The organism is Tropicimonas sp. IMCC34011, from assembly GCF_003390865.1.
Taxonomy (GTDB): Bacteria; Pseudomonadota; Alphaproteobacteria; order Rhodobacterales; family Rhodobacteraceae; genus Tropicimonas_B.
Map to the genome: position 1 here is coordinate 111,940 of NZ_QMEJ01000002.1, position 111,582 is coordinate 223,521.

Genomic DNA, 111,582 nt, shown 5'->3' on the forward strand with positions numbered 1-111,582 from the left:
AACGTTCCGTGCATCCTGCCCTGATCCTGCGACTGGCTTCTGACCATTCGTCCTAGCGCAGAGTGGCCGTGCAATACAGGCCGTTCGTCCGTCCATGGCCAGCCGGACGCAACCCGGGAGACGCTAGCCCGCCTGCCGCTCGTGTTCCTGCAAGGCGAAGCGGTCGGTCATCCCCGCGATATAGTCGGCGACGAGACGCGCCCGCACCGCGGGGTCGCTGTCCCCCTCCCCAAGGCCCGCGCGCCATTCGATCGGCAGGAGAGTGGGATCGTCCAGAAAGCGCGGGAAAAGATCCTCGATCACCTGCGTCACCCGCGCCCGTTCGCGCATGACGGAGGGCGCGCGGTACATCCGGGTGAAGAGGAAGGCGCGGATCTCGTCGATCCGGGCGCGCATCTCGTCGGAGAACAGGATCACGGGGCGGCCGGCATGGCGCACCTCCACCACGCTCTGCGGATCCACCTCCGCGAGACGGGCGCGGGAGGTCTCGATCAGGTCCGTGACCATCATTCCGAAGACCCGGCGCAGGGCCTCGTTCCGCCGCCGCGCCACGGGAAGCCCCGGCCAGCGCGAATCGACTTCGTCATAAGCGGGCGCAAGAAGCGGCAGGGCCGCCAGCTCTGCATCGGTAAACAGCCCGGCGCGGAGGCCATCCTGCAGGTCGTGGTTGTTGTAGGCAACGTCATCGGACAGCGCCGCGACCTGTGCCTCGGCGCTCGCATGGGTCTCGAGCTCGAGCGGATGAATCGCGTCGTACTCGGCCAGCGCCATCGGCAAGGGGGGCAGCACGGGACCGTTGTGCTTGGCAATCCCTTCCAGCGTCTCCCAGGTCAGGTTCAGCCCGTCGAACTCGGCGTAATGGCATTCGAGCCGGGTCACAATCCTGATCGCCTGCGCGTTGTGATCGAACCCGCCATACGGCGCCATGAGCGCCGCCAGCGCATCCTCCCCGGTATGTCCGAACGGCGTGTGGCCGAGGTCATGCGCGAGGGCGACCGCTTCGGTCAGCTCCCCGTTCAGACCGAGCGCCCCGGCGATCGTCCGCGCCACCTGGGCGACCTCGATCGAATGCGTCAGGCGCGTGCGAAAGTGATCGCCCTCATGCTCGACGAAGACCTGGGTCTTGTGTTTCAGCCGCCGGAACGCGCTGGAATGGATGATCCGGTCCCGATCCCTCTGAAAACAGGAGCGATGCGCGCTCCCTCCTTCGTCGTAAAGCCGCCCGCGGCTGTCGCCCGGGCGGGATGCGTATGGCTGCAGCATGTCCCTGCCTTGTTGCCTTGTCCCGCCCGCCATATATTCGAAGCCTTACGGGAATGCGAACGGAGCCCGAGATATGTCACTCACCCTGCCGCCCAAGGTCACAGACCGCACCTTTGCCCGCCTCGCCGAGATCTCCGCGGCGCCGCAGGCCCTTCGCGTCGCGGTGGAAGGGGGCGGCTGTTCCGGGTTCCAGTACGAGATCACCCTCGATTCGCCCGACGACGGGGATCTGGTGCTGGAAAAGGACGGCCAGAAGGTGGTCGTGGACGAGGTGTCCCTGCCCTTCCTCGAAAACGCCGTGATCGACTTCACCGAGGAATTGATCGGCGCACGCTTCACCGTGGAGAACCCCAACGCCACGTCCAGTTGCGGCTGCGGCACGTCCTTCGCGATGTAACGGCGCCAGGCCGCCGGGGCACGGCCGGGCGCGTCAGCCGTTGCCGCGCCCGGCGAACCGGCCCGCATTTTCAGCCGCGGTGCGGATGGCGCGGGACTTGTTGACGGTTTCCTGAAACTCGGCCTCGGGATCGCTGTCCCACACGACGCCGCCGCCGGCCTGGATATAGAGCTTGCGATCCTTCAGGACGGCCGTGCGCAGGGCGATACAGAAATCCATGTCCCCGTCCGAACTGAAGTAGCCGATGCCGCCGCCATAGATGCCGCGTTTCTCGGGCTCCAGTTCGTCGATGATTTCCATCGCCCGCACCTTCGGCGCCCCGGAGACCGTTCCCGCGGGCAAGCCGGCGAGGAGCGCGGACAGGGCGTCATGCTCCTCCGACAGCTCGCCGACCACGTTCGAGACGATGTGCATGACGTGGGAATAGCGTTCGATGACGAACTCCTCCGTCGGCCGCACCGTCCCGATCTTCGCGACACGGCCGACATCGTTGCGCCCCAGATCGAGCAGCATCAGGTGCTCCGCCATCTCCTTCTCGTCGCCCAGGAGATCGGCCTCAAGCGCCCGGTCCTCGGCCTCGTCCGCGCCGCGTGGGCGCGTCCCCGCGATCGGGCGGATCGTGACCTCGCCCTCCCGGACGCGCACCAGGATTTCGGGGCTCGCGCCGACGACGTGGAATCCACCGAAATCGAAGTAGAACATGAATGGCGACGGGTTCGTCCGCCGCAGCGCGCGATAGAGCGCGAAGGGCGGCAGCTCGAAGCTCTGCGTCCAGCGCTGGGAGGGAACGACCTGGAAGATGTCACCTGCGCGGATGTATTCCCGGGCCGTTCGAACCGCGTCCTTGTAGGCCTCAGGGGTGAAGTTGGACACCGGCGCCCCGGGTTCGCGAGCGCTCTCACCGAGGCTCCGCGTCTCGCCCGCCATGCCGCTTTCGATGGCATGAACCGCGTCCGTCACCCGCTCAGCCGCCTGCGCATAGGCGGCTTTCGCGCTCAAACCGGAGCCGGCCCAGGCCGGCGCCACGACCATCACCTCGCCCTTGACGCCATCGAGGACGACCACGACGGACGGCCGCATGAGCAGCGCGTCGGGCACTCCGATCGGGTCCGGATTGACGTTCGGCAGACGCTCGACCAGGCGCACCATGTCGTAGCCGAGATATCCGAACAGCCCGGCCGAGGCCGCCGGCAGCTCGGCCGGCAGGACGATCCGGCTCTCCTCGAGAAGCGCGCGGAGCGAGGTGAGCGGATCCGCCGTCTCCGGCTCGAAGGCGTCCCGCTCGTAACGGGCCTGGCGGTTGATCGAGGCCGACGTCCCGTCGCAGCGCCAGACGAGATCGGGCTTCATCCCGATCATCGAATACCGCCCGCGCACCTCCCCGCCGGTCACGGATTCCAGCACGAAACTGTCCGGCCGCTCCGAGGCCAGCTTCATCATCAGCGAGACGGGCGTGTCGAGATCGGCCGCAAGCCGCGTCCAGACGACCTGGTTCTGTCCCGCCGAAAAGCCTTCGGCAAAGACCGCGGGATCCGGGAAGAGCTTCGCCATCAGCGGAAAAGCTGCGAGTTCACGGCGTTGATCGCGGCGTCGTTGTAGGAGATGCCAGCAGCATCCGTAAGCGCGCGGCCGTAGAGCTGGTACACGTCGGCGGCGAGGCTCTGTGCCGTTTGCGCCGTGAGCGCGTTGCGGAAGTTCGTCATCCGCTCGTCGTCCTCCGCGGGCGGCTCTATCGCGGTTACCCGCAGCAGGAACACGTCCGCCTCGCCCTCCACGATGCGCGTCTCACCCTCCTCCATCTCGAACGCCGCCTCGATCATCGCCTCGGGCGTGTCGGCGATGAAGGTATCGCGGGTGACGAGATCCGCCGAGCCGGTCTCGGAGCCGTCGTCGCCGAACTGGCCGCCGACATCGAGCTGCGCCACGGCCCGCTCCGCCTCCTCGCGCAGGAGATCCCGCGTTGCGGCGCGCTCCCACCCGGCTATGACCTCCGGCTTCACGTCGGCCAGGGGCGGCACGCGGGGCGGCAGCTCCTCGTCGAGGCGCATCGCGTAGATCCCGCCATCCTCGAGCACGTCAATGCGCGCGTAATCCTCTGCAGTGAGAGACTGTGCGGCTTCGCGGACCTCGGTGTAGCTCGCGAGCGGATCTTCCGAGCCCTCGCGGATCTCGCCCCGGCCCGCTTCAAGCGGCGTCTCTGCGGCAAGGTCCTCGATGGTGGCGCCGCCTGCAAGCGCGTCCTCAGCGTCGATCGCGAGCGCTTCGATCTGGCGCCGGGCGCGCTCGAGGCGCAGATCGCGCGCGAGATCGTCCCGCGCCTCCTCGAAGGTCACGGTCGTTGCGGCGAGGATGCCGTTCATCCGGTAGAGCGCGGGGCCGAACTGGGAGGGAAGCGGACCGACGAGGCCGGGCTCCTCCAGCGCGAAGACCTCGGCGCCTGCGGCCCCGAGATCGCTCTCGGCCACATCTCCGAGATCGACGTCATCCATGCCGAGGCCGCGGCCCTCGACGACGTCCTCGAAACTCAGATCGCCGTTCTCGATGGCTTCGCGGGCTTCGCTCGCCTGATCCTCGTCATCGAAGATCAAGCGTTCGACGAGACGCCGCTCGGGCTGGGTGAACTCATCCGAGCGCTCGTCGTAGATTTGCCGGAGGGCGTCCTCGTCGACCTCGATCTGCGGGGCGAGCATATCCGGGGTCAGCCATGCATAGGACACGAGCTTGGCCGCCGGAATGGTGAAGTCGTCCGAGTTCTCGTCGTAATAGGCCTGCAGTTCCTCGTCCGACGGTTCCGGAAGCGGCTCGATGAGGGCATCGGCCGTGTAGCGGGCGAACTCGAAGCTGCGCCGCTCCCCGTAGAACTGCATCAGGACGTCGATCAGGCGGGCCGGCGCATCGACACCTCCGGCGACGGAGGCCTGCAGGATCGACCGGGCGGTCTCGTCCCGGATGTCGGCTTCGAATTCGGAGGTCGTGTAGCCGGTCTGCTGCAGGGCGAAGGTGTAGGCGTCACTGCTGAAATCACCGTTCAGCCCCTGGAAGGACTCGATCTGCGCGATCTGATCGGCCACGCGCTCGTCCCCCACCGAGAGACCGATCCGGTCCGCCTCGTTGTCGAGCGCGGCATTGGCGATGAGCCGGCCCTGCACCTGTGCGGGGATGCCCCGCTGCGAGGCTTCGGCAAGCGTCAGCTGCTGACCCTGCGCCTGGACCGATTGCCGGAGATTGCGCGCGTAGTCCTGCGCGCTGATGTCCCTGTCCCCCACCGTGGCGACGGAGGAGGTCGTCCCGCCGAAATTGGTCACACCATATCCGCCAAGACCGACCACGAGCGCGATCAGCACCAGCCAGACGAGAACATTTCCAACCTGCTTGCCAGCGCCCTTGGCCATTGACCGCTCCTGCTGCCTTTGAAGTCCGCCCGTGTCTATGCGCGGCGCGTGCGCGGAGCAAGGGCTGGACTAAGGCCGGCAGGTGAGCCGCCGCGGGATGACGGCTCGGGATGACGGTGCGGCCATCCCTGATCCCGCGGCGGCGATCAGGCGCGGAGCGCGACCGGATCCGGGGCGAGCGCAACGGGCTCGGGATCACGCAGGACATAGCCGCGGCCCCAGACCGTCTCGATGTAGCTTTCACCGCCGGTCGCCTGCCCGAGCTTCTTGCGCAGCTTGCAGATGAAGACGTCGATGATCTTCAGCTCCGGCTCATCCATGCCGCCGTAAAGATGGTTGAGGAACATTTCCTTCGTGAGCGTCGTCCCCTTCCGGAGCGAAAGCAGCTCCAGCATCTGGTATTCCTTGCCGGTCAGGTGGACTGGCTTGCCGTCCGTCTCCACCGTCTTGGCATCCAGGTTGACCGAGATCTTGCCCGTATGGATCACCGACTGGGAATGCCCCTTCGAGCGGCGCACGATGGCATGAATGCGGGCGATGAGCTCATCCCTGTGGAAGGGCTTCACCATGTAATCGTCCGCCCCGAAGCCGAAGCCCCGCAGCTTGCTGTCGGTATCGTCCATGCCGGACAGGATCAGGATCGGCGTGTCGATCCGTGCCATGCGCACCTTCTTCAGCACGTCATGGCCCGTCATGTCCGGCAGGTTGAGATCGAGAAGGATCAGGTCGTAATCATACAGCTTCGCCAGATCCACGCCTTCCTCACCGAGATCGGTAGCGTAGACGTTCAGGTTGGCGTGCATCAGCATCATCTCGATGCTCTTCGTGGTGGCAGGATCGTCTTCGATAAGCAGGATACGCATACGTTCGTCCCTATTTGTTCCCCCGGCGACGACTGGAACCATGTGGCCAAAAGGTTAATCGCCCGTTACTATACTCAAGATTGGCGATTTCACCTTAAGGTTGTATTCAGGTCTGTCCAGACCCTTCTCGCTCGGGGGCGGTCCGATAGTCCCGGTAGCGTTTCAGCGCCGTCGTCCTGAGGGCAGCCTCGCCATGGGTCTCCACCGCGCGGGACCAGCTCTCGAGCTCCTCCGCGGACAGCCCGTAGCGCTCGCAGGCGCCTTCGGCCGTGATCAGGCCGTGACGCACCGCGCGCACGACGGCGGCCTTGCGGCTCGCGACCCACCGGCGCGTACCCGCCTCGGGCAGGTCGGCCCGCGTCATCATCGTTCCGTCGGGGAGTTTCACCGCCCTCGGGCCGTCCACCTTCTTGATAAACATCGCTCGCACCTCCATTCTTCTCGCGAAGCGGAAGATGCCCCTTGCGACTTAAGGGCCGGTTTCGGCGCGACCTTGAGATGCCTACAATTTTCCTGTAGCCCGCCGTCTTTCTCGTCGCATCACGGGCCTTTGGAGGACCGCGTCATGGCACTGGACACGACCACCGGACTGAACTCCCTCGGATTTGCCAAACCGCCCTCGCAGACGCGGGTCGTCGTGGCGATGTCGGGAGGCGTGGACAGCTCCGTTGTCGCCGCAGAGCTCGCGGCCGAGGGCTACGACGTGGTCGGCGTGACGCTCCAGCTCTACGACCATGGAGCGGCGCTTGCGAAGAAGGGCGCCTGCTGCGCCGGGCGGGACATCCACGATGCCCGCCGCGTGGCCGAGAGCATGGGCTTTCCGCACTACGTCCTCGATTACGAGAACCGCTTCCGCGAAGCCGTCATCGACGAATTCGCCGACAGCTATCTCGGGGGCGCGACGCCGGTGCCCTGCATCCGCTGCAACGAGCGTGTGAAGTTCCGGGACCTGCTCGAGACGGCGAAGGATCTGGATGCCGACTGCATGGCCACGGGGCACTACATTCGGCGCGAGGACGGCCCCGCGAAGGCGGAACTGCACATGGCGGCGGACCCGGCGCGGGACCAGTCCTACTTTCTCTTCTCCACCAAGCAGGAGCAGCTCGACTACCTGCGCTTCCCGCTCGGCGGGCTCGTCTCCAAGGCGGAGACGCGGGCCCTTGCCGCGAAGCATGGTCTGCCGGTGGCGGACAAGCCCGACAGTCAGGACATCTGCTTCGTTCCGAACGGCGATTACGCCTCCGTCATCGAGAAGCTGCGCCCCGGCGCTGGCGAACCGGGCGACATCGTGGACATGGAGGGCCGCGTGGTCGGAACCCATGAGGGCGTCATCCGCTACACGATCGGCCAGCGGCGCGGGCTCGGGATCGGCGGTCTCTCCGATCCGCTCTACGTCGTGAAGCTGGACCCGGACGCGCGTCGCGTCGTCGTCGGGCCGAAATCGGCGCTGGCCACCCGGACGGTCCCCGTGCGGGAGATCAACTGGCTCGGCGACGAGCCGTTCGAATCCCGCGACGCGTGGGAGGTCTCGGTGCGCGTGCGTTCCACGCGGATGCCGGCAGAGGCCATCCTTCGGCCGACGGGCCCCGATACCGCCGACGTCGAGCTCGTCCAGGCCGAGGAAGGCGTCTCGCCGGGTCAGGCCTGCGTCTTCTACGAAACAGGCGGCACCCGCGTCTTCGGTGGCGGCTGGATCTGGCGCGGAAAGTAAGCGGCCGCGCTCGCGCGATAACGGCACGGGCGCGCCCCGGCTCCTATGCGGCGCTGCGCCTGCCCTGAAGGCCGGGACGGGCCTTCACCTGCCAGAGACTGCCCGACGGGACGCCCCCCCACACCGGCCGACGGATCAGGAGCTCCCCTGACCCGCCTTCGCCTTCTCGGCCAGCTTGGCCTTTGCGGCGAGGTCCTGAGCGACCGAGAACGCACCCTTGATCTTGTCAGAGGCCTTGGTCCAGTCGCGGCGGACCACGATCTTGTTGTCCTTGATCTTCGCCTGACCGTCCTGCGCCTGAACGAACTCGACGAGGCCCTGCGGATTGGCGAACTTGTCGTTGTGGAAGGTTATCGTCACGCCCTTGGGACCGGCGTCGAGCTTGGCGATGCCGGCCTTCTTGCACTCCGCCTTGATCCGCACCACGAGCAGGAGCGTGTTCACCTCCTTGGGCAGCTTGCCGAAGCGGTCGATCAGTTCGGCGGCGAAGCCTTCCAGTTCCACCTTCGTCTCGAGGCCCGAGAGGCGGCGATAGAGGCCGAGGCGCACGTCGAGATCCGGAACGTAGGCCTCCGGGATCAGGACCGGCACGCCGAGATTGATCTGCGGCGCCCATTGTTCCTCGGCATCCGTCAGTCCCTCGAGCTCGCCGGAGCGGATCTTGGCGATCGCGTCCTCCAGCATCGACTGGTAAAGCTCGTAGCCGACTTCTCGGATGTGTCCCGACTGCTCCTCTCCGATGAGGTTGCCGGCGCCGCGGATGTCGAGATCCTGACTCGCGAGGGTGAAGCCCGCCCCGAGGCTGTCGAGGCTGCCGAGGACCCGCAGGCGCTTCTCGGCGGACTGGGTCAGCTTCGCCCGGGGCTTGGTCGTCAGGTAGGCATAGGCGCGGGTCTTGGCCCGGCCGACGCGGCCCCTGATCTGGTAGAGCTGGGACAGGCCGAACATGTCCGCGCGATGGATGATCATCGTGTTTGCGGTCGGAATGTCGAGGCCGCTCTCGACGATGGTTGTCGCCAGGAGGACATCGAACTTGCCGTCGTAGAACGCGTTCATGCGCTCATCGAGCTCGCCTGCCGCCATCTGGCCATTGGCGATGACGAAGGAGATTTCCGGCACCTGCTCACGCAGGAACTCCTCCATCGCGGGAAGATCGGCGATCCGGGGGACGACGAAGAAACTCTGGCCGCCGCGGTAATGCTCCCGCAGGAGCGCCTCGCGCACCGTCACGGCGTCGAACTCCGAGACGTAGGTGCGGATCGCGAGGCGGTCGACGGGCGGCGTGCCGATGATCGACAGGTCCCGCACGCCGGTGAGCGACAGTTGCAGGGTGCGCGGGATCGGCGTCGCGGTGAGCGTCAGGACGTGGACGTCCGAGCGCATCTCCTTCAGCCGTTCCTTGTGCGAGACGCCGAAATGCTGCTCCTCGTCGATCACCAGAAGCCCGAGGTCGCGGAACTTCACCTGCTTCGACAGGAGGGCATGGGTGCCGACGACGATATCCACCGTGCCGTCCTGTATGCCCTTGCGGGTCGCGCTCGCCTCCTTGGCGCTGACGAAACGAGAGAGCTGACGGACGTTGAGCGGGAAGCCCTTGAACCGCTCGGTGAAGGCGCGGGCATGCTGCCGGGCCAGAAGCGTGGTCGGGGCGATCACGGCAACCTGCCGGCCGGACATGGCGGCGACGAACGCGGCACGCAGGGCGACCTCCGTCTTGCCGAAGCCGACATCGCCGCAGATCAGCCGGTCCATCGGGTGCCCGGCCTCCAGATCCTCCAGCACGTCCGCGATGGCGGAAAGCTGGTCGTCCGTCTCGTCATACGGGAAGCGTGCCGAGAACTCCTCCCAGGCATGATCCGGCGGCGACAGGACCGGCGCCTTGCGCAGCATCCGCTCCGCAGCGATCCGGATGAGCCGGTCGGCGATCTTCCGGACCCGCTCCCTGAGGCGCGCCTTCTTCGACTGCCACGCGCCGCCGCCGAGCTTGTCGAGAAGGCCCTCCTCGTGGCCGTAGCGGCTCAGAAGCTCGATGTTTTCGACCGGCAGGTAGAGCCGCGCGCCCTCGGCGTATTCGAGGTGGATCATCTCGTGCGCCGCCCCGAGCGCCTCCACGACTTCCAGCCCCATGTACCGCCCGACGCCGTGGTCGACATGGACGATGAGGTCTCCCGGGCTCAGGCTCTGCGCCTCGGTGAGGAAGTTCTCCGCCCGGCGCTTCTTCTTCGGCCGGCGGATCAGACGATCGCCGAGGACATCCTGCTCCGAGACGACGGTGACCCGCAGATCCCCCGCCGGTCCCTCGAAGCCCGCTTCGAGCGCCCAGACGGCGAGATGCACCCCGCCCTTCGCATCGGGAACGTCGCGCCAGTCGCCGATCTCGGACAGGCCCTGAAGGTCCTCGTCCTCCATCAGACCCTTGAGACGGTCCCGCGCGCCCTCGGAGTACGAAGCGATGACGACCGGCCCGTGCTTGCGCCGCTCCTCCACGTGCTGCTTGAGCGCGGCAAAGAGGGAGAGCTTCTCCTGCTGGCGTTCGGGCGCGAAGTTCCGCCCGATCCGGCCGCCCGCATCGGTGACGCCCGGCCCCGTCGGCTGCGGCAGGGGAGAGAGGCGCAGGAGCCGGTGCGGCTTCAGCGCGGCGCCCCAGGCCTCCTCGTCGAGATAGAGAAGCTCCGGCGCCGCGGGCTTGTAGGGGACGGAGCCGCCGGCGCGGTCCTTCACCTTCATCGCCTCACGGCGGCTGTCATAGGCGTCGTCCACCTGCTCCCAGCGGGACAGGTGCGCGGGCGTCATCTGGTCGTCCAGCATCACCGCCGCATCCGGAAGATAGTCGAACAGCGTCTCCAGATGGTCGTGGAAGAACGGCAGCCAATGCTCGATCCCGGCATGTTTGCGCCCGGCCGACACCGCCTCGTAGAGCGGATCGTCGGTGCCGGCCGCGCCGAACTCGGTGCGGTAGGACTGCCGGAACCGCCGGATGGCCGGCTCGTCCAGGATCACCTCCGACACGGGGGCGAGTTCCACGCGGGTCAGCTTCTCGGTCGTTCGCTGGGTCGCGGGATCGAAACGGCGGGCTCCGTCGAGCGTGTCCCCGAAGAGGTCGAGCCGCACCGGGCCGCCCTCGCCCGGGGGATAGATGTCGATGATGCCGCCGCGGATCGCGTAATCGCCCGGTTCCATCACAGTGGGCGCCTGCGAGAACCCCATCCGCACGAGGAAACCGCGCAGCGCCTCCTCGTCCACCCGGTGATCCACCTCGGCGGTGAAGGACGATTCCCGAAGGACATCCCGCGCGGGCACCCTCTGGGCGGCGGCGTTGAGCGTCGTCAGAAGGACGAACGGCCCCGGCATTCCCTGAACGAGTGCCGCCAGCGTCGCCATGCGCGTGGCGGAGACGGCGGGGTTCGGAGAGACCCGGTCATAGGGCAGACAATCCCAGGCGGGAAAGTCGAGGATGACGACGTTCGGCGCGAAGAAGGCGAGCGCGGCGCGCATCGCCGCGAGCCGTGCGGCATCGCGGGCGACGTGAATGACAGCGCGCCCGGCATCGATCTCGCGCTTCAGAAGAAGTGCGTCGAACCCCTCGGGGGCGCCGGAGACGGTGATATGATCGGGGGAGGCCATGGGGCCGGTCAGGTATCCACCCCGGCGGCATTGTCAACTCGCCAATGCACAGCGGCGCCTCTCAGAAGGGATGCAGACCGAGATTGTAGGCCATGCCCCAGAAGGCCGAGACGAAGATCGCCGCCATTCCGATCCCTTGCGTGACAAGGCGATGGCGGTGCAGCCGGCGGTAGAGATCGGCGCCGTCCGCCTCCCGGATGCCGCGCGCGCAGCGGATCGAAAGCCAGACCACGATGGTGAGGGGAACGGCCAGAAGATCGACGGCCTGCGCAAATTCGATGCCGTAGACGAAGCCCAGCAGAGTGAGCATCGTCAGAACGAAGCAGGCGATCGCGAGCAGCCCGGCCCCGGCGGTTTCGGCGATATGAAGCAGGCGGTTCACGTTCACGCGAACGAGGTCATGCAGATCCTCCTCCGCCGCGCCGCCCTGCCGCCTGGCGCGCAGCACCATGTCCCACGGAACGCCGAGCACGAAGTGACTGGCCGAGGACCAGACCACGGCGAGCATGATCCAGTACCACAGGTTGGAGAACGACCGCAGGTCGATGAGTCCGCTGACGGTTTCGTACCAGGAGAGCACAGCGCCCGCTTCTGTCTTGTCTTGCTCGGTTCGGCGGACCCTAGCCTTGCTCGCCGCGAAGCGAAACCCATGCCGGACACTTGAGGTGGACGCCCCGCCGTGGCACCTGCCGCCGGGAGTACCGCCCCGCCCGCAGCGGCTTCGAGAGGTTCGACATGCACAGCTCCGCCCCCTTCCCCATCGGCCGTCCGCGCCGCCTGCGACGCTCCGCCGCCCTGCGCGGTCTCGTGCGCGAAAACGTCCTTACGGTGGACGACCTGATCTGGCCGGTTTTCGTGCGCGAGGGGCCGGCGGACCTGATGGAGGAGATTCCGTCCATGCCCGGCGTCTTCCGCCGCTCGGTGGAGGGCATCGCGGACGCCGCGCGCGAGGCGGCGGAGCTCGGTATCCCGGCGATCTGCCTCTTCCCTTACACCGAGGACGAGAAGAAGACCGCCGCCTGCGAGGAGGCCTGGAACCCCGAGAACCTGACCTGCCGCGCGATCCGTGCGGCGAAGGAGGCGGCGCCCGAAGTGGCCGTGATGACCGATATCGCCCTCGACCCCTACAACGCGCACGGCCATGACGGCATCGTGAAGGACGGGGAGGTGCTGAACGACGAAACGGTCGAGGCGCTGGTCCGGATGGCGCTGGTGCAGGCCGAGGCGGGCGCCGACATCCTCGGCCCCTCGGACATGATGGACGGCCGGATCGGAGCCATGCGCCACGCGCTCGAGGAGGCCGGCTACGGTCACCTCTCGATCATGTCCTACGCAGCCAAGATGGCCTCCGCCTTCTACGGGCCGTTCCGGGACGCCGTCGGCGCGTCCGGCGCCCTCAAGGGCGACAAGTCCACCTACCAGATCGACCCGGCGAACGGCGACGAGGCGTTGCGCATGGTCGCCCGCGACCTGTCCGAGGGCGCCGATATGGTGATGGTGAAGCCCGGAATGCCCTATCTCGACCTCTGCCGCCGGGTCCGGGAGCGCTTCTCGGTGCCGACCTTCGCCTACCAGGTCTCCGGCGAATACGCGATGATCGAGGGCGCCGCGCGGGCCGGCTGGATCGACGGCGAGAAGGCAATGGCCGAGAGCCTGCTTGCCTTCAAACGGGCGGGATGCGACGGGATCCTCACCTATTTCGCTCCGCGCATCGCGCGCAGGCTGAAAGAAGTTTAAGCGGGGGGCCGCTGAAACGAGGCGCCCCATTACAAGATACAGATGACTTGGTGCCCTCGCCGCGCTATGGCTGGGGTTAACCGGCCGAAGATGCCGGAGACGAGGGCAACCATAGCGATCCACTTGGGGCAGTGATCATGAACAATACCATTCCCACGTCGCGACGGGCTTTCATCGCCTCCGCGGCGAGCGCGACGATGCTTGCCGGCTGCAGCAACGCAGTCGGATCGGGCGGCGGTCAACGCATCGACGCCCGCGTCGATTCCACGCGCAATTACCTGCACAACCAGTTTCCGGGCACCCGGGACCTCGAAGCCAAGTCCATGGGCGCGCTCTACATGCCGCTCGTGACCAAGGCCGGCTTCGGCATCGGCGGCGCCTATGGCCGCGGCGCCCTCAGGATCGACAACGTGACGGTGGATTACTACGCCGCCGTCGAGGCCTCCATCGGCTTCCAGATCGGCGCCCAGCAATATGCGCATGTCCTCTACTTCATGACGACGGACGCGCTGCGCTCCTTCCGCACCTCACCGGGCTGGTCGGTCGGCGCCAATGCCGAATACGCGGTGAACGACCGGGGCGGCAACATCTCCGCCGAAACGCTGACCTCCCTCGATCCGGTGATCGCGATCATCTTCGGCCAGTCCGGCCTGATCGTCGGCGCGACGCTGGAAGGCACGAAGTACAACCGCATCATCCCCTGAGCCGAAGGGGCGCCCGGAGCGCGGCGGAGCTGCGTCCCGCCTCGGGTGTTTCCAAGCAAGGATGGACGAACGGGGCGCGGCCGATGCAGGGGCCGCGCCCTTTCTTCGTTCCGGCCTACCGTCCGCGGAACATGCCCCCGAGGAGCCCGCGCACGATCATGCGGCTCGACTGGGTCCCGAGCTGACGGGCAAAGCTCTTGGCGAAGGCTGTGCCGATGCCATCCGTCCGGGTGGACTTGCGCTCCTCCCCCGACCGACCGACGAGGGGCCCGGAATACCGCCGGGCCGCGTTGTAATCGTGCTCCTCCTCGGCGGCATCCTCGGCCTCCATCGCGCGCTTCTTCGCGGTCTCGGCGCGCTCCGTCAGGATCTCGAAGGCGCTTTCGCGGTCGACATGCGCGTCGTAGCGTCCGGCAAGGGGAGAAGCCGCGACGATGGCGGCGCGCTCGTCGTCCCCGATGGGGCCAAGGCGGGAGGACGGCGGACGGATCAGGGTTCGCTCCGCCATGCCGGGCTCCCCGGTATCGGCGAGAAAGGAGGTGACCGCCTCCCCAGTCCCGACTTCCGAGATCGCTTCGGCGATATCGAGCGCGGGGTTGTCCCGGTAGGTTCCGGCGGCGGCATTCAATGCCCTGCGGTCCCGCTCGGTGAAGGCGCGGAGGGCGTGCTGGACGCGGTTGCCGAGCTGCCCCAGCACATCGTCCGGCACGTCCGCCGGGGTCTGGGTGCAGAAATAGACACCGACCCCCTTCGAGCGGATCAGCCGCGCGACCTGTTCCACCTTGTCGAGAAGCGCCTTCGGGGCATCGTCGAACAGAAGATGCGCCTCGTCGAAGAAGAAGACGAGCCGGGGTTTGTCGGGATCGCCGATCTCCGGCAGCATCTCGAAGAGCTCTGACAGGAGCCAGAGCAGGAACGTGGCGTAGAGCCGAGGGGAATTCACGAGCCGGTCCGCGGCGAGCAGGTTGATCTGCCCCCTCCCGTCCTCGGCGGTCCTGAACAGGTCGCGGATCTCGAGCGCCGGCTCCCCGAAGAGCCGGTCACCGCCCTCGTTCTCCAGCACCAGAAGCGCCCTCTGGATCGCGCCGACGGAGGCGGTGGAGACGTTGCCGTAGCGTAAGGAAAGCTCCTTGCGCTGCTCCCCGGTCCAGGTCAGGAGCGCCTGCAGGTCCTTCAGATCGAGCAACGCCAGGCCCTGCTCGTCTGCCACGCGGAAGGCGACGTTGAGGACACCCTCCTGCGCTTCGGACAGATCGAGAAGGCGCGACAGCAGGAGCGGCCCCATATCGGCGATCGTGGTGCGAACCGGGTGCCCCTTCTCGCCGAAGAGATCCCAGAACGTCACGGGAAAGGCGCTGTAGTCCAGATCGAGCCCGATGGTCGCGGCGCGCTCGGCAAAGGCGTCGTGGTGCTTCGCCTCGGCGGATCCCGCGGCGGCGAGCCCCGACAGATCGCCCTTGATGTCCGACACGAAGACAGGGACGCCGGCCGCGCTGAAGCTCTCGGCGAGGATCTGGAGCGTCACGGTCTTGCCCGTGCCGGTCGCGCCGGCGATCAGGCCGTGGCGGTTGGCCTTGTTCAGCTCCAGAAATTGCGGCGAGCCGTATCCCTCGCCTCCGCCGCCGACGAAGATCGTCCCCCGTTCGTCCATGTCGCTGAAATCCCTTTTCGCGGTCACGCTCCGCGCGACAATAGTATCTTAACACAATTCGGCCAGAGTGATCCCTGTCGCGCCCGGTATCGGGGCCGCGGCGTCCTCCCTGTCTGACTGGGCCGCGCCTTCGGGTGCGGCCTTTTTTTGCCGCGCCCGGAAAAGTGGCGGAATGCCGCAGGGTTTGCCCGATTTTCCGCTTTCTCCCGAAGGCAAACAGGCGTACCCGCTCTTCAAATCCGTCCCGCGCCTCGATTGTAGCTGCCTTCGGGGAATCCGCAGTTGACGGATAGAATCATTCTGCATAGCGTTCGCCCATCAAGTCGGCCCGTCCGACAGGGAGAACAGCAATAAAGCGCCGAATGGCGCGGGGGATATTCCCCCGGGAAAGGGTCCTTCGGGGCCCTTTTCCATTTTCGCGCTCCTCTTCCTCACGTCTTTGCCCCCTGACTTCACGCCCCGCCCGTGGTAAGCGGCTTTTCGGAAAAGCCGCCTCAAACCGGCAGACGTACCGAGGATATCGAGACCATCATGACGACCAGACTGAACACCACTCTCTCCCTTCTCGCGCTCACTGCCACGCTGGGCTTTGCCGGACCGGTTCTCGCCCAGGATGCCGGTGAGACTGCCGGCGAGGCCGACGCGGAACAGGGCAGCGAGACCGGAAGCGGCGAGCAGACGCCCGCTCAGGCCGCCGCCGAGGCTCTCGACATGGGCGAGCCCGTCCCCGGTGAGGCCGCGCCGCAGCCCGGCCCCGGCGGACGCTCCGAACCCGCCGCCTCGGTCGAGGGCGCTGCGCTCGGCCAGACCTACATCCTCGAGGCGTCCGGCGACTGGGAGGTTCACTGCGTCAACACCCAGCTCGACGCCGATCCCTGCGTGCTGCACCAGCTCCTGCAGGACGGAGATGGCAACTCCGTCGCAACGATCGAGATCGTGTCCATTCCCGGCGGTCAGCAGGCCGTCGCCGGCGCAACCATCGTGACGCCGCTGGAGACGCTGCTCACCCAGCAGGTCACGCTCTCGGTCGATAGCGGCCAGGCCCGCCGCTACCCGTTCACGTTCTGCGTTCCGGCCGGCTGCGTCTCGCGCGTGGGCTTCACCGATGCCGAAGTGAACAGCTTCCGCCGCGGTGCGGCCGCCAATCTGCGCATCGTTCCGGCCTCCGCCCCCGATCAGGAAGTGAACCTCAACGTTTCGCTGTCCGGCTTCACCGACGGCTTTGCCATGGTGCGTGAGGCCAACCTCGCGAACGCAGCCGAGATCGAAGAGCTGCAGGCGGAGCAGGCCGAAGGCGCCAACTGACGCCGCCCGCATTTGGACGACGATATCGCCCCCGCACACAGCTGCGGGGGCTTTCCTTTTGGGAGATCCGATTCCGAAGCCGTTCGTCGGGAGACACCTGCCAGTCGCGCGCTCCCTGAGAACGGCCCCTCAGGCGAGGCGGAGAGCGGCACCCCGCTCCCGGTTGTCCATGTCGGTCAGAATGGTGTCGAGGGTCAGGCCGCCGGCTTCCAGGATCGCAGCGACATCGCGCGCCTGCCCTGCCCCGCATTCGACGATCAGGCGGCCGCCCGGCGCGAGGCGGGACGCGGCACCCTCAGCGATTGCGCGATAGGCGCCGAGCCCGTCGCCGCCATCGGTGAGCGCGCCCGTCGGTTCCCACTCCCGCACTTCCGGGGCGAGGCCGGGTATCTCCGCGGCGGGGATGTAGGGCGGATTGGAGACGATCAGGTCGAACGGCCCGGTCTCCGCCCCGAACCAGTCGCACAAGGCGAGGCGCGCGCGGGGTCCGATCCCGAGCCGGTTGGCATTCTCCCGCGCAACATCGAGCGCGGCATCCGAGACGTCCGTGCCCACGCCTTCCGCCTCGACCCGTTCGGCGAGAAGCGTCAGCAGGAGACAGCCGGTCCCGGTCCCGAGATCGAGGACGCGGGTAAACGGCGCCTTGAGCGCCTCGGCGACGAGCTCTTCCGTCTCGGGCCGCGGGTCGAGTGTGTCCGGCGTCACGCGGAAGGACCGGCCCCAGAACAGGCGCTCGCCGACAATCTGGGCCACGGGCTGGCGGGCGATGCGTGCGGCGATGACGACCTCGAGCCTGTCCCATGCGTCGAACGGGTCCGGCCCCATGACGATCAGCGCCTCGGGACGGACGCCCGCGGCGAAGGCGACGAGACGACGGGCATCGCCGGCGGCGGCGTCGATCCCGGCCTCGCGAAGCGCGCGGGCCGCCTTGATCTGGGCATCGGCAAAGGTCACGTGTCGAGCTCTGCCAGCTTGCGGGCCTGATCGTCGGCCACGAGCGCGTCGGTCACCTCGTCGAGATCCCCGTTCAGGACACTCTCCAGCCGGTAGAGCGTCAGGTTGATGCGGTGGTCCGTCATGCGGCCTTGCGGGAAGTTGTAGGTGCGGATGCGCTCCGAGCGGTCGCCTGAGCCGACCTGCGCCTTGCGATCCGCCGCGCGGGCGCCTTCGCTTTCGCTGCGCTGCCGGTCGAGAAGCCGGGCGCGCAGGACCGCCATGGCGACGGCACGGTTCTGGTGCTGCGACTTCTCGGACGAGGTCACGACGAGGCCGGTCGGCAGGTGGGTGATCCGGACGGCGCTGTCCGTGGTGTTCACGTGCTGCCCGCCGGCGCCACTTGCGCGCATCGTGTCGATGCGGATGTCGCTGGCGGGAATGTCGATCTCGACCTCTTCCGCCTCCGGCAGCACCGCCACGGTGGCCGCGGAGGTATGGATCCGACCGCCGCTTTCGGTTTCCGGAACGCGCTGCACCCGGTGGACGCCGCTCTCGAACTTGAGCCGCGCGAAGACGCCCTCCCCCGCGACCCTGACGATGGCTTCCTTGACTCCGCCGAGCTCGGTCTCCGCGTGCTCGATCATCTCAAAGCTCCAGCCGTGCCGCTCGGCATGAAGACGGTACATCCGAAGAAGTGTCCCGGCGAAGAGCGCTGCCTCCTCCCCTCCGGTTCCGGGGCGGATCTCCATCATCGCCGGCCGCGCATCTGCTGCATCCCTGGGCAGGAGCGCCACCCGCAGGGCCTGCTCCGCCTCGGGAAGCGCGGCACGCAGCGTCTCGAGCTCCTCCTCGGCGAGATGCCGCATCTCGGGATCCTTCAGCATCGCCTCGGCGTCTGCGATCCCGTCCCGCAAGGCCCGCCATTCGGAGATGGTCCCGGTGATCCACTTGAGCTCGGCATATTCGCGGGACAGGCGCGCGATGTCGCCGGCCTCCGCGCCGGAGTTGAGCCGCGCTTCCACAAAGTGGAACCGATCTTCGATTTCTTCCAGTCGTGCTTCAGGGACCATGCCGGGTCTGCTGACGGATCGGGAGGCGCCCGTCAAGACGGGGCGTCGCGGCGGCGATCAGTCTCTCTGAAGCTCGGCGAGCCAGGCCCGCACCCGCCTGCGATTCACGCCCATGTCGTCCCGCCCGAACCGCAGGCGAGCGAAGACGTAGAGCAGCGTCCCGTCACCGCCGCGCTCGGCTGCGACCGTGGTGTAATCGGGGAAACCGAAGACCTTGGTGCGGGTGATATAGGTGATCCGCCCTTCAGCGGGGCTCCCGGCGAGGCGCTCCGTCTGCGGGGTCGCCATGGCGATCCGGTCCAGATCGGACAGGATTTCTGTCGGCGTGCCGGACAGGCGCAGCGGCGGCACGTGGCCCTGCGATCCGACGACGTAGCGCCCCGCAGCCGCCGTCGCGTCCTTTGGATCGACATGCCAGTCCTTCTCGTAAGACGGCGCGAGCCGGATCCAGGCGAAGCCGAACGTCACGATGACGGCGAATGCGGTGGAGATGGGGCGCAGTAGGGACATGAAGGGAGGCTACCTGACAGTGTTGTGAACCGGTCAACGTTATGGTCGGGCGATCCGATCCATCAGCGCTTGAATTTGTCCCAGGCGATCAGACAGAGAATCTCCATGGCGACATGTGCGCCCGCGACGGCGGTCGCCCCCGAGGGATCGTAGGGCGGCGCGACCTCGACGATATCGCCTCCGACGACGTGGATGCCCGCGATATCCCGCAGGATCGCGGCGGCCTGCCAGCTGGCCAGCCCGCCCCAGACCGGTGTGCCGGTGCCCGGGGCGAAAGCCGGGTCGAGCGCGTCGATATCGAAGGAGAGATAGACGGGCCGATTGCCGACCCGGTCACGGATGCGCTGTGCGACGCGCGCTGCCCCCTCTTCGTGAACGCGTCGCGCATCGATCGTCTCGACGCCCATCGTGTCCGTGTTGACCGTTCGGATACCGACCTGCACCGAGGAGCCCGCGTCGATCACGCCCTCCTTGATGCCCTTGTAGAACATCGTGCCGTGGTCGATCCGGGCGCTCTCGTCATCGGCCCAGGTGTCCGAATGCGCATCGAACTGAACGAGGGACAGCGGCCCGTGAACCTCCGCGTGAGCCCTCAGGATCGGCAGGGAGATCGAATGGTCTCCCCCGAGCGTGATCATGGACGCTCCCGATCCGACGATGCCGGCGGCATGGACCTGCAGCGCGTGCGGGAAGTCCGGGACGCGGGCGTAGTCGAATGCCAGGTCGCCGTAATCCACCACGGCGAGGTCCGACAGCGGATCGATCCCCCAGCCATAGGGAGGATCGAACGGCTGGAGCGTCGAGGCCTCCCGGATCGCCCTCGGCCCGAGGCGCGCGCCGGGTCGGTTCGTCACCGCCTGATCGAAGGGAACGCCCGTCACGGCGATGTCGACGCCGTCCAGATCCTTGGAATATCGCCGCCGGAGAAAGGACAGCGCGCCGCCGAACGCGTTCTCGAATGCAAGGCCGCGCCTGTTCTCGGCTGTAAAAGCCAGATCCACCTGCGTCTTCGCATCCTCGAGCGCCATCTCGCCGCCTCCTGCCCCTGTCTTGCCGTTGCGCCACACAGGGACATCAAACCGCCGCTCGCCGCAAGCCCGCCGTTACCCAACCGACCGGCACGGCGAGCTTGCGCCGAGCCTCAGGCGACGACCAGCCCACCGTTCAGGGCGAAGGCCATCATGCCAAGGACGAGCGCCCCGACCACGAGCCGGACGAGCCACTTGAGCATGTCTTCGATCGCCGCCAGCCGCAGCTCCACGTTCTTGCGGTGCACTTCGTCCACCGCGCGATGCATCTCCAGCCGTCCGAGGCGGCTCGTCACATCGCTGAATCCGGTGCAGTCCGTCATCTGGACCTCCATTCGGCAAGAGCGGGATTGGCGGAGGTTGCGTCCCCGGCGCCCTCCACCTCTTCCTCCTCGCCCGCCCCGGCCCCGAGCGCCCTGAGCGCGGCGGTGTGGCGCACGACGGACGGCGCGAGGGCCACGGTCTGGGCGATGGAACGCTGGAAGGACTGGCTCTTGGCCTGGTGGCGGGCGCCGAAATAGAACGACACGATGGCGCCCATCAGCCACCAGAGCGGCTCCGGAACGAGCGCAATGCCCTGCATCCGTCCGGCGAACCAGACCGGATCCACCATCGCCGAGACGAAAAGACCGAGCGTGCCAAGGGCGAGGGCCGGCCGCGGCAGCCGGTTCAGCCCGTCGATGACGCGATCGAAGACGCTCTGCCGGGGCGCCGCGAACTCGGCAGCGAACTGCGCGAGCGCCGCCTCCGCCCGGTCTGCATCGCGGGCGGCCCCCGCCTCGGCGTTTTCCCGGAAGACCTCGACCGTCTCCTTCACGGCGTTCCGGCCGCCAGAGAAGAGCAATGAGAAAAGCCCGTCGATCAGCCCCATGACGCCACCCGCTCGCGATGCGCGTCCTCGGAGAGATGGAACCGCGGCGAGATGAACTCCTCCGCACGGCGGATCCACCCGCCCTTCCCGCCATCCTTGCGGCGCGCGTACTTGCGGGAGGAGGCGCGGCGATCCGCGAGCGCGTAGTAGTAATTGCGCCGGGCGATCCCGTAGGCATCGGCGACATGATCGGGCGCCGCCGCGGCCGCGGCCTTGGCGGCGGCAATGGTTTTGGGGCCGATCACGCCGTCCACCGCCACCACCTGCCCCATGTCGCACAGGAGCCGCTGGAGGATCCGCACCGCATTGGCCCCGGAATTGACGTACATGTCGAAGACCGTCGCCTGCAGCGGCTCCGGCAGCGCGGCGATCCTCGGACGCGCGAAATAGTGCTCGATGAAGATATCGACGGCCCGGTCCTTGCCGAGGCGCTTCACGTCCTCCGCATCCACGCGTCCGTCGCCTGTCACGTCGTCCTTCAGGCGCTGCAACGTGCCGAGCGTGACGCCGTACTTGGTCGGCCCGCCCGGATCGTCGGGATCGTTCACGTAGCCGCCCTCCCGGCGGACGATCTCCTCGGCGATCTGCTCTATCCGTCTCATGCCCGTCTCTCCCACACCTGGCCTGCTGATCGGTCACAGGGTGGGGAGAAAAGGGTTAACGCCCGGCGGTCAGGGCGCGCGGTCCGGGCGCAAAGGAGGAGGCGGGAGCACCGCCTGCGGTCAGCTCTCGGGCTCGCGGTAGACGCCCTGATCCTTCAGCGCATCCACGACCTCGGCCGGCATGTAGGTCTCGTCGTGGCGGGCCAGTATCTCGCTTGCCTCGAATGTGCCCGCGACGAGACGCCCGGTGCCGATCATGCCCTGCCCCTCGGCGAAAAGGTCGGGGGGAACGCCGGTGAAGGTGACCGGGACGGAGCCTGCCCCGTCCGTCACGTTGAACTGTATGGAGCCGTCGGGGAGCGAAACGAGCGTCCCCTCTTCCACCAGCCCGCCGATTCGGAACGTCTCGTCCGGACCCGGCTCTGCGGCCAGAACCTCCGAGGGCGGGCGGAAAAAGTTGATGCCGTCCTTCATCGCGACGCCGATGAGCACCGTCGCACTGGCGAGCGCGAGGACGGCGACGAGGATGATCTGGATCCGGCGTTTCTTTTTCAGGCTGCGCATCGGGCCCTCTTCAGGCGTGAGGTCAGTCTAGGGGAAAACGGGCGCCAGCGTGAGGCCGAGCGTTTCCTCGAGGCCGAGCATCAGGTTGGCATTCTGAAGCGCCTGGCCCGAGGAGCCCTTCGCGAGGTTGTCGAGCACGGTGTAGATCGTCGCCCGCCCATCCTTGCGCTCCTGCACGACACCGACATGAACGTGATTGGAGCCGCGGACATGATGCGTCGAGGGAACCTCGCCCATCGGCAGGACCGTAAGAAACGGCTCTTCGCGGTAGGCGGCCGTCATCGCCGCGTGGATGTCCCGCGCCTCGCCCCGGACATAGACGCTGGCGAGGATGCCGCGGTTGCCGGGGATCAGGTGCGGCGTGAACTGGACCGAGACCTCCTGCCCCGCCGCCTTCGACAGCTCCTGGTCAAACTCGCCAAGGTGCCGATGCGCGCCGCCCACCGCATAGGGCTGCCAGCCCTCGGACAGCTCGGCGTGCAGGAGGTTCTCCTTCAGCGCGCGTCCGGCACCCGAGACGCCGCATTTCAGATCGAGGATGATCTCGTCCGGATCGATCGCCTGGGCCATCAGGGGCGGCAGCAACGAGTAGAGCCCGGTCGCCGCGTTGCAGCCCGTTCCCGCCACCAGCCGTGCGGCCCGGATCTCCTCGCGGTAGAACTCGGTCAGCCCGTAGACGGCTTCCTTCTGCATCTCCAGCGCGCTGTGCGGCCGGCCGTACCAACGCTCGTAGGCCGCCGGATCGCGCAGGCGGAAATCGGCGGAGAGATCCACGATCTTCAGATCCCGCGGCAACTCGGAGATGACTTCCTGGCTCGTCGCATGGGGCAGCGCACAGAAGCACAGGTCGATCCCGGTGAAATCGATCTCCTCGATCCGCACCAGCCTCGGCAGATCCATGTGGCGCAGATGCGGGAAAACGGCCGCCATCTCCATCCCCGCCTTTCGCTCGGCCGAGAGCGCGGCAATCTCGATTTCCGGGTGGCCGGCGAGCAGACGCACGAGTTCGGCGCCGGTGTAGCCGGACGCTCCGAGGATGGCGACGGACTTGGTCATGGGGCAAGGCTCCCGCGTGATCTTGGAAGGATATGTAGGAAGCGGGGGCGCACCCCCGCAATCGGTCAGAACGCCGCGTCGAACGCGATCGGGCGGCGCAGGAACTGGGTCGCGCGGGAGGAGACACGGGACGGATCGCCCGTCGTCAGGAACGCGCTCTCCTGCCCCGGCCCGATCATCTCGGGTCGACGCGCGAGGTAGTCCTTGAGGCTCGCCGCCACGAGGTCGGGCTGGGAATAGACCGCGACGTCCGGCCCCAGCGCCTCGGCGAAGGTCTGCTCCACCAGCGGATAATGCGTGCAGCCGAGAACCGCGGCGCCGGGCTTCGGCATTTTGCGCTTCAGGGCGTCGACATGGGAGCGCACGAGCGCCTCGGCGAGGATCATGTCCCCCTCCTCGATCGCGTCCACCACGCCGCCGCAGGCCTGCGCCTCGACATCGACGCCGATGGCGCGGAAGGCGAGCTCCCGCTGGAAGGCCCGGGACGCGACGGTGGCGGGCGTGGCGAAGAGCGCGACATGGTTCACGCCGACCTCGCGCGGTGGCGAATTGTCCCCCCATTGCCGCTCGGTCAGGGCCTCGATCAGCGGCACGAAGACGCCGAGGACGCGCTTGCCCTCCGGAACCCAACTTTCCTGCATCCGCCGCAGGCCGGCGGCGGAGGCGGTGTTGCAGGCGAGGATGACAAGGTCGCATCCGGCGTCGAACAGGCGCTCCACACCCCGGCAGGTAAGCGCGAAGATATCGTCCGCGTCGCGCGTGCCGTAGGGCGCATTCGCATTGTCGCCGAGATAGACCACCGGCAGATCCGGCATCGCCCGTGTCACGGCGCCCAGAACCGTCAGCCCGCCAAGGCCGCTATCGAAGATACCGACGGCCATGTTTTGCTCTCCTCGTCCCTGCCGGGCGCTCCCGAACGGCGCCCGACGCTGCGCCTCCGCGCATAGGCCCGGCGCGCCGGAAAGTCCATCCGGCACCGCCACAGGGTCTCAGGACCTCAGGGGCAGAAGAGGTCGTTGGTCAGGGCGAAGATCATGAGCGCCAGCATCAGCGCCATACCGCCCGCCATCAGGATCCGAAGCGCCCGGTCACTGGGGGGGCGGCGCGCCACGGCCTCGTAGGCGTAGAACACCAGATGGCCGCCATCGAGAACGGGAATCGGGAAGAGGTTCAGAAGGCCCACGGCGGTGGAGAGGACCGCGATGAACCAGATGAACGTGCTCGGCCCCTGGCTCGCCGCGGCGCCGCTGGTTTCCGCGATCCCGAGCGGACCGCGCAGGTTGCACGAGGAAATCGCGCCGGTGACCATGTGCCACAGACCGGAAAGGGAGGACCGGACGATGAAGAGCGTCTGCTCGGCGCCCTGCCCGATGGCGGTGAACGGGCTCGGCGTCACGGTCACGGGCTCGAAGGCGAGACTTCCGGTCAGCCCCAGAAGCCAGCGCGTCTCGAACCCGCCGCCCGTCACGGGCATGTCCACGGAGCGCGGCGCGAGGGCCGCCGTGAAGGTCTCGCCGGCACGCCAGATCCCGAGGTCCAGCTCTGCGCCTTTGCTCACCGTCACGATCTTCTGCAGATCCCGGAAGGAGGAAATCGGCGTGCCGTCGGCGGAGACGATCACGTCTCCCGGCTTCAGCCCCGCATCCCAGGCCGCCGATTGTGGCTGCACGGTGGAGACGACGGGCGGGAACGGAAACGGGCCCTCGACCTCGGTCTCCGCGCCGTTCCGGCGCACGGTGTAAGGCGTTGTCGCACCATCGGTATCCAGCTGAGCCGCAACCTCGTAGATCCCTCCAAGGGTGGAGACGTCCCGGCCGCCGACGGACAGGATCTCGTCACCGGCCTCCAGACCCTGCACCTCTGCCGGAAGCGGGACCAACGCGCGGATCGTCGCCGGTTCACGCGGCGTGCCCTGGTAGAGGATCACCGCGGCGAAGACGAGGATCGACAGGATGAAGTTGAAGACCGGCCCGGCAGCGACGGTCGCGGCGCGGGCCCAGAGCGGCGCGCCGTGCATCGTGCTGCGCATCTCCTGCCGCAGAAGTTTCTCGTTCGTGCCTCCGGGCGCGGTCTCCGGCGCTCGCGTCACGGAGGCCGGGTCCGCGTCCCCCTTGAACTTGACGTAGCCGCCGAAGGGCAGCGCGGCGATCTGCCAATACGTGCCGCGCCTGTCCGTCCGGCCGAAGAGCACGGGCCCGAAACCGATCGAGAAGACGTCCGCCTTAATCCCGCTCCAACGGCCGACGATGTAGTGACCGAACTCGTGGACGAAGACGATGATCGACAGCGCCAGCACGAAGGCGATGGCCGTCCATACGAGGCCACCGAATGACGGCAGGAGGGCGGTCAGGTCCATGAAACTTTCCTCAGACGGTCTGGCTCAGGCGCGTTGCGGCGCCCCGGGCTCTGGCACGGGCGGCGGCGTCGGTGTCGAGGACGTCGCCGAGGGAAACCTCTCCCCGGCGGCTGGTTTCGCCGCTGGCGTCCATCTCGTCCAGCACCGTCTCGACAATGTGAGCCATGTCGGTGAACCGGACCTGCCGTGCGAGAAACGCGTCGAGCGCGGCTTCCTTGGCCGCGTTGAACGCCGCCCCCGTGAGCCCGCCGCGCGCCATGACGTCGCGGGCAAGACGCAGCGCGGGCCAGCGCGTCTCGTCCGGCGGGCGAAACGACAGCTGGCCGATCTTCGCAAGATCGAGCCGCTCCACGGGCAGCGTCCGGCGGTCCGGCCAGTCGAGCGCATGGCCGATGGCATGGCGCATGTCCGGCGGCCCGAGATGCGCCATCACCCCGCCGTCGACGAACCCGACGAGGGCGTGAACGATGCTCTCGTGATGGATCAGCACCTCAATGCGCTCCGGTGCAAATCCAAAAAACTCTTTCGCTTCTATGACTTCCAGGGCCTTGTTGAACATGGACGCACTGTCCACCGTGATCCGGTTTCCCATCGCCCAGTTCGGATGCCGCCCGGCCTCCTCCGGCGTCGCCTCGGCCAGTCGCTCCAGCGGCCAGTCCCTGAGCGCGCCGCCGGAGGCCGTGATGATGACCCGCTCGACGGCGGCGGGATCCTCGCCCCGGAGCGCCTGGAAGATCGCCGAATGCTCGCTGTCGACCGGCAGGATGGTGGCGCCCGATGCCGCAGCGCGGGAGAGGACCAGGGGGCCGGCGGCGACGAGCGTTTCCTTGTTGGCAAGTGCCAGCGAGGTTCCCGCCTCGATCGCGGCGAGGCCCGGCGCGAGGCCAGCGGCCCCGACGATGGCGGACATCACCCAATCGGCCGGGCGCGCCGCAGCCTCCGCGATGGCCTCCGCCCCTGCCGCGGCTTCGATCCCCGCCGGGAGTGCGTCCTTCAGCTGGCCGAGGAGGTCAGGCTCCGAGGTGACAGCGATGGCCGCGCCCGTCTCCGCCGCCTGGCGGGCCAGAAGCTCGACGTTCCGCCCGCCCGTCAGCGCGACGACGTCATACTCTTCCGGCCGCCCCGCGATGAGCGAGAGGGTCGATTGGCCGATCGAACCGGTGGAGCCCAGAATGCTGACGCGCTTCACAGATCGACTCGGGGAATGTCCACGAAGAGGGCGATCACCAGCAGGAAGAGGGAGGCGCCCAAAAGCCCGTCAAAACGGTCGAAGAGGCCGCCATGGCCGGGAATCAGGGCCGAGCTGTCCTTCACCCCCATGCGCCGCTTGAGCGCGCTTTCGGCGATATCGCCCATCTGGCTGGCCAGTGAGAGCAGCATGGACACCCAGACAAGGCCCCACCCGGCATCGGTGAAGACGAGGAAGAGCGCACCGACGAGCCCCGCTCCGATCCAGCCAGCTGCCGTGCCCGACCATGTCTTCTTGGGGCTGACACGCGGCCAGAATTTCGGCCCGCCGATGGACTTCCCGGCGAAGTAGCCGAGCACGTCGGTCGCGATGACCACCAGGATCAGCCAGTAAAGCCAGATGCCGCCATACTCGTCGCGGAAGCTGACGAGGCCCCACCCCGCCGCGACGATCATCACCGCAAAGCAGAAGAAGGTCAGCCGCTCGCGAGACATGGCGAACGTGCCGAGGATCGCGGGCAGGAAGATCAGGAGGAGGAACCACTGCTCCTGCGTCCCGAGAAGGCCCGACAGGATGCTGGCGGTGCCGGCGGCGAGCATCATCGAGAAGACGATCGACTCGGGCCGGATCATCCGCGCCAGTTCCCACATCAGGATCGCCGTCACGAAGACGGTGAGCATCTGAAACCAGACGCCGCCGAAATGAACGGCAAAGATACCGATCACCACCATCGCCGCGGAGGAGGCGGCCCGGTCCCGCAGATCGTTCCAGCGCGACGTCGTTGCAGCACTCGGATCAGGCACGAACGGCTCCGAAGCGACGTTCGCGCGAGCCGTATCCTGCGAGCACGGACCCGAAGCAGTCAGCGGTGAAATCGGGCCAGAGCGTGTCGACGAACTCGTATTCGGCGTAGGCGCTCTGCCAGAGAAGGAAGTTAGAAATGCGGGCCTCTCCGCTTGTTCGGATCACCAGGTCAGGATCCGGCAGAAGCCACGTATCGAGGAAGCGCGCGAGCGTCTCGGCTCCGACATCCTCCGGCTTCAGCCGTCCCGCCGCGACCTCGTGGGCGAGGCGCTGCGTCGCCCGCGTGACCTCGTCCCGACCGCCGTAGTTCAGCGCGATGGTGAGGTGCACCCGGTCGTTCGACTTGGTGAGGGTTTCCAGATCGTCCATCAGCTTGACCAGCTTGGCATCGAGCTTCACCCGGTCGCCGATGAACCGCACGCGGACGCCCTTGTTCAGGAGCCGCGTCGCCTCCTTGGTGATGTACCGGCGGAACAGCGTCATGAGGCCGGAGACTTCGGCCTGGGTGCGCTTCCAGTTCTCGGTGGAGAAGGCGAAGATCGTCAGATAGCGGACGCCGAAATCGGGGCAGGCCTCGACGATCTCACTGACACGGCGCGCGCCGGCCTGATGGCCGAAGATGCGCGGACGGCCGCGGGACGTCGCCCAGCGGCCGTTGCCGTCCATGATGATGGCGACATGCTCGGGTACGATCTGGAATCTCTCCTTGCCGGACATGACCGGTCTCCTCCCCTGCGCACGCCTGCCAGGCGGCACGGTCCGCTACAGTCTCAGACCTGCATGATCTCCGCCTGCTTGTGCTCCAGCGCGGCGTCGACGGCGGCGATGCCCTTGTCGGTGGCCGCCTGGATCTCGTCCGTCCAGATCTTCTGGTCGTCCTCGGGCATACCGTTGGACTTTGCCTTTTTCAGGGCGTCCATCCCGTCCCGGCGCACGTTGCGTACCGCGACGCGGGCATGCTCGGCATATTGCGAGGCGACCTTCGTGAGTTCCCTCCGGCGCTCCTCGTTCAGCTCCGGAATGGGCAGGCGGATAATCGTTCCGTCGACCACCGGGTTGATTCCGAGACCGCTCTCGCGGATCGCCTTCTCCGCCTTGGACACCAGCGACTTGTCCCAGATGTTGATCGCGATCATCCGCGACTCGGGCACGTTCACCGTGCCGATCTGGTTGATCGGGGTGGATGTGCCGTAGGCATCCACCATCACCGGCTCCACCATCGAGGCGGAGGCGCGTCCGGTCCTGAGAGACAGAAATTCGTGCTTCAGCGCTGTCAGCGCGCCCTCCATCCGGCGCTGGATGTCGCCCATGTCGGGTTCTTCGTACTCCGCTGCCATATGACCGTCGTCCTCGCAAACATGCTGTCTTGTGCGCGGAGGTTCTACCGGGAGCACGCACGGTTGTATAGGTCCGCAAGCCTTAAGGGAGGATTAACCGAAGACGGATCCGACCCGGCGCGCCGCCTCAGCCCTTCACGGTGGTATAGGTGCCCTGCCCTGCGAGGATCCCGCGGAAACCGCCCGGCTCGTCGAGGCTGAAGACGATGATCGGCAGATCGTTGTCACGCGCGAGCGCGATGGCGGAGGCGTCCATCACCTTGAGGTGCTTGGCGAGGCAATCGTCGTAGCTCACCGTCTCGTAGCGCTTGGCATCGGGGTTCAGCATCGGATCGCTGTCATAGACGCCGTCGACCTTGGTGCCCTTGAAGATCGCCTCGCAGGCCATCTCGTTGGCACGAAGCGTGGCCGCCGTGTCGGTCGTGAAGTAGGGGTTCCCGGTGCCGGCGGCGAAGATGCAGACTCGCTTCTTCTCGAGGTGACGCACGGCGCGGCGGCGAAGATACGGCTCGCAGACCTGGTCCATCGGAATCGCCGAGATGACGCGGGTGAAGACGCCGAGCTCCTCGAGCGCGGATTGCATCGCCAGCGCGTTCATCACCGTCGCGAGCATGCCCATGTAGTCGGCCGTGGTGCGTTCCATCCCCTGGGCGGAGCCCTGGAGGCCGCGGAAGATGTTTCCGCCGCCGATCACCATGCAGATCTCGACGCCCATGTCGTGGACGGACTTCACCTCGGCGGCGATGCGCTGCACTGTCGGCGGATGCAGGCCGTAGCCCTGGTCGCCCATCAGCGCCTCGCCCGAGATCTTCAGAAGAACACGGGAGTAGGAGGGTTTCGCCGGAGTTTCGCCACTGACCTGCATGAAATATCCCTCGCTCTGCCGCGATGGCCCTTGAACACCGAAAGCTCCGCCGCTTCAACCGCTCAGATGATTGACGCTGCCCTCCTTGATGCGCTTGCCGCCCTCCCCCCGGATCGTCCCGTCCTGATTGCGGGGCCGACGGCGAGCGGAAAGTCCGCCCTCGCGCTGCGGATCGCGGAAGAGGCGGGCGGCGTCATCGTCAATGCCGATGCGCTGCAGGTCTACGCCCACTGGAGCGTCCTGACGGCGCGGCCGGGCCCTCGCGACCTCGCCCGCGCACCGCATGCGCTTTACGGACATGTGGCGCGGGAGGCGCCCTATTCGGCGGGGCACTGGCTGCGGGAGGCGGAGGACGTCCTCCGCGGCGGCGTGCGGCCGATCTTCACCGGGGGGACGGGGCTTTACTTCATGGCACTCACGGAGGGGCTGGCGCCCGTGCCGGACGTGCCGGCGGAGGTCCGGGCGGAGGCGGACGGACTGTCGCTCGCCGAACTGTCGGAGGGACTCGATGAGCCGACCCGTGCGAGGACCGACATGGCCAACCGCGCGCGGGTGCAACGGGCCTGGGAGGTGCTCCGCGCGACGGGGCGCGGCCTTGCGGCATGGCAGGCGGAGCAGCCGGCCCCACCCCTGCCGCCCGGCGAGGCGCTGAGGATCGTGGTGGACGCTCCGACAGACTGGCTGAACCCGCGCCTCGCGCGGCGCTTCGATGCGATGCTGGAAGGCGGGGCGCTCGAGGAGGCGCGCGCCAATCTAAGCCGCTACGACCCGGCCCGCCCCGGGGACCGGGCCATCGGTGCGCCGGAGCTCGTCTCCCACCTGCGCGGCGAGATCACGCTCGAGACCGCGCGGGACCGCGCCGTCATCGCCACCCGGCAATATGCCAAGCGCCAGCGGACGTGGTTCCGCCGCCGCATGGGCGACTGGCTGGCCGTGCGGGGCGCCGATCTGCCTTGAGCGGCGGCGGGAAACCCCGGACAGATCAGGCCGGAACGGCGGCTCTCGCACGGGCAATCAGGGTCTCGCCGGCCTTTGCGAAGAGAGAGGCCAGCGCCTCGAACCAGTCCGTCTCCCCCTCCTGTCCGGCCCGCCGCACCAGCGCGAGCGTGCGAGCGGGCTCCGGCGCGGCGAAGCGATGGAGGGCCATGTCCGGGGCGGACGCGGTCTCGGACGGCACCGCGATCTCGGGCAGCAGCGTCAAACCGAACCCCTGGGCGACAAGGCCGCAGAGCGTTGCGAGGGAGGACGCCCCGAGATCCACCCGCCTCCGCCCCGGATCGAGACCGCAGGCGGCGATCGCCTGGTCGGCAAGGCAATGCCCCTCGTCAAGAAGGAGAAGCTGCTCGGGATCGAGCTCGGAGGGCTTCGGCGTCACCGCTCCCCCCTCCCCGGCAAGCCCCTCGATCCGGGCACGGCTGCCGGCAAGCAGGAAGCGGTCCTCGAAGAGCGGCCGCACGGCAAGATCGGCTCCGGAGGCAGGCAGGGCCACCAGCGCCGCATCCAGCCGCCCCTTGTCGAGACTGTCGAAGAGCACGTTCGTCTGCGCCTCGCGCACGCGGATGTCGAGCGTCAGGTCCGACGCGCGCAGCCGCGTCAGCGCGACGGGCAGGATATAGGGCGCGACCGTCGGGATGACGCCGATGTTGAGCTGACCCGAAAGCCCCTGCCCCCGCCGCGGCAGCGCCTCGATCTCCGCCATCTCCGCCAAAACCCGGCGCGCCCGGGACAGGACCTCCCGCCCCAGCCGCGTCAGCTTCAGGCCGCCCGGCATGCGCTCCACCAGCTTGCCGCCGAGCGCCGCCTCGAGATCCCTGATCTGCATCGAGAGCGCGGGCTGGCTGATGCTGACGGCGCGCGCCGCCGCGCCGAAGCTGCCCTCATCGGCAAGGGCTGCGAAGTAGAGAAGATGTCTGGCCGTGATCCGCATGAGCATGCACATAAGCGGCACTTATGTTTCTGCAAAGCGTTTCCGATTTTCTTTTATCGGGCGGCACCACACATCGTTCAGGCAAGACACATTCACATCTAGCCAGGGAGATCCGGCATGGCCGACAAACCCCGCCTGACCACGACTGCGGGCGCTCCGTATGTCTCGAACGACACCAGCCAGACCGCCGGCGCCCGCGGCCCGGTCCTCCTTCAGGATTACCAGCTGATCGAAAAGCTGGCCCACCAGAACCGTGAGCGCATCCCGGAGCGGGTCGTCCACGCCAAGGGTTGGGGCGCGCAAGGCACGTTCCGCGTCACCCACGACATCACGAAATATACCTGCGCCAAGGTGTTCCGCCCGGGCACCGAGACCGAGGTCCTGTCCCGCTGGTCCACCGTGGCCGGCGAAAGCGGCGCCGCCGATGCGGAGCGGGACGTTCGCGGCTTCTCGCTGAAGTTCTACACCGAGGACGGCAACTGGGACATGGTGGGGAACAACACCCCCGTCTTCTTCGTCCGCGATGCCTACAAGTTCCCGGACTTCATCCGCACGCAGAAGCGTCACCCCAAGACCAACCTGCGCTCGCCCGAGGCGATGTTCGACTTCTGGGCCGGCCAGCCCGAGAGCGTGCATCAGGTGACGATCCTGATGTCCGACCGTGGCATCCCGGTGAACCCGATGCGCATGAACGGCTACGGCTCCCACACCTTCTCGCTCTGGAACGAGGCGGGCGAGCGCACTTGGGTCAAGTTCCACTTCAAGACCCAGCAGGGCCACAAGCACCACACCAACGAGGAGGCGGAGGCGCTCATCGGCAAGACCCGTGAGAGCTACCAGGAAGACCTCTTCAACGCGATCGACTCCGGTGACTTCCCCAAGTGGACGCTCTTCATCCAGGTGATGAAGGAGGAGGACGCCCCGAAACAGTCCTTCAACCCGTTCGACGTCACCAAGGTCTGGCCGCACGGGGACTTCCCGCTGATCGAGGTGGGCGAGCTGGAGATGAACCGCAATCCGGAGAACTACTTCCAGATGGTCGAGAACGCCGCCTTCTCGCCGTCGAACATCGTTCCGGGCATCGGGTTCAGCCCCGACAAGATGCTGCAGGGCCGGATCTTCGCCTATGCGGATGCCCACCGCTATCGCCTCGGCACCCATTACGAGGCGCTTCCGGCCAATGCCGCGAAGAATGCGAACGTGCAGCATTATCACAAAGACGGCGCCATGCGGTTCTTCACCAACGATTTCGGTGATCCGAACGCGTATTACGAGCCGAACCAGTATGACGGCCCGGTCGCCAAACCCGAGGTGGTCGAGCCGCCCCTGCGGATCGACGGGGACGCCGACCGCTACGTGCAGGAGGACAAGGACGCCGACTACGTCCAGCCCCGCGCTCTCTACGAGCTGTTCTCCGACGAGGAGAAGGAGCGTCTCTATGCCAACTACGCTGCCGCAATGGGCCCCTGCTCGCCAGAGGTGAAGGAGCGTTGGTATGCCGTCCTCGAGCGCGTCCATCCCGACTACGCCGCCGGTGTACGCCGTGCGAACGAGCAGATGGACAGCGACGTAAACGCGGTTCCGATCACCGACGACACTCCGGTCGAAGCTGCCGAGTAACGTCGGGCGGTATTGCCTGAACGAGGGCCGGTCCCCACGGGGGCCGGCCTTTTTACTGTGGTGAACCGCGCTTTAGGCAGGATCCGCGGCGGGCGCCTGCCGCATCACGCCCCGCCGGTGGCCCCTGCCGCGAGCCAGGCGACGTAGCCAAGGTAGAGCGCCAGCAGAAGACCGCCCTCCCATCGCCTGATCCGCCAGCCGGTCACGGCGACCGCGACGAGGATCAGGGTCGCGCCTGCCATGATCCAGATGTCCACCTGCGCGATCTGCGCAGGCACCGGGATCGGCTTCACGAGCGCCGTCGCGCCCAGAATGCCGAGGATGTTGTAGATGTTCGAGCCGACGACGTTGCCGAAGGCGAGGTCCCCCTGCCCGCGTAGTGCGGCAATGACGGACGTCACCAGTTCGGGCAGCGAAGTGCCGACGGCGACGAGCGTCAGGCCGATCACCGTGTCGGGCACGCCCCACATCCGCGCCAGATCCGTCGCGCCGCCGACGAGGAGGCCCGCGCCGAAAACCGTCATCGCGATCCCGCCCACCGCGTAGAGCAGGGCAACCGGAAGGCCCACCCCGGGGGCATCCGCCGGAGCCGCCTCCGGCCTGCCCGCGCGCATCTCCAACCGGTAGGCCGCGAAGAGATAGACCGCGAGGCCGAAGAGAAGGGCCAGGCCCGCCCCCCGCGTGAGCACTCCGATGAGGACGACGATCACCGCGGCGAGCGTTGCCAGACCAAGGGAGAGCCCGTCCCGACGAAAGGCGGACGGCGACACCACGACGGGCGCGATGAGGGCCGCGACGCCGAGAATCAGCAGGATATTGGCGATGTTGGAGCCGACGACGTTGCCGACGGCGATCCCCGGCGCACCGGCGAAGGCGGCCTGGAGCGAGGTGAAGAGTTCAGGCGTCGATGTGCCGAACCCAACGACGGTCAGACCGATGAGAAGCGGCGACATGCCAAGCCTTGCCGCGAGCGCGACAGCGCCGCGAACGAGCCCCTCCCCGCCAAGGGCGAGAAGGACGAGACCGGCTCCGATGGACAGGATCATTGGGTGACATTCCGATGTCGGACGAGGGTATGAAACGGGTCCGCCGCCAAGACCGCCCCGTCCGCCGGATGGCCTTGCTGTGCGATGAGAAGATGGGGGGCTCCCCTGCCCGTGTAAAGGCAGGAGTACCGGATAGAATCAGGCTCGATCGAGTGCTTCGATGAGAGCTGGCACCAGGGCCGCTTCCGGCTCGCAACCGATGGAGAGACGCACGAAGCCGCCCGGCACCTCGTCCCCCCACCGCGCCCGTCGCTCGGCGGAGGAATGGACGCCGCCGAAGGAGGTCGCCGACGCCAGGTAGGGGCAACCGGTGATGAACCGCGTCGCCGTCTCCGCATCCGCCAGCGTCAGGCCGATCAGCGTGCCGCCCGAGGACATCTGCCGCGCTGCGAGGTCTGCCTGCGGATGGTCCGGCCGCGTAGGATAGACGAGCCGCTCCACCTTCGGATGCGCCGCCAGAGCGTCCGCCACGGTCTCCGCCGTCGCCCACATGCGCGACAGTCGGACCTCCAGCGTCTCCAGCCCGCGCAGAAGGAGCCACGCATCCATCGGCCCGGGAATGGCGCCGGAGATCTTCCGCCAGTCCCTCACGCGTTCAAGAAGCTCCGCGTCCCGCGTCGCGACATGACCGGCCAGAACGTCCGAATGCCCGTTCGGCGCCTTGGTATCGGAGGCGACGACCACATCTGCTCCAAGATCGAGCGGCCGCTGGCCAAGGGGGGTCATCGTGGTGTTGTCGCAGATCACTCGTCCGCCGGCCGCGTGCACCTCCGCCGCGATCCCGGCGATATCGCAAAGGTCGAGCCCCGGATTGGACGGCGTTTCCAACATGACCAGAGAGACGCCGTCGAAACCGCCCTCCGCCATCCGCGCGGTCGGCCGCATTTCCGCCTCGACGCCGAACCTTTCGAGGACACGCTCGGACAGAAGCCGCGTCGTATAGTAGCCGTCGGACGGCAGGATCAGGCGATCCCCGGCCTTCAGCATCGCCATCAGCCCTGCGGTGATGGCCGCCATGCCGGACGGGAAGAGCACCGAGGGCGCGTCCTCGAGATGGGACAACGCCGCTTCAGCAGCCTCCCATGTGGCGTTGTCACCGCGCCCGTACCCTTTCAGCCCGGACGGATCTCCGGGCAGGTGGAACATGGAGGACAGTCCGATCGGCGCCCGCAGCGGATCGCCCGGCTCGAGACCGTCGTGGTGCAGGTGGAGAAGCGCGGCGGCGCGCGCGGCGGGATCTGTCATGGCGTGGCTCTCCGCGCCCGCATGGCGCATCCCCGTCTAACGCCCTGACCTTCGAGAGAAAAGTGTCCGGCCCGCCGGCTTGTCATGCTAGCGTCATCTCGGACGTCCAGAACCGCACGAATGATGAAGACAATCCTGATCGCGAACAGCAAGGGCGGCTGCGGCAAGACGACCGTGGCGGTGACGCTGGCCGGCGCGCTCGCGCGCGGTGGCTGGACAGTCGCTCTCGCCGATGCCGACCCGCAGAAGAGCGCTCGCCGCTGGCTGAAACGACGCCCGTCGAACGTCCGACCCATCACGCAGGTGGACTGGACCGGTGCCCGCTCCATCGGCAGCGCCCCGAAGGGCCTCGACTGGCTGATCGTGGACGCGCCCGGCGCGCAGGACGAGGCGGCGCTGAAGACCCTCGTTTCCGAATCCCACGCGGTGATCGTCCCGGTCCTGCCCTCGACCTTCGACGCGGAGGCCACGAAGCGCTTCCTGAAGATGCTCGGCGGGATCAAGCGCGTCCGGAAGGGCAAGGCCGAGGCGCTGCTCGTCGCCAATCGCCTGAGGCCGCGGCAGCGCAGTTCCGCCCGCCTCGCGGCGTTCTTCGACAAGATGGGGCAGGCCCCCGTCACCCATGTGACCGAGCGCGCTGCCTATGGCGATCTTGCCGATGAGGGGCTGACGATCTTCGACCGGGACCTCGCGGCGCTCCGGCCCATCCAGGACCAGTGGGCACCGCTGGTGGACGCGCTCTGACGGGCGCCCTGTCGCGGCCTACTCCTTGAAGTTGCGGCTTTCCTTGACCTGATCCCAGGCCCACATGACCTCCTGCAGCCGCTCCTCGTCGGAGCGGTCGCCGCCATTCATGTCGGGGTGCAGGATCTTGATCAGCGCCTTGTAGCTCTTGCGGATCTCCGTCCGCGTCCAGTGATCCTTCGCGTCGAGAATCTCCAGCGCGCGCCGTTCGGTGGGCGGCAGGCGCCGCGTTCCGGTGATCGACTTGCCGGGGTTTCGCGTGGCGTTCTGGCCCAGCACCTGGTGCGGATCGTCCACCCCGAGCCGGGACCACGCCCGCTCCTCCGCCGATTGCCGGAAGGGCTTCGTCTTGCGTTCCCAGACGCGGTCGTTGTCCATGTGCTCGGAGAATTCCTCCTCCGTGGTGCCCTCGAAGAAGTTCCACTTGAGGTTGTATTCCCGGACGTGGGTCTTGCAGAACCAGTAGAAATCGTCGAGCGAATCCGGGGATTTGGGCGCGCGGTACTTGCCGGGCTCCTCGCAGCCCGGATGCTCGCAGACACGCTGGGACGTCTCGAATGCACCGGACATGCCACGACGTCCGCGGGTCCGCTTCTTCTTGTCGCTCGACACGCGCAGGTCGAAGCCGAATGGGTCTGAGGATGCCATGTCAGTCCTTTCGCGGATCGCGGGGTTCGCCCAGGCCAACCGGCAGCGCGGATCGGCCTTTTCGACTCGGAGCGGAGAGTTTACCCCGTGCGAGCCATGAGGGAAGAGGGAAGAAGGTCAAAAAATGTCCATGTCCGACAGGATCAGCTCTCGTCTGGAAGAGGCCTTTGCGCCGCACCGGCTCGAGGTCGAAGACCAGAGCGAGATGCATCGCGGCCACGCGGGATATCAGGAGGGCGGCGAGAGCCACTGGCACGTCGTCATCGCATCCAGCGCCTTCGCGGGCCAAACCCGGATTGCCCGCCACCGCGCGGTTCACGCCGCCCTCGGGCCCGATATCATGGGGCAGATCCACGCCCTGTCGCTCGATATCTCCGAGTAGAGCGGGCGCCTATTCCGCCGCCTGGTCCTTCTTGGGCCCGGCAGGTCCGATCGGCGGGGCGGAGGACGGCCCGTCATCGCGCCCGCGATAGGCGGACAGGGCAGCGGCAGCGGCGGCAGCGGCGTCCTTCTTGTCCTGCGGGGTCTCGTGGGGGTCGCTCGCCGGTTCGGCCTGAACCGGTGCAGCCGCAGTATCGTCCCCTCGCGCTTCGGGCGCGGCAACGGGCGCTTCGGCCGCCTGCACCGGGGCGGACGCAACAGGCGCCGCCGTCACGGCGGAGTGCTGCGGCGAAGGCGCGGTCACGATGCCGGAGCCCTCGGCAGGACTCATCGTGGCGCTTTCGGCCGAGCGGCGGAAGACCAGCATGTTCTGGTAGGTCGTCTTGCGCGAGGCGAGGCCCGAGCGCTCTTCGCAGGGCAGCGTGTCGGCCCGCACGTAATCCCAGCCCTTGGCGCCCAGCTCGTTCATCAGTTCCTCGAGAGCGTAGGCGAAACGATCGGGAGTCGTCTTCAGCCCCTTCACCTTCGTTCCCCGCTCCGGGGCCGGAACAACCTTGTATTCGTATCGCGGCATGTCCCGCTCCTTCGCTCGACCGGCGGACAACCTAATGCAAGAGAGCGGGAAGGAAAAGGGAGCGCCGCCCGCTCCGCCCCGCTAAAAATGCGCGGGGGACAGGACGGAAGACGCGATCGGCGGCATGCCGCTCCGTGCGCCCGATCGGGCTGCGGCGCAGCGGGGCACAAGACGTCCGGATAGCCGAAACTCCGACCACCCGAAGACGCATTTCATTGCTGCGATCACGGCTCCGCCCGCCAAGGATCAGCTGGCGCGGCCAAGCCAGGCGGGAGCGCGCTGCGCCCCTGCCCGTCCATCCACGTGGGCGCGGATCTATCCTTCGGAGGACAATCCCCCGGCCCCGTGGCCCGTGAAACCTAGAGCCCCAGCTTCGCGGTCACGATATCGTTGACCGCCTTGGGGTTCGCCTTGCCGCCGGTGGCCTTCATCACCTGTCCGACGAACCAGCCGGCGAGCTTGGGATTGGCCTGCGCCTTCTGCACCTGCGCCGGGTTGTCCGCGATCACCTGGTCCACAGCGGCCTCGATGGCGCCGGTATCGGTGACCTGGCGCATCCCGCGTTCCTCGACGATGCGAGCCGGATCGCCGCCCTCGGTCCAGACGATCTCGAAGAGGTCCTTGGCGATCTTGCCCGAGATGTCGCCCTTCGAGATCAGGTCGATGATCTGCCCAAGCTGCGCCGCAGAGACCGGGCTGTCTTCGATGTCCCTGTCGTCATCCTTCTTGAGGCGCCCGAAGAGCTCGTTGATCACCCAGTTGGCGGCCAGCTTGCCGTCCCGCCCGACCGCGACCTCTTCGAAATAGGCGGCATTCTCGACCTCGGCGGTCAGCACGCTGGCGTCGTACTCGGTCATCCCGAAACCGGACACGAACCGCGCCTTCTTCTCGTCCGGCAATTCGGGAAGGGTTCCCGCGATATCGTCGACCCAGCCCTGCTCGATCTCGAGCGGCAACAGGTCGGGATCGGGGAAATAGCGGTAATCGTGCGCCTCTTCCTTGGAGCGCTGGCTCCGGGTCTCGCCGCGGTCGGGGTCGAAGCCGCGCGTCTCCTGCACCACCTCGCCGCCATCTTCGAGGATGGCGATCTGGCGCCGTGCCTCGACCTCGATGGCCTGCTGGATGAACCGCGTCGAGTTCATGTTCTTGATCTCGCAGCGGGTGCCCAGGTGGGAGAAGTCCCCGGTCTCGCGGTACTTCTCATAATCGCCCGGACGGCACACCGAGACGTTGACGTCCGCGCGCAGGTTGCCGTTCTGCATGTCGCCGTCGCAGGTCCCGAGATAGCGCATGATCTGACGCAGCTTCAGGATATAGGCCGCAGCCTCCTCCGGGCCGCGGATGTCGGGGCGGCTGACGATCTCCATGAGCGCGACGCCCGCGCGATTGAGATCGACGAAGGACGCGGCGGGATCCATGTCGTGGATCGACTTGCCGGCGTCCTGCTCGAGATGGATCCGCTCGATCCGGACCTTCCGCGCGACGCCGGGGCCCATGTCCACGATCACTTCGCCCTCGCCCACGATGGGATGGTAGAGCTGGCTGATCTGGTAGCCCGCCGGCTGGTCGGGATAGAAGTAGTTCTTCCGGTCGAACGCGGAGAAGAGGTTGATCTGCGCCTTCAGCCCCAGCCCCGTGCGCACCGCCTGAGCGACGCAGTACTCGTTGATCACCGGCAGCATTCCCGGCATCGCGGCATCAACGAAGGCGACGTTGCTGTTGGGCTCGGCGCCGAACGCGGTGGAGGCACCGGAGAAGAGCTTGGCCATCGAGGCGACCTGGGCGTGGACCTCGAGCCCGATCACGAGCTCCCAGTCCTCCTTCGCCCCCTGGATCACCTTGGGCGCTGGGGCATCGTGGGTCAGGTCGAGCATGGCCTCATCTCCTCGGGCGGGTTCGGACCGGCAGGGCCCCTTATTCGGCGCGTATCTCTAGGGGCGCGGGCCGCCCGGAGCAAGCCCGGCCCGGCCCACCGGGGGACCGGTGCATTTTAACCAGATGGTAAGGTCGTGGGCGAGGCTTCGCCGAAAATCCCTTGCCTCCGGGGCAGAAGGTTGTGCGACGGCATCGAATCGGACACCTGTCCTGCCCGTTACCTGGGACAAGTTCACGAGATCATCACATGACACGAGTATTCAGGGCGTTGCGGGCGCTTGCAATCGCGGCCGTGCCTCTCTTCGCGCTCAGTGCGTGCGACGCCGTTCAGGCCAACCGCTCCGTCGAAGCAACCCGCGGCCTGCAAGCGCCGTCCACCCTTCCGGTCATGCGCTGGGACCACCGTCCCGAGGGCAAGACCTGGACGATGACTGCCCTGACCGCCCTCGAGGATCACGGCGCCGTTCTTCCCAACATCATTCCCGGCGATATCGAGCAATGGTGCCCCGCTTACGTCGACGCCACCGAAGAGCAGCGCAAGGCCTTCTGGACCGGCCTTCTCTCCGCTCTTGCCAAGCATGAGAGCACATGGAACCCCGCGGCCGTCGGCGGCGGTGGCAAGTGGTTCGGCCTCGTACAGATCTCCCCTGCCACGGCCCGCTCCTACGGATGCAGCGCCGGGTCCGGGTCCGCGCTCAAGAACGGCGAGGCGAACCTGTCCTGCGCAATCCGCATCATGGCCCGCACCGTGAAGCGCGACGGCGTCATCTCCGCCGGGATGCGCGGCGTGGCGGCCGACTGGGGCCCGTTCCATTCCTCCCGCAAACGCTCGGACATGATGCAGTGGACCCGCAGCCAGCCCTTCTGCCGCGATGCGGACGTGAAGGCGGGTCTCTGAGCGATCCACCCCTGGTTCTGATCTTGAGCGGGCGCCTTCGGGCGCCCGTTTTCGTTCGCGGGCTCGCCGGGAGCGGACAGCAACCTCGCGTGCCCGGACGGGCCGAAGCACCGCTCCTCTTTCCTTCCGGCCCTCCCCCGTCACCGATCCCGCTTTTCGTTGTGCGTCCCGCGCGCGGCCTCTATATCGCGGCCATGCTGGATGCCGCCCCCACCAACCGCCCCGATCTGCCGCCGGAAATCGCCCGCCGCCGGACCTTTGCCATCATCTCGCACCCCGATGCGGGCAAGACGACGCTGACCGAGAAGTTCCTCCTCTTCGGCGGCGCGATCCAGATGGCGGGGCAGGTCCGCGCCAAGGGCGAGGCGCGGCGCACGCGATCGGACTTCATGCAGATGGAGAAGGACCGGGGCATCTCGGTCTCCGCCTCCGCCATGTCCTTTGACTACCAGAAATTCCGCTTCAACCTGGTGGACACGCCGGGCCACAGCGACTTCTCCGAGGACACCTACCGGACCCTGACCGCCGTCGATGCCGCGATCATGGTGATCGATGGGGCCAAGGGCGTCGAAAGCCAGACCCGGAAGCTGTTCGAGGTCTGCCGGATGCGGGACCTGCCGATCCTCACGTTCTGCAACAAGATGGACCGGGAAAGCCGCGACGTCTTCGAGATCGTGGACGAGATCCAGGAGAACCTCGCGATCGACGTGACGCCGGCGTCGTGGCCCATCGGCATCGGCCAGGACTTCCTCGGCTGCTACGACATGCTGAACGACCGGCTCGAGCTGATGGACCGGGCGGACCGAAATCGCGTCGGCACCTCGGTCGAGATCACCGGGCTGGGCGATCCCAAGCTTGCGGACCACGTGCCCGAGCACCTTCTCGCCACCCTTCGCGAGGAGGTCGAGATGGCCCGGGCGCTCTTGCCGCCCCTCGACCGGCAGGCCTTTGCCGAGGGCACCATGACGCCGATCTGGTTCGGCAGCGCGATCAACTCCTTCGGCGTGAAGGAGCTCATGGACGGCATCGCCAATTACGGCCCCGAACCTCAGCCCACCTCCGCCGAGCCGCGCCAGATCGCGCCCGAGGAGGAGAAGGTGTCGGGGTTCGTCTTCAAGGTGCAGGCCAACATGGACCCCAAGCACCGGGACCGCGTCGCGTTCCTGCGCATGTCGTCCGGCCACTTCACCCGCGGCATGAAGCTGACGCATGTGCGTTCGAAGAAGCCGATGACCGTCTCGAATCCCGTCCTCTTCCTCGCGTCGGACCGCGAACTTGCGGACGAGGCGTGGGCCGGGGACATCATCGGCATTCCGAACCATGGCCAGCTCCGCATCGGCGATACCCTGACCGAAGGCGAAGCGCTCAAGGTAACGGGGATTCCCTCCTTCGCGCCGGAGCTTCTGCAGAATTGTCGCGCGGGCGATCCGATGAAGGCCAAGCACCTCGAGAAGGCGCTGATGCAGTTCGCCGAAGAGGGCGCGGCGAAGGTCTTCAAGCCCACGCTCGCCTCAGGCTTCATCGTCGGCGTCGTCGGTCAGTTGCAGTTCGAGGTCCTCGCCAGCCGCATCGAGCTGGAATACGGCCTGCCCGTGCGCTTCGAGCCGTCCCAGTTCACCTCCGCCCGCTGGGTCCACGGCCCCAAGGCGAAGGTCGAGGCCTTCGCGGAGAAGAACAAGGGCCACATGGCCGAGGACAACGACGGCGACCTCGTCTATCTCACGCGCCTGCAATGGGATATCGACCGCGTCGAGCGCGACTATCCCGACCTCACCCTGAGCGCGACGAAGGAGATGATGGTCTGAGGGCGCGTCACATGGATGTCATGCGCGGCGGTTAGGGCACGGGCCCAGCACGATATAACACATCTTCGGAAAGCCCCTGCCATGTCCGCTCCCCTGATCCGGCCTGCCCTTCTCTCCCTCCTGCTTGTGGCCGCGCCGTTTGGCGTCCGTGCGGACTCCCACGAGCATGAGCATGAGCATGATGACCACTCCGAGGACACGCACAACCACGAGGCCGCGCATCTGGCCGAGCTCGACGCGCTGCGCATCCTCCATGCCTGGTCGCGCGCGACGTCCCGTGGGCCGGTTCGTATCTTCATGGAAATCCAGAACCGGGGCGACGCCGGGGCAACCCTGACCTCCGCCACCACCGATCTCGGCGACGCCGTGATCGTCGGCGCTCCCGTCCATGCCGGCGGCGATCCGCTCGAACTGCCCGAGCTGGTCATCGAGGCCGATTCGGACTTCGACCTCGCGCCGCAGACCGTCTATATCGAGATTGCCGAGCCCGCCCGTGCGCTCCAGCAGGGCGACGTCGCCGAAGTGGAACTCACCTTCGCCGATCTGGGCACGGTGGACGTCGATGTGGAGGTCGAAAGTGCAGACGCGACGCAGCATTCCCACGCTGGCCACAATCACTAGCCTCGCTCTAGCCGCGGCGGCCCTGCCGGCCGCGGCCGATCCCGCCGGATGGGATATGGTGACCAGCGTCGAGCTGTCGGAAACCATCAGCGATGACGGCGAATGGCGTGCCGAAAAGGTCTTCCCGGACGCGCTTCGCGCAGCGGCCGAGGAGACCTTCTCCGTGACCGGCTACTACGTCCCCATCGTTCCGGAGGCCTATACGACGACCTTCCTGATCGTGCCGACCCCCGAGGACTGCCCGTTCTGCGGCGGCAAGGGGGGCTTCGGAACGAGCCTCGAAGTCACCACGGCCTCCCCCATCGCCGACATGCCCGAGGGAACGGAGCTCACCGTCTCCGGCACGCTCGAACTGATGGACGATCCTCATACCTTCCAGTCGATGCGTCTGACGGGCGCCAGGGTAACCGGGCCGACGAGCTGAGCCGCTCCGCTTTCGTCCGTCGGTCGACTCAAACGAAAAGGCCCTCGCACCGCAGTGCGAGGGCCATGTCCTGATCCCGTCAGGGATCTGTCGGTCCACGATCAGACGAACTTGGCGTCCATCGTGATCTCGGCATTGATCACCTTGGAGAGCGGGCAGTTCTCCTTGGCGCCGTTCGCCGCTTCCAGGAACTGCGCCTCGGTCGCGTTCGGGACGGAGCCCGTCACGTCCAGGTGCACCTTCGTGATGGCGAAACCGCCGTCCTTTTCCTCCAGCGACACCGTGGCCTTCGTCTCGATGTTGTCCGGGGTCAGGTCGGACTGGCCGAGAACCATCGACAGCGCCATGGAGAAGCAGGCTGCATGGGCCGCGCCCAGGATCTCCTCGGGGTTCGTCCCCGGCTTGCCCTCGAAGCGCGTGTTGAACCCGTAGGGCTGGTCGCTCAGCGCGCCCGTCTGCGTGGATACGTGGCCGGTGCCGTCTTTCAGACCGCCCGACCATTTCGCGGAACCGCTCTTCTTGATCATCGCTCGGTAACTCCCGTCTTATGAATTGAAGTTCGGCCCACCAACGCATCCCGGACCGAACCGGTTGCACGGGGCCTTCGACGCGGGACCGCCGACCCTCGCCGAGATTGACCGCATCGCACCGGTGGTGTAACTGCCCGTGACTCCTTCCCGATCCGCGGGCAGGAACCTTGAGGGGCGCCAGAAGACCGCGTCCCGCCAACGGCGCCGCCGGATACGCCGGACGCCCCACGCGACTGGACCGCATGACCAAGTTTTCCGACCTCAATCTGGACCCCCGGGTTCTCACCGCAATCGAAGAAGCCGGCTACGAGACGCCGACACCGATCCAGGAAGGCGCCATTCCGCCCGCCCTGACCGGACAGGACGTGCTCGGCATCGCACAGACCGGGACCGGCAAGACGGCCAGCTTCACGCTTCCGATGATCACGCTGCTGTCCAAGGGCCGCGCACGGGCCCGCATGCCGCGGAGCCTCGTTCTTGCCCCCACGCGGGAACTCGCGGCGCAGGTCGCAGAGAACTTCGACATCTACGCCAAGCACACCAAGCTGACGAAGGCGCTGCTGATCGGCGGCGTCTCCTTCGGTGAGCAGGACAAGCTGATCGACCGTGGCGTCGACGTGCTGATCGCGACGCCCGGCCGCCTTCTGGACCATTTCGAACGCGGCAAGCTCCTGCTGACCGGCGTTCAGATCATGGTGGTCGACGAGGCGGACCGGATGCTCGACATGGGGTTCATCCCCGACATCGAGCGCATCTTCCAGCTCACGCCCTTCACCCGGCAGACGCTGTTCTTCTCGGCCACCATGCCGTCCGAGATCGAGCGGCTGACCAACACCTTCCTGTCGAACCCGGCGCGCGTGGAGGTTGCCCGTCAGGCCTCGACCTCCGAGACGATCACGCAGGGCGTCGTCTCCTTCAAGCCGTCCCGCAAGGACCGCGCCTTCTCCGAGAAGAGCGCCATGCTCCGCGCAATGATCGCGCGTGAGGGTGATGGTCTGCGAAACGCCATCATCTTCTGCAATCGCAAGCTCGATGTGGATGCGGTCGCAAAGTCGCTCAAGAAGAACGGGTTCAACGCTGAGCCGATCCACGGCGATCTCGACCAGTCCCACCGGACCCGGACCCTGGATGGCTTCCGGGACGGCTCCATCGCCTTCCTCATCGCGTCGGATGTGGCCGCGCGCGGGCTCGACATTCCGAACGTGTCCCATGTCTTCAACTTCGACGTGCCGAACCACGCCGAGGACTACGTTCACCGGATCGGGCGCACGGGCCGGGCGGGGCGCACCGGCGTCGCGCTTATGCTCGCCACCCCGTCGGACGACAAGCAGCTCGCTGCGATCGAGGAGATGATCGGCCAGCCCGTTCCGAAGATCGATGCGCCCGAGGTGCCGAAGGCCCGCAGCCGGACGCGCTCCCGCACCGCCGACGAGGCCGCCGCCCCTGCTGCAGACGCAGCGCCGGCCGAAACCCCGGCCACGGACGCCGCCGGCCAACCCCCGAAGGACGAGGCACCGAAACCGCGGTCTCGTAGCCGATCCCGCAAGCCGGCCGCAACGCCCGCGGTCGAGGCAGAAGCGCCTGCGGCCCCCTCCGCAGAACCACAGGCAGCCGCACCCGAGCCCGAGCGCGCCCAAGACGAGCGCAGCCAGGACGAGGCACCGAAACCTTCCCGCGGCCGATCGCAGCGCAAGTCGTCTTCCCGCCGGGGCGGATCCAACGACAAGAACGGCGACGACGTCGTCGGAATGGGGGACCACGTCCCCGAATTCATCACCAGGTCCTTCCTCGAGCGCAGCCCGAGCTGACTTAGAAAAACGGCAATTTGAAACTGGCGGCCCCTAGGGGTCGCCTTTTTCATGTCCGGCGGTCCTCCCCTTCGTCCGGTTTGACCCGCATCAAGGACAGAGCGGCCCGGATTGCGGCATGGCCCCCTGAATCAGCGGCAAGGAAGGAGGCCTTACATGCGAATCGTGATCGTCTACGCGACGCTTGAGGGGCACACGGGCAAGATCGAAGGCTTCGCCCGTTCCCATCTCGAAGACGCGGGTCACGCAATCCGGCTCATGGACACCGGGAGCGGTGATGTCACGACGCTGGAGGGCGCAGAGGCGGTCATCCTTGCCGCGCCGGTGCACGAGCGTCGCCACCCGGCGCCCTTCGAAGACGCAGTTCGGGCGCTCGGGCCCGAGCTCGCCGCCCGCCCCACGCTCATGCTTTCCGTCAGCCTCAAGGCCGCCTTTGCCGAAGGCCGGGAGGAGGCGCAGGACTATCTGGACGAGATGAAGCTCAGATGCGGCGTGACGTTCACGGCCGAAATCCTCGTGCCGGGCGCGGTCATGCCCCGCAGTTACGATTATTTCGAGAAGGAGGTCGTCCGCTCGGTCGTCCTGCGCGGGCAGGACATCGGGTCAGCCCTCGAGAGGCGCGACTTTACCGACTGGGACGCGCTCGGCCGGGCGTTGACTGACTTCGTCGGTCGCGTCTGATCCAAGCTGAGAAGCCTGCGCCTGGAGCCGGGCTTCGTGCGGCGGGGGCACATGCAGTCCCCCCGCCACGGTCTTCCTCTAGGTGAGGCGCGACACCACGACGATCACTTCAGGCTTGCGGCCGATCTCCTCGGCGCAGACCTGGCGGACGGAGCGGCGGAGCAGCTCGTCGAGCTTGTCGTCGTCAATGATCGTCTTGTTTTCCGCCCGGCCAATGGCCGCCGCAGTCTGCTCTTCGATCCGCTCGACCAGCGGCGCGCCGGAGCGGCCGGTCTCGGCAAGGCCCATGATCTCGGCCCAGGGATCGCCGAGGGGGGCGTCGTTCTCGTCCAGAAGCACGGTCAGCACCACGAGGCCGTTCAGCGCCATCCGCATCCGCCCGCGGACCACGCCGTCGAGCGCCCCCACGAGGACCGACCCGTCGAGATAGGTGCGGCCGGTTTCGACATGGTCGATCACCTCCGGCGCGTCGCCCGACAGGCTCAGCATCGTGCCATTCACTGCGACGACACTCGGGATGCCCTTGGCGGACGCTACTTCGGCGTGACGCCGGAGCATGCGGTGCTCGCCGTGCATCGGAACCAGCATCGAGGGCCGCATCAGATCGTGCATCGCCTCGAGATCCGGGCGGTTTGCGTGGCCCGAGACATGGTAATCGCCGGAGCTGTCATCGACCACGTCCACACCCAGCTCGCTGAAATTGTTCATGATCTGGATGACGCCGGCCTCGTTGCCGGGGATCGTCTTGGAGGAGAAGAGGAACATGTCCCCCTCCGCCATCTTGAGGCCGAGATACTTGCCGCGGGAGAGCTGCGCGGAGGCCGCGCGGCGCTCGCCCTGGCTGCCGGTCACGATCAGCATGAGGCTCTCGCGCGGAACGTCGGTCGCTTCCTCGGCGGTGATGAAGTTCGGCAGGTCATCCACCACGCCGGTCTCGCGGGAGACGGCAACCATGCGCTGCATCGCCCGTCCGAGAAGACAGACCGAGCGGCCGGCGGCGATCCCCGCCTCGGCCAGCGTCTTCACCCGCGCGACGTTGGACGCGAAGGTAGTTGCGACCACCATCCCGCTGGCGCCCGCGACGAGCTCGCGGATATTGGGCCCCACGGTCGCCTCGGAGCGGCCCGGGTGGGTGTTGTGGATGTTGGTGCTGTCGCAGACCAAAGCCTTGATGCCGTCCTTGGCGACGCTGCGCCACAATTCGGGATCGAAGGCCTCGCCGACCACGGGGGAGCCGTCGAGCTTGAAGTCCCCGGTATGGACGACGCGGCCGGCCGGCGTGTCGATCACCAGTGCGGAGCTTTCGGGGATGGAGTGGGACACCGGCAGGAAGCCGACGCGGAACGGCCCGGCCTCGACCTGAGCGGGCCAGACATCGGCGACGTTGAGCGCCGAGCTGTCGCCGCCCTGCTCTTCCAGCTTCCGGCGGGACAACGCGGCGGTGAAGATCCGCGCGTGCATCGGAACCCGAAGCTCCTTCCACAGGTGCCCCAAGGCGCCGATATGGTCCTCGTGCCCGTGGGTGAGGAAGATCGCCTCGAGCCGGTCCGCCCGCTCTTTCAGCCAAGTGATGTCCGGCAGGATGAGGTCGACGCCGGGGGTGCCGTCCATATCCGGGAAGGTCACGCCGAGATCGACGAGGATGAGGCGCTCCTCTCCCTCGCGTCCCCAGCCGTAGACATAGGCATTCATGCCGACTTCACCCGAACCGCCGAGCGGCAGGTAGATCAATCTCTCGGTCTTCATGGTGCGGGGTGAACTCCGTTCTTATGGTTATACGAATGGATCACGGTCAGGCCGTGAATGGTCAGATCATCTTCAAACATGTCGAACAGCGTGTCGCCCTGCTGGAAGAGCGGCGCAAGGCCTCCGGTGGAAATCACTTTCATCGGGCGTCCGTATTCCGACTTTATGCGGGCGCAGATCCCGGAAATCAGCCCGACATAGCCCCAGAACACACCGGACTGCATGCAGTCCACCGTATTCCGTCCGATAACCTGCGGCGGCATGGTCACGTCCACGTGGGGCAGCGCGGCAGCCGCGACGTGCAGCGCCTCGAGGGAGAGGTTCACGCCCGGCGCGATGACACCGCCGACATAGGCGCCATCCTCGGCCACCACGTCGAAATTCGTGGCCGTGCCGAAATCGACGACGATCAGGTCCCCGCCGTGGCGGTCCCAGGCTCCGGCGGCATTAGCAAGCCGGTCGGGGCCGACACGGGTCCCGGCATCGACCCTCGGCTCGATCGGCAGTGCGCAATCGGGCTTCCCGACCACGCGCGGGCGGCAGGAGAAGTAGCGGTCGGAGAAGACCCTGAGATTGAACACCACGCGCGGCACCGTCGAGGAGACGATCACCGCGTCGATGTCGATCGGGATGCCGCGATGTTCCATCAGGGTGGAGAACCAGACGTAGTACTGATCCGCCGTCCGCTGATGCTCGGTGGAGGTCCGGAAGGTGGCCACGATCTCAGCGCCGTTCCAGACGGCGAAGACGGTATTCGTGTTGCCGCAGTCAACGCAGAGAAGCATTCGGGATCTCAGGTTTGGCGAAGTGGATATCGGCCGCAGGCAGGGTGATCAGCCCTTCCTCGGTGGCGAGACATAGCGCGCCGGTGACGTCGATCCCCTCGAAGCGGCCGGTCAGTGTCTCCGTACCGGTCCGGGCGTGGATCGTTTGACCAAGCCGCGCGGCGCGGGCCAGCCAGGCGGACCGGATCGGCGCAAAACCCTCCGATGTGAGGGTGTCTTCCCGCGCAGCAAAGGCATCGCCCAGAAGAGTCAGGGCCTCCTCCGGCGGAACGAGGTGTCCGGTTTCGCCCACGAGGGAAACTGGACGCACGGCCCCCTCCTCGACCTCCGACGCGTCCGGCGCCGCGGCGAGATTGATGCCGACGCCGATCATGAGAAGCCCCGTCAGATGCCCCTTCGCCGTGGATTCCAGCAGAATGCCGGCCACCTTGCCGCCGTTCAGCAGGACGTCATTCGGCCATTTGAGGGAGAGGGCCGCGGGCCGCCCGGTGATCGCTGTCAGCGCGTCATCGAGCGCAAGAGCCGCGGTGAACGAGCGCAGCGCGGCCTCGGGAGCCGGGCGATCGAGCGGAAGCGCCAACGTGGCGGCGAAGTTGCCCTCCGGCATCCGCCACGCCCGGCCCCGTCGCCCCCGAGCGCCAGTTTGGCGCTTGGCCAGAACCCAGAGCGGCCGGGTCAGATCCCCTGCCCGCTCCCGCGCCGCGTCCATCGTGCTGGAGACCTCCTCCAGCACGCACGTGTCGTAGCCCCGGCCGATGCCGTCAGGGAACAAGCGTCAAGGCCGCACTGGCCGCAGCGCCTTCGATCCCGAAGAGGTTGACGATGCCGACCACCATGATCGCGGCGGATCCCATCAGGACGAGCCAGTGCGTCATGTTCATGGCGCCGTCGATCCGCGGCGTGTCCTCGGACCCGAAATACATCATGAAGACGATCCGGAGGTAGTAGTACGCGCCGATGACGGAGGCGATACCGGCGAGGAGCGCCAGCCACCACAGGCCCGCATCCACGGCCGCCGCGAAGGTCGCGAACTTGCCGAAGAAGCCGAGAAGCGGCGGAACGCCGGCCAGAGAGAACATCAGGATGAGCAGCGCGAAGGCCTTCAGCGGCTCCTTGCGGGAGAGCATCGAGAGTCCGTCGATCCGGGTGACGTGACGCCCCTCCCGCTCCATCGACAGGATGAACGCGAACGCGCCGAGGTTCATGGTGACGTAGATCGCCATGTAGATCAGCATGGACTGGACGCCCTGCACCGTGCCCGCAGAGAGACCGACGAGCGCGAAGCCCATATGAGCGATGGAGGAATAGGCCATCAGTCGCTTGATGTCGGTCTGACCGATCGCGGCGATCGAGCCGAGGAACATCGAGATCACGGCAAGGAAGGCGGTGATCTGCTGCCAGTCATCGACCACTGAGCCGAACGCGCCGTAGGTCACGCGGGCAAGAAGCGCCATGGCGGCGACCTTGGGCGCAGTCGCGAAGAAGGCCGTGATCGCGGTGGGCGAGCCCTCGTAGACGTCCGGCGTCCACATGTGGAACGGCGCGGCGGAAATCTTGAACGCGAGACCCGCGAGCAGGAAGACGAGGCCGAGAAGAAGCCCGATGCCGATATCCTGCCCCGCGGCGGCGGCAAGGACGATCCCCTCGAAGGAGGTCGTGCCGGCATAGCCGTAGGTCAGCGACGCGCCGTAGAGAAGCATCCCCGAAGAGAGCGCACCCAGGACGAAGTACTTCAGGCCCGCTTCGGTGGAGCGGATGCTGTCGCGCCGCAGCGAGGCGACGACGTAAAGCGCAAGCGACTGAAGCTCGAGGCCCATGTAGAGAACGATGAGGTCACCGGCGGAGACCATCACCATCATGCCGACCGTCGCGAGCGTGATCAGGACGGGATACTCGAAGCGGAGCAGATCCCGCGCGGCCATGTAGGTGCGGCTCATGAGCAGCACGATCGCGGCAGACAGCAGGATCGTCACCTTGGCGAAGCGGGAGAACCCGTCATCGATGAACATCCCGTCGAACGCGAGCCGGGTCCCGTCTTCAGACAGCAGGATCCAGACCGCGACGGCGGCGAACACGGCGGAGGTGACCCAGACCAGCGTCGGAGCAACCTCGTCCTTGCCGGTGTAGACACAGGCGATAAGAGCCAGCATCGCGTAGACCGCGAGGAAGATCTCGGGGAGGAGCGTGGCGTAATCGGCGGACATGAGGGCTTAGTCTCCCTGTTCGTTGGCCACTGGGGCCTCTGGCTCGGCTTCGGCCTCGGCGGAGCCGTCGTCCGCAGCGGTCTCGGGCTCGGCACCGGCGTCTTCATCGATCTCGGGCGCAGTCTCGGCGGGGCCCGCAGCCATTTCGGCGGTCGCGACCTGCTCGGGCGCGGCCTCGTCCAGGGCGAGCTGGTAGCCGTCCACGAGCTCCTCGACGGAGGGGCCGATGATGTCGGTCACGAGCGGCGGATAGACGCCAAGCAGCAGCGTCATCACAACGAGCGGGGCGAACAGCACCTTCTCACGGCCGGACATGTCGGTGATCGTCCGCAGGCTCTCCTTGATCAGGTCGCCGAAGACGACCCGGCGGTAAAGCCAGAGCGCGTAGGCCGCCGAGAGGATCACGCCGGTTGTCGCGAGAACGGCGATCACCGTGCTCACCTGATAGATCCCGACCAGCGTCAGGAACTCGCCGATGAACCCGCTCGTCCCCGGCAGGCCGACATTGGCCATGGTGAAGAACAGGAAGATCAGGGCGTAGGCCGGCATCCGGTTCACGAGCCCGCCATAAGCGTCGATCTCGCGAGTGTGGATGCGGTCGTAGACCACGCCGACGCAGAGGAAGAGCGCGCCCGAGATGAAGCCGTGGGAGATCATCTGGAAGATCGCCCCGTCGACGCCCTGCTGGTTCGCCGTGAAGATCCCCATGGTCACGTATCCCATGTGGGCGACCGAGGAGTAGGCGATCAGCTTCTTCATGTCGGACTGCGCCAGGGCCACGAGCGAGGCGTAGATGATGGCGATGACCGACAGCCAGAACACGAGCGGAGCCAGAAGGTCCGAGGCCACCGGGAACATCGGCAGGCTGAACCGCAGGAAGCCGTAGCCGCCCATCTTCAGAAGGATCGCGGCGAGGACGACGGAGCCCGCGGTCGGGGCCTGAACGTGCGCATCGGGAAGCCAGGTGTGCACCGGCCACATCGGCATCTTCACCGCGAAGGAGGCGAAGAAAGCGAGCCAGAGCATCGTCTGCAGACCGCCCACGACCTGTATCCCGAGGAGGCTGAACGTCTCGGATCCGAAGTTGTGCGTCAGCAGGACGGCCATGTCGGTGGTGCCCGCATCGGCATACATCGCGATCATCGCGACCAGCATCAGGATGGAGCCAAAGAAGGTGTAGAGGAAGAACTTGAACGCGGCATAGATGCGGTTCACCCCGCCCCAGATGCCGATGATCAGGAACATCGGGATGAGGCCCGCCTCGAAGAAGAGGTAGAAGAGAACCAGATCAAGCGCGCAGAAGACGCCGAGCATCAGGCTTTCGAGCGCCAGGAAGGCGATCATGTATTCCTTCACCCGCGTCTCGACGTTCCAGCAGGCGCCGATGACGATGGGCATCAGGAAGGTCGTGAGCATGACGAAGAGGATCGAGATGCCGTCGACGCCCATCTTGTAGCGCAGGCCGAGAAGCCAGTCCCGGTCCTCGACGAACTGGAAGTCCGGATTGGACGGGTCGAATCCGGCAAGCAGCAGGAGCGAGACAAGGAACGTCGCGAGCGACGCGATCAGCGCAAGCCAGCGGGCATTCCGCCGGGCTGCCGGATCGTCGCCCCTCAGGAACAGCGCCAGGATGATCGCTGCCACGAGGGGCAGGAAGGTGATGATGGAGAGAAGGTTCGTCATCGGATCAGCGCCCCGCGATCAGCGTCCAGGTCACGAGGATCAGCACCCCGATCACCATGGCGAAGGCATAGTGGAAGAGATAGCCGCTCTGGGCCCGCCCCGCGAGGCGGCTGAAGAACGGCACGATCCCGAGCGCGAGCCCGTTGATCCCGCCGTCGATCATCGTCCCGTCACCGCGTCGCCAGAGGAACCGGCCGAGGCCGCGCGCAGGCGTCACGAAGAGCGTGTTGTAGACCTCGTCGAAGTACCACTTGTTGTAGAGGAAGGCATGGAGGTGCCGCTGGTTGCTCGCAAGACTCCGCGGCAGCGACGTGTCGCGGATGTAGAACAGCCAGGCCACCACCAGCCCGAGGAGCATGGCGACGAAGGGACTGACCTTCACCCAGATCGGCGCGGCATGCGCATCCTCGAGGACGTGGTTCTCCGGGCCGAAGTAGAGCGCCCCGTCGCCGGGATTGCCGCCGAAGGCGACGTGGTGCTCGCCCTCCTCGGCATGTCCGCCCTCGGTCTCGACAAGAGCGTCACCCGCCTGGTCAAGATCGCCTTCGCCGGCTTGCCCGGCGGCCGCGACGACGCCTTCGCCGTGCTCTTCCGCCGCTTCCTCGCTCGGCGTTCCGGCGGCATGGCCCTCTTCGGCCTCCGCGTGCGCCTCACCGGCCTCGTGCTGCTCGGCGAGCGGGATGTCGTAGAAGCGGGCGACCTGATCGGCATGGCCGAAGAAGCTGCCGTACCAGATCATCCCGGCGAAGATCGCCCCGAGGGACAGGACGCCCAAGGGGATCAGCATGACCTTGCCGCTCTCGTGGGCGTGCTCGTGCGTGTGCTTGTCGCCGCGCGGCTCGCCGAAGAACGTCATGAAGATCAGGCGCCATGAGTAGAACGAGGTGAACGCGGCCGAGATGACCAGCATCCAGAAGCCGTAATAGCCGACGCCCGTGCCTGCACCCCAGGCGCTCTCGATGATCGCATCCTTGGAGAGGAAGCCGGCGAAGCCGATATGGGTGAGCGGAATGCCGACACCGGTGATCGCCAGCGTCCCAATCATCATCGCCCAGAACGTGTAGGGCATCTTCTTCCGCAGGCCACCGTAGTTCCGCATGTCCTGCTCGTGGTGCATTCCGTGGATGACGGAGCCCGCCCCGAGGAACAGCATCGCCTTGAAGAAGGCGTGGGTGAACAGGTGGAACATCGCCGCCGAGTACATGCCGACGCCGGCCGCCACGAACATGTAGCCAAGCTGCGAGCAGGTCGAATAGGCGATGACGCGCTTGATGTCGTTCTGCACGAGGCCGACCGTCGCCGCGAAGAAGGCGGTCGTCGCGGACAGGACGACGACGAAGGCGGTGGCGCCAGGCGCGAATTCCATCAGCGGCGACATCCGGCAGACGAGGAACACCCCCGCGGTCACCATCGTCGCGGCGTGGATCAGCGCGGAGACCGGCGTCGGACCTTCCATCGCGTCCGGCAGCCAGGTGTGCAGGATGAGCTGGGCCGACTTGCCCATGGCGCCGATGAAGAGAAGGAGTGCCGTCAGCTCGGCCGCGTTCACGTCGAACCACAGGAACGGGATCGTCATCTGCGCGATCTCGGGGGCTGCGGCGAAGATGTCATCGAACTGGATCGAATCGACGAGGAAGAACAGCGCGAAGATCCCGAGCGCGAAGCCGAAATCGCCGACGCGGTTGACGATGAACGCCTTCATCGCGGCGGCCCCGGCACTTTCCTTGCGGTAGTAGAAGCCGATCAGCAGGTATGAGGCGACGCCGACGCCCTCCCAGCCGAAGAACATCTGCGCGAGGTTGTTCGACGTGACCAGCGCGAGCATCGCGAAGGTGAAGAAGGAGAGATAGGCGAAGAAGCGGGCCTTGTAGTGCTCGCCCGGCCGGAAGTTCTCGTCATGCGCCATGTAGCCGAAGCTGTAGAGGTGCACGAGGCTGGAGACGGTGGTGATGACCACCAGCATGATCGCCGTCAGCCGGTCGAGGCGGATGGACCAGTCGGCGACGAGGCTGCCCGAATCCATCCAGCGCATGATCTGGATCTGCTGCGCCGGACCGTCGACGCTGAAGAACACGATCCACGACAGAAGAGCGCAGAGGAACAGGAGCCCGGTCGTGAGCACCATGCCGGCCTGCTCGCCGATCACGCGCCAGCCGAAGCCGCAGATGATCGCGCCGATCAGGGGGGCGAAGAGGATGATCGTGGTCATCGCGTCAGCCCTTCATGTTGTTGACGTCTTCGACCGCGATCGTGCCGCGGTTGCGGAAGAAGCAGACGAGAATTGCAAGGCCGATCGCTGCCTCGGCGGCCGCGACGGTCAGGACGAAGAGCGTGAAGACCTGCCCCACAACGTCCCCGAGATAGGCCGAGAAAGCGACGAGGTTGATGTTCACGGCAAGCAGCATCAGCTCGATCGACATGAGCACGATGATGACGTTCTTGCGGTTCACGAAGATGCCGAAGATGCCGATGACGAACAAAGCCGCCGCCACGGTCAGGTAGTGTTCAAGTCCGACCATCTGTCCCTTCCCCCATGTCTTGACGCACAGGTCTCAGCGAAATCCGAATCCGAAGACGAGGATGAGCACGATGACCGCAGCAGCGATCAGTGTAGTATTGCGGCTCATGCCGATCTCCTTCCGGCCGCGCCATGCGACCATGGTGCCGGGCGCGGGCTCACAGCCCCTGCCCCGGCTTGACGTCCTTGAGTTCCATCGCCTTGGCCGGATCGCGGTACATCTGCGCAAGAACGTTCTGGCGCTTGACGTCCGTACGGTGACGCAGCGTCAGGACGATGGCCCCGATCATCGCTACGAGCAGGATCAGGCCCGCCAGTTGGAAGAGCAGGATATACTGGTCGTAGACGACGAGGCCGAGCGCACTGATGTTCTCGGGCTGCCCCTCGATCATGGCCGCGCCCGGCCGGGCCAAAACGGTCACGCCATCGGCCGTGCTCCACGCGCCGAAGACCAGGACGAGCTGCATCAGCAGGATCACGACGACCAGCGAGGCCAAGGGCACGTAGCGCGTCAGTTCGGCCCTGAGTTCGGCGAAATCGACGTCGAGCATCATCACGACGAAGAGGAAAAGCACCGCCACGGCGCCGACATAGACGACGACGAGCAGCATCGCGATGAACTCTGCCCCGAGGAGCACGAACATCGCCGCCGAGGACAGAAATGCGAGAATGAGCCACAGCACCGAATGGACCGGGTTGCGCCCGACCACGGTGAACAACGCCGCCATGATGACGATGAAAGCGAAGGCATAGAATGCCAGATCCGCGATGGTCATGCGTCAGCCGTCCTTCTTCGTCTCTTCGAACACGCCCTGCGCGAGCTGCATCGCCCGGCTCATGGCCGGAACGCCACCGAACACCACCATCTGCCCGATCACCTCGGCGACCTCTCTGGGGGTCGCGCCGGCCTCCAGTGCATGACGCACGGTGAGGCGGATCTGGGGTTCGGCGGTCGCTCCCTGCGCCACAAGCGCGGCGAGCGCAAGGAAAAGTCTCGTCTTGGCGTCGAGGCCCTGCGGGTTCATCCCCTGACCGAACCACATCTCCATCGCGTCGCGTGGCATGGTGGGCCAGAGGGCCTCGAAACCGTCGGGGGAAAACCCCTCGAGCGCAGGATTGAGGGAGCGCGCCCAGTCCTGGCTGGCGCGCATCATCGCCTCGAACGGGTTCTTCGGTCCCTCGCTCATCGGCATGCCCCGATCGTATCGCGCCCCTGCCCCGACATCAGCGGTAGGGTGCGTCCAGCTCGAGGTTCCGGGCAATCTCCGCTTCCCAGCGGTCCCCGTTCTCCAGGAGCTTGGCCTTGTCGTAGTAGAGCTCCTCGCGGGTCTCCGTCGCGAACTCGAAATTCGGCCCCTCGACGATGGCATCGACCGGGCAGGCTTCCTGGCAGAAACCGCAATAGATGCACTTCGTCATGTCGATGTCGTAGCGCGTCGTCCGGCGGGAGCCGTCCTGGCGAGGTTCGGCGTCGATGGTGATCGCCTGAGCGGGACAGATCGCCTCGCAGAGCTTGCAGGCAATGCAGCGCTCTTCGCCGTTCGGGTACCGCCGGAGCGCGTGCTCGCCGCGGAAGCGGGGCGACAGGTGCCCCTTCTCGTGCGGATAGTTCACCGTCATCTTCGGCGCAAAGAAGTACCTGAGCCCCAGGCTGAGGCCCTTGAACATGTCGGCAAGCAGGAAATACTTGCCTGCTCTCTGCCAATCCATCGCGGTCATCTTGGGTTCGACCTCCGGGTCACTTGGGTCCCAGTTTGAAATCTGCCTTGAGGCCCTTCACGGGCCCCGTCCCCGCTTCCGGGCTGTCCGTCTCTCCGAGCAGGATGCGGCGCATCATGCGCAGCGCGCCAGCATACTCGTCCACCGAGAGCGATGCCGGCGTTGCGCCGCCGGCAGTGTGGTGCTCGAGGTAGAGACGCATGTCCGTCCCCATCTCGCTCGCCTCCTCGGCCGGCATCGGCGGGAAGGGATCGTACTCGGCGCGCGGCGCGGCAAGCCAGACCTGAACCGCCTGCGCCAGCCGGGTATCGTCCAGCGCCGCCGCGTCGTCACCGCCGAGCTCGGCGATCACCGCCTTACGGAACGTAGCGCCTTCCTGGTGCAGCTCCCGCGGGGACAGCCCCGCCAGCCAGCCGCCCAGATCCGAGGCGTAGGACATGCCTCAGCCCCCCACCGCGTAGCGTGCCCAGAAGCCGCCCAGCACCTCGAACTTGGCGAGGAACGCGATCAGGACGACCCAGATCAGCGACAGCGGAAGGAAGACCTTCCAGCCGATGCGCATCAGCTGGTCGTAGCGGTAGCGCGGCACCACGGCCTTCACCATGGCGAAGAGGAAGAAGAAGAAGGCCATCTTCGCCACGAGCCAGAGCGCGCCATCCGGCAGGCCCGGGATCGGGGAGAGCCAGCCGCCGAAGAACAGCAGCGAGTTCACGGCGCAGAGCAGGAAGATGGCGATATACTCACCGGCCATGAAGAGCAGGAACGGCGTCGAGGAATATTCGACCTGGTAGCCCGCGACGAGTTCCGACTCGGCCTCGGGAAGGTCGAACGGCGCCCGGTTCGTCTCGGCGAGGCAGGAGATGAAGAAAAGCGCGACCATCGGCAGGTGCGGCAGCCAGAACCAGTTCAGGAGGCCGAACGCCCCGTCCTGCGCGCGGACGATATCGTTGAAGTTCAGCGAGCCCGCCGAGATCACGACGCCGATGATGATGAGACCGAGCGAGACCTCGTAGGAGATCATCTGGGCGGCGGAGCGGAGGCTGCCGAGGAACGGGTACTTCGAGTTCGACGCCCATCCGCCCATGATCACGCCGTAGACCTCGAGCGAGGAGACGGCGAACAGGAACAGGACGGCGACGTTGATGTCCGCCAGCACCCAGTGCTCGTTGAAGGGAATCACCGCCCAGGCGACCATCGCGAGGACGAAGGACAGAAGCGGCGCGAGCAGGAAGATCGCCTTGTCCGCGCCCGCCGGAATGACGACCTCCTTGAGGACGTATTTCAGCGCGTCGGCCACCGATTGCAGAAGCCCGAAGGCGCCCACAACGTTCGGGCCGCGCCGCATCTGGACCGCGGCCCAGATCTTACGGTCCCCGTAAACGAGGAACAGCAGCGAGATCATCACGAAACCGAGGAGCAGAACCCCGTAGAGCGTGATGAGCAGCGCGCTGCCTGCCGTGGTTTGGATGAAGGTACCCATTCCCTACCTCAGATCGTCGGTATGCCCCGTTCGTCGCAATCCTGGACCGTCACCTCGGCGTCGATCCTCAGAATGCCCTCCGGTAGCGCTGGCGAGACCGTGTAAACCGCATCCGCGCGCCAAACGCCACCCTCTTCCGCAACCCTTGTCCTGACGTGACGGGCAAACCCGTACCCCCGGATCAGGGTATATCGTGCTGCGGCGCAGCGGGCGTAGTCGTCCACGTCCGCCGCGTCCCGCGCGCCCCGCATCTCCACGACGAAAAGAACGAGGTCGTCGCCCAGGAGCCGCGTCCGTACGCCGTCGTATATGCCGCCCGGCGGCGCGGCGGAGCGAACCGCCGCGGGCGCCTCCGTCTCTTCGGAGGTCCCGGTCCCCCCGGCCCCGCAGGCCGCGAGGCCGAGAAGCGCGAGTCCCGCGAGACCCCGGCGGAGACTCACTCCGCCGCGAGCCGCTCGCCGTTGCCGGCACGTTCCTTCGCCGCCGCTGACAGCTCCGCCATCAGCGCGCTCGCCCGCGCAACGGGATTGGTCAGGTAGAAATCCTTGACCGGGGATGCGAACGCCCCTGATCCCAGCTTGCCCGCAGTCGCCGGCGCGTCGCTCTCAAGCTCGGCGCGCTCGTCGATCCGCTTGAGATGCGCATGGGCGGAGACGAGGCGCTGGCGAAGCTGCGCAAGGCTGTCCCACGGCTGCACCGATCCCAGCTCGGCGGAGAGGGCCCTGAGGATCGCCCAGTTCTCCTTCGCCTCGCCCGGCGCGAAGCCGGCCCGGAAAGCGAGCTGCGGGCGGCCTTCGGTGTTCACGAAGAGGCCGTTCTCCTCGGTCCACGCAGCACTGGGGAGAATCACGTCCGCCCTGTGAGCACCGCGGTCGCCGTGGCTGCCCTGGTAGATCACGAACGGTCCCTCGGCGATCTCCACCTCGTCCGCGCCGAGGTTGTAGATCACGTCCGCGCCGTCCATCGCGGCCCCGATGCCGCCTTCGGACACGGCACCGACATCGAGCGCCCCCACGCGGGAAGCGGCGGTGTGCAGAACGAGAAGTCCCGCGCCCGCCTTATCGGCAAGCTGGCGCAGGGTCGCCATGACGGCCGCGCCGTCCTCGCCCTGCAAGGCACCCTGCCCCACCACGATGACGGACGGGCCTTCGGGGAACGAGTCGCGCCCGGCCAGCTTCGTGAGCGCCGAACGGTCCGTGCCCAGATGATCGTACTCGTAGGTCAGCTCGGCCGCCTCGCCGATCGCGGAGACGGACCCGCCCGCAAGCCACGCCTTGCGGATGCGCGCGTTCAGGACGGGCGCTTCGGCGGCGGGGTTGGTGCCGACGAGAAGGATGTTCTGCGCCGTATCGAGGTCTTCGATCGCGGCGGTGCCGACGTAAGAGCCACGATCCGCCGCATCGAGCTTCGCGCCGTCGGTCCGGCACTCCACCGTACCGCCCTGCCCCTCGATCAGCTGCTTGAGCGAGAAGGCCGCCTCGACGGGCGCGAGATCGCCCACGAGACCGACCGGCTTCTTCGCCCCTTTCAGCGCGTCCGACACGGCGGCGAGCGCCTCGGGCCAAGTGGCGGGACGCAGCTTGCCGTCCTGCCGCAGGTAGGGCCGGTCAAGGCGCTGGCGGCGCAGGCCGTCGAAGACGAAGCGGGTCTTGTCCGAGATCCACTCCTCGTTGATCCAGTCATTGTTCCGAGGCAGGATCCGCATGACCTCGCGGCCCTTGGTGTCCACCCGGATGTTGGAGCCGAGCGCGTCCATCACGTCGATGGTCTCGGTCTTGGTCAGCTCCCAGGGGCGGGCGGTGAAGGCGTAGGGCTTGGAGACCAGCGCGCCCACGGGGCACAGGTCGATGATGTTGCCCTGAAGGTTCGAGCCGAGCGTCTCGCCGAGATAGGAGGTGATCTCCGCATCCTCGCCGCGCCCGGTCTGGCCCATCTGCGTGATGCCGGCGACCTCGGTGGTGAACCGCACGCAGCGGGTGCAGGAGATGCAGCGCGTCATGTGCGTCTCGACGAGGGGGCCGAGATTCAGGTCCTCGGTCGCGCGCTTTGGCTCGCGGTAGCGGGAGAAATCGACACCGTAGGCCATCGCCTGGTCCTGCAGGTCGCACTCCCCGCCCTGGTCGCAGATCGGGCAGTCGAGCGGGTGGTTGATGAGCAGGAACTCCATCACCCCCTCGCGGGCCTTCTTCACCATCGGGGAATTGGTCTTCACCTGCGGCGGCGCGCCGTCCTTGCCAGGGCGAAGGTCCCGGACCTGCATGGCGCAGGATGCGGCGGGCTTCGGCGGACCGCCCACGACCTCCACGAGGCACATCCGGCAGTTGCCCGCGATGGATAGCCGCTCGTGATAGCAGAAGCGCGGGATCTCGATCCCTGCCTGCTCGCAGGCCTGAATGAGGGTCATGGCCGGATCGACTTCGATCTCGGCGTCGTCGATGATGATCTTGCGAAGATCGGACATTGGGACTGGCCTCTCGCTCGTCTGCCGGGGCGGTCCGCGTGATCGCGCACGGCCCCCGCCGTCAGCAGGTTCTACCGCGGGATGCCCCAAGGCGCCAGCGGGAGCAAGGGGGTCGAGACCGATGGGAGCGCTCCGGGCGTCATCGTGTCGCTGATGTGAGGAGAGTTAACGCAAGGTCGAAGGCCGGCGGGAGGCGGCGTTACCGGATCGGACCACCTCCCGCATGATGTCGCGCCCGCCCCGGCCCCGCTTTAGCGAAGCAGCCGGCCGATGGCGCTACCGGCCGCGATCTCGGCGCGGGCGACCTTGCAGTAGCTCTCCCGGTCCCCCTCCACGGCGCCCTTCGCTGCGAGTTCGGCGCGGGCTTCCGCCTCGAGACGTTTCTTGTCCTTCTTGCTGTCGACATAGGCGTCGATCTCGCTCTGCGAGTAGCCACGATCCTTCGCCATCTGCTCGAGCTGCCTGAGATAGTTTATGCCGCGAAGCAGACGTGCATTGACGCTCGGGCACTTGTCACTGAGCTCGACGGCGGTCGCGGTGGCCTTGAGGCCGGCGTTGATGTCCGTCTCGCCCCTCAGGCCCTGGGCATGGGCGCCCGTCGCGGCGGCGGACAGAAGGAGGAGGGACAGGGCAGTGGAGCGAAGCATGGGCGCCTTCCGGAAATGGTGGTCTTTGACGACAACAGCTGACCGCGACACCCCGGCTATGCAATAACCGGCCCCCGTTCCCCGCTATCACGAACGCGACAGCCCTTGCGCCACGGGCATCGCTGGAACCGAGGCCGCACCGGCATCGTTCCATAGCTCAAAGTCATTCAATGGAGGTCCTCGATGACCCTCTACGACCTCGACCGCAACGACACCGTGAAGACCGCCCTTTTCCTCGGCGGCCTTGCCCTTGCGGGGTTCGCCCTTGCGCGATTCATCAAGGCGAGCCGCGAGGAAGAGCTCTACGCGCCGGCGATCCAGCGCCCCCGCGAGACCGCGCGCTACTGATCAGCGCCGCCGGCCGCGCGCGCGTGGACCGGACGTCGGACAGAAATGAGCCCGGGTCGCAGATGCGCCCGGGCTCTTTTCGTTGCACTATTCAGGCCGGCGAACCGCCGCGCCTACTCCGCCGCGATTGCCGGTGAGCGCCCCTTGCGCTTGTGGGCAATCCGGTCCTCGATCTCGTCCCGGAAGTGACGGATGAGGCCCTGGATCGGCCAGGCCGCCGCGTCACCGAGCGCGCAGATCGTGTGGCCCTCGACCTGCTTGGTCACGTCGAGCAGCATATCGATCTCGGCGGGCTCGGCATCGCCCGTGACCAGGCGATCCATGACCCGCATCATCCAGCCGGTTCCCTCGCGACACGGCGTGCACTGACCGCAGCTCTCGTGCTTGTAGAACTTGGACAGGCGCCAGATCGCCTTGATGACGTCGCAGGACTGATCCATGACGATCACAGCCGCCGTGCCGAGGCCGGACTTCTGCTCCCTCAGCCAGTCGAAATCCATGATCGCCTCGCGGGCCGTCGCGCCCGGCAGGAGCGGCACCGAGGCGCCGCCCGGAATCACCGCCTTGAGGTTGTCCCAGCCGCCGCGAATGCCGCCGCAATGGCGCTCGATCAGTTCCTCGAAGGAGATCGACATCTCCTCCTCGACGACGCAGGGCCGCTCGACATGCCCCGAGATCGCGAAGACCTTGGTGCCGGCGTTGTTCGGGCGGCCGAAGGAGGCGAACCACTCGCCGCCCCGGCGCAGGATCGTCGGCACGACCGCGATGCTCTCCACGTTGTTCACCGTGGTCGGGCAGCCATAGAGACCCGCCCCCGCCGGGAAGGGAGGCTTCATCCGCGGCATGCCCTTGCGGCCCTCGAGGCTTTCGAGAAGAGACGTTTCCTCGCCGCAGATATAGGCGCCAGCACCGTGGGTGAGGTAGAGGTCGAAGTCCCAGCCGGATCCCGCTGCGTTCTTGCCGAGAAGTCCCGCGTCATAGGCTTCGTCGATCGCCGCCTGAAGGGCCTCGCGCTCCCGGATGTATTCACCCCGGATGTAGATGTAGCAGTTGTTCGCCCCCATCGCGAAGGAGGCGATGAGGCAGCCCTCGATCAGCGTATGCGGATCGTGGCGCATGATCTCCCGGTCCTTGCAGGTGCCGGGTTCGGATTCGTCGGCATTGACCACGAGATAATGCGGCCGCCCGTCGCTCTCCTTCGGCATGAAGGACCACTTGAGGCCGGTCGGGAAGCCCGCACCGCCGCGGCCGCGCAGGCCGGAGGATTTCATCGTCTCAACGATCCAGTCGCGGCCCTTGCCGATCAGGTCGGCGGTATTGTCCCAGTGGCCCCGCGCCCGGGCCCCTTTGAGGGTGCGCTCGTGCATCCCGTAGAGGTTGGTGAAGATACGGTCTTCGTCCTTCAGCATCTCAGGCCTCTTTCTTCGATCGGCAGGCGGGCAAGGGTCATCCCCTGTCCCGCAGAATTTGAAACAGAACCGCCAGCGACCAGACGAACCCGGCCAGGGCGGCGAAGTAGAACAGCATCTCGTAGCGCGGCGCGAGGCCGGTGGTCGCGACGATCCAGGGCGCGAGGAGCGCGGCCAGCCCCGAGAGCGCGATCACGACACCGGCCGAGCGACGCTTGGCGAGCGACGCCCTGTCCGGCGCGGACCGATCCGCTTCCCGGCGCGGCTCCGTCATCGGCCCTCCGCCTCGCCCGGTTCGGCCCTCTTGTCCACCCCGGTCGTCTCGCCTGACGCATCGTCCTCGGCAACAAGCCGGCGCGCCTGTCCGACCCAGTCGTCCCGCGACGCGCGTCCCCGGAACGCTTCGATATGCTCGTCGACCCAGGCAACCTCGGCCGGCGTCCAGCCCGCGATCTGGTCGAGGTGATAGATGCCCTCGTCGTGCAGGATCGACTTAAGTTTCGGGCCTATGCCCTTGATGCGCAACAGATCGTCACCGCCACCCTCGCGCGGCCCGTCGAGGCGCTCCGGAGCCTTGGGAGACGCGTCAGCACTCGATCCGGCTCCACCTTCGGTGCCAGCCGGTGCCGGCGCGGGCTCGGGCGCCACGGGCTCGGAGTGTGGCTTGTTGGATGCGGGTTCGGCGGCCTGGCTCTGCGCAACCTCGAGCTCGCTCGCCTCGACATGCGCGCCCGCCTCGTCCGACGCTTCCTCGCTTGCGCTGCCGATAACGGCCCGCGGCGTGGAGCGGACTTCGGCGGCCGCACTCGTGTTGGAGCCCTGGCTCGTGGACACCGGTTCAGGCGTGCGCTCAGGGCGAGCTTCAGCTGCAGCTTCAGGCGTGGCCTCGGCATCGCGGCGCAAGGGCTCGGCCCCGCCGCTCGTTGCCGTACCATAGAGCCCGCCGGACACTCCGGGCACGCCAAGATCGCCGACCGTCTTCAGCCAGCGCCGGCCCCATAGAAGCATCCCGAAGAAGATCGCGACCATCGCGAAGATGCCGATCAGCAGCCCGCCGAGGAACCCTGCCCCGGTCGTCGCCCAGGCCACGAGGAACACGAAAAGCCCCCCCGCGGCCCCGATCCTGATCGCGCGGCGTTCGTCTTCTGGCGAGATGTTCGAGCCCAGCATCGGCGTTTACCCCCATAAGGACGCGGCCCGGGGGCCGCCTCCGGGAATTATAGCGCGGTCACGCCTCGCTGTCGCGCCCGGCGAGAAGATCGGACGCCTGTCCGGTCCAGTTCTCGCGCTCGACACGGCCGGCGAAGTTCAGGTGATCGTCGATCCAGACCATCTCCGCGGCCGTCCAGGCGGCGATCTGATCGAGATGATAGATGCCGAACGCATGGAGGCGTTTCTCGATGGTCGGGCCGATCCCGCCGATCTGCTTCAGATCGTCGGCCTTGCCGTCTCTCGGGCCGTCGAGGCGGGGCGGCTCGGATCCCTTGTTGCCCGCGTCAGTCCCGGCTGCGGCATTGCCGGCCGGCATGTCGCCCGCGACCGGGCTGTCCCCGGACGGCGCGATGGCGGGATCGTCCTGCGCCGCGCGCGGCCCGTCGCCGGAGCCCGTTCCCTCACCGCCGCCCTTGGAGCCGAGGTCTTTCGCCGGACCGGGATCGTGGTCCTCGTCAGCATCGTCCGTCTCGGGCGCTTCACCGGCGCCAGCGTGACCGGGGCTGCCGATCTCCGCGCCGGAGGGGTCGCCATGGCCGGCGGCCTCACCCGGCTCGCCCGCTTCGGGACGGGCCGCTTCGGTCGCATCAGCTTCCTGCATGGTCACGCCGGTCTCGTCGGCGGGGGTGTCGGCGGCGGGCTTCGGTCCCGGCGTTTCGCCATCATCCGGCAAGCCGCCATCGCCGAGATTGGTATCCCGAACGCCGCCGTCAGGCGCCGCGGCCTCACCCTGCGGCTGGATCTGCGAGCGGCCTCCCTTGTCCGTCCACGGCACGAGGAGCGGCACTTCGGTGCCGTCGATCCGCTTGACCGTATCTCCGATGCGGGTGGCAAGATCGACGGAGGCATTGTGCTCCACCCTGCCCTCTTCATGCGCCGTAAGGCTGGTGAGATTGCCCTTCGGCTCGGAGGAGAATCGGCCGATCTGGGAGCCGGGCGTCGGCACCTTGCCGTCCCGCAGCTCCTCGATCATCTCGCCGAATCGCTCGGCGGTCAGGTCCTCGTAGTAGTCCTTGCCGATCTGCGCCATCGGGGCGTTGGCACAGGCGCCGAGGCACTCGACCTCCTCCCAGGAGAACTTGCCGTCTTCGGACAGCATGTGCGGCCGGGGCGCGATCTTCTCCTTGCAGACCGCCATCAGGTCCTCGGCGCCGCAGATCATGCAGGACGTCGTGCCGCAGACCTGGATATGCGCCACAGACCCGGTCGGCTGGAGCTGGAACATGAAGTAGAACGTGGCGACCTCGAGCGCGCGGATCCGCGCCATGCCCAGCATGTCTGCGACATGCTCGATCGCGGGCCGGGTCAGCCAGCCTTCCTGTTCCTGTGCACGCCACAGCAGCGGAATGATCGCGCTGGCCTGGCGGCCTTCGGGAAACTTGGTGATCTGCGCTTCGGCCCAGGCGTGGTTCTCTGCCGAGAAGGCGAAGCTGTCGGGCTGTTCGGGATGGAGACGGCGGAGCATCGGGCCCTCGTATTGCTTTTTCTTCTCACGCAGGCGCGCCCCGGCAAGGCCGGGACGACGGCGTGCGCTCTAGCGGTCCACCTCGCCGAAGACGATATCGAGCGTGCCGATGATCGCCGCGACGTCGGCAAGCTGGTGCCCGCGGGACAAATGGTCCATCGCCTGCATGTGCAGGTAGCCAGGAGCGCGGATCTTGGCGCGATAGGGCCGGTTGGTCCCGTCCGCGATGAGGTAGACGCCGAACTCGCCCTTCGGCGCCTCGACGGCGGCGTAGATTTCGCCGGCGGGGACGTGGAAGCCCTCGGTGTAGAGCTTGAAGTGATGGATCAGCGCTTCCATCGACGTCTTCATGTCGCTCCGGGTGGGCGGGGAGATCTTCCCGCGCGTCATCACGGGGCCCGGCTCGGCGCGGAGCTTCTCGCAGGCCTGCTTGATGATCTTCGTCGATTCGCGCATCTCCGCCATGCGGCAGAGGTAGCGGTCGTAGCAGTCGCCGTTCTTGCCGACGGGGATCTTGAAGTCGAATTCGTCGTAGCACTCGTAGGGCTGTGCGCGGCGAAGGTCCCAGGCGAGGCCCGATCCGCGCACCATGACGCCGGACATGCCCCAGTCGAGCGCTTCCTGGCGGGACACGACCGCGATATCGGCATTGCGCTGCTTGAAGATCCGGTTGTCCGTCAGAAGGCTGTCCAGGTCATCGATGACGCTCGGGAACGTCTCAGTCCACGCCTCGATGTCGTCGATCAGCTTCGGCGTGATGTCCTGGTGGACGCCGCCGGGACGGAAATACGCGGAGTGAAGCCGTGCGCCGCAGGCCCGCTCGTAAAACGTCATCAGCGTCTCGCGCTGCTCGAAGCCCCAGAGCGGCGGCGTCAGCGCGCCTACGTCCATCGCCTGGGTCGTCACGCCGAGAAGGTGATTGAGAACGCGGCCGATCTCGCAGAACAGAACCCGGATCAGGCTCGCCCGGCGCGGCACCTCGGTACCCGTCAGACGCTCGATCGCCAGGCACCACGCATGCTCCTGGTTCATCGGGCTGACATAGTCGAGGCGATCGAAGTAGGGCAGGTTCTGCAGGTAGGTCCGGCTCTCCATCAGCTTCTCGGTGCCGCGGTGAAGCAGCCCGATATGCGCGTCGCAGCGCTCGACGATTTCGCCGTCCAGCTCGAGAACGAGCCGCAGAACCCCGTGCGCCGCGGGGTGTTGCGGGCCGAAGTTGATATTGAAGTTGCGGATCTGCTGCTCGCCGGTGAGGGCGTCTTCGAAACCTTTGGAGCCGTCCATGACGTCAAGCCTCCTGAAGGGCCGCGCGGTGCGCGGCTCGGGTCTGGTCGTGCTGGCAGGGCGCCGGACGCATCACGGCTTCTGCTCCGCCTTGTCGTCTCCGGGAAGGATGTAGTCGGCACCCTCCCACGGGCTCATGAAGTCGAACTGGCGATATTCCTGCACCAGCTTCACCGGCTCGTAGACCACCCGCTTCTGGCGATCATCGTACCGCACCTCGGTATAGCCCGTCGTCGGGAAGTCCTTACGCAGGGGGAACCCGCGGAAGCCGTAGTCGGTCAGGATGCGGCGCAGGTCCGGGTGGCCCGAGAACAGCAGGCCGAACATGTCGAAGATCTCGCGCTCGAACCAGTTGGACGCAGGGAAGACCGACACGATCGAGGGGATCATGTCATCCTCCCGGGCCGCGGCCTTGATCCGGATGCGCTGGTTCCGCGTCATCGACAGGAAGTGGTAGATCACGTCGAACCGCCGGTCCCGCGCCGGGTAATCCGCCGCGGTGATGTCCACCAGCGTGGTGAAGGCGCAGCTGGAATCGTCCCGCAGGAATTCGGTCAGGCCCCGCAGCGTCGGCAGCGAGGCGGTCAGCGTCAGTTCGCCATGGGAGACGGTCCAGCCGGAGATACAATCCGGGCGGGCCTTCTCGATATGGCTGCCGAGCTCGTTGAGGGCGTCGCTCATTGCGGATCCTTCAGCGTATGATGGTGCCCGTGCGGCGGATCTTCCTCTGGAGCTGCAGAACGCCATAGAGCGTCGCTTCCGCCGTCGGCGGGCAGCCGGGGACATAGATGTCCACCGGGATGATCCGGTCGCAGCCACGGACTACGGAGTAGCTGTAGTGGTAGTACCCGCCGCCATTGGCGCAGGACCCCATCGAAATGACGTAGCGCGGCTCCGGCATCTGGTCGTAGACCTTGCGCAGGGCGGGCGCCATCTTGTTGGTCAGCGTGCCTGCGACGATCATCAGGTCCGACTGGCGCGGCGAGGCGCGCGGCGCGGCGCCGAAGCGCTCCACGTCGTAGCGCGGCATGGACATCTGCATCATCTCGATGGCGCAGCAGGCCAGGCCGAACGTCATCCAGTGCAGCGAGCCGGTGCGCGCCCAGTTGATGATGTCCGCGGTCGAGGTGACGAGGAAGCCCTTGTCCTGCAGCTCCCGGTTCAGGGTCTGCGTGGCGACCTCCTTGTCGGGACCGGCGTCGTATGCGGCGGTGCTCACTCCCATTCGAGTGCCCCCTTCTTCCATTCGTAGGCGAAGCCGATCGTCAGGACCCCCAGGAACACGATCATCGACCAGAACGCCGTCATCGAGATGTACTGGAACGCCACGGCCCATGGGAACAGGAACGCCACTTCGAGATCGAAGATGATGAACAGGATCGAGACGAGGTAGAACCGCACGTCGAACTTCATCCGCGCATCGTCGAAGGCGTTGAACCCGCATTCGTAGGCGCTGACCTTCTCGGGATCGGGGTGCCGCACCGCGAGCACGAGGCCTGCGAGGATGAGCACGACGCCGAGGCCGATCGCCAGCGCCAGGAAGATGAGAATGGGCAGATAGTCGCTGAGAAGAGCGTCCATGGGGTGCCTCGGATGGGTGCCTTGCCAGAGCTACCTATCCCCGGCCCGTCGGGTGGTCAACAACGCCCCGCCCCGCTCGGCCACCACGATGGCGCGAGGGAAGGCGATAAGGCGGCATGCCCGGCCCCCCGCGCGGCCTGCGGGGTCATCGTCGCGGCAGCGCCTCAGCCGGGCGGCCGGGACGCGTCCTGCGCAATCCAGTCCGAGAGGCCACGGACGATGGCGGCAGCCATTCTCGCGCGCCACTCGTCCGATTGCAGCTTCCGAAGCTCGCTTTCGCTGGAAATGAAGCCGACCTCGATGAGGGCCGAAGGGATGTCCGGCGCCTTGAGGACGGAGAAGCCCGCCCCCTCCCGCGGGCGCTTGTGCAACTGGATGCCGGCAGCCTGCATTTCGGCGACGAGGTGATCGGCGAGCGCATCGGTGCGCGGCGCCGTGTCGCGGCGGGCCATCTCGATCAGAAGGTGCGCGACGACATCGTCGTGACCGGCCAGATCGACACCGCCGAGAAGGTCGTCCCTGGCGTGCCGCTCGGCAAGCAGGCGGGTCGCGCGGGAGGAGGCCTCGTCCGCAAGGGTATAGACCTGCGCGCCCTGCGCCACCCCCTCCTGCACCGCATCGGCATGGAGGGACAGGAACGCGACGGCGCCGGCCTCCCGGGCCACGTCGATCCGTGCCTCGAGCGAGACGAACGTGTCGGCCTCCCGCGTGAGGACGACGTCCCACTCCCCGGTCCTCAGGAGCGCCTCGCGCAGCTCCCGCGCGAACCGGAGCATCAGGTCCGCCTCGTGGACCTGCCCGCGGACGGCACCGGGATCGACCCCGCCATGGCCGGGATCGAGAACGATGACGGGTCTGCGCGGCCCGGTGGTCGCAGGCGGAGGAGGCGCGGCCGCGGCGGGGGCGGTGCCTTCGGCCTCCTTTAGGGTCACCTCGATCAGCGCTCTGCCGCCCTCGCCCCCCGTCGTCATACCGGCTTCGGACACGGTAAGGGGGCGGGACAGATCGAAGACGAGCCGCGTCCAGCCGCCTCTCGCCTCACCGGCCCGCGGCGCCCCGAACGGCTCCGAGACCGCGAGCTCCGGCAGGCGCGCGAGGTCCAGCGTCTTCAGATCGAGCAAGAGGCGCGGCGGCGCGTCCAGCATCTCCACCCGCCACGGCACCGGCCGGTCGAGCGCGAGTGCGAGGACGGGGCCCTGCCGGGTCTCCTCGACGGCGGAGGCGGCGGGATCAAGGCGCGCGGCGGCGGACAGGCCCTGCTGCGCTGCAAGCGGCGCCGCGACAGCGACCGTAACAATGACCGCGGCTGCGAGGCAGGCGGCGCGAAGAAGATGGATGGCTCTCATGTCTGTCTCGGAGGCCTGCTCGGGATCGGCCACCTCTCCCGGGCCGGTCGATACCAGAGGCCGGCGATCCGGGGAACAGTCTCAGCGGCGGGACATGAACTCCGTCAGCCGTTCCAGCCCCTCCGTGATATCCGCGGTGGACCGGGCGTAGGAGAACCGAAGAGTGCGCCCGCCCCTCCCCGGGTCGAAGTCGAGCCCGGGCGTCACCGCCACCCCTGCCCGCTCCAGCACCTCGCCCGCGAAGTCGAGGCTGTCCTGCGAGATACCGTCGAGGCCGGCATAGACGTAAAAGGCCCCGTCGGGCGGAGCGAAGTCGGTGAAGCCCGCCTTCGGCAGTCCCTCCAGCAACAGCGCCCGGTTCGCGGCGTAGACCCCGACGTTGCGGTCCAGCTCCTCGGTGCAGTCCATCGCCGCGAGCGCCGCGACCTGGCTCGCATGGGTCGTGCAGATGAAGAGGTTCTGCGCCAGCCGCTCGTAGCGGCGCACCTCTGCCTCCGGGACGACGAGCCATCCGATGCGCCAACCGGTCATGGAGAAGTACTTGGAGAAGGAATTCACGATGACGGCGTCCGGGTCGACCTCCAGCGCGCTGATCGCTCGGCCTTCGTACTGGATGCCGTGGTAGATCTCGTCCGAAATGAGCGCGGTGCCGGTCTCGCGGCACCGGTCCGCCAGGGCGCCGAGCGCTTCGCGGCCAAGCATGGTGCCCGACGGATTGGAGGGAGAGGCGAGAATCAGGCCGGCCAGACCCGGCGGCACGTCGTCCGGAACAGGCTGGTAGCGGGCTTCAGGGGACGTCGGCAGGCCGACGGGCTGGAGCGACAGGGCGCGCAGGATCTGCCGGTAGGAGGGATATCCAGGCAGCCCCAGACCGACCTTCTCTCCCGCCTCGAACAGCGCGGTGAACGCCAGGATGAAGGCGCCCGAGGCGCCGGGGGTCACGATGACGCGAGCCGGATCGAGCTCGATCCCGTACCACTCGGCATAGAGCCGGGCGATCCGCGCCCTGAGCTCCGGCAAGCCAAGCGCGACGGTATATCCGAGGGGCCCCGCCTCCATCGCCGCCGCGACTGCGTCCCTGGCGCCCTTCGGCGCGCCGGTGCCGGGCTGCCCGACCTCCATGTGCACGATGCGTCGCCCTGCGGCCTCGGCGGCGCGGGCCCGTTCCATCACGTCCATGACGATGAAGGGATCGACATCGCCGCGTGCTGATCGTCTCATGCTCTGAAATCCTCGTGATCGCATCGGGCCTCGCTTGCCCTAGACTCCCGGCCAGGCGCGGGCAATGAAAACGACAATTCGCGGGCTTGAGGCAGGCTTCAAGATCGTTACCATCGTATAGGTTGTTCCCGTAGGGAGGGTACCCGTTTTGACGGCGACGCAAGCTCGCAGCTCCGAGTGGGATGCGGTTCGGTGGCGGCAGGTGATCGACGGGCTCGTCGCCTTCGTGGCCGTTCTCGATGCCGAGGGCCGCCTCAAGGACATCGATCGCGAGGCCCTCACCCAAGGTGGCCTCGATCGCGAAGACGTCCTCGGACAACCGTTCTGGGAGACCTACTGGTTCAATCACGACAAAAGGCTGATGGAGCAGGTTCACTCCGCCATCGAACGCTCCCGCTCCGGAAAGGTGGTACGCTTCGAGGTCACGGTGCGCATGCAATCGGGCGATCTGCCCCTGCGCTGTCAGGCCGCGCCCATCGTGGACGAAGCCGGGCTCGTCGTCGAATTCGTCGTCTCCGCGGTGGACATGAGCGACGAACTCGTGGCCCGCCAGCGGGCCCATGACCATGGCGAACGACTCGCCTTTGCGCTGGACGCGGCGCGGTGCGGGACCTTCGAGTGGAATCCCGATACCGGGGAAATACTGACCGATGACGCGGTGCTGGAGATGTACGGGTTCGAGGAGCCGGTAAACGATATCGCGGCGTTCATCGACCAGGTCCATCCCACGGACCTCTCCAAGGTTCAGCACGCGGTCCGTCTCGCCCTCGAGGATGGAATTACCTTCGACATGCGGTTTCGCATCGGCAAGGGAGTTCGACCCCGCTGGCTTCATGGCCGCGGCCGCGTCATGGAGCGCGACAACGGCACCAAATGGCTCTTCGGCCTCAATCTCGACATTACCGAGGAGATGGAGCGACGCGAACGTCTGGCCTTCCTCAACCGGGAGCTCAATCACCGGGTGAAGAACCTCTTCTCGATCCTCTCCGGCATCGTGCGGATGACGGCACGCGAGGATGACGAATCCGGGAACCTCGTCGACCGGATCACCGACAGGATCGAGGCCCTTTCCGCAGCCTACACGATCGGCATGGAAGCGGGACAGCTCCAGCCGGTTCGGATCGAGGCATTGCTCGACCGCGTCCTCCTGCCCTACGGCCGGGAATTCCAGACCTCCCGGTCCGGGCTTCCCGTCCTCATCCCGAGCGAGGCGGTTCCGCCGCTTGGCATGATCCTCAACGAGATGGCGACGAATGCCCAGAAACACGGCGCCTGGTCGGTGGCGGACGGCATGCTGGATATCTCCTGGCAGCGTCAGGCCCCCATCGAGGAGGGCGGACCCCAGTGGCTTCGGATCGACTGGATCGAGCGGGGCGGTCCGCACCGGCGGGACGCGCCCATGGGCTTCGGCACGCAGCTTGTTCGCGCCTGCACGGCCCAGCTCGACGGAGAAATTGAGCGCAACCGCGCCGAGGGTCAGGTGCACATGCGGCTGAGACTCCCGCTCGTGGACGCGCGCCGAGAGGGTAAAACGTGACAGGGATGAACGAAGCCGACCCCAGCATCCTCGTCGGTCGCACCATCTTCCTCGTGGAGGATCAGGCGATCATCGCCCTCGAACTGCAGTACGAACTGGAAAGTGCCGGGGCGCGCGTCATCGGGCCGGCCCATACGCTGGAGAAGGCGGAGGGATTCGCCAGACGCGGCCGCATCGACGCCGCGATCCTCGACATGGACCTGCGCGGAGAGGATTCGGACCCCGTTGCGGAGATCCTGACCCAAAGGAACATCCCGTTCCTGATCCATACAGGCCACGGCGAGGAAACCGACCTCGATGCCCGCTACCCGGGGGTGCCTGTCCTCGTGAAGCCGGTCAGGTCGCGACAGCTCCTGCGTATCCTCGCCGGACTGCTCTGAGACGGCAGGCGCGCGGCCTTACTCGGCCGCGGTCGCCGAGGCGACCTTCTCGGCCTCCCGCGCGTCGATCTCCGCAGCCTTAGCCTCCACCTGTTCGACGATGTGGTCAATCATCTGGTCATTCGACATGCGGTGGCTTTGCTTGCCGGCAAGATAGACCATGCCGTTCCCGGCGCCGCCGCCGGTGAACCCGACATCGGTCAGGAGCGCCTCGCCCGGGCCGTTCACCACGCACCCGATAATGGACAGGGACATCGGCGTCTTGATGTGCTCCAGCCGGTGCTCGAGTTCGCTCACCGTCTTGATTACGTCGAATCCCTGACGCGCGCAGGACGGGCACGAAATGATGTTCACACCGCGATGGCGCAGGCCCAGGGATTTCAGGATCTCGAAGCCGACCTTGATCTCCTCCACCGGATCAGCGGAGAGCGAGACGCGGATCGTATCCCCGATCCCCATCCACAGGAGGTTTCCAAGACCGATGGCGCTCTTGATCGTCCCGGAGACGAGCCCGCCCGCCTCGGTGATACCGAGGTGGATCGGAGCATCCGTCGCCTCTGCGATGCCCTGATAGGCGGCAGCCGCGAGGAAGACGTCGGACGCCTTCACGCTGATCTTGTACTCGTGGAAGTCATGATCCTCGAGGATGCGGATGTGGTCGAGCGCACTCTCGACCATCGCCTCGGGACACGGCTCGCCGTATTTCTCGAGCAGATGCCGCTCGAGGCTCCCGGCATTGACGCCGATCCGGATGGAGCACCCGTGATCCTTCGCCGCGTTCACCACCTCGCGAACCCGCTCGGGGGCGCCGATATTGCCGGGGTTGATCCTGAGGCAGGCCGCGCCCGCCTCTGCCGCCTCGATGCCGCGGCGATAATGGAAGTGGATATCGGCGACGATGGGAACCGGGCTTTCCGCCACGATCTCCTTGAGGGCCTTGGAGGAGGCTTCGTCAGGCACGGAGACCCGCACGATGTCGGCCCCCGCATCCGCTGCAGCCTGGACCTGTGCGACGGTGCCGGCCACGTCGGTGGTCAGCGTGTTGGTCATCGTCTGGACGGAGATCGGGGCGTCCCCCCCGACCTTCACGTTTCCGACGGAGATCTGGCGGCTCTTCCGCCGCTCGATGCTGCGCCAGGGGCGGACCTGATCGGGTGTCATGGGATGTGACCTGCCTTTCGGGGGCTGTCTGGATCGCTCTTGTGCGAGGACATAAGTCCCCCGCCGGTGACAGGCAACGGCGGAGCCCCGGATTGGGCGCGGGATCAGTCGACCGCGCTGCCGCTCTGCCCCGGAAGCTCGGGCGCAAGGGCCGCCTCGGCCACGCGCACCGCCTCGACGGCGTCGCCGCCCTGAGCGGGATCGACGGCGGCGAATTCGGTGGTCAGCTGCGGCGAGGCCAGCGCAATTTTGTCAACCACCGCGCCGTTTGCGCCCGCCGGGCCGTAGGTCTGACCGTTTACCGCAAAGAAGACCGCCCCGGCCGCGCCCGCGCGGAGCGTCGGGGCTTCCTCGGTTTGCGGGACGACCCACGAATCGCCGGCTTCCATCGTCCTTTCGTAGAGCACCGAGCCGTCCGCCGCCCGAACCCGCACCCAGGCAGGACGCACGGCCAGAAGGACCACCTCGGGCAGCCCTTCGGCGGTCACGCGCGGGGTGGCCGCGCCGTCGATGCCCTGCCCCACCGCTTCGCCGACTGCGGCAGCGATCGCGTCCGCCGTGCTGAGACCGGGACCGACATTGGCGAGCCGGTCGACGCGGCGCGGCTCGGCGTCGGGCGCCGGGTTCGGTCCCATCTGCACCGCGACCTCGGTATTTTGGGAGACCGGCTGGAATTCGCCGGGATCGAGCGCCGCGATCGGACCGTCACGGGCAACCATGACCGGAACGTCCAGCGCCTCGGGGCGATAGAGCCGGTTGAGCGCGTCCGGCGTGGACGCGGAGACGCCTGCGAACTCGGGCGCGTCGTCCTCGCTCTGGACCATGCTGCGCTGCGCCTGCGCCACCGGATCGACCTCGGCGACGACGTCGGGGGAACTTTCGACCGGCGTCATCTGCACCCGCTGGACTTCCTTCAGCACCGACCAGCCGCCAAATCCGATGGCGCCGATCAGCGCGAACAGGACGAGCGTGGAGCCGATCGCGCGGGGTTCCACCCCCGTGAAGGCGGAGGAGCCACTCGGCGCGAAGGACACGCGCGGCGATGCCAAGGGATCGCGGCCCGCCATGTCCGCCGGGGCAGATTTCGGCGCGCTGCGCGGGGTGCCCGGCGCGCCGGGCTTGTCGAGGGCGCTGGTGGTCTGGAAGCCGGCTTCCCGGCAGAAGGTCGCGAAGGCCCATTCGGGATCGAGACCGAGGTAGCGCGAGTATGAGCGGACGTAGCCGGCGATAAAGCCCTGCGTCTCGAACGCATCGGTGTCGGCGTTCTCGATCGCGGCGATGTAGGTGGCCTTGATCTTGAGCTCGCGCTGCACATCGAGCAGCGACTTTCCCAACGTCGCCCGCTCCCCGCGCATGACATCGCCGAGCTTCAGGTCAAAATCGTCAAATCCCACCGGCAGCACGTCCTGCGTGTCCGCCTTGGGCGAAGTCCTGCGCCCGATCATCTGCCCGATCCCGTTCGTGCCACGTCCTGTCCCACGGGCCTGACGAGCGAACGACTCACCGGCCCTTTAACGCGACGCTAACATCTGTTCCGAACCCGCGCGATGCGGAATGAACTTCAGGCCGACAATTCGGCGCGATTCAGCGCACAATGGGACCAGAGACCGTCCATGGCGCGCACGAGTGCATCGATCATACGCGGATCGTGAACGGGAGACGGGGTGAAGCGGAGCCGCTCGGTCCCGCGGGGAACGGTGGGGAAGTTGATCGGCTGCACGTAGATGCCGTGATCCTCGAGCAGACGGTCCGAAATCTTCTTGGTGTGGACCGGATTTCCGACGATCACGGGCACGATGTGGGAGCCGTGGTCGATGATCGGCATCCCAAGACCCTTCAGACGCATCTTGAGGATCCGCGCGATGGTCTGGTGCTGATCGCGGAGCGCCTGGTCCGTCTTCAGATGCCGGACCGACGCGGCGGCAGCGGCAGCGACGGAGGGCGGGAGCGACGTGGTGAAGATGAAGCCGGGCGCATAGGAGCGAATCGCGTCGCAGAGCTTGGCGGAGGTGGCGATATAGCCGCCCATCACGCCGTAGGCCTTGGCCAGCGTGCCGTTGACGATGTCGATCCGGTGAACGTTGCGATCCCGCTCCGTCACGCCGCCGCCCCGAGGGCCGTACATTCCGACGGCGTGGACCTCATCGATATAGGTGAGGGCGCCAAATTCCTCGGCCAGGTCGCAGATCGCGTCGATGGGGCCGAAATCGCCATCCATCGAATAGACCGATTCGAAGGCGATGAGCTTCGGCGTCTCCTTCGGCAGCTCCTCCAGAAGCTCCCGCAGATGCGCCACGTCATTGTGCCGGAAGATCCGCTTCGCCCCGCCGTTCCGACGGATGCCCTCGATCATGCTGGCATGGTTCAGCTCGTCCGACAGAATGACGAGGCCGGGCAGGAGCTTCGGCAGGGTCGAGAGCGTCGCGTCGTTTGCGATGTAGGCCGACGTGAAGACGAGGGCCGCCTCCTTGCGATGAAGGTCGGCAATCTCCGCCTCGAGCTCCTTGTGATAGACCGTCGTCCCGGAGATGTTCCGCGTGCCGCCCGAGCCTGCGCCAGCGGCATCCACCGCGTCGTGCATCGCATCGAGGACCACCGGGTGCTGCCCCATGCCGAGATAGTCGTTGCCGCACCACACCGTGATCGGGCGCTCGGATCCATCGGGGCGGCGCCACGTTGCATGCGGGAAGTTCCCCCGGCGGCGTTCGATGTCGTGGAAGACGCGATACCGCCCTTCCTCATGCAGACGATCGAGGGCCGCGTCGATCGCGGTGTCGTAGCGAGCTTGGTCCGTCACGGGGAACTTCCTTGTCGTATCCTTGCTGGCAGGCCGGGCCTGCTCTGGCGCGTGTATCCTACATACGGATCATGGCGCGCCTTGATATGGAACAAATTGACGCTCACGCCAGCCAACCTGCTCCGAACCGCTGAACAATTCGTGAAGTGCGGCGCTCAGTCCGCGATGACAACCCGGCAATCCCGCGGCCCTTCCGCAGCGGCGGCCGTGTTGCAGACGGACAGCGCGCGCTCCGCCCCGGCCCCGATGCCGAAATGTCCCGTGGCCTCGGAGATCGCCATGGCCTTGGGAGAGGACGCGCCGCGATATTCCTCCTCGAAGGCCGCGGTCGCCTCGGCGGACAGGGTCAGATCCCGCGCCCGGTAGCCCTTCGGCGTGGTGACGGACACGATGACGCAGGGCTCCCCGGTCGTGCGCCGGGCGTTGCAGGCGCCGAGCGCCGCGCGCTGCGCCGCCGCCGGGCTGTGGAAGTTCGCAAGCGCCACGGCGGAGCCGGTCTCTGCCGGATCGCCGGGGGAGACCGCGAGAGCGGCATAATAGTCGAACTGCGCCGCGTACTGCTTCAGCGCGGCGATTTCGGCAGCACCGAGGAAATCGACATCCGCGACCGACACGGCCTGCGCATCGCCCCGGAACAACTGGTCCCGCGCCGCCTCCTCGTTCGCCTGGGCGAACGCGCCGCCGGCCATCAGGAGGGACAGGCTTGCAAAGATCGCTGATCGCATTGTGGCTCTCTTTCGTCTCGGATCATGTGTCGGGCGCGACATTACCCCGCCCCGCCCCGTTCGGCCACCCCGGGGGAATGGGCGCGCCTGACGCGGGGCGGGCGCTGGACAGCAGGCGCCCTCCCTGTAGGCTCCGCGCGAATAATCGAAGGACCCCGAGATGACCGATGACAGATTGAAGCCCGTCCTCGACAGGATCGACGCCGAGATGCCGGCCGCGCAGGAGCGGCTGTTGGAGTTCCTCCGCATCCCGTCGATCTCCACCGACCCCGAGTACAAGGGCGAGACCCGCCGCGCCGCCGAGTGGCTGGCCAAGGACATCGAGGGCCTCGGCCTCGACAGTGCGGGCCTGCGCGACACACCGGGTCATCCCATGGTGGTGGGCCATGGCGGACCGGATGGCGGGGCGCATCTCCTCTTCTACGGCCATTATGACGTGCAGCCGGTCGACCCGCTGAACCTCTGGGACCGCGACCCGTTCGATCCCGCGATCGAGGAGACGGAGAACGGCCCCGTGATCCGCGGCCGCGGCGCCTCGGATGACAAGGGCCAGCTGATGACCTTCGTCGAGGCCTGCCGCGCCTGGGTCGCGGTGCATGGCGCCCTGCCCTGCCGGTTGACCTTCTTCTTTGAAGGGGAAGAGGAATCGGGCTCCCCCTCCCTCATCCCCTTCCTGGAGGAGAACCGCGAGGAGCTTCAGGCCGACGTCGCGCTCATCTGCGATACCGGAATGGCCGCCCCGGGGGTGCCGTCCATCGCGACGCAGCTGCGCGGGATGCTAAAGGACGAGTTCACGATCCACGGCCCGAAACTCGACCTGCATTCGGGACATTACGGCGGTCCCGCCCTCAACCCCTTGCGCGAAATCTCCAAGATCGTCGCCAGCTTCCATGACGAGACCGGCCGCGTCGCCGTCGAGGGATTCTACGAGGGCGTCGAGGAGGTTCCGGCGGAGCTGCTTGCCCAGTGGGAGGACATCGGCATCGACGAGACCGCCTATCTCGGTCATGCCGGCATGACTGTCGCCCACGGCGAGTCCGGCTACTCCGCGCTCGTTCAGCAATGGGCCCGCCCGACGCTGGAAATCAACGGGATGTGGGGCGGCTATACCGGCGTCGGCTCCAAGACCGTGATTCCGGCCGAGGCGCATTGCAAGCTGACCTGTCGCCTCGTCGGCCAGCAGGACCCCGCTGCGCTCCGCCGTGCCGTCCGCGCCCATGTCGAGGCCCGCCTGCCGCAGGATGCCAGCGTCGAATGGAAAGGCGAGCTCGATGGCGCTCCGGCAGCCGTCTTCGACACCACCCGCCCCGAGTTCACCGGCGCGCGGGAGGCGCTGACGCAGGAATGGGATCGTGATGCCGTCTTCACCGCCATGGGCGGCTCGATTCCGGTCGCGGGATACTTCCGGCAGGTCCTCGGCATGGAATCCATGCTGATCGGCTTCGCCTCTGAGGACGACCGTATCCACTCCCCGAACGAGAAATACGACGTCGCCGCGTTCCACCGCGGCACCCGCAGCTGGGCCCGCATCCTCGCCGAGCTCAGCAAGTAAAGCCTGGCAGGCGTCCGCGCCCCTTCGAGGGCCGCGGACGCTTCGGGTCTCCCCTCCCGTGACGCGCAGGATCCGGCTGCTCCGGAGTATTCTCCAAGCTTCCATCGACGAACGGCCGGCCACCTCAGAACCGCTCACCGGCCCCCGACCCCGGCAGCAGGCACCGCCTCCCGTCATGGGACGCCGGAAACCTCTCCGAAAGCGCCGAAACGACGACCGGCGGCGCGATGCGTATGCATCGTCCGTCGGGCCGAACCAGTGATGTCTGGAAATTCATTCGCCCGAGGGCGAGGCAGCGGTGGCGCGGTTGACGGGGCTCGAACCCGCGACCCCCGGCGTGACAGGCCGGTACTCTAACCAACTGAGCTACAACCGCTCGCTGCCCGCTGCGCCTTCGGTCCGTTGGACTGTCCGGCGCGGCGTGAGGGGCGTTCTATGGATACCGCCCGCCCCCGTCAAGCGCGTTTCCAACCTTCCCCAACGACAATTTGCAGTTCTTCCTCAAACCTTTGATCCGAAGGGGAAATTCGCACTGAAAAAGGGGGTCGGCGCTCCCGGAAAACCGGTGAGGACAGCCGGAGCTACTGCGGGGCCGCCATCGGCGCCCCTGCCCGCCGCGCCTCACCATCGCGTGCGCCCCGGCCGGGCGCAGGCGCCCCGGCGCATCGCGTCAGGATGTGCTGTGCTCCCGGACGCCAGAGCGCGCCCAAGGGCTCGGCCGGTTACAGCATCACGGCTGCTAGAGCGCTACGGGGTTCTTGAAGATCCGCCAGGAAACCGGGCCCGGCGCGGTGAGCGCGGCCTCAGCGGGCGGACTGGAAGAATCGAAGTCTATGCCATCCGGCGGTGACATGAGATTGGCCAAGGTAGCGGTAAGGCTATCCAGCATCTCCATGATCGTGGTCTCCTCGGTCTGCCGACCGGGATGGGGACGATCCGGCCCCAATGCGAGGGGGCGCCGCACGCGGTGCCCCCTCGCCTGTCTCGCTGCGGCTGCGCCGGATCAGCTCACGCCGCAGAGCGCGACCTCGAGCCCCAGTTCGGAGGCGAGCGCCGCCTTGGCACGCATGGCGCGGTCGGCCTCCTCGGCGGAGTTCGCATAGGCGACCTGGATGTGGTTCGCCTTGTGGCGCGCCATCATCTGGTCGCGGGTGACGCCCGAGAGGATCGCGCTCATGATCGGCCATTGCGGGTTGGTCGCATCCGAGCGGCGCTTCTCCTCGGCCTCCGGCAGCCTGACGGACCGGCCCCGGCCGATATCCATCTTGAGCCGACCCTCTTCCATGTAGATCCGGGACCAGACGATCTCTCCGGGCTTCGAGAAGCCCTTGAGGGAGCCGCCGCCCGCCGGGAAGAACATCGCCGGCTGACGATGGCTCTCCGAGCCGGACCAGCCGCCGTCGTTGTGTGCCGGGGGAACGGCGCCCGAGATCTCGAAGACCCAGACGAACTCGCTCTTGCCGTCCACCTCGAAGTCCTCGCCCCAGCGCAGGTCGTGGAGCGTGTTCTCCACTGGCTGGCCGAGCGCGCGGAAGAGACGATTGGTCAGCACGCCGTCGAGCGCGGCACATTCGTCCACCTCATTGAAATGCACGACCGCCTCGCCCTGCCGGATCACGCTGCCGTCGGCGCGGGTCACGTCGGGGCGGTCGTCGTTGTTCAGCATGCCCTCGACGAGATCCGATGCCGGCAGGAGATCCTTCAGGCCCTGCTGGTACTGGATGCCGATAGCCTCGCAGCCGAAGCTGTCCGCCATCCGGAGCGCCGCGATGTACATCCGGCACTGGTCGATCACCTGATCCTCGGTCAGCTCCGTCGCGGGATCGGTGCCGAGATGGAACGTCATGCCCCGCTCCAGCATCCACTCGTAGGCGGCGCGGCCCTCTTCCTTCGGGACCTGCGTCGTCGCGTGGTAGAGAGCGGATTGCGACAGGCGCTCCTTGAAGACGCCCATGGGCATCAGGAGCTCGTCGGGGATGATCGCGTTGTACATCCCCATGCAGCCCTCGTCGAAGACGCCGAGAATGACCTTCTCGCTACGGATGTCCGCCGCGATGGAGGCCGCGAGGTCGGCATCCTCGCCCGGAACGCCTGCCCGGTCGAACGGGGTGACGTGGGAGCCGTCGTGGGTGACGGTGCCGGTCTCGAGCCACTCCGCGAGGCCCTTCTGGAAGAACTCGTCGCTGAAATCGACGCTCCAGAGGGAGGAGTAGGTTACGCCGGCCTTTGTCAGCGAGCCGTTGAGGTTCAGAAGGCCCACGAGGCCCGGCCACTGGCCTTCCCAGTTGGCGATGGTCAGGATCGGACCCTTGTGGACCAGAAGGCCGGCGAGGACGTGGTGGGAATACTGCCAGACCGCCTCGGCGACGATGAGCGGCGCCTCGGGATCGATGGTCTTGAACGCGTCCATGCCCTCGCGCTGGGTCGCGATGAAGCCGTGGCCCTCGGGCTTGACGGGATGGGCGCGGACAAGCTCGTGGCCCATCCCTGCGAGAACCTCCGTCAGGCGGTCCTCCATGGCCTTCTGGGCCGGCCAGCATTCGACATTGGCGCTTTCGCGCAGATCGCCGCTGACGACGAGCGAGATGCGGGTCATGATGTCTCCTTCATCAGGGCGACGTAGGCGGCGTAGTCATCCTGCATCCGCCGGAACACCCTGTATTTCCTGTCGTGATAGTCCTTGATGTCTCCGCCGCGCGGCATCACCGCTTCGCCGGGGCCGGACATCGTCTCCATCGCCGCGTCGAGATCCGCAAGGTCTCCCGCTGCGGTAGCCGCCAGCATCGCGCATCCCAGAAGCACCGGTTCGGACTGCGCCGGTACGACGACGCGGCAGCCGGTGGCATCCGCGTTCTCGCGCTGGAAGAGCGTGTTCTGGGCAAGGCCGCCCGACAGGACGAGCGTATCAACCGTGGCGCCCGCGGCGCGCATCTCCTCGACGATATGGCGCGTGCCGTAAGCCAGCCCCTGCATCGCGGCGAGATAGTCGAGCGCGAGGTCGTCCATGCCGGTGTCGAGCGTGATCCCGGCGATCGCGCCCATGCGCCACGGATCTGCCAGCGGCGAGCGGTTTCCGTGGAAATCGGGCTGGACGTGACGCGAGGCGGCGAGGGTCGCGGTCTCCTCCCCCATCCCGGCGAGATGCGCCTCGATGAGATCGGTGATGCGTTTGCCCTCGGCCTCTGCCCGCGCCTTGAGCTCGGCCGAGGCCGAATGCCGCGCGATGACCGCATCGAGAAGCGCGCCCGCGGCGGACTGGCCGCCCTCGAGAGCCCAGAAGCCGGGCTTCAGCGCCCCGAAATACGGCCCCCAGACGCCGGGCACGAAGATCGCCTCGGGATTGATCGAGATGTGGCAGGTCGAGGTTCCGGCGATGACCGCGAGGCGCGCGGAGACGTCCTCGTCGAGCGCGACGCCGAGCGTGCCGAGGGCCCCGGCATAGGCATCGATCATGCTGGCGGAGACGGCGACGCCCTCCGGCAGGCCAAGCTCCTCCGCCGCGGCGGGGGTCAGCGTGCCGCAGGTCTCGCCGGGCGCGGCGAGGTGAGCGCCGATCGCCGCGTGGTTGTCGCGGGCGAGGTCGTCGAGGCCGATGGCGGCGAGAAAGCCGTCATCCCAGCCCTGCCCCTCGGTGCCCTCATGGCCGAGATAGGTCCACTTGCAGACGGTGGAGTTCAGCGACCGGGTCAGCCCGCCCGTGGCGCGGTGCACGAGCCAGTCCGGCAGATCGAAGAACTGCGCGGCATTCGCCCAGGCCTCGGGCAGCTCCCGCTTCATCCAGCGCAGCTTCGGCAGCTCCATCTCGGGGGAGATGCGGCCGCCGACATATTTCAGGGGCTCGCCGCCTATGGCGTTGATCTCCTCCGCGTCGCCCATGGCGCGGTGGTCCATCCAGAGCATGACGTCCTGAGCCGCCGCCCCGCCCGGATCGACGCTGACGGGACCGCCCGACGCGTCGGCCACGACGAGCGAGCAGGTCGCGTCGAAGCCGATGCCTCGCACGTCGCCCGGCTCGGTGCCGGCGGCCTCCAGGGCGCCCCGGACGGCGGCGGTCACCGCCGACCAGATCTCGGCGGAGCTTTGCTGCGCCCAACCGGCGCGGGGGCGATGGGTCTCGATCGCCCGGGCCTTCGTGCCGAGGAGCTTTCCGTCCTCGTCGAACACGCCCGCGCGCGCGCTCCCCGTGCCGACATCAACGCCGATATAGGTCTTCATCTTCTCACCATGCCGTAAATCCACCATCGAGGACGAGGTTCGCCCCCGTCATGTAGCTGGAGGCGTCGGACCCGAGGAACTGGACGATCGGTCCGAACTCCTCGAGCTCGGCCTGCCGACCCATCGGAACGCGTTCGAGGAAGGCATCGATGAATTCCTTGTCGAACGAACCGGTCTTGACGCCGCCGAAGGTGACGAGGTTCACCCGCACCCCCTTCTTGGCCCAGTAGGTCGCAAGATAGCGGGTCATGTTCAAGAGGCCGGATTTGGACGCGGCATAGGAAATCGCCTTGACGAAGGGTTTGCCGTCCCGCTCCTCGCGGTAGGCGTAGAGCGACTGGTTGGGGGAGACCATGCCGTACATTGAGCCGACCATGATGATGGAACCGCGCCCCGCATCGGCCATCTTCGCGCCCACGACCTGGGACATCAGCATGCAGCCCGTCAGGTTCGTCTCGATGACGTCGTCCCAGTACTTCTTGGGATAGACCTCGAACGGCGCGTTCTGATCGGCATCCCCATCCGGCTTGCTGTCGATCCCGGCATTGTTGATCAGGATATGCGGCACGCCCCAGACCTTCTCGAGCTCGGCCGTCGCCGCCTCGATGCTGTCCTTGTCGCGCACATCCGCCTTGAAGACGCGGACTTGGCCGGACAGGCCGGGGAACTGCTCCTCGATCTCCGCCTCGCTGCGCTCCCGCCGGGCGAAGATCGCGACCTTGGCGCCGGCGCCGGCGAGCTGCTTGGTGAACTGGGAGCCGAGCTGCCCGAGACCGCCGGTGACGATGGCGACCTTGTCCGTGACGGAGAAGAAATCGGTCATGTTCATGGGGTATGTTCCTTGTTCGAAAGGGAAATGTCAGGAGGTGAGGCTGTCGTCCGGCTCGCCGGCCATAACCCTGCGGCGCCCCTTGATGGCGCTCCAGACGGTCAGGCCGAGGACGATCAGAACGAAGATGCCGAGGCCGCAGGCGACGGGCCGTTCGAAGAACCCCGTCAGGTTCCCGCGGGAGATCTGCATCGACATGATGAAGTTGCGCTCGAGCACAGGACCGAGCACGAGGCCGAGGATCACCGGAGCGATCGGGAAGTTGTTGCGCTCCATCACGTAGCCCACGAGGCCGGCGACCAGCATGATGCCCACGCCGAAAAGCGTATTGTTGATCGCGTAGGAGCCGAGAAAGCAGCACAGCAGGATCATCGGCACGATGACCGAACGCGGGACCTTCAGCACCATCCGCGCTGCCTTGATCGCAAAGTAGCCGAGCGGAAAGAGCAGCAGGTTCGCGACGAAGAAGGACAGGATGATCGAGGTCGGCATGACCGGGTTCTCGGCGAAGAGCCGCGGGCCGGGCGCGACGCCCTTCATGTAGAGAACGCCCACCGCGATGGCCGTCACCGCGTCCCCCGGGATGCCGAAGACGAGGGCCGGGATCCAGGCGCTCGAGAGGCCCGAATTGTTGGCCGAAGTCGCCTCGATCAGCCCCTCGGGGTGGCCGGTGCCGAATTTCTGCGGCGTGCGGGAGAAGCGGCGGGAGACGCCGTAGGCGATCCAGGCCGCCAGATCCCCGCCAACCCCCGGCAGCGCGCCGAGGGAGGAGCCGAGCGCGGTGCCGCGCACGAGACTGAGCGGATAGGTTTTCAGAAGCCCGAGGATGCCGCGATAGGGCCGCATGGCCCCGTCACTCGCGGGCGTCGCCGCCGTCGCGGCATCCGCCGCGCCGATCCCCGACAGACCGCGGAGGATTTCCGAGAAGGCGAACATCCCGATCATCACCGGTATGAAGCTGACCCCGCCGCTCAGCTCCACCGATCCGAAGGTGAAACGGGGCTGGCCGCTGGTGACGTCGAGCCCCACCGTCGCGATCAGAAGGCCGATCGCGAGCGACACGCCCCCTTTCACAGGGTTGCTGCCGGAGACGAGCGCGCAGGTCAGAAGCCCCAGAAGCGCCAGCCAGAAGAACTCGAAGCTGGAGAAGTTGAGCGCGAGCCGCGCCAGGAGCGGACCCGTCATGAGGAGCACCGTGGCGCCGATCAGACCGCCGAGCGCCGAGAAGAAGAAGCCGATGGAGAGCGCACGGCCGGCATGGCCCGCGCGGGTCATCGCGTAGCTTTCCTCGGTATAGGCCGCCGAGGCCGGCGTGCCCGGAATGCGCAGGAGCGCCCCCGGAATGTCGCCCGCGGTGATCGCCATGGCGGTGGACGAGACGATGAGCGCGATCGCCGGCAGCGGCGCCATGTAGAAGGTGAGCGGCACGAGGAGCGCCGTCGCCATGGTCGCCGTCAGCCCCGGCAGCGCACCGATGAAGAGGCCGTAGACGGCGCCGCCCAGAATCGCGAGCAGCACGTCGAATTGCAGAACGAGGACCGCCGCCTGAAGGAGTGTGTCGAAGCTCATGGCAGGATCGCTCCCAGCGGGCCGGCCGGCAGGCTCACCCGCAGAACGCCCGAGAAGGTCAGGTAAAGGGTCAGGACGAACACCGGCGCAACGATGAGGATCGTCAGAGGACGCGCGCCCATCAGTCCCATCATCACCGCCACGAACAGCAGTCCGAAGAGCGGGAAACCGAGCGGTTCGAAGAGCACCATCCCCAGCAGCAGTCCCGCGAGGGACCATGCCGCGGCGAGCCCCGCCCTGCCCCGTCCGCGCCATTCGTCAGCGTCGAACGCGGGCCCACCCTCGCGTAGTCCGGTCAGGAAGATGATACCCCCGAAGACGATGAGGGCGATGCCGTAGATGGTGGGCATCAATTCCCCTCCGAACCGCACGCCCGGCACCCTGGGGAGCTGTGCAGCTCCCCAGAGCACGGCCAGGCCGAACGCGGTCAGGAGCGGGCCGAAGAGGCGGTCCGCAATCCTCATGTCCTGCTCTCCAACACGGCCCTTACTGGGTCAGACCGGCCGATTCCATCGCCGAGGCAAGGCCCTCGCCGGAGGATTTCACGGTCTCGCCGAAGGTGGCTGCATCCTGGTAGGCAACCGAGAAGCCGCGGGACGCCATGAAGTCCCGGAACTCCTGATCCTGCGTGATCTCCTCGAGGGCGCCTTCGACGGCGGTCACGACCTCGTCGGGGATACCGTCCGGCCCGGCCATTCCGCGGAAGGGCAGCGGGGACCAGTCGATGTCGAAGATCTCGGTGGTCGTGGGCAGGTCGGGATAGAGATCACTGCGCTCGGAGGAGATGAGCGCGACGGTCTGCGCCTCGCCTGCATCAACGAGGGACTGCGCTTCGGCCGGAGAGGTCGAGACGACGTCGATGGCGCCGGAGGCAAGCTGCTGAAGCGCCGGAGCGGAGCCGTCGGACGCGACCCAGTTGGCCTCGGCAGGATCGACATCCAGCCGGTCGAGAAGACCGATCCAGGCAAGGTGAGAGAGACCGCCGCGATTGGCGCCGGAGGCTGCGATGCCGCCCGGATCGGCCTTCACGGCCTCGATCAGCCCTTCAGCGTCGTCATACTCGGCGTCTGCAGCAATGTTCACCGCGATCGGGTCCGCGTTGAACCGGCCGATATAGGTGTAGTCGTCCGTGGTGACGCCGGAGAGGCCCTGCGGCTCATACATCGTCGATTCGATGGTGATGACGCCCAGCGTGTAGCCGTCGGGCTCGGCGTTCGCGATTGCGGAATGGCCGACGAGCCCGCCGCCACCGGTGCGGTTCACGACGTTGAAGGGCTGGCCGAACTTCTCCTCCAGTTCAGCGGCCACGGCGCGCGCCGTGGCATCGGTGCCGCCACCGGCCGACCACGGCACGATCACGGTGACCGCCCGCTCGGGCCAGTCCGCCATGGCAGCGCCGGTGGTCGCGACGAGAACGAGGCCAGCCGCGCCGAAGGCACCGCGAAGAGATCCGCCTTTTACATGAAGCATCGTGTTCCTCCCTTTGATCCGGTTCGCGGCATCCTTCCTCTGGAGGCCGCACTTGACATATGACTTATGTCACAAGTACCGTAATCGGGAGCGAGCGCATCCGTCAACCGGTCTTCTCGGGCAGCGGCGGACCGGGGCGACGCGAAAGGACAAACGCGAGGGACCACCATGAGCATCGGAGCTGCGCAGACCGGATCACGCGAGCGGCTGCATGTCGGCGTCATGACGGCGCTCGAGGAGCGGATCCTCGGCGGCGAGCTGAAGGTCGGGGACAAGCTCTCCTCAGAAAGCCGCATCGCCGAGGAGTTCGGCGTCTCGACGCGCTCCGTCCGCGAAGCGATCCAGGCCCTCGAGACCAAGGGCCTCGTCCAGCGCCGCCACGGGGGAAACACCACCGTCGTGCGGCAGGATGTCAGCGAGTTCATCAGCTCCCTCGCCGTCACGGTGCGGCAGCAGATGGCGGCGCATCCGGAGTATCTGGAACAGCTCATGGGCGCGCGGCGGATGATCGAGACGGAGGTCATCGACCTTCTCGTCGCCTCCGAGACCCCTGTGACCGAGGATGTGACCCAGGCCCTCCGCGCAATGGAAAAGGCACGTGACGACGGCGCATTCGATGCGTTCGTCATCGCCGACGCCCGCTTTCACCTCGCCCTCGTCCACGCCTCCGGCAACTCCATCCTCGCGCTGATGTACGAGAACTTCGCCAACCTCATCACCGAGATGATCGAGGTGTCGAGCCGCGTTCCGACGAAGTCGCTGACCGAGGCCTACGACGAACACGAGCAGATCTACGACCGTATCGCGCGCCGGGACGGCGCCGGCGCGAAAGACCTGATGCGAGAGCAGATCGCACGCAGCACCGAATATCTGCGCATTGCCGCGCAGACCGAAAGGGAGAAGAAATCGAATGTTTGAGACCGACTACAGCCCCGCCGAGCAGGATGCGATCGAGAGGCTGAAGGCCTGGTATTCGGGCGACGTCCACGACAGCATGGAAGCCCTCGGCCACTTCGGCTACCTCGAGGGGATCTCGCTGCAGGGGACCCTCGATGAGGGCGCTGTCGTCGTCGGCCCCGCCGTGACCGTGTCCTTCAAGCCGTCGGATCGCAAGGGTGAGCCGCAGGACGTCTACCACAATGCCATCGACAACGTCCCGCAGGGCGGAGTGCTCGTCCTAGACGCTTCCTGCGCGGACGGGGCCTGCTCGGGAGAGCTGATGTCCACCGGCGCGAAGACCGCCGGCGCCGCGGCGACGATCGTGAACGGAACCGTGCGGGATCTCGCTCAGGTGCGCCGCCTCGGCTACCCCCTCTTCGGCACGCATCCGAGCCCGGTCGGCGTGAGCGGGCGGAAGGAGCCGGCCGAGAGCCAGATTCCGATCACCATCGGCCGAGTCACGGTGAAGCCCGGCGACGTGATCTTCGCCGACATTGACGGCGTGATCTGCGTGCCCCGCGATCACCTGATCGCCATCGCCGACGAAGCGGATGCCAACGGCCGGAACGAGGCATCGGCCCGCGAACGCATCCTCAAGGGCGAGAAACTGCAATCGGTCTGGCCCGCCTGATCCCCGCCGACGCCATTCGCGAAGGGCAGGCAATGGGGGCGGGTGCCGCGCAAGCGCCCGCCCCCGATTGATTACCGGCCCTTCTTCTCGCCGAGTGAAATCGGCTTGGCGACGCCCGAATTGGCCGTTGCGAGAACTTTCGGCTTCTCCTGCTTCGGCTTCTTCACTTCCTTGTTTCCACGCCTGTTATTGCCCTTGGACATGATGTCCTCCTTGGATGAACCACCGGTCCGGCGACATGCCGGACGGTCCGATTCTCAGGAAAATCAGGGTTGCCTGACATGGCGTCAGGGCGATGACTTCGATGAGCCTTCGCGCGGCGGTCACCGAGATGGTCCGACGCGTCAGGGGAATCTAGTCGCACCGCGGCCCTGCGCAAGCCTGTTGCGGGGCACTTAGGAAATAAGTCGCGCGGCAGCGGCCAGCGGCGAGGTGGCACGCCCCCATGAATGACCGGCCGGCGTCAGCCCCACTCAGGCGCGTTCGTGCCCAGGGGGACGGGCGGCGAAGGCCAGCGCCACTCCGGTCCCTGAAGGGGCGGACGCAGGGCCCTGACCGCGCCGAACTCCGTATCGGTGCCTTGGAGGAGGTCCGCGATCTCCTCGATGCCCGGCCCCCGTTCGGGGCGGCTCGTCTCGGGGCCGAGCCGGTCATGGGTCTGCCGCATCCATTGAGCCGTGCCCGCGAGGGAGAGCCGGACGGACCAGCTGCCGCCCTCCCGTGATTGTCGCAGGAGCGCCAGCATCGCACCGAAGGCCGCGAGATAGCCGGAGAGATAGTCGAGCGGCTGGCACGGAAGGTTCGCCGGAACCTCGCGGCCGCTGCGGCACATTCCCGTCGTGGCCTGCACGAGGCTGTCATAGCCGCGCCGGCCGGCCCAGGGCCCGACAGGACCGAAGGCGTCGAGATCCACGTGGACGAGGCCGGGGGAGACCGACATCATCGCATCGCGGCCGAGGCCCAGCCCGTCCAGCGCGCCGGGGCGATAGGCATCGAGCATCACGTCGGCGTCCGCGGCAAGCTGCCGGAAGAGCGCCCGCCCCGCATCGCTTTGCAGGTCGATCTCGGCCGCGCGCTTGCCGAAGCCCGTATCGACCACGAGCGAGGTGATAGAGGGCAGGCCGGGACCCGAGACGAGGAGCACGTCCGCACCGGCTTCGGCCATCGTGCGCCCGGCCATCGGCCCGGCGATCACGCGGGACAGATCGAGCATGCGGGTGCCGCTCAGCGGCTTATCCCCTGCGCCCCTCGGCCGGGGCGCGGCGTCGCCGATACGCTCGATGCCGAGGACAGGCAGGGCTTCCAGGGCCCGCGCGTGATCTTCCGCCTCCCACTCCTCGCGGGTCCTGACGCGAGCGGCGCAGAGACCGGCGGCGATCGCCTCCTCCTCGATCCCGGACGCATCGCGCGCACGGACAGCCCGCGCCACATCCTCCGGGCCGGACACGCCGAGAAGGTCGATCAGGCCCGCCTGCAAATGCGGAAAGTTGCCGTGCAGGAAGACCCACTCGCCCTCCGCCGCCTCGTAGAAGCCGGTGAAAGGATCGCGGAACTTCGCGTTCCGGCCATCGATCTGCAGGAAGCTCGAGGACGCCATGGCGAGCCCCGCCGCGCGCGTATCGACGCGGACCGGGCGGCGTTCCCCCGTCCGGCATTCATGGAGCGCCGATGTGGCGAGCCCGACGGCCGCGAGGGCGGCGACGGCATTGGCGGTGACCGGCCAGTCCGTCGCGAGGGCAAGCCCTGAATCGATGATTTCGAGCCGGTCCAGCGGCGCGTCCGGCCACTGGACGCCCTCCAGCAGCGATTCGAGGATCGGGAGCGCGCGCTTTTCGTACATTCGGGACTCCCCAGGAGCCGGCGACGGCCCGCTCAGATGACGCATGAAGGCGCGGACCATGTCAAATCGCGGGGCGTCGACGTTGCGAGGGCCCCGCGCGGCCCTGCCCCTCCGATCCGGCGGGGCATGGTGGGTGGTGAGGGATTCGAACCCCCGACATTCTCGGTGTAAACGAGACGCTCTACCAACTGAGCTAACCACCCGGCGCCCGTGCGGTCTCTAGCCCAGCGGGACGGTCCTTCGCAAGTCGCTGCCGAGCGTCCGCTGCGCGCCATCCTGCAGATGCCAGACGACTCCCTGCCCTCCCGGCAGCGCCCACATGTCAGCCTCGTTCAGCCCGAGTGCAAGAGCGCGGATCATCCGACCGGTGATCCCGTGGCAGACGAGAATCGTCGGGCCGGTCAGACTGTCCAGAAGCGCGGCACAACGCCGGGCGAAGGCAGCGCGTCCCTCGCCCCCCTCGATGCGAAAGTGCCAGTCGCCGCCGCTTTCCCATCCGTCCATGACGTCGGGATGCCGAGAGACGAGATCGGTCAGAAGCTCTCCCTCGAACGGTCCGCATCCGATCTCCTTCAGACGGTCGTCCGTTTCGATGGGCAGGCCGAGGCCGGACGCAACGATCTCTGACGTCTGCCGGGCGCGCCCGAGGGGCGAGGCGAGCAGACGCACGCCGTCCGGCAAGGCCTCGTTCACCAGAAGGTCGCCCTGCTGCGCGGCCTGCGCCCGGCCTGTCTCGGTCAGGGCTGAGTTGAGCCAGCCCTGCATCCGCCCTTCGGCGTTCCACTCGGTCTGCCCGTGGCGGAGGATCCAGAGCGGCGGCAGGTCGGGCCAAGGAATTCCGGCACCAAGCGGTGCATGGTCCGAGACGTCGGGAAGGTGGGAGACGATGAGATCTGCTCCGGAGCTATGGGCCTGCGCCATCGTAGCCGGGCGGCGCGATCCGCGTCCAGATGCCCGCCGCCGCGGGACAGCCGATCGAGGGGGTGCCTCTGGATGACGGACACGGCACTCTTCAGATCACGCGGGCGCGGTCTCCACCTTGAGCCGGACCGCCGCTCGAACTGCCACCGGGGTTCACTGAACCGGCAGGCACTTCGTGACGGAAGCCGGTCAAGGTGATTTGCAAGGAGATGGATGGTGGGTGATGAGGGATTTGAACCCCCGACATCTTCGATGTGAACGAAGCGCTCTACCACTGAGCTAATCACCCGACGGCGGGTCTGATAGCCTCGCCTCGGGACAAGCGCAAGGGCTCAGTCGGCCCCTTCCGCATCGTCGCCGGGCTCCGGGCCCTTCTCGTCCGGCCCGGACTGGCTCTTCGGTCCCGGTGCGGCACCGCCGGTCCTGCGCAGCCGAAGGTTCAGGACCTCGCCGCCGCTGACCTCCTTCCGCTTGCCGACCATGAGCTTTCCGAGGGGCGGCACCTGCATCTCCCGCCCGTCGCTCAGCATCTCACCGAGCACACCGAGCATCGCCTCCACCACGGGCTTGGCGTCCCGCTTTTTCACGCCGGACTGGGCCACGACACGGTCGATAAGCTCAGGCTTCTTGACCGTCGCTCCGGCCACCACGGGCTCCGGCGAGACCACCGTCACCGGCGGCACGATGCTGTCCGTGGAGACAGTGCCGTCGTCGCGGGGCAGCGGCGGATCGGAGGGGCGGCGGCCGGCGGCGGCCGCCGGAGGGCCCTTCGGATCGGGAGTCTCGGAGCTGTCGTTCATGCAAGGTCCTTCCTGCCGGCCAATGAGCCAGATCGGGGCGAATCGTACAGCAGCCAAGGCGCGGTGCAACCGGGATCAGGAATCCTCTTCGGCGGTGTCCGGCGGCGGGGCGGGCAAGGCCTTTCGGGCCATCAGCCAGCGCTGGCGATAGGCGTAGCGCGCGGCGCGGGAGACGTCGGTCTGGAAGCTTGCATTCACCATCGCCGCGACGGCACCGCCGACCACGGGCACGAGGCGGCCGGCCCGCCGCCCGGCCAGCGACACGCCGAATTGCCGGGCGAGGCGCTCCACGATCTTCTCGGACACCCATTCGCCCCCCTTCTCCAGCGCCATCCGGCCCTCGGGGGTCGCGAGATAGCGGGCCATGGCATTGAGGTTGTGCAACGTGGTCTGCCGGCCCTCCTCGCCGATGGACGTCGCGACCTCCAGGACCATCAGACGGAAGGCGGCCTCTTCCTCTCCCTCGCCGGCAAAGCCGTAGGCCGCGCCCGTGGCGCGCACGTTTCGGGCGGCGAGCGCGATGGTGGCGGGGATGTCAGCACTCATCCCGGCGGCGCCGAACCAGCCGGCCGCACCGCCGGTGGCCGCGTTGCTGCCGACGGACCAGCCCTGGACCTTCAGCGCCGCCGCATCGCAGGCGGCGAGATCGTCGATGTCGTGGGGCGGGACGACGTCCCTCAGGGTCATCCCGGCAAAGCGGTCCGCGGCGGCGAGGCCGCGCCGCACGAGCCCCGGCGGCACCAGCCGCGCCGCAACGCTTCCGAGCGGCGCAGTCAGGCGTTCGGCGCCGCGACCGAGCCGCGTCGCGCGGGCCTCCTCGTACTTCGCCTGGGCCTTGAGCGCCTCCGTCAGAACGCCCGCGGTGCCCGGCGTCGCCGGTAGTCTGCTATCGCTCATGGCTTGCGGTCCATCGCTGTGTCATCCCCTCGCCTTCCGGAGAAATATAGGACCCTACGACGCTTATCGGAAGGTCCGCGGCGGGGACGCGCCGACGCCCTGGCCCGGACGCCCGCCCTACCCGGTCGACGCCATCGCGCGCTGCACCTCGCCCCGAATGATCCGGCCGATGAGGGCGCAATCCTCGAGCGTGAAGGTCAGCGGCAGGCGCATGTCCAGGAGCGTCGCAAGCGTCCGGTCCGTGGCCGGCAGCTCGGGCGGCGCGGCATAGGCCCAGTGACTGTAGCGCGAGGTATAGCCGTGGGGCTCCGCCGCGCCGAACCACTTCAGCTCGACACCGCGGGCGGAACACGCACGGACGAGGTCGGTCAGCGTCTCCGGCGCCGCGCCCGGGAGGGAAAACTGGAAGGAGGAGCCGACAAAGCCTTCCTCGGGCGGCCGCGTGAAGAGATGCAGACCGGGGACGTCCGCCAGCTCCCGCTCCACGGTCCGGTAGCGCTCGGTCCACGCGGCGCAGCGCTCGTCCAGCAGTTTCAGCTGCGGCGTCAGGATCGCGGCCCGGAGGTTGTCCATGCGGCCGGAGATGTTGGGCACGTCGCCGAGGATCGGGGCGAAGCTCTCCGGTCCCGGCGCGGCGATGTGGCGGTCCCAGAGCATGTAGCTGCCCGAGAGGAGGACGGCCCGGGCGAAGGTGTCCGCGTCGTCCGAGATCAGGAGGCCCCCCTCGCCCGAATTGACGTGCTTGTAGGTCTGGGTGGAGAAGCAGCCGACCCGCCCGTGCCGCCCGGAGGGAATGCCGCGCCACGTCGCACCCATCGTGTGGGCGCAATCCTCGATCACGACGAGACCGAGCGCCTCGGTACAGGCCAAGAGCCGGTCCATGTCGCCGATATGCCCGCGCATGTGACTGAGGACGAGATGACGCGCGCCGCTTTCGGTTGCCTTCGTCTCGAGGTCGGCAAGGTCGATGGTCAGATCGCCACCCGTCTCCACGAAGACCGGACGGCCGCCGGCCGCGACGATCGCGCCGGGCACCGGTGCCAGCGTGAAGGCGTTGGTGAGGACGGGCGCTCCGGGCTCCACCCCCGCCGCCCTGAGCGCGCAGGAGATGGCGTAGCCCCCGGAGGCGACGGCAAGGCAGTAGCGCGCGCCGGTCAGCGCGGCGAATTCCTGCTCCAGACGGGCGGTCTCCCCCACCTCCCCCGGCCCCACGTTGTAGCGATGAAGCCGCCCCGAGCGCAGGACCTCGCTCGCGGCGAGGATCGCCTCGTCGGGAATCGGCTCCTGCTGGGTGAACGAGCCGGTGAAGACCTCTTGCCCGTCCGTCTGCTCCCCGCCCGCTCCGGTCATGCCGCCCCCAGAAGTCGCTCGGCGACGTCCGGCAGATCCTCGAACCTCTCCAGAAGCGCGTCCGGCTCCAGCTCCTCCACGCTCCGCCCGCCGGGGCCGAACGTGACGAGGGCACAGGGCACGCCGGCGGCGCGGGCAGTGTCACGGTCGGTCACGGTGTCCCCCACGAGAAGCGCGCGGTGCCGCAGTCCCCCGGCCCGCTCGGCGGCGACGAAGAGCGCCTCGGGATCGGGCTTGCGCACCGCCAGCGTATCTGCGCCGACGAGGGATCCGAACGCGTCCCTCACCCCCAGACGCGAGAGCAGAAGCTGCGCGAGGGCTTCGGGCTTGTTGGTGCAGATGCCGACGCCGATACCCCGCCGCCCCAGCTCTGCCACGGCCTCCATCGCGCCGGGATAGAGCACCGTGTGGGTGTCGATCCTCGTCTCGTAATGGCTCAGGAGCGCAGGGTATTCGCGGTCCACCATTCCTTCGTCCCACGGCCCGCCCAGCCGGTCGAAGGCAAGGCGCAGCATGGCCCGTCCGCCGCGCACCGCGACCGCGCTGTCGGCGTCCGTCAGCGGATCGTCATGGCCGAGATCCCGGAAGCAGGCATTGGCCGCCTCCAGAAGATCCTTGCTGGTATCGGCCAGCGTTCCGTCCAGATCGAAGATGACCGTGCGCATGATGGGAGGAGCCTTGTGACAGGGTGACACCGCAAGTGATCGCCCGGAGCGTGCAGGTCCCTTGCAGCCATTCGTCGCCCGCGTAATACGGGATCGCGAGGCCAAAACAAGAGCAGGCGAGGCAATGCCCACGAACGTTATCATCCTGGCCGCGGGCCAGGGCACGCGAATGCAGTCCGATCTTCCGAAGGTCCTGCACGAGGTCGCAGGCGCTCCCCTTCTCGCCCATGCCATGTCCGCCGCGGAGACACTGTCCCCCGAGGCCTGCACGATCGTCGCGGGACACGGCGCGGAGGCGGTGGAGGCCGTTGCCCGGCAGATGGACGAGACCGTCCGCATCGCGATTCAGGAAGAGCGGCTCGGCACCGGCCACGCCGTGCGGCAGGCGCTGCCCGAGAGCACCGCGATGGAGGGCGACACACTCGTCCTCTACGGCGATACGCCCTTCATCCGAGCCGCCACGCTGGAGCGGATGCTGGAGACACGCCGGGCCGGTGCCGCGGTCGTGGTGCTCGGCTTCTATGCCGCCGATCCCGGCCGCTACGGCCGCCTCGTGGTGAAGGACGGCGGGCTGGAGCGCATCGTGGAGTACAAGGATGCAAGCGAGGCGGAGCGCGCCATCGATTTCTGCAATTCCGGCGTGATCTGCGCTGACAGCGCCCTCCTTCCCGGCCTTCTTGCCGAGATCGGCAACGACAATGCCGCCGGCGAATACTACCTAACCGATATCGTGGCTCATGCCCGCGCCCGCGGGCTCGACGTTGCCGCCGTCTCCTGCGACGAGGCGGAGACGCTGGGCATCAACTCCCGAGCCGATCTGGCCCGCGCGGAGGCGGCGTTCCAGGCGGCCGCCCGCGCCGCATCCCTCGAACTCGGCGTGACGCTTCAGGCTCCGGAAACGGTCCATTTCTCCCTCGACACGGTGATCGGCCGGGATGTCGTGATCGAGCCGAACGTGGTCTTCGGCCCCGGCGTCACGGTAGAGACGGGCGCCCGCATCCGCGCCTTCTCCCATCTCGAAGGCTGCCACGTCTCCCGCGGCGCCATCGTCGGCCCCTACGCTCGTCTCCGCCCCGGCGCGGAGCTCGCCGAGGACGTGCGGGTCGGCAACTTCGTCGAGATCAAGAACGCCACCATCGACGAGGGCGCGAAGGTCAACCACCTCAGCTATGTCGGCGATGCCTCCATCGGGGCGGGCGCGAATATCGGCGCAGGCACGGTCACCTGCAACTATGACGGCGTCATGAAGCACCGCACCGAGATCGGACCCGGAGCCTTCATCGGATCGAGCACCATGCTCGTGGCGCCGGTGAGCGTGGGCGCCGAGGCGATGACGGGCTCCGGCTCCGTCATCACCGAGGACGTGCCCCCGGGCGCGCTCGCCATCGGCCGCGCACGCCAGACGAACAAGCCCAACCTTGCCCGCCGCCTGATGGCGCGACTGAAGGCGCAGAAAGCGAAGAGGACTCACTGAGATGTGCGGTATCGTCGGCGTTCTTGGCTCCCACGAAGCCTCCCCCATTCTCGTCGAAGCCCTGAAGCGGCTCGAATATCGCGGCTATGACAGCGCCGGCATCGCCACGGTGAACGGCGGCACGCTCGACCGGCGACGGGCTGTTGGCAAGCTCGTCAACCTGTCCGATCTCCTCGTCCACGAGCCGCTGCCCGGCAAGTCCGGCATCGGCCATACCCGCTGGGCCACCCACGGCGCCCCCACCGTCGTCAACGCCCATCCGCACAAGGCCGGGCCGGTCGCTGTCGTCCATAACGGCATCATCGAGAATTTCCGGGAATTGCGCGCCGAGCTGGCGGAGCTCGGCCTCGGCACCGAGAGCGACACGGACACCGAGACCGTCGCGCTCCTCGTCCAGCATCACCTGAGGGCCGGTCTCTCCCCCCAGGGCGCGGCGGAGGCGACGCTCGGCCGCCTCGAGGGGGCCTTCGCGCTCTGCCTTCTCTTCGACGGGGAGGAGGACCTGCTGATCGCCGCCCGCCGCGGCTCTCCGCTCGCGATCGGACATGGCGAGGGGGAGATGTTCGTGGGATCGGACGCCATCGCTCTGGCGCCGATGACGAACAAGATCACCTACCTCGAGGATGGCGACTGGGCCGTCCTCACCCGCCAGTCCGCCCAGATCATGGATGCCGAGGGCCATGCGGTCGAGCGCCCGGTCAAGACGGTGAACATTGACCTCGCCCGCATCGAGAAGGGCGGTCATCGCCACTTCATGGCCAAGGAGATCGCCGAGCAACCCTCCGTCATCGGCGACACGATCCGCCACTACGCCGGTACCCAAGAGATCGTCCTGCCGGAGCCGGGGCTGGACTTCTCGCAGTACGATCGCGTCCTCCTCGTCGCCTGCGGCACGGCGAACTATGCCTGCTTCGTCGCGAAATACTGGTTCGAGCGGATCGCCGGTCTTCCGGCCGAGGTCGATATCGCCTCCGAGTTCCGATACCGCGAGCCGCCGATCCCTGCGCGAACGCTGGCGATCTTCGTCTCCCAGTCGGGCGAGACGGCGGACACGCTGGCCGCCCTGCGCTACTGCGAGGGCCGCGTCGACCGGATCGCCTCCGTGGTCAACGTGGCCGAAAGCTCGATCGCCCGTGGCTCGGACATCGTCCTGCCGATCTTCGCCGGCGCCGAGATCGGCGTCGCCTCCACCAAGGCCTTCACCTGCCAGCTCACGGTCCTGCACATGCTCGCCCTCAAGGCCGGCGCCGACCGGGGGGTGCTGAGCGGGACGGAGATGGAGACGCGCCTCGGCGCGCTGTCCAGCCTGCCGGGCCTCGTGAACCATGCCGTCGGGGAGAGCGCTGAGGTCGAGCGCATCGCGCGCGAGGTCGCCGAGGTTGAGGACGCGCTCTTCCTGGGGCGCGGCGCGATGTATCCGCTGGCCCTGGAGGGCGCGCTTAAACTGAAGGAAATCAGCTATATACATGCCGAAGGTTATGCGAGCGGCGAGCTGAAACACGGTCCCATCGCGCTGATCGACCAGACCGTTCCGGTCGTTGTCCTCGCGCCGTCCGACGAGCTCTTCGACAAGTCGGTGTCCAACATGCAGGAGGTCATGGCCCGTGGCGGCCGGATCCTTCTGATCACCGACCCCGCGGGCGCAAGGAAAGCCGGCGACGGCTGCTGGCGCGTCCTCACCCTCCCAGAGATCGCCGCCGACCTGGCTCCGATCCTCTACGCGATCCCGGTGCAGCTCCTCGCCTACCACGCCGCCGTCGCCAAGGGCACGGATGTCGATCAGCCGCGGAACCTCGCCAAGTCAGTGACGGTCGAGTGAGGGGCGTGAGGTAGAAAATCAATCTTGCCAGCGCCTTGCAGGCCGAATTCCATAGAGGGGAGCGCGGTTTAGTTGTGATTTGAAATCAGCCTCTTACGCCGTTCCCTTAAAGGGCTCCCCTCGACCCTTCCATCACTGTCCCGACGCTCCCGTTGAACCTGCACTCCAATGGTCTACGCTCACGCACCGACCATTTGAGGGAGCCTTCGGCATGAAAGACCACGCGCCGCGCGCCAGCGACAGGACCGTCCGGCTGGAGGAGTACGCTCCCTTCCCGTGGATCGTCGGTGACGTCTCCCTTACTTTCCGGCTGCATCCGACGGCCACGAGGGTCCTCAGCCGGATCACGTTCGCGCCCAATCCGGCGGCGCCCTCCGGGCCGTTCTTCCTTCACGGAGAAAAGCTGAAGCTGATCGAGGCGAGCATCGACGGCGCCCCCGTATCGCCCACGATCACCGACGAAGGCCTGACCTGCGACGTTCCGGGTACGCCCTTCGTCTTCGAGGCGGAGGTGGAGATCGATCCGTCCGGTAATACCGCGCTCGACGGGCTCTACATGTCGGGCGGCATGTACTGCACCCAATGCGAGGCGGAGGGCTTTCGCAAGATCACCTTCTACCCGGACCGGCCCGACGTGATGGCCCCCTTCAACGTGCGCATCGAAGGGCCCGAGGACGCGCCGCTGCCCGTCATGTTGTCGAACGGCAATCCGGGCGCGCAGGAGGGCAACAGCGCCGAGTGGCACGACCCCTGGCCGAAGCCGTCCTACCTCTTCGCGCTCGTCGCGGGGGACCTCGTGGCGAAGTCGGGCACCTTCACGACGGCCTCGGGGATGCCCGTCGCGCTCAACGTCTACGTCCGGCCGGGCGACGAGGATCGCTGCGACTATGCCCTGGACTCGCTCATCCGGTCCATGCGCTGGGACGAACAGGAATACGCACGGGAATACGACCTCAGCGTCTTCAGCATCGTCGCCGTGGACGATTTCAACATGGGCGCGATGGAGAACAAGGGGCTGAACATCTTCAACTCGAAGTATGTCCTGGCCAGCCCCGACACCGCGACGGACGTCGACTTCGAGATGATCGAGGGCATCGTCGCCCACGAGTACTTCCACAACTGGACGGGCAATCGCGTGACCTGCCGGGACTGGTTCCAGCTCTGCCTCAAGGAGGGCCTGACGGTCTTCCGCGACCAGCAGTTTTCCGGGGACATGCGCTCCGAGCCGGTCAAGCGGATCGACGACGTGCTAGCCCTGCGCGCGCGGCAGTTCCGGGAGGACAACGGCCCGCTCGCGCATCCGGTGCGGCCCGAAAGCTATATCGAGATCAACAACTTCTACACCGCAACGGTGTACGAGAAGGGCGCGGAGGTGATCGGGATGCTGCGCCGGCTCGTCGGCGCGGAGGCCTACCGGGCGGCCCTCGATCTTTATTTCGAGCGCCATGACGGGCAGGCCTGCACCATCGAGGACTGGCTCAAGGTGTTCGAGGACGCGACCGGGCGGGATCTGTCACAGTTCAAGCTCTGGTATTCGCAGGCCGGCACGCCTCGCGTCGAGGTGTCGGAGGAGTGGGACGAAGAGGCCGGCCGGCTCGCCCTAACCTTCCGCCAGCATACCCCGCCCACGCCCGGCCAGCCGGACAAGGCCCCCCTCGTCATCCCAATCGCGCTGGGGCTTCTGGATGCGGGCGGGAACGAGATCATGGCGACCGAGGTCGTGGAATTGACCGAGGCGGAGCAGAGGGTGGAAATCGGCCTCGGCACGGGGGATGCCGACCTCGCATCGGACGCGCCGCGCGTGCCCGGCCGCCCCGTTCCCTCGATCCTGAGGGGCTTCTCGGCCCCGGTGATCCTCCAGCGGCAGACCAGCGCGGAGGAGCGCGCCTTCCTCCTCGCCCATGACACCGATCCCTTCAACAAGTGGGAGGCGGGCCGCGCCCTCGCCCGCGACGTCCTCGTCCGGATGGTGACGGAGGGCGCCGAGGCCGACCCGCATTACCTCTCGGCTCTCGAGATGGTCGCGAAGGACGACGCGCTGGACCCTGCCTTCCGCGCCCTCGCCCTCTCCCTGCCGAGCCAGGACGACCTCGCGCAGGCGATCCACGACGGCGGCGCGACCCCCGAGCCCACCGCGATCTGGGCGGCCCTGAGGCGCCTTGCCGAAGAGATCGGCGGAACGCTGGAGCCGGTCCTGTCGAGGCTCTACGACGAGATGCGCGTCCCCGGCCCCTACACGCCCGACGCGGAGAGCGCGGGCGCGCGGGCGCTGCGCGGTGCGGCGCTGGCGTACCTCTCGCGGGTGGATGGCGGTTCGCGCGCGGCGGCGCAGTTCGCCGAGGCCGGGAACATGACCGAGCAGCTCGGCGCCCTCGGCGCGCTCCTGCGGATCGGCAAGGGCGAGGAGGAGCTTGCCGCCTTCCGCCGCCGCTGGGAGGGGGACCGGCTCGTCATGGACAAGTGGTTCGCGCTCCAGGCCGCCTCCGCCTCGCCCGCCGAGGCGCATGACGTGGCCCTGAGGCTGACCGGCGATCCCGCCTTCGACTGGACCAACCCCAATCGCTTCCGGTCCGTGATCGGAGCGCTGACGGGCAACGTCGCCGCCTTCCACGAGCCGGAGGGGCGGATCTACCGCCTCGTGACCGACTGGCTCATCCGGCTCGACCCGGTGAACCCGCAAACCGCCGCGCGCTTGACCACCGCCTTCGAGACATGGAAGCGCTTCGACGCCGACCGTCAGGGCATGATCCGGGAGAACCTCGAGCGCCTCTCCGCCGTGGACGGCCTCAGCCGCGATACATCCGAGATGGTGGGGCGCATCCTGGCATAGGATCGGGGGATCAACCGGGCGCCGGGCGTCAAATGCCCGGCCAAGCGATCATGCGCAGCGTCGCGGTGGCCCGGCCCGCTCAGGTATGCTCTTCGCGAATGCGTTCGGCGATGGCGCGATTGTGGGCGCGGACCGCGTCGAGATGGAAGATCGCGCCGAGAAGCTCTGGGGGGCCGGCCTCCTTGCTTTGCGCCACGACGGGCACGAAGGCGTGGCCGGCCTCGTCGAAGATCTCCATCGCGTCCGTCAGATTGTTGGAGGGGGACAGCGTCACGCCCTCCTCGATCAGCGCGCGACAGGCAGCCTCCGGCGCGGCGCGAGGGCTGTCGATCGACCGCATGACGACCCCTACGGATTGCAGGTCGAGCAGGTAATCGGGCCCCGCCGCGAGCCGCACCCCCCGCTGTGCAAGCTGGGTGAGGAAGAACGAATGCTCCACGAGGCGGGTGGAGACCGCGACCGCCAGCGAGACGGAGACCATGACCGCGATCCCCGCCTGCCAGTCCCCCGTCAGCTCGAAGACGATGAGCGTGGTCGAGATCGGCGCGCCGAGGACGGCGGCGGCAACGGCCCCCATGCCGGCCAGGGCATAGAGCGTCGCGGCCCCGGAGACCTCCGGGAAGACCTCGGTGGCGATGGCGCCGAAGGCGAGGCCAGTCAGCGCTCCCACCATCAGGGACGGGGAGAACATGCCGCCGCCCATCCGCCCGCCCATGGTCACCGCTACGGCGACCACCTTGATCGCCGCCATGGCGATGGCTTCGACGAGCGGGATGCGTCCCGTAAGCGCGGCGGAGGTGGTCTCGTAGCCGACGCCGATGATGTGCGGAAACCAGATCGCGATGGCGCCGAGGACCGCACCCGAGAGCATCGGCCGAACCGTCTGCGCGAGCCTCGTGCGCGAGGTGTAGCGATCCCCGAGCTCGGTCGTGAAGAAGACGGCCTTCATCAGGACCACGGAAACGACGCCGCAGACGAGGCCCAGCATCAGGAAGGCCGGCAACTCGACGTAGAACGCCAGCGCCGTCTGCTCGGTCAGCTCGAATTCGGTCACGTCGCCGAACCAGAGCCGCGCGACCACCGTGCCCGCGACGGAGGCGATGACGATGGGCGCAAAGGCGTGGACCGCGAAATGCCTCAGCACCACCTCCATGGCGAAGATGGCGCCGGCGATCGGCGCGTTGAAGCTGGCCGACACGGCCGCGGCGACGGAGCAGCCCAAGAGATCCCGCCCGGTGATCCCGTCGGCATTGATGCGGCGGGAGACCCAGGCGGAGATCTGGCCGGCGAGGTGCACCACCGGGCCTTCCCGGCCGGTCGAGCCGCCGGTGGAGAGGGTGACGAGGGAGGCCAGAGTCGAGGCATAGCCTGCCCTCTGCTCCAGTCGTCCCTTGTGAAGCGCCGCACCCTCGATCACGTCCGCCACCGACCGCACACGGCCATCCGGCGTCATCCGCGACAGGATCAGTCCGACGACCAGTCCGCCGAGGACCGGAATGATGAAGATGACGTACCACGGCAGCGTGCGTGCGAAGCTGTGAAGGGTGCGGATGTCGTCGGTGCCGTAGAACAGCGCCTGCGCTCCGGAAATGGCTGCCCGGAAGGCGACGGCGCCGAGGCCCGAGGCGATACCGAGTGCGAGGGCGATGAACCAGAACTGCGCCTGACTGGGACCGCGGGACAGAAGGACCCGCCAGGCGTGGACCACCGCGCCCGTTGCCGCCTGACGCCGCCGCGCCGAGGCGACCGAATTGCCCTTGGACCCTGTCACGACTGCCTCCGGCGAGCGTTTCCCTCGGATCATCGGGGGGCTGTCCCGGGGCGCCCGCCTGCCCTGGGAGGTCATGAAGGCGGTCCCATCTCAGCAATCGGTCCCGGATCTGACGAACAGGACGTACTTTCCAATGCCGATCGGGTCGCGCATCCCGCCCGTGAGGCGAGTACTAGGCGATCGCCTCAGCCGCTCCAACCCCGATCTGGTTCTGCCCCAGGCCGGCTTGGGTTAGTCCTCTTCGATCCCGGCGAACTTACCCGCAACCCTGAGGGGACTGGACAGAAGGCGACTCGCCGTATATCACTTATTCATCATCTGAATTGCGAGCGTGAGCACGCAGAGCATGGCGAAGACCGTCGCGAGAATCCTGGCAATGCCCTCCGTGGCTTCGCCGGACGCTCCCGAGTAGCCGAATATGGCGCAGATGACCGCCAGACCTAGAAAGACGAGCGCCCAGAAGCGCATGATGGATATCTCGGCCTGCCAAACTGCAGCCCGCTCCTTGTGACAGCTTCTGGGACAACAGGCCCGCGCAGTCGATGTTCCTGACTAACGGGGTTGGGCGTTCTTCTGCCAGTCAAGCGGTTTCGTATTGACACGATGCCGCACCCTGCGGTCCCCTCAGTGATACGACATGATTTTTCGAGGAGGAGACGTCATGCTGGTATCGCAAATCCTTGCGTCTAAGGGGAATGGCGTCGTCACGATCGCACCGGGCGCGACGGTGGCCGAGGCCGCCCGGCTTCTGTCAGACAAGCGCATCGGCTCCGTCGTCGTGTCAGCGGACAGCGACCACGTGGCCGGCATCCTTTCCGAGCGTGATATCGTGCGGGAAATCGGGCGGCGGGGACCCTCCTGCCTCGAGGACGAGGTCGAGGCGATGATGACGGAGAATATCCAGACCTGCGCCCGCTCCGATACGGCCGAGAGCGTGCTTCTGCGCATGAGCGAGGGACGGTTCCGCCACATGCCCGTGGTCGAGGAGGGGCACATGGTCGGCATGATCACCCAAGGGGACGTCGTGAAGGCCCGCCTGATCGAGGTCGCGATGGAGAAGGATGCCCTCGAAGGCATGATCATGGGGCATTGATCGCGCATCCGAATGAAGGAACGCCGATGACCCGCCCGCTCAGGATCGTCACCTCGGGCGCGCAGGCCGCCCCCATCGAAGCGCTGCTCCCCGCATATGACGGCGAGGTGGAGATCGCCTTCGGCTCCTCGCTCGGGGACGCGCACGATTCCATTCCGACGCGGCTGAAGGCCGGGGAGCGGTTCGACCTCTACTTTCTCGCCGCCTCCGCCCATGCCCGCTACGCCGCGGAGGGGCATTTTTCCGGGGATTTCGTGCCGCTGGTGGAGTCGAGGATCGGCGCCGCGGTGCGGCAGGGGGAGCCGGTCCCCGACATCTCCACCGCCCCGGCGCTGAGGCGCGCCCTCCTTGCTGCAGGCTCCGTCGCGCATGCCGCCAGCGCCAGCGGGATCTACCTCAGTGACGAGGTCTTCCCCGCCCTCGGGATTGCGGGCGAAATGGCGAAGACCGCCCGGACGATCTACTCCGAACGCGTCGGTCGGGTCGTCGCGCGGGGCGAGGCGGATCTGGGCTTCCAGCAGATGAGCGAACTCATTCCCATCCCCGGCATCTCAATTGCCGGTCCGCTCCCGCCGGACTTCGATCGGACCTTCGTCTTCGGCGCGGGCTTCGGCCTCGATGCTCAGATGCGCGCGGCAGCGGAGGCGTTCCTGGCGTTCCTGAGAACGGGCGCGACGGCCTCCGTCTTCGCCGAGGCGGGGCTGGATCCGGTCCGCGAGGAGGAGCTGGGCGAGAAGGTGCCCAGCTCTGGGTCCTGACCGCTGTGACCAGACCCGCATGAAAAAGGCGGCGGAGCCCCTGCCCCGCCGCCTTTCAACTGACATGCTTCGGCTCGATCAGCCGATGATGCTGTTCAGCGTCTCCGAGGGGCGCATGATCGACGCGACCTTCTTGGGGTCGATGTTGTAGTAGCCGCCCAGATCGACCTCGGCGCCGCGGTTTGCGCGCAGCTCCTCGATGATCTTGTCCTCGTTCTCTTCCAGCGCCTTGGCGATGGGAGTGAAGTGCTCGGCCAGTTCCTTGTCAGCGTCCTGCCCGGCGAGGGCCTTCGCCCAGTAGAGCGCGAAGTAGTAGTGGCTGTCGCGGTTGTCCGGCTGGCCGGCCTTGCGGCCCGGGGAGCGGCCGTGGTCCAGGATGCCCTGCGTCGCCGTCTCGACAGCGCGGCCGAGCAGGCGGGCCTTCTCATTGCCATTCTTGTCGCCGAGGAACTTCAGGCTCTCCCCGAGCGCGCAGAACTCGCCGAGGGAATCCCAGCGCAGGTGGTTCTCTTCCTGAAGCTGCTGGACGTGCTTGGGCGCGGAGCCGCCGGCGCCCGTTTCGAACATGCATCCGCCGTTCATCAGCTTCACGATGGACAGCATCTTGGCCGATGTCCCGAGCTCGAGGATCGGGAAGAGGTCGGTCAGGTAGTCCCTCAGCACGTTGCCGGAAACCGCGATGGAGTTCTCACCCTTGCGGATCGTCTCGAGGGTGGCGCGGGTCGCCTCGCGGGGGGCGAGGATCTTGAAGTTGCCCGCGACGCCCTCGGCCTCGAGGATCGGCTTCACGAAGTCGATCAGCTGCTTGTCGTGGGCGCGCTCGGCGTCGAGCCAGAAGATCGCCTCGCAGCCCTCGGCCTTCTGACGGTCGATGGCGAGCTGCACCCAATCCTCGATCGCGGCCTTGCGCGCGGAGGCGGAGCGCCAGATGTCGCCGGCCTCGACGCGGTGCTCGTGGAGAACCTCGCCCGAGGCGAGCTTCATGCGCACCGTGCCGGCCTTCGGAATCTCGAAGGTGGTCGGGTGGGAGCCGTACTCCTCGGCCTTTTGCGCCATCAGGCCGACGTTCTGGACGGTGCCCGACTTGGTGGGATCGAGGGCGCCGGTTTCCTTGAAGTAGCGGATCGCCTCGTCATAGACCGGCGCGTAGGAATTGTCCGGGATGACGCAGTTGACGTCCGCCGGCTCCCCGTCGGGCCCCCAGCCCTTGCCGCCGGCGCGAATCACGGCGGGCATCGAGGCGTCGATGATGACGTCGGAGGGAACGTGCAGGTTCGTGATGCCACGGTCCGAGTTGACCATGTAGAGCGGCGGACGCTCTTTCATGACACGCTCGATCTCGGCCTCGATCTCCGCCTTCTGCGGCATGTCGGCCAGACGGGCCATCAGATCGCCGAGGCCGGCATTGGGGGAGATCCCGGCGGCCTTCATCTCGTCGCCGTACGTCTCGAAGACGGGCTTCAGGAATTCGCGCACCGCGTGACCGAAGAGGATGGGGTCGGAGACCTTCATCATCGTGGCTTTGAGGTGAAGGGAGAAGAGGATGCCTTCTTCCTTCGTCTTCTCGATCTGCTCGGCGAGGAACGCGTCCAGCGCGGAGGCGGACATGTAGGTCGCGTCGACCACGGTGCCGGCGGGGAACTCGACCTCCTTCAGCACGGTGACGGATCCGTCGTCGGCCTCGTGCTCGATCGAGACGCGCCCGCCCTGGGACTCGGTCAGCGTCCGGGAGGTCTCGTTGGAGTAGAAATCACCGGAGGACATTGCGGAGACATGGGTCTTGCTGTCCGAGGACCACTCTCCCATCGAATGGGGATTGGCCATGGCGTAGTTTTTCACGGCGACGGCGGCGCGGCGGTCCGAGTTGCCCTCGCGCAGGACGGGGTTCACCGCGGAGCCCTTCACCGCGTCGTAGCGGGCGCGGGCCTCCTTTTCCTCGTCGGTCTGCGGCTCCTCGGGATAGTCGGGAAGATCGAAGCCTTGACCCTGCAATTCGCGGATCGCGGCGACGAGCTGCGGCACCGAGGCGGAGATGTTGGGCAGCTTGATGACGTTCGCGTCGGGCGTCTTCACCCAGTCGCCGAGGGCCTTCAGATCGTCCGGGCGATCCTCCTTCACGCGCTCGGGAAAGAGCGCGAGGATGCGGCCAGCGAGCGAGATGTCCTTGAGGCCGACAGAGACGCCGGCGGCAGTGGCGAAGCTGCGGATGATCGGCAGAAGCGAGGCGGAGGCCAGCTCCGGCGCTTCGTCCACCTTGGTATACACGACATCGGGAAATTTCTGATCGGCCATTCGGATCGTCCTCCTTAACTTGCTTTGTGCTTTACTGGACCGGCGCGCGAAGGTCCACTGGAGGGACGGCGGACGCCCGGCGTCACGATGGGCCACGGGCGGTCTCGTCGCGCTCCCCCGCGCCGCGCATCGCGTCGCGGAACCACGGGTGCCGCGCCGCGATTGCGCAGATCACGGGGCCTCTGTCCTAGCGCCGGGACCGGTTGTAGCGCTGCTCGAGCCAGCCCGTGAGACGGACCATCGGCCAGAGAAAGGCAATGTACATGAGGGCCGCGAGAAGGAGCGGCGTGGGGTTGGCGAAGAGCGCCTGCGCGTCGGTCGCCTGTTTCAGCAGATCCTCCATCGCCACCACGGAGGCGAGCGACGTGTCCTTCATGATGGACACCCAATAGGAGGCAAGCGGCGGGATCATCATGCGCAGCGCCTGCGGCAGGATCACCTTCCGCATCGTCACGCCGAAGCGCAGACCAAGGGCGGAGCAGGCCTCGAACTGGCCCTTCGGCACCGCTTCGATCCCCGCCCGGACGACCTCCGCCGTATAGGCCGCGAGGACCAGCGACAGGGCGATGGTCGCGGCGACGAAGGACGAGAACGTGAGGCCGGCGAACGGCAGCGCGTAATAGACGAGGATCAGCACGACGAGGACCGGGATCGCCCGGAGAACGTCGATGTAGAACGTCGCGAGCAGCCGGAACGGCTTCGGCGTGTAGAGCCGCACGAGACAGATCAGGACCCCGAGGATGCCGCCGCAGATCGTCGCGGCGCCACCGAGGAGGAGTGTGTTCACCACCCCCCGCATCAGGATCGGGAAGGCCCGGCGCATCACGTCAAGATTGAAGAAGATCTCGAAGACGTCCATCCGCGCCTCTTTCGTTGTCTGGTAGCGTCAGGGGAGCGAGGTTCGGGGGGCTTCAAACCGCCCCCCGGACCCGGCGTGCCGGATCAGTCGGCCGAGGTCGGGATCGGCAGCGGCGTGACCGTGAGGCTGTCCTCGGCGGGCGCGACGCCGAACCACTTCTCGTAAAGTTCGGCCATGGTGCCGTCGGTCTTCATCTCGGAGAGCGCCTCGTTGGCGGCTTCGAGCTTGTCCGAGCCTTTCGGCATCATGATGGCGAACTTGTCGCCCGTCGGAATCTCGAGCGCGACGTCGAGACCGGGCATGTTGCCCTGCGCGAAGGCATAGCGCAGACCGACGATGTCGTTCACCGCTGCCTCGATCCGCCCGCTGCGCAGATCCGTCAGCAGGTTCGCCGTGCTGTCGTAGCTGGCATAGGAGGCGTAACCGATCTCGTCCTTGCGCTCCTGCAGCCAGGTCTCCGGGAAGGAGGTGGCGATGGAGCCGACGCGCTTGCCGGCGAGATCCTCGATCGTCGAGATGCCGGCGCCGTCCTTGGTCCCGACACCGAGCGCGCCCGAGAAATAGGGCTGCGTGAAGGCCTGCGATTCCAGCCGTTCCTCGGTGATAGTCAGGGAGGAGATCACCGCGTCCACGCGGCCGGAGGCGCTGGCGACGAAGAGGGCGCGGAAATCGAGCCCGGTGATCTCGGTCTCATCGCCCATCCGGGCGGCGATCTCGTTGATGATATCGACTTCGAAGCCCTCGAACTCGCCTGCTTCGTTCTTGAACTCCCACGGCGGGTTCGCCGGGTAGGAGCCGACGCGGAGCGTATCGGCAGAGGCGGCGCTCAAGGTGGCGGCGCCGGTGAGCGCCAGCGTGGCGCCGAGGATGAAACGTCGTGTCATGGTCATGGCTGTTGGACTCCCTGTAGGATGCCGGATGCGGTCTTGTGTGGTACCGCTTGATCCAAGATCATATGGCTCGCATGAGGCCGGTGCATGTTCAACTACTTTGTTCACGTTTAAAACATCAGCCTTGCGTCACCCCCGCGCCGCGCGCCCCCCTGTCACTCCGGGGATCAAGGCTCGCGGCAATGGGCGGGGCCGGGTAGGATGCCGCTCATGACATCAGCGTTCCGCGCCTTTCTGACCGCCCTTCTGAGCCTCGCCCTCATCGGCTGTACCGCGCTCGTGTCGGACCGCACGGACGTGCCCGTCTCCCCCGCCGCCCCCGGCGCGCTTCGGATGGCGACGTGGAACGTGCATTACATCCGGCTCCGGGCCGAGGAGGGCGACTGGTCCGTCGGCGACTGGGCGCGGAGGCGAGGGCCGGCGGCGGCGGCGCTGCGGGATATCGGTGCCGACATCGTCGCATTCCAGGAGATGGAGAGCTTCGGCGGCGGCGCGTCCGGCGACGTGAACCTCGCGCGGGACGACCTCCTGGGCGCCCTGCCCGGCTACGCCGTCGCGGCCTCGGGGCCCCCCGCCTCGTTTCCGAATACCCAGCCGATCTTCTACCGTGCGGACCGCCTCGACATGCTGGACCAGGGCTGGTTCTTCTTCTCGGAAACGCCCGACGTGATCTATTCGCGAACCTATGACGGCTCCTGGCCCGCCTTCGCGTCCTGGGCGCGCCTTCGGGACCGGCGGGGCGGGCCTGCATTCACCGTAATCAACGTGCATTTCGAGTATCGCAGCGGCAGCAACCGCACCCGCTCCGCCCGGCTGGTGGCCGAGCGGATGGCACCGAGGATGGCGGCGGGAGAGCCGGTGATCCTTCTGGGCGATCTGAACGCGATGGAATGGATGCGGACGGCCGGGATCCTGCGAGAGGCGGGGTTCGACTTCGCCGGCGTGCGCGGCGCGACCTACCACCTGAACCGGGGACTGAACCTCTTCGGTGCGATCGACCATATCGCGGCGACGGACGGCGTGTCCCTCGCCGGTGGCCCGGAGGTCCTGCGGCGGCGGTATGACGGCGTCTGGCCCTCGGACCATTACCCCGTCTTCGCCGATCTCGTCCTGCCCCGCTGAGCCTCAGGTCAGCCGTGCGAGGATCGCGGCCGCGTCGATCCCGCTTGCCGACCCCGGCGTCAGCCCCCGATCCCCCTGCCCCAGCCGGCTGGCGCACCAGCCTTCCGAGACGGAGGCCGGCGCCCGTTGCAAGAGGACCGCGGCGGTCAGAAGCGACGCCGCGCGTTCGGCGAAGGCGCGTGCCTCGCCTTCGGGCGGCGAAACGGGCCAGCGGGCCCGGAATCCCTCGAGCGCGGTATCGTACCGGCGATCCGCCCCCCGCGCGCTGTCGAGTTCGGCGTCGAGCGCGGCCTTCGCTTCGGGATCGCGAGCGAGGGTGCGCAGGATGTCGAGGCAGATCACGTTGCCCGACCCTTCCCAGATCCCGTTGAGTGGCGCTTCGCGGTAGAGCATCGGAAGCGGCGTATCCTCGACGTATCCCATTCCGCCAAGCGTCTCCATCGCCTCCGCAAGCACCGTGGGGCAGCGCTTGTTCGCCAGGTACTTGGCCAGCGCGACACCGATCCGGGCGAAGGCGCGCGCCTCTGCGGAGTTCCCGTCGAAGGCCTGCGCGACACGGAAGCCAAGCGCCAGCGCGCCCTCCACGTCGAGCGCGATATCGGCCAGCACCGTCTGCATCAGCGGC

General features: G+C 67.3%; 107 protein-coding genes, 3 tRNA genes and 1 pseudogene (2 of these 111 cut by a window edge). 27 read left to right on the forward strand and 84 right to left on the reverse strand.

The annotated features are described in order from the left end of the window. Together DQG15_RS06885 and DQG15_RS06890 are read right to left on the reverse strand one after the other, a co-directional pair. Positions 1 to 14: the beginning of a sodium:proton antiporter gene (locus tag DQG15_RS06885; protein ID WP_116083936.1), read on the reverse strand. 1,837 nt of this gene lie to the left of the window's left edge; only the first 14 of its 1,851 coding nucleotides appear in the window; it begins with the start codon at positions 12 to 14; its stop codon lies off the left edge, out of view. A 109-nt stretch (positions 15 to 123) separates the two neighbouring features. Next, positions 124 to 1,263 carry a deoxyguanosinetriphosphate triphosphohydrolase gene (locus tag DQG15_RS06890; protein ID WP_116083937.1) on the reverse strand — a complete coding sequence of 380 codons (1,140 nt, stop codon included), beginning with the start codon at positions 1,261 to 1,263 and terminating at the stop codon, positions 124 to 126. Between the two features lie 73 nt (positions 1,264 to 1,336). On the opposite strand from DQG15_RS06890, the gene DQG15_RS06895 reads away from it, so the two are divergent. Then, entirely contained in the window at positions 1,337 to 1,660 is a 324-nt protein-coding gene (locus DQG15_RS06895; RefSeq protein ID WP_116083939.1) for an iron-sulfur cluster assembly accessory protein, read from the forward strand. Between the two features lie 33 nt (positions 1,661 to 1,693). Here the strand turns inward: DQG15_RS06895 and trpE are convergent, their stop codons facing one another. From trpE to DQG15_RS06915, 4 genes are all read right to left on the reverse strand, one after another. Continuing rightward, the gene (trpE, locus tag DQG15_RS06900) at positions 1,694 to 3,211 is read right to left on the reverse strand and encodes an anthranilate synthase component I (RefSeq protein WP_116083940.1); all 1,518 of its coding nucleotides are present in this window, start codon (positions 3,209 to 3,211) and stop codon (positions 1,694 to 1,696) included. Next, positions 3,211 to 5,052, reverse strand: a complete 1,842-nt coding sequence (locus tag DQG15_RS06905) for a peptidyl-prolyl cis-trans isomerase (RefSeq protein ID WP_116083942.1) — start codon at positions 5,050 to 5,052, stop codon at positions 3,211 to 3,213. The genes trpE and DQG15_RS06905 overlap by 1 nt, the downstream gene beginning before the upstream one ends. Before the next feature lie 146 nt (positions 5,053 to 5,198). Then, positions 5,199 to 5,915: a response regulator transcription factor CtrA gene (gene ctrA, locus DQG15_RS06910; protein ID WP_116083943.1), complete on the reverse strand. Its 717-nt coding sequence runs from the start codon at positions 5,913 to 5,915 to the stop codon at positions 5,199 to 5,201. A 106-nt stretch (positions 5,916 to 6,021) separates the two neighbouring features. Beyond that, positions 6,022 to 6,336 carry a DUF1153 domain-containing protein gene (locus DQG15_RS06915; protein ID WP_116083945.1) on the reverse strand — a complete coding sequence of 105 codons (315 nt, stop codon included), beginning with the start codon at positions 6,334 to 6,336 and terminating at the stop codon, positions 6,022 to 6,024. A gap of 144 nt (positions 6,337 to 6,480) precedes the next feature. Here DQG15_RS06915 and mnmA point away from each other — a divergent pair, with 144 nt between their 5' ends. After that, a complete protein-coding gene (mnmA, locus tag DQG15_RS06920) occupies positions 6,481 to 7,626 on the forward strand; it encodes a tRNA 2-thiouridine(34) synthase MnmA (protein ID WP_116083947.1) in 1,146 nt (381 codons plus the stop codon). 135 nt (positions 7,627 to 7,761) lie between these two features. Here mnmA and mfd read toward each other — a convergent pair whose 3' ends face one another. Both mfd and DQG15_RS06930 read right to left on the reverse strand, forming a co-directional pair. Further along, positions 7,762 to 11,250 (reverse strand): transcription-repair coupling factor, encoded by a 3,489-nt coding sequence (mfd, locus tag DQG15_RS06925; protein ID WP_116083949.1) that lies wholly within the window; start codon positions 11,248 to 11,250, stop codon positions 7,762 to 7,764. Between the two features lie 61 nt (positions 11,251 to 11,311). Continuing rightward, the gene (locus tag DQG15_RS06930; protein ID WP_116083950.1) at positions 11,312 to 11,830 is read right to left on the reverse strand and encodes a component of SufBCD complex; all 519 of its coding nucleotides are present in this window, start codon (positions 11,828 to 11,830) and stop codon (positions 11,312 to 11,314) included. Between the two features lie 155 nt (positions 11,831 to 11,985). On the opposite strand from DQG15_RS06930, the gene hemB reads away from it, so the two are divergent. Both hemB and DQG15_RS06940 read left to right on the forward strand, forming a co-directional pair. Further along, entirely contained in the window at positions 11,986 to 12,987 is a 1,002-nt protein-coding gene (hemB, locus tag DQG15_RS06935) for a porphobilinogen synthase (RefSeq protein ID WP_116083952.1), read from the forward strand. A gap of 137 nt (positions 12,988 to 13,124) precedes the next feature. Then, positions 13,125 to 13,691, forward strand: coding sequence for a YSC84-related protein (locus tag DQG15_RS06940; protein WP_116084684.1), 567 nt, complete (start codon positions 13,125 to 13,127; stop codon positions 13,689 to 13,691). 115 nt (positions 13,692 to 13,806) lie between these two features. On the opposite strand, the gene DQG15_RS06945 is transcribed toward DQG15_RS06940, so the two are convergent. After that, positions 13,807 to 15,342, reverse strand: coding sequence for a helicase HerA-like domain-containing protein (locus DQG15_RS06945; protein ID WP_116083953.1), 1,536 nt, complete (start codon positions 15,340 to 15,342; stop codon positions 13,807 to 13,809). Positions 15,343 to 15,873: 531 nt separating this feature from the next. Between DQG15_RS06945 and DQG15_RS06950 the strand changes: the two genes are divergently transcribed. Then, entirely contained in the window at positions 15,874 to 16,647 is a 774-nt protein-coding gene (locus tag DQG15_RS06950; protein WP_116083955.1) for an invasion associated locus B family protein, read from the forward strand. Positions 16,648 to 16,776: 129 nt separating this feature from the next. Here the strand turns inward: DQG15_RS06950 and prmC are convergent, their stop codons facing one another. From prmC to pyrH, 16 genes are all read right to left on the reverse strand, one after another. Continuing rightward, positions 16,777 to 17,601, reverse strand: coding sequence for a peptide chain release factor N(5)-glutamine methyltransferase (gene prmC / locus DQG15_RS06955; RefSeq protein WP_116083957.1), 825 nt, complete (start codon positions 17,599 to 17,601; stop codon positions 16,777 to 16,779). After that, positions 17,598 to 18,653 (reverse strand): peptide chain release factor 1, encoded by a 1,056-nt coding sequence (prfA, locus tag DQG15_RS06960; protein WP_116083958.1) that lies wholly within the window; start codon positions 18,651 to 18,653, stop codon positions 17,598 to 17,600. Before prfA ends, prmC begins: the two co-directional genes overlap by 4 nt. Before the next feature lie 57 nt (positions 18,654 to 18,710). Beyond that, a complete protein-coding gene (locus DQG15_RS06965) occupies positions 18,711 to 19,163 on the reverse strand; it encodes a DUF1499 domain-containing protein (protein WP_116083960.1) in 453 nt (150 codons plus the stop codon). Positions 19,164 to 19,225: 62 nt separating this feature from the next. Then, positions 19,226 to 20,191 (reverse strand): agmatinase, encoded by a 966-nt coding sequence (gene speB, locus DQG15_RS06970; RefSeq protein ID WP_116083961.1) that lies wholly within the window; start codon positions 20,189 to 20,191, stop codon positions 19,226 to 19,228. A gap of 113 nt (positions 20,192 to 20,304) precedes the next feature. Next, positions 20,305 to 20,514 carry a hemolysin XhlA family protein gene (locus DQG15_RS06975; protein WP_232830753.1) on the reverse strand — a complete coding sequence of 70 codons (210 nt, stop codon included), beginning with the start codon at positions 20,512 to 20,514 and terminating at the stop codon, positions 20,305 to 20,307. Continuing rightward, the gene (locus tag DQG15_RS06980; protein ID WP_116083963.1) at positions 20,511 to 21,062 is read right to left on the reverse strand and encodes a holin family protein; all 552 of its coding nucleotides are present in this window, start codon (positions 21,060 to 21,062) and stop codon (positions 20,511 to 20,513) included. Before DQG15_RS06980 ends, DQG15_RS06975 begins: the two co-directional genes overlap by 4 nt. Beyond that, positions 21,053 to 21,664 (reverse strand): holin-associated N-acetylmuramidase, encoded by a 612-nt coding sequence (locus DQG15_RS06985; RefSeq protein WP_116083965.1) that lies wholly within the window; start codon positions 21,662 to 21,664, stop codon positions 21,053 to 21,055. Before DQG15_RS06985 ends, DQG15_RS06980 begins: the two co-directional genes overlap by 10 nt. A gap of 120 nt (positions 21,665 to 21,784) precedes the next feature. Next, entirely contained in the window at positions 21,785 to 22,228 is a 444-nt protein-coding gene (gene ccmE / locus DQG15_RS06990) for a cytochrome c maturation protein CcmE (RefSeq protein WP_116083967.1), read from the reverse strand. A 27-nt stretch (positions 22,229 to 22,255) separates the two neighbouring features. Then, on the reverse strand, positions 22,256 to 23,284 hold the full coding sequence (gene argC / locus DQG15_RS06995) for an N-acetyl-gamma-glutamyl-phosphate reductase (RefSeq protein ID WP_116083969.1): 1,029 nt from the start codon (positions 23,282 to 23,284) through the stop codon (positions 22,256 to 22,258). A gap of 65 nt (positions 23,285 to 23,349) precedes the next feature. Beyond that, positions 23,350 to 24,165, reverse strand: coding sequence for a glutamate racemase (locus DQG15_RS07000; protein WP_116083971.1), 816 nt, complete (start codon positions 24,163 to 24,165; stop codon positions 23,350 to 23,352). A 116-nt stretch (positions 24,166 to 24,281) separates the two neighbouring features. Next, positions 24,282 to 25,640 (reverse strand): RIP metalloprotease RseP, encoded by a 1,359-nt coding sequence (gene rseP, locus DQG15_RS07005; RefSeq protein WP_116083972.1) that lies wholly within the window; start codon positions 25,638 to 25,640, stop codon positions 24,282 to 24,284. Positions 25,641 to 25,650: 10 nt separating this feature from the next. Then, positions 25,651 to 26,829 carry a 1-deoxy-D-xylulose-5-phosphate reductoisomerase gene (dxr, locus tag DQG15_RS07010; protein WP_116083974.1) on the reverse strand — a complete coding sequence of 393 codons (1,179 nt, stop codon included), beginning with the start codon at positions 26,827 to 26,829 and terminating at the stop codon, positions 25,651 to 25,653. Further along, complete coding sequence (locus DQG15_RS07015; protein ID WP_255415114.1) at positions 26,826 to 27,632, reverse strand: phosphatidate cytidylyltransferase; 807 nt, start codon at positions 27,630 to 27,632, stop codon at positions 26,826 to 26,828. The genes dxr and DQG15_RS07015 overlap by 4 nt, the downstream gene beginning before the upstream one ends. Continuing rightward, complete coding sequence (uppS, locus tag DQG15_RS07020) at positions 27,625 to 28,350, reverse strand: polyprenyl diphosphate synthase (RefSeq protein WP_116083976.1); 726 nt, start codon at positions 28,348 to 28,350, stop codon at positions 27,625 to 27,627. Before uppS ends, DQG15_RS07015 begins: the two co-directional genes overlap by 8 nt. A gap of 53 nt (positions 28,351 to 28,403) precedes the next feature. Next, positions 28,404 to 28,970: a ribosome recycling factor gene (frr, locus tag DQG15_RS07025; RefSeq protein ID WP_116083978.1), complete on the reverse strand. Its 567-nt coding sequence runs from the start codon at positions 28,968 to 28,970 to the stop codon at positions 28,404 to 28,406. Between the two features lie 127 nt (positions 28,971 to 29,097). Then, positions 29,098 to 29,835, reverse strand: a complete 738-nt coding sequence (gene pyrH, locus DQG15_RS07030; RefSeq protein ID WP_116083979.1) for a UMP kinase — start codon at positions 29,833 to 29,835, stop codon at positions 29,098 to 29,100. 66 nt (positions 29,836 to 29,901) lie between these two features. Here pyrH and miaA point away from each other — a divergent pair, with 66 nt between their 5' ends. Continuing rightward, positions 29,902 to 30,792, forward strand: coding sequence for a tRNA (adenosine(37)-N6)-dimethylallyltransferase MiaA (miaA, locus tag DQG15_RS07035; protein WP_116084689.1), 891 nt, complete (start codon positions 29,902 to 29,904; stop codon positions 30,790 to 30,792). Between the two features lie 25 nt (positions 30,793 to 30,817). Here the strand turns inward: miaA and DQG15_RS07040 are convergent, their stop codons facing one another. Next, positions 30,818 to 31,762, reverse strand: coding sequence for a hydrogen peroxide-inducible genes activator (locus DQG15_RS07040; protein ID WP_116084691.1), 945 nt, complete (start codon positions 31,760 to 31,762; stop codon positions 30,818 to 30,820). Between the two features lie 117 nt (positions 31,763 to 31,879). Between DQG15_RS07040 and DQG15_RS07045 the strand changes: the two genes are divergently transcribed. Further along, positions 31,880 to 33,382, forward strand: a complete 1,503-nt coding sequence (locus DQG15_RS07045; protein WP_116083981.1) for a catalase — start codon at positions 31,880 to 31,882, stop codon at positions 33,380 to 33,382. Positions 33,383 to 33,486: 104 nt separating this feature from the next. On the opposite strand, the gene DQG15_RS07050 is transcribed toward DQG15_RS07045, so the two are convergent. Further along, entirely contained in the window at positions 33,487 to 34,428 is a 942-nt protein-coding gene (locus DQG15_RS07050) for a calcium/sodium antiporter (protein WP_116083983.1), read from the reverse strand. Positions 34,429 to 34,566: 138 nt separating this feature from the next. Then, on the reverse strand, positions 34,567 to 35,673 hold the full coding sequence (locus DQG15_RS07055) for a cystathionine gamma-lyase (RefSeq protein WP_116084692.1): 1,107 nt from the start codon (positions 35,671 to 35,673) through the stop codon (positions 34,567 to 34,569). Positions 35,674 to 35,793: 120 nt separating this feature from the next. Between DQG15_RS07055 and DQG15_RS07060 the strand changes: the two genes are divergently transcribed. Then, the gene (locus DQG15_RS07060; RefSeq protein WP_198665106.1) at positions 35,794 to 36,417 is read left to right on the forward strand and encodes a ParA family protein; all 624 of its coding nucleotides are present in this window, start codon (positions 35,794 to 35,796) and stop codon (positions 36,415 to 36,417) included. 18 nt (positions 36,418 to 36,435) lie between these two features. On the opposite strand, the gene DQG15_RS07065 is transcribed toward DQG15_RS07060, so the two are convergent. Next, a complete protein-coding gene (locus DQG15_RS07065; protein ID WP_116083984.1) occupies positions 36,436 to 37,065 on the reverse strand; it encodes a DnaJ domain-containing protein in 630 nt (209 codons plus the stop codon). Between the two features lie 124 nt (positions 37,066 to 37,189). Between DQG15_RS07065 and DQG15_RS07070 the strand changes: the two genes are divergently transcribed. Then, complete coding sequence (locus DQG15_RS07070) at positions 37,190 to 37,447, forward strand: BolA family transcriptional regulator (RefSeq protein ID WP_116083986.1); 258 nt, start codon at positions 37,190 to 37,192, stop codon at positions 37,445 to 37,447. Between the two features lie 9 nt (positions 37,448 to 37,456). On the opposite strand, the gene DQG15_RS18845 is transcribed toward DQG15_RS07070, so the two are convergent. Continuing rightward, the gene (locus tag DQG15_RS18845; RefSeq protein ID WP_116083988.1) at positions 37,457 to 38,020 is read right to left on the reverse strand and encodes a DUF4177 domain-containing protein; all 564 of its coding nucleotides are present in this window, start codon (positions 38,018 to 38,020) and stop codon (positions 37,457 to 37,459) included. Between the two features lie 359 nt (positions 38,021 to 38,379). Continuing rightward, complete coding sequence (gene gatB, locus DQG15_RS07080; RefSeq protein ID WP_116083989.1) at positions 38,380 to 39,894, reverse strand: Asp-tRNA(Asn)/Glu-tRNA(Gln) amidotransferase subunit GatB; 1,515 nt, start codon at positions 39,892 to 39,894, stop codon at positions 38,380 to 38,382. 248 nt (positions 39,895 to 40,142) lie between these two features. Here gatB and DQG15_RS07085 point away from each other — a divergent pair, with 248 nt between their 5' ends. The 4 genes from DQG15_RS07085 to DQG15_RS07100 all read left to right on the forward strand — a co-directional run bounded on the left by DQG15_RS07085 (position 40,143) and on the right by DQG15_RS07100 (position 43,643). Beyond that, positions 40,143 to 40,793 carry a transglycosylase SLT domain-containing protein gene (locus DQG15_RS07085; RefSeq protein ID WP_116083991.1) on the forward strand — a complete coding sequence of 217 codons (651 nt, stop codon included), beginning with the start codon at positions 40,143 to 40,145 and terminating at the stop codon, positions 40,791 to 40,793. Positions 40,794 to 40,987: 194 nt separating this feature from the next. After that, on the forward strand, positions 40,988 to 42,598 hold the full coding sequence (locus DQG15_RS07090) for a peptide chain release factor 3 (RefSeq protein WP_116084696.1): 1,611 nt from the start codon (positions 40,988 to 40,990) through the stop codon (positions 42,596 to 42,598). Between the two features lie 81 nt (positions 42,599 to 42,679). After that, positions 42,680 to 43,219: a copper chaperone PCu(A)C gene (locus DQG15_RS07095; protein ID WP_157968929.1), complete on the forward strand. Its 540-nt coding sequence runs from the start codon at positions 42,680 to 42,682 to the stop codon at positions 43,217 to 43,219. A gap of 55 nt (positions 43,220 to 43,274) precedes the next feature. Beyond that, positions 43,275 to 43,643, forward strand: coding sequence for a hypothetical protein (locus tag DQG15_RS07100; RefSeq protein ID WP_116083994.1), 369 nt, complete (start codon positions 43,275 to 43,277; stop codon positions 43,641 to 43,643). A 101-nt stretch (positions 43,644 to 43,744) separates the two neighbouring features. On the opposite strand, the gene DQG15_RS07105 is transcribed toward DQG15_RS07100, so the two are convergent. Beyond that, on the reverse strand, positions 43,745 to 44,170 hold the full coding sequence (locus tag DQG15_RS07105; RefSeq protein WP_116083996.1) for an OsmC family protein: 426 nt from the start codon (positions 44,168 to 44,170) through the stop codon (positions 43,745 to 43,747). Between the two features lie 245 nt (positions 44,171 to 44,415). On the opposite strand from DQG15_RS07105, the gene DQG15_RS07110 reads away from it, so the two are divergent. Together DQG15_RS07110 and DQG15_RS07115 are read left to right on the forward strand one after the other, a co-directional pair. Then, positions 44,416 to 45,981 (forward strand): DEAD/DEAH box helicase, encoded by a 1,566-nt coding sequence (locus DQG15_RS07110; RefSeq protein ID WP_116083997.1) that lies wholly within the window; start codon positions 44,416 to 44,418, stop codon positions 45,979 to 45,981. A 156-nt stretch (positions 45,982 to 46,137) separates the two neighbouring features. Further along, on the forward strand, positions 46,138 to 46,662 hold the full coding sequence (locus DQG15_RS07115) for a flavodoxin domain-containing protein (protein ID WP_116083999.1): 525 nt from the start codon (positions 46,138 to 46,140) through the stop codon (positions 46,660 to 46,662). Between the two features lie 78 nt (positions 46,663 to 46,740). On the opposite strand, the gene DQG15_RS07120 is transcribed toward DQG15_RS07115, so the two are convergent. From DQG15_RS07120 to DQG15_RS07190, 15 genes and pseudogenes are all read right to left on the reverse strand, one after another. Then, positions 46,741 to 48,408, reverse strand: a complete 1,668-nt coding sequence (locus tag DQG15_RS07120; protein WP_116084000.1) for a ribonuclease J — start codon at positions 48,406 to 48,408, stop codon at positions 46,741 to 46,743. Then, on the reverse strand, positions 48,405 to 49,193 hold the full coding sequence (locus DQG15_RS07125) for a type III pantothenate kinase (protein WP_116084002.1): 789 nt from the start codon (positions 49,191 to 49,193) through the stop codon (positions 48,405 to 48,407). Before DQG15_RS07125 ends, DQG15_RS07120 begins: the two co-directional genes overlap by 4 nt. Then, positions 49,177 to 49,965 (reverse strand): biotin--[acetyl-CoA-carboxylase] ligase, encoded by a 789-nt coding sequence (locus DQG15_RS07130; RefSeq protein ID WP_255415116.1) that lies wholly within the window; start codon positions 49,963 to 49,965, stop codon positions 49,177 to 49,179. The genes DQG15_RS07125 and DQG15_RS07130 overlap by 17 nt, the downstream gene beginning before the upstream one ends. Next, the gene (gene nuoN, locus DQG15_RS07135; RefSeq protein WP_116084003.1) at positions 49,955 to 51,397 is read right to left on the reverse strand and encodes an NADH-quinone oxidoreductase subunit NuoN; all 1,443 of its coding nucleotides are present in this window, start codon (positions 51,395 to 51,397) and stop codon (positions 49,955 to 49,957) included. The genes DQG15_RS07130 and nuoN overlap by 11 nt, the downstream gene beginning before the upstream one ends. Before the next feature lie 183 nt (positions 51,398 to 51,580). After that, positions 51,581 to 53,080 (reverse strand): annotated as a pseudogene (locus DQG15_RS07140) (NADH-quinone oxidoreductase subunit M); the annotation flags it as partial. 4 nt (positions 53,081 to 53,084) lie between these two features. Beyond that, positions 53,085 to 55,289: an NADH-quinone oxidoreductase subunit L gene (gene nuoL, locus DQG15_RS07145; protein ID WP_116084006.1), complete on the reverse strand. Its 2,205-nt coding sequence runs from the start codon at positions 55,287 to 55,289 to the stop codon at positions 53,085 to 53,087. A 4-nt stretch (positions 55,290 to 55,293) separates the two neighbouring features. After that, positions 55,294 to 55,599 (reverse strand): NADH-quinone oxidoreductase subunit NuoK, encoded by a 306-nt coding sequence (gene nuoK, locus DQG15_RS07150; protein ID WP_116084008.1) that lies wholly within the window; start codon positions 55,597 to 55,599, stop codon positions 55,294 to 55,296. Positions 55,600 to 55,756: 157 nt separating this feature from the next. Continuing rightward, positions 55,757 to 56,374, reverse strand: a complete 618-nt coding sequence (locus tag DQG15_RS07155; RefSeq protein WP_116084010.1) for an NADH-quinone oxidoreductase subunit J — start codon at positions 56,372 to 56,374, stop codon at positions 55,757 to 55,759. 3 nt (positions 56,375 to 56,377) lie between these two features. After that, entirely contained in the window at positions 56,378 to 56,785 is a 408-nt protein-coding gene (locus tag DQG15_RS07160; RefSeq protein ID WP_116084699.1) for a carboxymuconolactone decarboxylase family protein, read from the reverse strand. A 37-nt stretch (positions 56,786 to 56,822) separates the two neighbouring features. Further along, positions 56,823 to 57,317 (reverse strand): NADH-quinone oxidoreductase subunit NuoI, encoded by a 495-nt coding sequence (gene nuoI, locus DQG15_RS07165; protein ID WP_116084012.1) that lies wholly within the window; start codon positions 57,315 to 57,317, stop codon positions 56,823 to 56,825. Between the two features lie 19 nt (positions 57,318 to 57,336). Further along, on the reverse strand, positions 57,337 to 57,756 hold the full coding sequence (locus DQG15_RS07170; protein ID WP_116084013.1) for a hypothetical protein: 420 nt from the start codon (positions 57,754 to 57,756) through the stop codon (positions 57,337 to 57,339). A gap of 3 nt (positions 57,757 to 57,759) precedes the next feature. Then, positions 57,760 to 58,797, reverse strand: coding sequence for an NADH-quinone oxidoreductase subunit NuoH (gene nuoH, locus DQG15_RS07175; RefSeq protein WP_116084015.1), 1,038 nt, complete (start codon positions 58,795 to 58,797; stop codon positions 57,760 to 57,762). A gap of 8 nt (positions 58,798 to 58,805) precedes the next feature. After that, positions 58,806 to 59,237, reverse strand: a complete 432-nt coding sequence (locus DQG15_RS07180) for a hypothetical protein (protein WP_116084016.1) — start codon at positions 59,235 to 59,237, stop codon at positions 58,806 to 58,808. After that, on the reverse strand, positions 59,234 to 61,258 hold the full coding sequence (nuoG, locus tag DQG15_RS07185) for an NADH-quinone oxidoreductase subunit NuoG (protein ID WP_116084018.1): 2,025 nt from the start codon (positions 61,256 to 61,258) through the stop codon (positions 59,234 to 59,236). Before nuoG ends, DQG15_RS07180 begins: the two co-directional genes overlap by 4 nt. A 251-nt stretch (positions 61,259 to 61,509) precedes the next feature. Beyond that, entirely contained in the window at positions 61,510 to 61,905 is a 396-nt protein-coding gene (locus tag DQG15_RS07190; protein WP_116084020.1) for a DUF5333 domain-containing protein, read from the reverse strand. A gap of 183 nt (positions 61,906 to 62,088) precedes the next feature. Here DQG15_RS07190 and DQG15_RS18145 point away from each other — a divergent pair, with 183 nt between their 5' ends. Next, positions 62,089 to 62,253 (forward strand): hypothetical protein, encoded by a 165-nt coding sequence (locus tag DQG15_RS18145; protein ID WP_157968930.1) that lies wholly within the window; start codon positions 62,089 to 62,091, stop codon positions 62,251 to 62,253. 113 nt (positions 62,254 to 62,366) lie between these two features. Here DQG15_RS18145 and nuoF read toward each other — a convergent pair whose 3' ends face one another. The 10 genes from nuoF to DQG15_RS07240 form a co-directional block, all read right to left on the reverse strand. Continuing rightward, positions 62,367 to 63,662 carry an NADH-quinone oxidoreductase subunit NuoF gene (nuoF, locus tag DQG15_RS07195; RefSeq protein ID WP_116084022.1) on the reverse strand — a complete coding sequence of 432 codons (1,296 nt, stop codon included), beginning with the start codon at positions 63,660 to 63,662 and terminating at the stop codon, positions 62,367 to 62,369. Between the two features lie 37 nt (positions 63,663 to 63,699). Next, positions 63,700 to 63,936 carry a DUF5337 family protein gene (locus tag DQG15_RS07200; RefSeq protein ID WP_116084024.1) on the reverse strand — a complete coding sequence of 79 codons (237 nt, stop codon included), beginning with the start codon at positions 63,934 to 63,936 and terminating at the stop codon, positions 63,700 to 63,702. Then, positions 63,933 to 64,832: a hypothetical protein gene (locus DQG15_RS07205; protein ID WP_116084025.1), complete on the reverse strand. Its 900-nt coding sequence runs from the start codon at positions 64,830 to 64,832 to the stop codon at positions 63,933 to 63,935. The genes DQG15_RS07200 and DQG15_RS07205 overlap by 4 nt, the downstream gene beginning before the upstream one ends. A gap of 58 nt (positions 64,833 to 64,890) precedes the next feature. After that, positions 64,891 to 66,339, reverse strand: a complete 1,449-nt coding sequence (locus DQG15_RS07210; protein WP_116084027.1) for an NADH-quinone oxidoreductase subunit E — start codon at positions 66,337 to 66,339, stop codon at positions 64,891 to 64,893. A 69-nt stretch (positions 66,340 to 66,408) separates the two neighbouring features. After that, a complete protein-coding gene (locus DQG15_RS07215) occupies positions 66,409 to 67,623 on the reverse strand; it encodes an NADH-quinone oxidoreductase subunit D (protein WP_116084028.1) in 1,215 nt (404 codons plus the stop codon). Positions 67,624 to 67,695: 72 nt separating this feature from the next. Then, positions 67,696 to 68,304, reverse strand: a complete 609-nt coding sequence (locus DQG15_RS07220; RefSeq protein ID WP_116084030.1) for an NADH-quinone oxidoreductase subunit C — start codon at positions 68,302 to 68,304, stop codon at positions 67,696 to 67,698. 10 nt (positions 68,305 to 68,314) lie between these two features. Then, complete coding sequence (locus tag DQG15_RS07225; protein WP_116084032.1) at positions 68,315 to 68,848, reverse strand: NADH-quinone oxidoreductase subunit B family protein; 534 nt, start codon at positions 68,846 to 68,848, stop codon at positions 68,315 to 68,317. After that, on the reverse strand, positions 68,839 to 69,204 hold the full coding sequence (locus DQG15_RS07230) for an NADH-quinone oxidoreductase subunit A (RefSeq protein WP_116084033.1): 366 nt from the start codon (positions 69,202 to 69,204) through the stop codon (positions 68,839 to 68,841). The genes DQG15_RS07225 and DQG15_RS07230 overlap by 10 nt, the downstream gene beginning before the upstream one ends. A 164-nt stretch (positions 69,205 to 69,368) precedes the next feature. Then, positions 69,369 to 70,550: an N-acetylmuramoyl-L-alanine amidase gene (locus tag DQG15_RS07235; RefSeq protein ID WP_116084700.1), complete on the reverse strand. Its 1,182-nt coding sequence runs from the start codon at positions 70,548 to 70,550 to the stop codon at positions 69,369 to 69,371. 81 nt (positions 70,551 to 70,631) lie between these two features. After that, a complete protein-coding gene (locus DQG15_RS07240; protein WP_116084035.1) occupies positions 70,632 to 71,771 on the reverse strand; it encodes a pyridoxal phosphate-dependent aminotransferase in 1,140 nt (379 codons plus the stop codon). 148 nt (positions 71,772 to 71,919) lie between these two features. On the opposite strand from DQG15_RS07240, the gene DQG15_RS07245 reads away from it, so the two are divergent. Further along, entirely contained in the window at positions 71,920 to 73,308 is a 1,389-nt protein-coding gene (locus tag DQG15_RS07245) for a sensor histidine kinase (protein WP_116084036.1), read from the forward strand. A gap of 5 nt (positions 73,309 to 73,313) precedes the next feature. Further along, on the forward strand, positions 73,314 to 73,688 hold the full coding sequence (locus DQG15_RS07250) for a response regulator (protein ID WP_116084038.1): 375 nt from the start codon (positions 73,314 to 73,316) through the stop codon (positions 73,686 to 73,688). Between the two features lie 18 nt (positions 73,689 to 73,706). Here the strand turns inward: DQG15_RS07250 and ispG are convergent, their stop codons facing one another. The 4 genes from ispG to DQG15_RS07270 all read right to left on the reverse strand — a co-directional run bounded on the left by ispG (position 73,707) and on the right by DQG15_RS07270 (position 78,371). After that, positions 73,707 to 74,849: a flavodoxin-dependent (E)-4-hydroxy-3-methylbut-2-enyl-diphosphate synthase gene (gene ispG / locus DQG15_RS07255; RefSeq protein WP_116084040.1), complete on the reverse strand. Its 1,143-nt coding sequence runs from the start codon at positions 74,847 to 74,849 to the stop codon at positions 73,707 to 73,709. 104 nt (positions 74,850 to 74,953) lie between these two features. Beyond that, positions 74,954 to 76,294: a helix-turn-helix domain-containing protein gene (locus DQG15_RS07260; protein ID WP_116084041.1), complete on the reverse strand. Its 1,341-nt coding sequence runs from the start codon at positions 76,292 to 76,294 to the stop codon at positions 74,954 to 74,956. Between the two features lie 116 nt (positions 76,295 to 76,410). Next, positions 76,411 to 77,646: a 5-aminolevulinate synthase gene (gene hemA, locus DQG15_RS07265; protein ID WP_116084043.1), complete on the reverse strand. Its 1,236-nt coding sequence runs from the start codon at positions 77,644 to 77,646 to the stop codon at positions 76,411 to 76,413. Positions 77,647 to 77,801: 155 nt separating this feature from the next. Further along, positions 77,802 to 78,371, reverse strand: coding sequence for a 5-aminolevulic acid synthase (locus tag DQG15_RS07270; protein ID WP_116084044.1), 570 nt, complete (start codon positions 78,369 to 78,371; stop codon positions 77,802 to 77,804). 160 nt (positions 78,372 to 78,531) lie between these two features. On the opposite strand from DQG15_RS07270, the gene DQG15_RS07275 reads away from it, so the two are divergent. Continuing rightward, positions 78,532 to 79,923: a dipeptidase gene (locus DQG15_RS07275; RefSeq protein ID WP_116084046.1), complete on the forward strand. Its 1,392-nt coding sequence runs from the start codon at positions 78,532 to 78,534 to the stop codon at positions 79,921 to 79,923. Positions 79,924 to 80,222: 299 nt separating this feature from the next. Here DQG15_RS07275 and DQG15_RS07280 read toward each other — a convergent pair. The 8 genes from DQG15_RS07280 to DQG15_RS07310 all read right to left on the reverse strand — a co-directional run bounded on the left by DQG15_RS07280 (position 80,223) and on the right by DQG15_RS07310 (position 88,006). Further along, positions 80,223 to 80,299, reverse strand: a tRNA-Asp gene (locus tag DQG15_RS07280). Positions 80,300 to 80,662: 363 nt separating this feature from the next. Continuing rightward, complete coding sequence (locus DQG15_RS18150; protein WP_157968932.1) at positions 80,663 to 80,818, reverse strand: hypothetical protein; 156 nt, start codon at positions 80,816 to 80,818, stop codon at positions 80,663 to 80,665. 108 nt (positions 80,819 to 80,926) lie between these two features. Next, a complete protein-coding gene (locus DQG15_RS07285) occupies positions 80,927 to 82,519 on the reverse strand; it encodes a fucose isomerase (protein ID WP_116084048.1) in 1,593 nt (530 codons plus the stop codon). Further along, on the reverse strand, positions 82,516 to 84,138 hold the full coding sequence (locus DQG15_RS07290) for an FGGY-family carbohydrate kinase (RefSeq protein WP_116084049.1): 1,623 nt from the start codon (positions 84,136 to 84,138) through the stop codon (positions 82,516 to 82,518). The genes DQG15_RS07285 and DQG15_RS07290 overlap by 4 nt, the downstream gene beginning before the upstream one ends. Positions 84,139 to 84,142: 4 nt before the next feature. Then, on the reverse strand, positions 84,143 to 84,967 hold the full coding sequence (locus DQG15_RS07295) for an SDR family oxidoreductase (protein ID WP_116084051.1): 825 nt from the start codon (positions 84,965 to 84,967) through the stop codon (positions 84,143 to 84,145). 30 nt (positions 84,968 to 84,997) lie between these two features. Further along, complete coding sequence (locus tag DQG15_RS07300) at positions 84,998 to 86,536, reverse strand: tripartite tricarboxylate transporter permease (protein WP_116084053.1); 1,539 nt, start codon at positions 86,534 to 86,536, stop codon at positions 84,998 to 85,000. Further along, positions 86,533 to 87,000 carry a tripartite tricarboxylate transporter TctB family protein gene (locus tag DQG15_RS07305; RefSeq protein WP_116084054.1) on the reverse strand — a complete coding sequence of 156 codons (468 nt, stop codon included), beginning with the start codon at positions 86,998 to 87,000 and terminating at the stop codon, positions 86,533 to 86,535. Before DQG15_RS07305 ends, DQG15_RS07300 begins: the two co-directional genes overlap by 4 nt. Positions 87,001 to 87,022: 22 nt before the next feature. Continuing rightward, positions 87,023 to 88,006: a tripartite tricarboxylate transporter substrate binding protein gene (locus DQG15_RS07310; RefSeq protein WP_116084056.1), complete on the reverse strand. Its 984-nt coding sequence runs from the start codon at positions 88,004 to 88,006 to the stop codon at positions 87,023 to 87,025. 168 nt (positions 88,007 to 88,174) lie between these two features. On the opposite strand from DQG15_RS07310, the gene DQG15_RS07315 reads away from it, so the two are divergent. Both DQG15_RS07315 and DQG15_RS07320 read left to right on the forward strand, forming a co-directional pair. Then, positions 88,175 to 88,924, forward strand: a complete 750-nt coding sequence (locus DQG15_RS07315; protein WP_116084058.1) for a FadR/GntR family transcriptional regulator — start codon at positions 88,175 to 88,177, stop codon at positions 88,922 to 88,924. Next, positions 88,917 to 89,576 (forward strand): RraA family protein, encoded by a 660-nt coding sequence (locus DQG15_RS07320; RefSeq protein ID WP_116084059.1) that lies wholly within the window; start codon positions 88,917 to 88,919, stop codon positions 89,574 to 89,576. The genes DQG15_RS07315 and DQG15_RS07320 overlap by 8 nt, the downstream gene beginning before the upstream one ends. Positions 89,577 to 89,647: 71 nt before the next feature. Here DQG15_RS07320 and DQG15_RS18720 read toward each other — a convergent pair whose 3' ends face one another. From DQG15_RS18720 to DQG15_RS07360, 9 genes are all read right to left on the reverse strand, one after another. After that, positions 89,648 to 89,779: a hypothetical protein gene (locus DQG15_RS18720; RefSeq protein WP_255415118.1), complete on the reverse strand. Its 132-nt coding sequence runs from the start codon at positions 89,777 to 89,779 to the stop codon at positions 89,648 to 89,650. 260 nt (positions 89,780 to 90,039) lie between these two features. Then, positions 90,040 to 91,416, reverse strand: a complete 1,377-nt coding sequence (locus tag DQG15_RS07325; protein ID WP_157968933.1) for a CoA transferase — start codon at positions 91,414 to 91,416, stop codon at positions 90,040 to 90,042. Positions 91,417 to 91,543: 127 nt separating this feature from the next. Then, positions 91,544 to 91,619, reverse strand: a tRNA-Val gene (locus tag DQG15_RS07330). 16 nt (positions 91,620 to 91,635) lie between these two features. Further along, positions 91,636 to 92,337 (reverse strand): histidine phosphatase family protein, encoded by a 702-nt coding sequence (locus DQG15_RS07335; RefSeq protein WP_116084062.1) that lies wholly within the window; start codon positions 92,335 to 92,337, stop codon positions 91,636 to 91,638. A gap of 214 nt (positions 92,338 to 92,551) precedes the next feature. Further along, positions 92,552 to 92,626: transfer RNA gene (locus tag DQG15_RS07340), tRNA-Val, on the reverse strand. Between the two features lie 43 nt (positions 92,627 to 92,669). Beyond that, positions 92,670 to 93,137 (reverse strand): HU family DNA-binding protein, encoded by a 468-nt coding sequence (locus DQG15_RS07345; protein WP_116084064.1) that lies wholly within the window; start codon positions 93,135 to 93,137, stop codon positions 92,670 to 92,672. Between the two features lie 75 nt (positions 93,138 to 93,212). Then, complete coding sequence (locus DQG15_RS07350) at positions 93,213 to 94,034, reverse strand: EcsC family protein (RefSeq protein WP_116084065.1); 822 nt, start codon at positions 94,032 to 94,034, stop codon at positions 93,213 to 93,215. Positions 94,035 to 94,151: 117 nt separating this feature from the next. Further along, complete coding sequence (locus tag DQG15_RS07355; protein ID WP_116084067.1) at positions 94,152 to 95,384, reverse strand: DegT/DnrJ/EryC1/StrS aminotransferase family protein; 1,233 nt, start codon at positions 95,382 to 95,384, stop codon at positions 94,152 to 94,154. Continuing rightward, positions 95,381 to 96,049: an HAD-IA family hydrolase gene (locus DQG15_RS07360; RefSeq protein WP_116084069.1), complete on the reverse strand. Its 669-nt coding sequence runs from the start codon at positions 96,047 to 96,049 to the stop codon at positions 95,381 to 95,383. The genes DQG15_RS07355 and DQG15_RS07360 overlap by 4 nt, the downstream gene beginning before the upstream one ends. A gap of 124 nt (positions 96,050 to 96,173) precedes the next feature. On the opposite strand from DQG15_RS07360, the gene glmU reads away from it, so the two are divergent. The 3 genes from glmU to pepN all read left to right on the forward strand — a co-directional run bounded on the left by glmU (position 96,174) and on the right by pepN (position 102,172). Continuing rightward, a complete protein-coding gene (gene glmU / locus DQG15_RS07365) occupies positions 96,174 to 97,523 on the forward strand; it encodes a bifunctional UDP-N-acetylglucosamine diphosphorylase/glucosamine-1-phosphate N-acetyltransferase GlmU (RefSeq protein WP_116084070.1) in 1,350 nt (449 codons plus the stop codon). A 1-nt stretch (position 97,524) separates the two neighbouring features. Next, entirely contained in the window at positions 97,525 to 99,342 is a 1,818-nt protein-coding gene (gene glmS, locus DQG15_RS07370; protein WP_116084072.1) for a glutamine--fructose-6-phosphate transaminase (isomerizing), read from the forward strand. 211 nt (positions 99,343 to 99,553) lie between these two features. Continuing rightward, the gene (pepN, locus tag DQG15_RS07375) at positions 99,554 to 102,172 is read left to right on the forward strand and encodes an aminopeptidase N (protein WP_116084074.1); all 2,619 of its coding nucleotides are present in this window, start codon (positions 99,554 to 99,556) and stop codon (positions 102,170 to 102,172) included. A 79-nt stretch (positions 102,173 to 102,251) separates the two neighbouring features. Here the strand turns inward: pepN and DQG15_RS07380 are convergent, their stop codons facing one another. Next, the gene (locus DQG15_RS07380) at positions 102,252 to 103,976 is read right to left on the reverse strand and encodes a chloride channel protein (protein WP_116084075.1); all 1,725 of its coding nucleotides are present in this window, start codon (positions 103,974 to 103,976) and stop codon (positions 102,252 to 102,254) included. 270 nt (positions 103,977 to 104,246) lie between these two features. After that, positions 104,247 to 104,411, reverse strand: coding sequence for a DUF1328 family protein (locus DQG15_RS07385; protein WP_198665107.1), 165 nt, complete (start codon positions 104,409 to 104,411; stop codon positions 104,247 to 104,249). Positions 104,412 to 104,604: 193 nt separating this feature from the next. Between DQG15_RS07385 and DQG15_RS07390 the strand changes: the two genes are divergently transcribed. Both DQG15_RS07390 and DQG15_RS07395 read left to right on the forward strand, forming a co-directional pair. Then, a complete protein-coding gene (locus DQG15_RS07390; RefSeq protein ID WP_116084078.1) occupies positions 104,605 to 105,036 on the forward strand; it encodes a CBS domain-containing protein in 432 nt (143 codons plus the stop codon). 26 nt (positions 105,037 to 105,062) lie between these two features. Beyond that, on the forward strand, positions 105,063 to 105,794 hold the full coding sequence (locus DQG15_RS07395) for a substrate-binding domain-containing protein (protein WP_157968934.1): 732 nt from the start codon (positions 105,063 to 105,065) through the stop codon (positions 105,792 to 105,794). A 78-nt stretch (positions 105,795 to 105,872) separates the two neighbouring features. On the opposite strand, the gene DQG15_RS07400 is transcribed toward DQG15_RS07395, so the two are convergent. From DQG15_RS07400 to DQG15_RS07410, 3 genes are all read right to left on the reverse strand, one after another. Beyond that, positions 105,873 to 108,086, reverse strand: a complete 2,214-nt coding sequence (locus DQG15_RS07400; protein ID WP_116084081.1) for an NADP-dependent isocitrate dehydrogenase — start codon at positions 108,084 to 108,086, stop codon at positions 105,873 to 105,875. Between the two features lie 187 nt (positions 108,087 to 108,273). Beyond that, positions 108,274 to 108,945, reverse strand: a complete 672-nt coding sequence (locus tag DQG15_RS07405) for an amino acid ABC transporter permease (protein WP_116084083.1) — start codon at positions 108,943 to 108,945, stop codon at positions 108,274 to 108,276. Positions 108,946 to 109,028: 83 nt separating this feature from the next. Further along, the gene (locus DQG15_RS07410; protein WP_116084085.1) at positions 109,029 to 109,835 is read right to left on the reverse strand and encodes an ABC transporter substrate-binding protein; all 807 of its coding nucleotides are present in this window, start codon (positions 109,833 to 109,835) and stop codon (positions 109,029 to 109,031) included. A 210-nt stretch (positions 109,836 to 110,045) separates the two neighbouring features. On the opposite strand from DQG15_RS07410, the gene DQG15_RS07415 reads away from it, so the two are divergent. Further along, on the forward strand, positions 110,046 to 110,957 hold the full coding sequence (locus DQG15_RS07415) for an endonuclease/exonuclease/phosphatase family protein (RefSeq protein WP_232830754.1): 912 nt from the start codon (positions 110,046 to 110,048) through the stop codon (positions 110,955 to 110,957). 3 nt (positions 110,958 to 110,960) lie between these two features. Here DQG15_RS07415 and DQG15_RS07420 read toward each other — a convergent pair whose 3' ends face one another. After that, a protein-coding gene (locus DQG15_RS07420; protein ID WP_116084088.1) for an acyl-CoA dehydrogenase family protein crosses the window boundary here: on the reverse strand, positions 110,961 to 111,582 show its 3' portion. 998 nt of this gene lie beyond the right edge of the window; only the last 622 of its 1,620 coding nucleotides appear in the window; the start codon falls outside the window, past its right edge; it ends in the stop codon at positions 110,961 to 110,963.

Coding starts and splice junctions, on each gene's coding strand:
- DQG15_RS07225 (WP_116084032.1), bottom strand. CDS start 68,848: ATGGGAGTGAGCACCGCCGCATACGACGCCGGTCCCGACAAGGAGGTC.
- ccmE (WP_116083967.1), bottom strand. CDS start 22,228: ATGCGCAGCCTGAAAAAGAAACGCCGGATCCAGATCATCCTCGTCGCC.
- nuoN (WP_116084003.1), bottom strand. CDS start 51,397: ATGTCCGCCGATTACGCCACGCTCCTCCCCGAGATCTTCCTCGCGGTC.
- trpE (WP_116083940.1), bottom strand. CDS start 3,211: ATGGCGAAGCTCTTCCCGGATCCCGCGGTCTTTGCCGAAGGCTTTTCG.
- DQG15_RS07100 (WP_116083994.1), top strand. CDS start 43,275: ATGGTGACCAGCGTCGAGCTGTCGGAAACCATCAGCGATGACGGCGAA.
- mnmA (WP_116083947.1), top strand. CDS start 6,481: ATGGCACTGGACACGACCACCGGACTGAACTCCCTCGGATTTGCCAAA.
- DQG15_RS07285 (WP_116084048.1), bottom strand. CDS start 82,519: ATGACCCGCATCTCGCTCGTCGTCAGCGGCGATCTGCGCGAAAGCGCC.
- DQG15_RS07250 (WP_116084038.1), top strand. CDS start 73,314: ATGAACGAAGCCGACCCCAGCATCCTCGTCGGTCGCACCATCTTCCTC.
- DQG15_RS06890 (WP_116083937.1), bottom strand. CDS start 1,263: ATGCTGCAGCCATACGCATCCCGCCCGGGCGACAGCCGCGGGCGGCTT.
- DQG15_RS07090 (WP_116084696.1), top strand. CDS start 40,988: ATGCTGGATGCCGCCCCCACCAACCGCCCCGATCTGCCGCCGGAAATC.
- hemB (WP_116083952.1), top strand. CDS start 11,986: ATGCACAGCTCCGCCCCCTTCCCCATCGGCCGTCCGCGCCGCCTGCGA.
- DQG15_RS07270 (WP_116084044.1), bottom strand. CDS start 78,371: ATGCGATCAGCGATCTTTGCAAGCCTGTCCCTCCTGATGGCCGGCGGC.
- DQG15_RS06915 (WP_116083945.1), bottom strand. CDS start 6,336: ATGTTTATCAAGAAGGTGGACGGCCCGAGGGCGGTGAAACTCCCCGAC.
- DQG15_RS07300 (WP_116084053.1), bottom strand. CDS start 86,536: ATGAGCTTCGACACACTCCTTCAGGCGGCGGTCCTCGTTCTGCAATTC.
- DQG15_RS06895 (WP_116083939.1), top strand. CDS start 1,337: ATGTCACTCACCCTGCCGCCCAAGGTCACAGACCGCACCTTTGCCCGC.
- nuoL (WP_116084006.1), bottom strand. CDS start 55,289: ATGACCACGATCATCCTCTTCGCCCCCCTGATCGGCGCGATCATCTGC.
- speB (WP_116083961.1), bottom strand. CDS start 20,191: ATGGCGCTCGAGGATGCGAAGACGCAGGTGGATCTGGCTTTTACAGCC.
- DQG15_RS07070 (WP_116083986.1), top strand. CDS start 37,190: ATGTCCATGTCCGACAGGATCAGCTCTCGTCTGGAAGAGGCCTTTGCG.
- DQG15_RS06975 (WP_232830753.1), bottom strand. CDS start 20,514: ATGACGGACTGCACCGGATTCAGCGATGTGACGAGCCGCCTCGGACGG.
- DQG15_RS06985 (WP_116083965.1), bottom strand. CDS start 21,664: ATGAGACGGATAGAGCAGATCGCCGAGGAGATCGTCCGCCGGGAGGGC.
- DQG15_RS07400 (WP_116084081.1), bottom strand. CDS start 108,086: ATGGCCGATCAGAAATTTCCCGATGTCGTGTATACCAAGGTGGACGAA.
- DQG15_RS07325 (WP_157968933.1), bottom strand. CDS start 91,416: ATGTACGAAAAGCGCGCGCTCCCGATCCTCGAATCGCTGCTGGAGGGC.
- DQG15_RS07345 (WP_116084064.1), bottom strand. CDS start 93,137: ATGAACGACAGCTCCGAGACTCCCGATCCGAAGGGCCCTCCGGCGGCC.
- DQG15_RS07230 (WP_116084033.1), bottom strand. CDS start 69,204: ATGGACGCTCTTCTCAGCGACTATCTGCCCATTCTCATCTTCCTGGCG.
- DQG15_RS07210 (WP_116084027.1), bottom strand. CDS start 66,339: ATGCTCCGCCGTCTCCATCCCGAACAGCCCGACAGCTTCGCCTTCTCG.
- DQG15_RS07060 (WP_198665106.1), top strand. CDS start 35,794: ATGATGAAGACAATCCTGATCGCGAACAGCAAGGGCGGCTGCGGCAAG.
- rseP (WP_116083972.1), bottom strand. CDS start 25,640: ATGGACCTGACCGCCCTCCTGCCGTCATTCGGTGGCCTCGTATGGACG.
- gatB (WP_116083989.1), bottom strand. CDS start 39,894: ATGCTCGACCTGACCCACGATGCCCCAGCGCCCAAGGTGATCCAGGGG.
- nuoK (WP_116084008.1), bottom strand. CDS start 55,599: ATGGTCGGACTTGAACACTACCTGACCGTGGCGGCGGCTTTGTTCGTC.
- glmU (WP_116084070.1), top strand. CDS start 96,174: ATGCCCACGAACGTTATCATCCTGGCCGCGGGCCAGGGCACGCGAATG.
- DQG15_RS07275 (WP_116084046.1), top strand. CDS start 78,532: ATGACCGATGACAGATTGAAGCCCGTCCTCGACAGGATCGACGCCGAG.
- DQG15_RS07115 (WP_116083999.1), top strand. CDS start 46,138: ATGCGAATCGTGATCGTCTACGCGACGCTTGAGGGGCACACGGGCAAG.
- DQG15_RS06945 (WP_116083953.1), bottom strand. CDS start 15,342: ATGGACGAACGGGGGACGATCTTCGTCGGCGGCGGAGGCGAGGGATAC.
- DQG15_RS07200 (WP_116084024.1), bottom strand. CDS start 63,936: ATGACGGAGCCGCGCCGGGAAGCGGATCGGTCCGCGCCGGACAGGGCG.
- DQG15_RS07405 (WP_116084083.1), bottom strand. CDS start 108,945: ATGGACGTCTTCGAGATCTTCTTCAATCTTGACGTGATGCGCCGGGCC.
- DQG15_RS07110 (WP_116083997.1), top strand. CDS start 44,416: ATGACCAAGTTTTCCGACCTCAATCTGGACCCCCGGGTTCTCACCGCA.
- DQG15_RS07160 (WP_116084699.1), bottom strand. CDS start 56,785: ATGAGCGAGGGACCGAAGAACCCGTTCGAGGCGATGATGCGCGCCAGC.
- DQG15_RS06940 (WP_116084684.1), top strand. CDS start 13,125: ATGAACAATACCATTCCCACGTCGCGACGGGCTTTCATCGCCTCCGCG.
- frr (WP_116083978.1), bottom strand. CDS start 28,970: ATGGCAGCGGAGTACGAAGAACCCGACATGGGCGACATCCAGCGCCGG.
- DQG15_RS07260 (WP_116084041.1), bottom strand. CDS start 76,294: ATGATCGGGCGCAGGACTTCGCCCAAGGCGGACACGCAGGACGTGCTG.
- DQG15_RS07085 (WP_116083991.1), top strand. CDS start 40,143: ATGACACGAGTATTCAGGGCGTTGCGGGCGCTTGCAATCGCGGCCGTG.
- DQG15_RS07410 (WP_116084085.1), bottom strand. CDS start 109,835: ATGACCATGACACGACGTTTCATCCTCGGCGCCACGCTGGCGCTCACC.
- DQG15_RS07205 (WP_116084025.1), bottom strand. CDS start 64,832: ATGCTGGGCTCGAACATCTCGCCAGAAGACGAACGCCGCGCGATCAGG.
- DQG15_RS07360 (WP_116084069.1), bottom strand. CDS start 96,049: ATGCGCACGGTCATCTTCGATCTGGACGGAACGCTGGCCGATACCAGC.
- DQG15_RS07290 (WP_116084049.1), bottom strand. CDS start 84,138: ATGAAGACCTATATCGGCGTTGATGTCGGCACGGGGAGCGCGCGCGCG.
- DQG15_RS07065 (WP_116083984.1), bottom strand. CDS start 37,065: ATGGCATCCTCAGACCCATTCGGCTTCGACCTGCGCGTGTCGAGCGAC.
- uppS (WP_116083976.1), bottom strand. CDS start 28,350: ATGTCCGGCAAGGAGAGATTCCAGATCGTACCCGAGCATGTCGCCATC.
- DQG15_RS07050 (WP_116083983.1), bottom strand. CDS start 34,428: ATGATCCTGTCCATCGGAGCCGGTCTCGTCCTTCTCGCCCTTGGCGGG.
- DQG15_RS07040 (WP_116084691.1), bottom strand. CDS start 31,762: ATGCGGATCACGGCCAGACATCTTCTCTACTTCGCAGCCCTTGCCGAT.
- DQG15_RS07095 (WP_157968929.1), top strand. CDS start 42,680: ATGTCCGCTCCCCTGATCCGGCCTGCCCTTCTCTCCCTCCTGCTTGTG.
- DQG15_RS07385 (WP_198665107.1), bottom strand. CDS start 104,411: ATGCGCTTCTGGGCGCTCGTCTTTCTAGGTCTGGCGGTCATCTGCGCC.
- DQG15_RS06905 (WP_116083942.1), bottom strand. CDS start 5,052: ATGGCCAAGGGCGCTGGCAAGCAGGTTGGAAATGTTCTCGTCTGGCTG.
- nuoH (WP_116084015.1), bottom strand. CDS start 58,797: ATGGGTACCTTCATCCAAACCACGGCAGGCAGCGCGCTGCTCATCACG.
- DQG15_RS07125 (WP_116084002.1), bottom strand. CDS start 49,193: ATGCTTCTCTGCGTTGACTGCGGCAACACGAATACCGTCTTCGCCGTC.
- DQG15_RS06980 (WP_116083963.1), bottom strand. CDS start 21,062: ATGGGGCTGATCGACGGGCTTTTCTCATTGCTCTTCTCTGGCGGCCGG.
- ctrA (WP_116083943.1), bottom strand. CDS start 5,915: ATGCGTATCCTGCTTATCGAAGACGATCCTGCCACCACGAAGAGCATC.
- DQG15_RS07315 (WP_116084058.1), top strand. CDS start 88,175: ATGAGCATCGGAGCTGCGCAGACCGGATCACGCGAGCGGCTGCATGTC.
- DQG15_RS07350 (WP_116084065.1), bottom strand. CDS start 94,034: ATGAGCGATAGCAGACTACCGGCGACGCCGGGCACCGCGGGCGTTCTG.
- prfA (WP_116083958.1), bottom strand. CDS start 18,653: ATGGTCCCTGAAGCACGACTGGAAGAAATCGAAGATCGGTTCCACTTT.
- nuoG (WP_116084018.1), bottom strand. CDS start 61,258: ATGTCCGATCTTCGCAAGATCATCATCGACGACGCCGAGATCGAAGTC.
- DQG15_RS07155 (WP_116084010.1), bottom strand. CDS start 56,374: ATGACCATCGCGGATCTGGCATTCTATGCCTTCGCTTTCATCGTCATC.
- glmS (WP_116084072.1), top strand. CDS start 97,525: ATGTGCGGTATCGTCGGCGTTCTTGGCTCCCACGAAGCCTCCCCCATT.
- DQG15_RS07355 (WP_116084067.1), bottom strand. CDS start 95,384: ATGACCGGAGCGGGCGGGGAGCAGACGGACGGGCAAGAGGTCTTCACC.
- DQG15_RS07335 (WP_116084062.1), bottom strand. CDS start 92,337: ATGGCGCAGGCCCATAGCTCCGGAGCAGATCTCATCGTCTCCCACCTT.
- DQG15_RS07305 (WP_116084054.1), bottom strand. CDS start 87,000: ATGAGGATTGCGGACCGCCTCTTCGGCCCGCTCCTGACCGCGTTCGGC.
- argC (WP_116083969.1), bottom strand. CDS start 23,284: ATGACCAAGTCCGTCGCCATCCTCGGAGCGTCCGGCTACACCGGCGCC.
- DQG15_RS07390 (WP_116084078.1), top strand. CDS start 104,605: ATGCTGGTATCGCAAATCCTTGCGTCTAAGGGGAATGGCGTCGTCACG.
- miaA (WP_116084689.1), top strand. CDS start 29,902: ATGATTGACGCTGCCCTCCTTGATGCGCTTGCCGCCCTCCCCCCGGAT.
- DQG15_RS07235 (WP_116084700.1), bottom strand. CDS start 70,550: ATGAGAGCCATCCATCTTCTTCGCGCCGCCTGCCTCGCAGCCGCGGTC.
- DQG15_RS18145 (WP_157968930.1), top strand. CDS start 62,089: ATGACCCTCTACGACCTCGACCGCAACGACACCGTGAAGACCGCCCTT.
- pepN (WP_116084074.1), top strand. CDS start 99,554: ATGAAAGACCACGCGCCGCGCGCCAGCGACAGGACCGTCCGGCTGGAG.
- DQG15_RS18845 (WP_116083988.1), bottom strand. CDS start 38,020: ATGCCGCGATACGAATACAAGGTTGTTCCGGCCCCGGAGCGGGGAACG.
- DQG15_RS07220 (WP_116084030.1), bottom strand. CDS start 68,304: ATGAGCGACGCCCTCAACGAGCTCGGCAGCCATATCGAGAAGGCCCGC.
- DQG15_RS07320 (WP_116084059.1), top strand. CDS start 88,917: ATGTTTGAGACCGACTACAGCCCCGCCGAGCAGGATGCGATCGAGAGG.
- DQG15_RS07215 (WP_116084028.1), bottom strand. CDS start 67,623: ATGGACGGCTCCAAAGGTTTCGAAGACGCCCTCACCGGCGAGCAGCAG.
- nuoI (WP_116084012.1), bottom strand. CDS start 57,317: ATGACCGCGATGGATTGGCAGAGAGCAGGCAAGTATTTCCTGCTTGCC.
- DQG15_RS18720 (WP_255415118.1), bottom strand. CDS start 89,779: ATGTCCAAGGGCAATAACAGGCGTGGAAACAAGGAAGTGAAGAAGCCG.
- DQG15_RS07000 (WP_116083971.1), bottom strand. CDS start 24,165: ATGGCCGTCGGTATCTTCGATAGCGGCCTTGGCGGGCTGACGGTTCTG.
- ispG (WP_116084040.1), bottom strand. CDS start 74,849: ATGACACCCGATCAGGTCCGCCCCTGGCGCAGCATCGAGCGGCGGAAG.
- DQG15_RS07380 (WP_116084075.1), bottom strand. CDS start 103,976: ATGATCCGAGGGAAACGCTCGCCGGAGGCAGTCGTGACAGGGTCCAAG.
- DQG15_RS07415 (WP_232830754.1), top strand. CDS start 110,046: ATGACATCAGCGTTCCGCGCCTTTCTGACCGCCCTTCTGAGCCTCGCC.
- DQG15_RS07105 (WP_116083996.1), bottom strand. CDS start 44,170: ATGATCAAGAAGAGCGGTTCCGCGAAATGGTCGGGCGGTCTGAAAGAC.
- DQG15_RS06950 (WP_116083955.1), top strand. CDS start 15,874: ATGACGACCAGACTGAACACCACTCTCTCCCTTCTCGCGCTCACTGCC.
- mfd (WP_116083949.1), bottom strand. CDS start 11,250: ATGGCCTCCCCCGATCATATCACCGTCTCCGGCGCCCCCGAGGGGTTC.
- DQG15_RS07310 (WP_116084056.1), bottom strand. CDS start 88,006: ATGCTTCATGTAAAAGGCGGATCTCTTCGCGGTGCCTTCGGCGCGGCT.
- DQG15_RS07395 (WP_157968934.1), top strand. CDS start 105,063: ATGACCCGCCCGCTCAGGATCGTCACCTCGGGCGCGCAGGCCGCCCCC.
- DQG15_RS07190 (WP_116084020.1), bottom strand. CDS start 61,905: ATGCTTCGCTCCACTGCCCTGTCCCTCCTCCTTCTGTCCGCCGCCGCG.
- DQG15_RS07170 (WP_116084013.1), bottom strand. CDS start 57,756: ATGTCCTACGCCTCGGATCTGGGCGGCTGGCTGGCGGGGCTGTCCCCG.
- nuoF (WP_116084022.1), bottom strand. CDS start 63,662: ATGCTGAAGGACGAAGACCGTATCTTCACCAACCTCTACGGGATGCAC.
- DQG15_RS06965 (WP_116083960.1), bottom strand. CDS start 19,163: ATGTCCCTACTGCGCCCCATCTCCACCGCATTCGCCGTCATCGTGACG.
- DQG15_RS07120 (WP_116084000.1), bottom strand. CDS start 48,408: ATGAAGACCGAGAGATTGATCTACCTGCCGCTCGGCGGTTCGGGTGAA.
- DQG15_RS18150 (WP_157968932.1), bottom strand. CDS start 80,818: ATGGAGATGCTGGATAGCCTTACCGCTACCTTGGCCAATCTCATGTCA.
- DQG15_RS07045 (WP_116083981.1), top strand. CDS start 31,880: ATGGCCGACAAACCCCGCCTGACCACGACTGCGGGCGCTCCGTATGTC.
- DQG15_RS07055 (WP_116084692.1), bottom strand. CDS start 35,673: ATGACAGATCCCGCCGCGCGCGCCGCCGCGCTTCTCCACCTGCACCAC.
- DQG15_RS07240 (WP_116084035.1), bottom strand. CDS start 71,771: ATGAGACGATCAGCACGCGGCGATGTCGATCCCTTCATCGTCATGGAC.
- DQG15_RS07295 (WP_116084051.1), bottom strand. CDS start 84,967: ATGAACATGACCGATTTCTTCTCCGTCACGGACAAGGTCGCCATCGTC.
- pyrH (WP_116083979.1), bottom strand. CDS start 29,835: ATGCAGGTCAGTGGCGAAACTCCGGCGAAACCCTCCTACTCCCGTGTT.